The 115,343-nt window shown below is 69.8% G+C and carries 82 protein-coding genes, 1 tRNA gene and 2 pseudogenes (2 of these 85 cut by a window edge); 50 read left to right on the forward strand and 35 right to left on the reverse strand.

Annotated features, from left to right (window positions below):
• From eboE to AY578_RS27935, 3 genes are all read left to right on the forward strand, one after another.
• Positions 1-307 carry the end of a metabolite traffic protein EboE gene (gene eboE / locus AY578_RS27925; protein ID WP_019521702.1) on the forward strand. It extends 863 nt beyond the left edge of the window, so 307 of the gene's 1,170 nt are visible here — the last part of the coding sequence; its start codon lies beyond the left edge, outside the window; the stop codon is at positions 305-307.
• Complete coding sequence (locus tag AY578_RS27930) at positions 304-1,683, forward strand: alkaline phosphatase family protein (RefSeq protein WP_215187742.1); 1,380 nt, start codon at positions 304-306, stop codon at positions 1,681-1,683. Before eboE ends, AY578_RS27930 begins: the two co-directional genes overlap by 4 nt.
• Positions 1,684-1,798: 115 nt before the next feature.
• Positions 1,799-3,001 (forward strand): sugar phosphate isomerase/epimerase family protein, encoded by a 1,203-nt coding sequence (locus tag AY578_RS27935; protein WP_370878984.1) that lies wholly within the window; start codon positions 1,799-1,801, stop codon positions 2,999-3,001.
• Between the two features lie 75 nt (positions 3,002-3,076).
• Here the strand turns inward: AY578_RS27935 and AY578_RS27940 are convergent, their stop codons facing one another.
• The 4 genes from AY578_RS27940 to AY578_RS27955 form a co-directional block, all read right to left on the reverse strand.
• Positions 3,077-4,456, reverse strand: coding sequence for an OFA family MFS transporter (locus AY578_RS27940; RefSeq protein ID WP_026243339.1), 1,380 nt, complete (start codon positions 4,454-4,456; stop codon positions 3,077-3,079).
• Positions 4,457-4,579: 123 nt separating this feature from the next.
• Positions 4,580-6,724 carry an acetate--CoA ligase family protein gene (locus tag AY578_RS27945; RefSeq protein ID WP_258905961.1) on the reverse strand — a complete coding sequence of 715 codons (2,145 nt, stop codon included), beginning with the start codon at positions 6,722-6,724 and terminating at the stop codon, positions 4,580-4,582.
• A 4-nt stretch (positions 6,725-6,728) separates the two neighbouring features.
• Complete coding sequence (gene frc, locus AY578_RS27950) at positions 6,729-7,961, reverse strand: formyl-CoA transferase (RefSeq protein WP_019521697.1); 1,233 nt, start codon at positions 7,959-7,961, stop codon at positions 6,729-6,731.
• Positions 7,962-7,972: 11 nt separating this feature from the next.
• Positions 7,973-9,655, reverse strand: coding sequence for a thiamine pyrophosphate-binding protein (locus AY578_RS27955; protein ID WP_136239307.1), 1,683 nt, complete (start codon positions 9,653-9,655; stop codon positions 7,973-7,975).
• 191 nt (positions 9,656-9,846) lie between these two features.
• Between AY578_RS27955 and sucC the strand changes: the two genes are divergently transcribed.
• From sucC to AY578_RS28000, 9 genes are all read left to right on the forward strand, one after another.
• Positions 9,847-10,977, forward strand: a complete 1,131-nt coding sequence (gene sucC / locus AY578_RS27960) for an ADP-forming succinate--CoA ligase subunit beta (protein WP_258905965.1) — start codon at positions 9,847-9,849, stop codon at positions 10,975-10,977.
• A 13-nt stretch (positions 10,978-10,990) separates the two neighbouring features.
• Positions 10,991-11,869 (forward strand): succinate--CoA ligase subunit alpha, encoded by an 879-nt coding sequence (gene sucD, locus AY578_RS27965; RefSeq protein WP_019521694.1) that lies wholly within the window; start codon positions 10,991-10,993, stop codon positions 11,867-11,869.
• A gap of 114 nt (positions 11,870-11,983) precedes the next feature.
• A complete protein-coding gene (locus AY578_RS27970) occupies positions 11,984-13,525 on the forward strand; it encodes an aldehyde dehydrogenase family protein (protein WP_258905967.1) in 1,542 nt (513 codons plus the stop codon).
• A gap of 129 nt (positions 13,526-13,654) precedes the next feature.
• Positions 13,655-13,739: transfer RNA gene (locus tag AY578_RS27975), tRNA-Leu, on the forward strand.
• 579 nt (positions 13,740-14,318) lie between these two features.
• On the forward strand, positions 14,319-15,776 hold the full coding sequence (locus AY578_RS27980) for a sensor histidine kinase (RefSeq protein ID WP_258905968.1): 1,458 nt from the start codon (positions 14,319-14,321) through the stop codon (positions 15,774-15,776).
• Positions 15,777-15,863: 87 nt separating this feature from the next.
• Positions 15,864-16,256, forward strand: coding sequence for a roadblock/LC7 domain-containing protein (locus tag AY578_RS27985; protein ID WP_019521690.1), 393 nt, complete (start codon positions 15,864-15,866; stop codon positions 16,254-16,256).
• A gap of 3 nt (positions 16,257-16,259) precedes the next feature.
• Positions 16,260-16,646 (forward strand): DUF742 domain-containing protein, encoded by a 387-nt coding sequence (locus AY578_RS27990; RefSeq protein WP_019521689.1) that lies wholly within the window; start codon positions 16,260-16,262, stop codon positions 16,644-16,646.
• Positions 16,624-17,247: a GTP-binding protein gene (locus tag AY578_RS27995; protein WP_037954484.1), complete on the forward strand. Its 624-nt coding sequence runs from the start codon at positions 16,624-16,626 to the stop codon at positions 17,245-17,247. The genes AY578_RS27990 and AY578_RS27995 overlap by 23 nt, the downstream gene beginning before the upstream one ends.
• The gene (locus tag AY578_RS28000) at positions 17,210-17,824 is read left to right on the forward strand and encodes a GAF domain-containing protein (protein WP_136239311.1); all 615 of its coding nucleotides are present in this window, start codon (positions 17,210-17,212) and stop codon (positions 17,822-17,824) included. Before AY578_RS27995 ends, AY578_RS28000 begins: the two co-directional genes overlap by 38 nt.
• Before the next feature lie 757 nt (positions 17,825-18,581).
• Here the strand turns inward: AY578_RS28000 and AY578_RS28005 are convergent.
• The 4 genes from AY578_RS28005 to AY578_RS28020 form a co-directional block, all read right to left on the reverse strand.
• Positions 18,582-19,397, reverse strand: coding sequence for an ABC transporter permease (locus AY578_RS28005; RefSeq protein ID WP_258905970.1), 816 nt, complete (start codon positions 19,395-19,397; stop codon positions 18,582-18,584).
• A 35-nt stretch (positions 19,398-19,432) separates the two neighbouring features.
• Positions 19,433-20,317, reverse strand: a complete 885-nt coding sequence (locus AY578_RS28010) for an ABC transporter permease (RefSeq protein WP_019521684.1) — start codon at positions 20,315-20,317, stop codon at positions 19,433-19,435.
• A 7-nt stretch (positions 20,318-20,324) separates the two neighbouring features.
• Entirely contained in the window at positions 20,325-21,512 is a 1,188-nt protein-coding gene (locus tag AY578_RS28015; RefSeq protein WP_215187754.1) for an ABC transporter substrate-binding protein, read from the reverse strand.
• Positions 21,513-21,579: 67 nt separating this feature from the next.
• On the reverse strand, positions 21,580-22,617 hold the full coding sequence (locus tag AY578_RS28020; protein ID WP_215187755.1) for an ABC transporter ATP-binding protein: 1,038 nt from the start codon (positions 22,615-22,617) through the stop codon (positions 21,580-21,582).
• A 96-nt stretch (positions 22,618-22,713) separates the two neighbouring features.
• On the opposite strand from AY578_RS28020, the gene AY578_RS28025 reads away from it, so the two are divergent.
• Positions 22,714-23,514, forward strand: a complete 801-nt coding sequence (locus tag AY578_RS28025; RefSeq protein WP_078611577.1) for a FadR/GntR family transcriptional regulator — start codon at positions 22,714-22,716, stop codon at positions 23,512-23,514.
• On the forward strand, positions 23,507-24,304 hold the full coding sequence (locus AY578_RS28030) for a PDC sensor domain-containing protein (protein ID WP_020699955.1): 798 nt from the start codon (positions 23,507-23,509) through the stop codon (positions 24,302-24,304). Before AY578_RS28025 ends, AY578_RS28030 begins: the two co-directional genes overlap by 8 nt.
• 235 nt (positions 24,305-24,539) lie before the next feature.
• On the opposite strand, the gene AY578_RS28035 is transcribed toward AY578_RS28030, so the two are convergent.
• Positions 24,540-25,646 carry a vWA domain-containing protein gene (locus tag AY578_RS28035; RefSeq protein ID WP_019521679.1) on the reverse strand — a complete coding sequence of 369 codons (1,107 nt, stop codon included), beginning with the start codon at positions 25,644-25,646 and terminating at the stop codon, positions 24,540-24,542.
• Between the two features lie 180 nt (positions 25,647-25,826).
• Positions 25,827-26,558, reverse strand: a complete 732-nt coding sequence (locus AY578_RS28040) for an EcsC family protein (RefSeq protein ID WP_258905974.1) — start codon at positions 26,556-26,558, stop codon at positions 25,827-25,829.
• Positions 26,559-26,947: 389 nt separating this feature from the next.
• On the opposite strand from AY578_RS28040, the gene AY578_RS28045 reads away from it, so the two are divergent.
• A complete protein-coding gene (locus tag AY578_RS28045) occupies positions 26,948-27,946 on the forward strand; it encodes an IS481 family transposase (RefSeq protein WP_037638204.1) in 999 nt (332 codons plus the stop codon).
• Here AY578_RS28045 and AY578_RS28050 read toward each other — a convergent pair.
• Positions 27,943-30,084, reverse strand: coding sequence for a UvrD-helicase domain-containing protein (locus AY578_RS28050; protein WP_258905975.1), 2,142 nt, complete (start codon positions 30,082-30,084; stop codon positions 27,943-27,945). The genes AY578_RS28045 and AY578_RS28050 overlap by 4 nt on opposite strands.
• Positions 30,085-30,281: 197 nt before the next feature.
• Entirely contained in the window at positions 30,282-31,952 is a 1,671-nt protein-coding gene (locus AY578_RS28055; RefSeq protein WP_258905976.1) for a DUF6119 family protein, read from the reverse strand.
• 294 nt (positions 31,953-32,246) lie between these two features.
• Here AY578_RS28055 and AY578_RS28060 point away from each other — a divergent pair, with 294 nt between their 5' ends.
• Both AY578_RS28060 and AY578_RS28065 read left to right on the forward strand, forming a co-directional pair.
• Positions 32,247-33,389 carry a DUF262 domain-containing protein gene (locus tag AY578_RS28060; RefSeq protein WP_258905977.1) on the forward strand — a complete coding sequence of 381 codons (1,143 nt, stop codon included), beginning with the start codon at positions 32,247-32,249 and terminating at the stop codon, positions 33,387-33,389.
• A complete protein-coding gene (locus AY578_RS28065) occupies positions 33,386-33,835 on the forward strand; it encodes a hypothetical protein (RefSeq protein ID WP_258905979.1) in 450 nt (149 codons plus the stop codon). Before AY578_RS28060 ends, AY578_RS28065 begins: the two co-directional genes overlap by 4 nt.
• A gap of 185 nt (positions 33,836-34,020) precedes the next feature.
• Here AY578_RS28065 and AY578_RS28070 read toward each other — a convergent pair whose 3' ends face one another.
• On the reverse strand, positions 34,021-35,613 hold the full coding sequence (locus AY578_RS28070; RefSeq protein WP_258905981.1) for a serine/threonine-protein kinase: 1,593 nt from the start codon (positions 35,611-35,613) through the stop codon (positions 34,021-34,023).
• Positions 35,614-35,978: 365 nt separating this feature from the next.
• Between AY578_RS28070 and AY578_RS28075 the strand changes: the two genes are divergently transcribed.
• A complete protein-coding gene (locus tag AY578_RS28075; RefSeq protein WP_037639777.1) occupies positions 35,979-36,977 on the forward strand; it encodes an IS481 family transposase in 999 nt (332 codons plus the stop codon).
• A gap of 54 nt (positions 36,978-37,031) precedes the next feature.
• Here AY578_RS28075 and AY578_RS28080 read toward each other — a convergent pair.
• Positions 37,032-37,373: pseudogene (locus AY578_RS28080) on the reverse strand (ATP-binding protein); the annotation flags it as partial.
• Positions 37,374-37,522: 149 nt separating this feature from the next.
• Here AY578_RS28080 and AY578_RS28085 point away from each other — a divergent pair.
• Both AY578_RS28085 and AY578_RS28090 read left to right on the forward strand, forming a co-directional pair.
• Positions 37,523-38,350 carry a helix-turn-helix domain-containing protein gene (locus AY578_RS28085; protein WP_258905984.1) on the forward strand — a complete coding sequence of 276 codons (828 nt, stop codon included), beginning with the start codon at positions 37,523-37,525 and terminating at the stop codon, positions 38,348-38,350.
• A complete protein-coding gene (locus AY578_RS28090; protein ID WP_258905985.1) occupies positions 38,347-38,538 on the forward strand; it encodes a DUF397 domain-containing protein in 192 nt (63 codons plus the stop codon). The genes AY578_RS28085 and AY578_RS28090 overlap by 4 nt, the downstream gene beginning before the upstream one ends.
• 69 nt (positions 38,539-38,607) lie before the next feature.
• Here AY578_RS28090 and AY578_RS28095 read toward each other — a convergent pair whose 3' ends face one another.
• The 5 genes from AY578_RS28095 to AY578_RS28115 form a co-directional block, all read right to left on the reverse strand.
• Positions 38,608-40,743, reverse strand: coding sequence for an AIPR family protein (locus AY578_RS28095; protein ID WP_258905987.1), 2,136 nt, complete (start codon positions 40,741-40,743; stop codon positions 38,608-38,610).
• A gap of 179 nt (positions 40,744-40,922) precedes the next feature.
• Complete coding sequence (locus tag AY578_RS28100; protein ID WP_258905991.1) at positions 40,923-44,105, reverse strand: type I restriction endonuclease subunit R; 3,183 nt, start codon at positions 44,103-44,105, stop codon at positions 40,923-40,925.
• Complete coding sequence (locus AY578_RS28105) at positions 44,102-45,388, reverse strand: restriction endonuclease subunit S (RefSeq protein WP_258905993.1); 1,287 nt, start codon at positions 45,386-45,388, stop codon at positions 44,102-44,104. The genes AY578_RS28100 and AY578_RS28105 overlap by 4 nt, the downstream gene beginning before the upstream one ends.
• Positions 45,385-47,376, reverse strand: coding sequence for a type I restriction-modification system subunit M (locus AY578_RS28110; RefSeq protein ID WP_258905994.1), 1,992 nt, complete (start codon positions 47,374-47,376; stop codon positions 45,385-45,387). The genes AY578_RS28105 and AY578_RS28110 overlap by 4 nt, the downstream gene beginning before the upstream one ends.
• A 106-nt stretch (positions 47,377-47,482) precedes the next feature.
• On the reverse strand, positions 47,483-49,618 hold the full coding sequence (locus AY578_RS28115; protein WP_258905995.1) for an N-6 DNA methylase: 2,136 nt from the start codon (positions 49,616-49,618) through the stop codon (positions 47,483-47,485).
• 304 nt (positions 49,619-49,922) lie between these two features.
• On the opposite strand from AY578_RS28115, the gene AY578_RS28120 reads away from it, so the two are divergent.
• The 9 genes from AY578_RS28120 (at position 49,923) to AY578_RS28160 (ending at position 67,246) form a co-directional block, all read left to right on the forward strand.
• The gene (locus tag AY578_RS28120; RefSeq protein ID WP_258905996.1) at positions 49,923-51,155 is read left to right on the forward strand and encodes a DNA sulfur modification protein DndB; all 1,233 of its coding nucleotides are present in this window, start codon (positions 49,923-49,925) and stop codon (positions 51,153-51,155) included.
• Between the two features lie 227 nt (positions 51,156-51,382).
• Positions 51,383-52,066: a DUF4352 domain-containing protein gene (locus tag AY578_RS28125; RefSeq protein WP_258905997.1), complete on the forward strand. Its 684-nt coding sequence runs from the start codon at positions 51,383-51,385 to the stop codon at positions 52,064-52,066.
• A gap of 178 nt (positions 52,067-52,244) precedes the next feature.
• Positions 52,245-53,879, forward strand: coding sequence for an RNase H family protein (locus AY578_RS28130; protein ID WP_258905998.1), 1,635 nt, complete (start codon positions 52,245-52,247; stop codon positions 53,877-53,879).
• 460 nt (positions 53,880-54,339) lie between these two features.
• Complete coding sequence (locus AY578_RS28135; RefSeq protein WP_258905999.1) at positions 54,340-56,400, forward strand: hypothetical protein; 2,061 nt, start codon at positions 54,340-54,342, stop codon at positions 56,398-56,400.
• Positions 56,397-57,392, forward strand: coding sequence for a hypothetical protein (locus tag AY578_RS28140; RefSeq protein ID WP_258906000.1), 996 nt, complete (start codon positions 56,397-56,399; stop codon positions 57,390-57,392). Before AY578_RS28135 ends, AY578_RS28140 begins: the two co-directional genes overlap by 4 nt.
• Positions 57,389-62,854 (forward strand): DEAD/DEAH box helicase, encoded by a 5,466-nt coding sequence (locus AY578_RS28145; protein ID WP_258906002.1) that lies wholly within the window; start codon positions 57,389-57,391, stop codon positions 62,852-62,854. Before AY578_RS28140 ends, AY578_RS28145 begins: the two co-directional genes overlap by 4 nt.
• On the forward strand, positions 62,854-64,596 hold the full coding sequence (locus AY578_RS28150; protein WP_258906003.1) for a hypothetical protein: 1,743 nt from the start codon (positions 62,854-62,856) through the stop codon (positions 64,594-64,596). The genes AY578_RS28145 and AY578_RS28150 overlap by 1 nt, the downstream gene beginning before the upstream one ends.
• Before the next feature lie 86 nt (positions 64,597-64,682).
• Positions 64,683-65,489, forward strand: coding sequence for a hypothetical protein (locus AY578_RS28155; protein WP_258906004.1), 807 nt, complete (start codon positions 64,683-64,685; stop codon positions 65,487-65,489).
• On the forward strand, positions 65,486-67,246 hold the full coding sequence (locus AY578_RS28160) for an Hsp70 family protein (protein WP_258906006.1): 1,761 nt from the start codon (positions 65,486-65,488) through the stop codon (positions 67,244-67,246). Before AY578_RS28155 ends, AY578_RS28160 begins: the two co-directional genes overlap by 4 nt.
• Positions 67,247-67,354: 108 nt before the next feature.
• Here AY578_RS28160 and AY578_RS28165 read toward each other — a convergent pair whose 3' ends face one another.
• Positions 67,355-68,764, reverse strand: a complete 1,410-nt coding sequence (locus tag AY578_RS28165; protein ID WP_161107283.1) for an MFS transporter — start codon at positions 68,762-68,764, stop codon at positions 67,355-67,357.
• A 433-nt stretch (positions 68,765-69,197) separates the two neighbouring features.
• On the opposite strand from AY578_RS28165, the gene fusA reads away from it, so the two are divergent.
• Positions 69,198-71,246, forward strand: coding sequence for an elongation factor G (fusA, locus tag AY578_RS28170; RefSeq protein ID WP_161231017.1), 2,049 nt, complete (start codon positions 69,198-69,200; stop codon positions 71,244-71,246).
• A 95-nt stretch (positions 71,247-71,341) separates the two neighbouring features.
• Here the strand turns inward: fusA and AY578_RS28175 are convergent, their stop codons facing one another.
• Entirely contained in the window at positions 71,342-73,135 is a 1,794-nt protein-coding gene (locus AY578_RS28175) for a pectate lyase-like domain-containing protein (RefSeq protein ID WP_258906008.1), read from the reverse strand.
• Positions 73,136-73,376: 241 nt separating this feature from the next.
• On the opposite strand from AY578_RS28175, the gene AY578_RS28180 reads away from it, so the two are divergent.
• The 6 genes from AY578_RS28180 (at position 73,377) to AY578_RS28205 (ending at position 79,213) form a co-directional block, all read left to right on the forward strand.
• The gene (locus AY578_RS28180; protein WP_161231734.1) at positions 73,377-74,693 is read left to right on the forward strand and encodes an ABC transporter substrate-binding protein; all 1,317 of its coding nucleotides are present in this window, start codon (positions 73,377-73,379) and stop codon (positions 74,691-74,693) included.
• A 14-nt stretch (positions 74,694-74,707) separates the two neighbouring features.
• Positions 74,708-75,697, forward strand: a complete 990-nt coding sequence (locus tag AY578_RS28185) for a carbohydrate ABC transporter permease (protein WP_161231733.1) — start codon at positions 74,708-74,710, stop codon at positions 75,695-75,697.
• Between the two features lie 17 nt (positions 75,698-75,714).
• A complete protein-coding gene (locus AY578_RS28190; RefSeq protein WP_258907525.1) occupies positions 75,715-76,554 on the forward strand; it encodes a carbohydrate ABC transporter permease in 840 nt (279 codons plus the stop codon).
• A 26-nt stretch (positions 76,555-76,580) separates the two neighbouring features.
• On the forward strand, positions 76,581-77,939 hold the full coding sequence (locus AY578_RS28195; protein ID WP_019521670.1) for a GH1 family beta-glucosidase: 1,359 nt from the start codon (positions 76,581-76,583) through the stop codon (positions 77,937-77,939).
• A 90-nt stretch (positions 77,940-78,029) separates the two neighbouring features.
• Positions 78,030-78,878: a LacI family DNA-binding transcriptional regulator gene (locus tag AY578_RS28200; protein WP_258906012.1), complete on the forward strand. Its 849-nt coding sequence runs from the start codon at positions 78,030-78,032 to the stop codon at positions 78,876-78,878.
• On the forward strand, positions 78,791-79,213 hold the full coding sequence (locus AY578_RS28205) for a hemerythrin domain-containing protein (RefSeq protein WP_258907531.1): 423 nt from the start codon (positions 78,791-78,793) through the stop codon (positions 79,211-79,213). The genes AY578_RS28200 and AY578_RS28205 overlap by 88 nt, the downstream gene beginning before the upstream one ends.
• A gap of 23 nt (positions 79,214-79,236) precedes the next feature.
• Here AY578_RS28205 and AY578_RS28210 read toward each other — a convergent pair whose 3' ends face one another.
• The 5 genes from AY578_RS28210 to AY578_RS28230 form a co-directional block, all read right to left on the reverse strand.
• Positions 79,237-82,176 carry a DUF5682 family protein gene (locus AY578_RS28210; protein WP_020699953.1) on the reverse strand — a complete coding sequence of 980 codons (2,940 nt, stop codon included), beginning with the start codon at positions 82,174-82,176 and terminating at the stop codon, positions 79,237-79,239.
• Entirely contained in the window at positions 82,173-83,297 is a 1,125-nt protein-coding gene (locus AY578_RS28215) for an ATP-binding protein (protein ID WP_136239324.1), read from the reverse strand. Before AY578_RS28215 ends, AY578_RS28210 begins: the two co-directional genes overlap by 4 nt.
• A gap of 86 nt (positions 83,298-83,383) precedes the next feature.
• Positions 83,384-84,826 (reverse strand): vWA domain-containing protein, encoded by a 1,443-nt coding sequence (locus AY578_RS28220; RefSeq protein ID WP_258906016.1) that lies wholly within the window; start codon positions 84,824-84,826, stop codon positions 83,384-83,386.
• Positions 84,823-86,214, reverse strand: a complete 1,392-nt coding sequence (locus AY578_RS28225) for a hypothetical protein (RefSeq protein ID WP_020699951.1) — start codon at positions 86,212-86,214, stop codon at positions 84,823-84,825. Before AY578_RS28225 ends, AY578_RS28220 begins: the two co-directional genes overlap by 4 nt.
• Positions 86,214-86,729 carry a hypothetical protein gene (locus AY578_RS28230; RefSeq protein ID WP_199781990.1) on the reverse strand — a complete coding sequence of 172 codons (516 nt, stop codon included), beginning with the start codon at positions 86,727-86,729 and terminating at the stop codon, positions 86,214-86,216. Before AY578_RS28230 ends, AY578_RS28225 begins: the two co-directional genes overlap by 1 nt.
• Positions 86,730-87,106: 377 nt before the next feature.
• Here AY578_RS28230 and AY578_RS28235 point away from each other — a divergent pair, with 377 nt between their 5' ends.
• Positions 87,107-88,756 (forward strand): phosphodiester glycosidase family protein, encoded by a 1,650-nt coding sequence (locus tag AY578_RS28235; protein ID WP_161232500.1) that lies wholly within the window; start codon positions 87,107-87,109, stop codon positions 88,754-88,756.
• 288 nt (positions 88,757-89,044) lie between these two features.
• Positions 89,045-90,076 (forward strand): alpha/beta hydrolase, encoded by a 1,032-nt coding sequence (locus AY578_RS28240; RefSeq protein WP_019521661.1) that lies wholly within the window; start codon positions 89,045-89,047, stop codon positions 90,074-90,076.
• A gap of 17 nt (positions 90,077-90,093) precedes the next feature.
• Here AY578_RS28240 and AY578_RS28245 read toward each other — a convergent pair whose 3' ends face one another.
• Complete coding sequence (locus AY578_RS28245) at positions 90,094-90,816, reverse strand: TioE family transcriptional regulator (protein ID WP_026243330.1); 723 nt, start codon at positions 90,814-90,816, stop codon at positions 90,094-90,096.
• Between the two features lie 59 nt (positions 90,817-90,875).
• On the opposite strand from AY578_RS28245, the gene AY578_RS28250 reads away from it, so the two are divergent.
• Positions 90,876-92,081: an erythromycin esterase family protein gene (locus AY578_RS28250; protein WP_161107290.1), complete on the forward strand. Its 1,206-nt coding sequence runs from the start codon at positions 90,876-90,878 to the stop codon at positions 92,079-92,081.
• A gap of 164 nt (positions 92,082-92,245) precedes the next feature.
• A complete protein-coding gene (locus AY578_RS28255; RefSeq protein ID WP_258906018.1) occupies positions 92,246-92,614 on the forward strand; it encodes a hypothetical protein in 369 nt (122 codons plus the stop codon).
• A gap of 50 nt (positions 92,615-92,664) precedes the next feature.
• Here the strand turns inward: AY578_RS28255 and AY578_RS28260 are convergent, their stop codons facing one another.
• Entirely contained in the window at positions 92,665-93,399 is a 735-nt protein-coding gene (locus AY578_RS28260) for a hypothetical protein (protein WP_136239329.1), read from the reverse strand.
• Between the two features lie 125 nt (positions 93,400-93,524).
• The gene (locus AY578_RS28265) at positions 93,525-96,302 is read right to left on the reverse strand and encodes a glycosyl hydrolase (RefSeq protein WP_258906019.1); all 2,778 of its coding nucleotides are present in this window, start codon (positions 96,300-96,302) and stop codon (positions 93,525-93,527) included.
• 295 nt (positions 96,303-96,597) lie between these two features.
• On the opposite strand from AY578_RS28265, the gene AY578_RS28270 reads away from it, so the two are divergent.
• Positions 96,598-96,927, forward strand: a complete 330-nt coding sequence (locus AY578_RS28270; RefSeq protein ID WP_161107292.1) for a hypothetical protein — start codon at positions 96,598-96,600, stop codon at positions 96,925-96,927.
• A 75-nt stretch (positions 96,928-97,002) separates the two neighbouring features.
• Here the strand turns inward: AY578_RS28270 and AY578_RS28275 are convergent, their stop codons facing one another.
• The 3 genes and pseudogenes from AY578_RS28275 to AY578_RS28285 all read right to left on the reverse strand — a co-directional run bounded on the left by AY578_RS28275 (position 97,003) and on the right by AY578_RS28285 (position 102,169).
• Positions 97,003-98,082: a trypsin-like serine peptidase gene (locus AY578_RS28275; RefSeq protein ID WP_258906020.1), complete on the reverse strand. Its 1,080-nt coding sequence runs from the start codon at positions 98,080-98,082 to the stop codon at positions 97,003-97,005.
• A gap of 296 nt (positions 98,083-98,378) precedes the next feature.
• The gene (locus AY578_RS28280; RefSeq protein WP_161107294.1) at positions 98,379-99,194 is read right to left on the reverse strand and encodes a M23 family metallopeptidase; all 816 of its coding nucleotides are present in this window, start codon (positions 99,192-99,194) and stop codon (positions 98,379-98,381) included.
• A gap of 104 nt (positions 99,195-99,298) precedes the next feature.
• A pseudogene (locus AY578_RS28285) lies at positions 99,299-102,169 on the reverse strand (ABC transporter substrate-binding protein).
• A gap of 611 nt (positions 102,170-102,780) precedes the next feature.
• Between AY578_RS28285 and AY578_RS28290 the strand changes: the two are divergent.
• A complete protein-coding gene (locus AY578_RS28290; RefSeq protein WP_258906021.1) occupies positions 102,781-103,221 on the forward strand; it encodes a hypothetical protein in 441 nt (146 codons plus the stop codon).
• Positions 103,222-103,254: 33 nt separating this feature from the next.
• On the opposite strand, the gene AY578_RS28295 is transcribed toward AY578_RS28290, so the two are convergent.
• Positions 103,255-104,169, reverse strand: coding sequence for a YceI family protein (locus tag AY578_RS28295; protein WP_028961370.1), 915 nt, complete (start codon positions 104,167-104,169; stop codon positions 103,255-103,257).
• Positions 104,170-104,716: 547 nt separating this feature from the next.
• Here AY578_RS28295 and AY578_RS28300 point away from each other — a divergent pair.
• From AY578_RS28300 to betT, 3 genes are all read left to right on the forward strand, one after another.
• Positions 104,717-106,198 carry an aldehyde dehydrogenase family protein gene (locus AY578_RS28300; protein ID WP_019527386.1) on the forward strand — a complete coding sequence of 494 codons (1,482 nt, stop codon included), beginning with the start codon at positions 104,717-104,719 and terminating at the stop codon, positions 106,196-106,198.
• 67 nt (positions 106,199-106,265) lie between these two features.
• Positions 106,266-107,825, forward strand: coding sequence for a GMC family oxidoreductase (locus tag AY578_RS28305; RefSeq protein ID WP_028961369.1), 1,560 nt, complete (start codon positions 106,266-106,268; stop codon positions 107,823-107,825).
• A gap of 179 nt (positions 107,826-108,004) precedes the next feature.
• Entirely contained in the window at positions 108,005-110,128 is a 2,124-nt protein-coding gene (gene betT, locus AY578_RS28310; RefSeq protein WP_276607598.1) for a choline BCCT transporter BetT, read from the forward strand.
• Positions 110,129-110,181: 53 nt separating this feature from the next.
• On the opposite strand, the gene AY578_RS28315 is transcribed toward betT, so the two are convergent.
• Entirely contained in the window at positions 110,182-110,787 is a 606-nt protein-coding gene (locus tag AY578_RS28315) for an HD domain-containing protein (RefSeq protein ID WP_019527383.1), read from the reverse strand.
• A 218-nt stretch (positions 110,788-111,005) separates the two neighbouring features.
• On the opposite strand from AY578_RS28315, the gene AY578_RS28320 reads away from it, so the two are divergent.
• Positions 111,006-111,554: a hypothetical protein gene (locus tag AY578_RS28320; RefSeq protein ID WP_136239335.1), complete on the forward strand. Its 549-nt coding sequence runs from the start codon at positions 111,006-111,008 to the stop codon at positions 111,552-111,554.
• 30 nt (positions 111,555-111,584) lie between these two features.
• Here AY578_RS28320 and AY578_RS28325 read toward each other — a convergent pair whose 3' ends face one another.
• On the reverse strand, positions 111,585-112,358 hold the full coding sequence (locus AY578_RS28325) for a CDP-alcohol phosphatidyltransferase family protein (RefSeq protein ID WP_136239336.1): 774 nt from the start codon (positions 112,356-112,358) through the stop codon (positions 111,585-111,587).
• A 108-nt stretch (positions 112,359-112,466) separates the two neighbouring features.
• Here AY578_RS28325 and AY578_RS28330 point away from each other — a divergent pair, with 108 nt between their 5' ends.
• The 4 genes from AY578_RS28330 to AY578_RS28345 form a co-directional block, all read left to right on the forward strand.
• Positions 112,467-113,462 (forward strand): zinc-dependent alcohol dehydrogenase, encoded by a 996-nt coding sequence (locus AY578_RS28330; protein ID WP_258906023.1) that lies wholly within the window; start codon positions 112,467-112,469, stop codon positions 113,460-113,462.
• A gap of 115 nt (positions 113,463-113,577) precedes the next feature.
• A complete protein-coding gene (locus AY578_RS28335) occupies positions 113,578-113,976 on the forward strand; it encodes a 6-pyruvoyl trahydropterin synthase family protein (RefSeq protein WP_028961366.1) in 399 nt (132 codons plus the stop codon).
• Between the two features lie 50 nt (positions 113,977-114,026).
• Positions 114,027-115,223 (forward strand): glycosyltransferase family 4 protein, encoded by a 1,197-nt coding sequence (locus tag AY578_RS28340; protein WP_161107308.1) that lies wholly within the window; start codon positions 114,027-114,029, stop codon positions 115,221-115,223.
• Positions 115,220-115,343, forward strand: the 5' portion of a protein-coding gene (locus tag AY578_RS28345) for a class I SAM-dependent methyltransferase (protein ID WP_258906024.1). 923 nt of this gene lie beyond the right edge of the window; only the first 124 of its 1,047 coding nucleotides appear in the window; the start codon lies at positions 115,220-115,222; its stop codon lies beyond the right edge, outside the window. Before AY578_RS28340 ends, AY578_RS28345 begins: the two co-directional genes overlap by 4 nt.

Below are 115,343 nucleotides of genomic sequence, written 5' to 3' on the forward strand. Positions count from 1 at the left end.
CGAGGCCCTCACCGGCGACGCCCTGCCCGACGCGGGCCCCTGGCGCTCCCACTTCCACGTCCCGCTGCACGCGGCCCCCGCCGCGCCCCTCACCTCCACGCTGCCCGTCCTCACCTCCGTGCTGACCCGGCTGGTCGGCGGGCCGCATCCGCTCACCCGCCACCTCGAGGTGGAGACCTACACCTGGCAGGCGCTCCCGCCCGAACTGCGCCCCCGTGGCCGCGCCCAGCTCGCCGACGGCATCGCCGCCGAACTCACCCTGGCCCGCGACCTGCTGACGGACCTCGGCCTGAAGGAACTCCCATGACCGACCCCACCCCGCTGCTCGTCCTGGACGTCGTGGGTCTCACCCCCCGTCTGCTCGACCACATGCCCCACCTCAAGACCCTCGGGCAGTCCGGCTCCCGCGCCCCGCTCGGCACCGTGCTGCCCGCCGTCACCTGCGCCGCCCAGTCCACCTTCCTCACCGGCACCATGCCCTCCGAGCACGGCATCGTCGGCAACGGCTGGTACTTCCGGGAGCTCGGCGACGTCCTGCTGTGGCGGCAGCACAACGGCCTGGTCTCCGGCGACAAGCTGTGGGACGCCGCCCGCCGCGCCCACCCCGGCTACACCGTCGCCAACATCTGCTGGTGGTACGCCATGGGCGCGGACACCGACATCACCGTCACCCCCCGCCCCGTCTACTACGCCGACGGCCGCAAGGAACCCGACTGCTACACCCGGCCGCCCGCCCTCCACGACGAACTCACCGAGAAGTTCGGCACGTTCCCCCTGTTCCACTTCTGGGGACCCGGCGCCGACCTGGTGTCCAGCCAATGGATCATCGACGCCACCCGCCACATCATGAGCACCCGGCGCCCCGACCTGACCCTCTGCTACCTCCCTCACCTCGACTACGACCTGCAGCGCTTCGGCCCCGACGACCCGCGCTCCCTGAAGGCCGCCGCCGACCTCGACGCGGCCCTCGCCCCCCTGCTGGACGACGCCCGCGCCGAGGGACGCACCGTCGTCGCCCTCTCCGAGTACGGCATCACCCGCGTGAACCGGTCCGTGGACATCAACCGCGCCCTGCGCCGCGCCGGCCTGCTGGAGGTCCACACGCAGGACGGCATGGAGTACCTCGACCCGATGGCCTCCCGCGCCTTCGCCGTCGCCGACCACCAGATCGCCCACGTCTACGTGCGCCGCCCCGAGGACCTCGACGCCACCCGCGAGGCCCTCGACGGACTGCCCGGCATCGAGCAGCTCCTCGACGACGAGGGCAAGAAGGCCCACCACCTCGACCATCCGCGCGCCGGCGAACTCGTCGCCGTCGCCGAACCCGACGCCTGGTTCACGTACTACTACTGGCTCGACGACGACCGCGCGCCCGACTTCGCGCAGCTCGTCGAGATCCACCGCAAACCCGGCTACGACCCGGTCGAGCTGTTCATGGACCCCCACGACCCCTACGTCAAGGTCAAGGCGGCCGGCGCGCTGGCGCGCAAGAAGCTCGGCATGCGCTACCGCATGGCGGTCGTGCCCCTCGACGCCTCACCTATTCGCGGCAGCCACGGCCGCCTCCCCGCGAGCGACGACGACGGTCCGCTCCTCATCTGCTCCACCCCCTGCGCTGTCGGCGACCGCGTCGCGGCCACCGACGTCAAGCAACTCCTGCTCCGGCTCGCCGGACTCGGCTGACACCGCACGGCACCACGCCCGCCGACATCCGACTACCGAGAGTGAAACACACGGCACTGACAACGGCCGGTCCCGCAGCCGCCGGGACCGGCCACGACCGAGAAGGCAGGCACCCGTGACCTCGTACTCCGACCCCTCCACCACCACCGGCGCCGACGCCGCCGCGCTCACCGACACACCGGACGAGGCGCTGCGCCGGAGCCTCGGCGTGGGCCGCCGCCGCTTCCTCAGCACCTGCACCGCCGTCGCGGCCGGCGCCGTCGCCGCCCCCGTCTTCGGCGCCGCCCCGGCCCTGGCGCACGGCAGAGACCACGGGCACGGGAACGACCACGGCCGCGGCCAGGTGCTCGTCCCGCCGCACAAGCGCGGCATCATCCTCTACACCGTCCGTGACGCCACCGCCCGCGACCCGCTCGCCAGTGACCTGCCGTCCGGCTTCCGCGAGGTGTTCAAGCAGCTCGCCCGGCACGGCTACCGCCAGGTCGAGTTCGCCGGCTACAACCAGCACGCGAACGCGCCCGGCGGCGCGAGCCTGGAGTCGGTCGAGGGCGCCCGGCTGCTGCGCGCCTGGCTCGACGAGTACGGGCTGCGCGCCCAGGGCAACCACGGATTCATCCCGTCGTCCTGGCCGCTGACCGCCGCCGACAAGGACACCTTCAAGAAGCACCTGGAGATCGCCAACATCCTCGGCATGGACCACATGGGCACCGGCGGCGACCCCACCGGCAGTTCCTACCGCGCCGACTGGGACGTGGCCGCCGACAAGTGGAACGCGCTCGGCGAGATCGCCCGCCGTGAGGGCATCAAGCTCTACACCCACAACCACGACAGCGCGTACGGCTTCCTGCTCGACCAGGGCCCGCTGGACGACCAGGGCCGGCCGACCCGCAGCTCCGGCATCCGGAAGCTGGAGTACTTCCTGAAGATCACCGACCCCAAGGTGGTCTGGCTGGAGATGGACATCTTCTGGGCGCACGTCGCCCAGTACAAGTTCCACACCTACACCGCGCCCGACGGCTCCACCCGCAGGAACGTCTTCGACCCGGCGGGCCTGGTCAAGCGGTACAACAAGCGCTACCCGCTGTTCCACGCCAAGGACGGCGTCGTCGACACCACCAACGGCATGGGCTGGGACATGGTGCCGTTCGGCACCGGCGACATCGACTACACGACGTTCTTCTCCCGCGTCGGGCTGAGCAACTACCGCAATCCGATGGTGGAGGACGACAACTCCCCGAGCGCCACCGACCCCGCGCAGTCGCTGCGCGAGGCCAAGATCAGCTACGACGGAATGGCGGCCCTGCGCCGGCGCCGCTGACCGCGTGACGACGGACCGGGCGGCCCTTCCCCCGCGGGAAGGGCCGCCCGGTCCGTGCCGTACGGGACGTCTTCCTCAACCCTCCCCGAGCGGACGCGGGTTGGGCGTCACCTTCTTGTTCTTCGGGCGCCCCGGCGGGGTCAGGAACAGCGCCACGACCCCGGCGAACAGCGAGATGCTGCCTGCCAGCGAGAAGGCGCCGTTGTAGCCCCACGCGGCCACGACCAGGGACCCCATGCCCGCTCCGAGACCGGAGACCAGCTTCGAGCTGTACACCATCCCGTAGTTGGTGGCGTTGTTGTTCTCCCCGAAGTAGTCCGCCGTCAGCGCCGCGAACATCGGGAAGATGGCGCCGCCGCCGAAGCCGGAGATGGCGGAGAAGCACAGGAACAGCGGCAGGTTCTTGATCTCCGCCGACCAGATGATGCCGAACTGGGCGAGGCCCAGGATCACGCACACGTACAGCAGACACCGCTTGCGGCCGTACAGGTCGGACAGCCAGCCGATCACGCCGCGCCCGGTGCCGTTGACGATCGCCTTCAGTGACATCGCGGTGGCCACGATGCCGGCCGCGAAGCCCGCCTCCTCACCGATGTCGACCTGGAACGCGATGCCGAAGATGTTCACGCCCGAGGTGCAGGCGAGACAGAACCACATCAGCGCCACCCGGCCGGTCCGCCACGCCTCCATCGGGGAGTACTGCTTCACGGCGGGCGGGTTCTTCTCGAGCGAACGGCGGGCGCGCGGGTCGTCCGGCGGGTTCAGCGGGTCGACCGAGTCCGGCCACCAGTTCTTCGGCGGGTCCCGGAAGTAGAAGCCGGCCACGGCCACCACTCCGGCCAGCAGCACACCCGAGGAGACCAGCACCCAGCGGAAGTTGGAGCCGTCCATGTAGCCGTGGAAGATGAAGACGAACGGCACCGAACCGTACGCGAAACCGCCGTTGACGAAGCCGGTCTTGCCGCCCTTGCGCTCCGGGTACCACTTGCCGACCATGTTGACGCAGGTCGCGTACACCATGCCCGCGCCCATGCCGCTGAACACGCCGAACCCGAGGAACGCCAGGGCGACATGCGGCGCGAACGCCAGGGAGAGGTAGCCGAGCAGCGTGCCGACCGAGCCGAGCATCATCGCCCACCGCGCGGGCAGCTTGCCGTTCTCGCGCAGCCGCCCCGCCGGGAAGGCGACCGCGGCCTGGCAGAACACCCAGGCGGTCATCATCCAGTAGATGCTGCCGCTGGACCAGTGGTGGGCCTCGTGGAGCGTGTTCTCCGCGGACGCGAACGCGTACTCGGCGGAGGAGATGCCCATCATGCCGACCCAGGGCAGGATCACCATCCACTTGCGTTTGCGGCCCATGATGTCGATGTCGGTCTCACCGACGCGGTAGACCCGCCCGTTCCTGTCGGTCACCTCCCGGTAGGGGACGACCCGTGTGACATCCGTGGTTGTCATGGAAAATGCACCCCTTGCGTCGAAAGAACTGGCCAGCGCCCCCTGTCCCGTGCCTTTCGTGCGCGCCCGGGTCCCGGGGCCGGCCGGCGCGCACCCGCCGGCCGGCCCCCCGGTCCAGTCACCTCATGAGCCGCCCCCCATCAGCGCGGCCGCCCGCGCCCAGCGGTACTTGGCGCCGAGCACGGCCACCGGCTTCTCGGTCGTGTACGGGTAGGCCACGACCCCGTGCTCGAAGAGGTACTGGCAGGCCTCCTCGACCTCGACGTCACCGGCGAGGGAGGCCACCACGGGCTTGGAGACCCCCCGCTCGCGGAACTCCGCCACCACCCGCGCGGTGAGTTCGGCGAACACCATGGGCGGCGTGACGATCGTGTGCCAGTAGCCCAGCACCAGCGCGTGGATGCGCGGGTGCTCGAGCCCCAGCCGGATCGTCGCCTCGTACGTCGACGGCGGCTCGCCCCCGGTGATGTCCACCGGGTTGCCGGCCGCGCCGAACGGCGGGATGAACTCCCGGAAGGCGGCGTCCAGATCGGGCGGGATCTCCATCAGCGACAGCCCGTTGTCCGTGACCGCGTCCGACAGCAGCACCCCGCTGCCGCCCGCCCCCGTGATGATCACGACGTTGTCGCCCTGCGGGGTGGGCAGCACGGGCAGGGCCCGCGCGTACTCCAGCATGTCGTTCAGCCCCGGCGCCCGGATCACTCCGGCCTGCCGCAGGATGTCGTCGTACACGGCGTCGTCGCCCGCGAGCGCCCCCGTGTGCGAGCCGGCCGCCTTGGCGCCCGCGGCCGTACGGCCCGCCTTCAGCACGACCACCGGCTTCTTCGGCACGGTCGCCCGCGCCGCCTCGACGAACGCGCGCCCGTCCTTGAGGTCCTCCAGGTGCATCGCGATGCACTCGGTGTGCGGATCCTCCCCGAACCAGGTCAGCAGGTCGTCCTCGTCCAGGTCCGACTTGTTGCCGAGCCCCACGATCGCCGACACACCCGTCTTCGTGGTCCGCGCGAAGCCCAGGATCGCCATGCCGATGCCGCCCGACTGACTGGTCAGCGCCACCCCGCCCTTGACGTCGTACGGCGTGCAGAACGTGGCGCACAGGTCCTGCCAGGTGGAGTAGTAGCCGTAGATGTTCGGCCCGAGCAGCCGGACGCCGTGCCGTTCGGCGATCGCCACGATCTCCGCCTGGAGTTCGTGCTCGCCGGTCTCCGCGAACCCGGACGGGATGAGGACGGCGTTGGGAATCCCCCTGCGCCCCACCTCCTCCAGTGCCGAGGCCACGAACTTGGCGGGTATCGCGAAGACCGCCACATCCACCTCGCCGGGAACGTCCGTGACACTCTTGTACGCCTTGCGGCCCACGATGTCATCGGCCTTGGGGTTCACCGGGTGGATCTCCCCGGCGAAACCTCCGTCGACGAGGTTGCGCATCACCGAGTTGCCGATCTTGCCGGGCTCGTTGGACGCGCCGATCACCGCCACCGACCGCGGCTGCATCAGCCGGCGCATGGAGGTGAGGATCTCCTCCCTCGAGTACCGGCGGCGCTCCTTCGGCGTCTCCGTGGAGAGGATCACCCGGATGTCCGCGGCGACCGCGCCCTCCGGCGTCGCGATCACCGGGTTGAGGTCCACCTCGGCGATCTCCGGGAAGTCCGTGACCAGTTCGGACACCCGCCGGATCTGCTCGGCGACCGCCCACCGGTCCACGCCCGCCCGGCCGCGCACCCCGCTGAGGATCTCCGCCGACCGGATCGAGTCCAGCATCGACAGCGCCTCGTCGGCGTCCACCGGCGCCAGCCGGAACGTGACGTCCTTCAGCACCTCGACGAGCACCCCGCCGAGTCCGAACGCCACCACCTTCCCGAACGTCGGGTCGGTGACCGCGCCGACGATGACCTCCTGCCCCTGCGGCAGCAGTTCCTGCACCTGCACGCCCTCGATACGCGCCTGAGGGTCGTACGCCCGCGCCTTCTCCACGATCCGGCAGAACGCCGCCCGCACGTCCGCCGCGCCCTCCACCCCGACGACCACACCGCCGGCGTCGGTCTTGTGCAGGATGTCCGGCGACACGATCTTCATCACCACGGGCCCGCCGAACCGGGCCGCCGCGGCCACCGCCTCGTCGACGTCCCGCGCCAGCTCCTCGCCGGGCACGGCGATGCCGTACGCGTCGGCGATCACCTTGCCCTCGGGCGCGGTCAGCGAGGTCCGTCCCCCGGCGCGCACCGCGTCCAGCAGCGCCCGCACCTTCACCGTGCGGTCCTCGGCCATCACGTCAGATCACCCCGTTCGACTTGAGCAGGCGCAACTCCTCGTCGCCGAGACCGAGTTCGCCGACGTAGACCTCTTCGTTGTGCTCACCCAGCAGCGGGGAGGCGACCACCTCCACGGGGGAGTCGGACAGCTTCAGCGGGCTGCCGACGGTGACGAACTCGCCGCGCTCGGGGTGCGGGACGGTCACCACCATCTCGTTGGCGACCAGCGAGTCGTCCTCGATGATCTCCTTGGTGGACAGGATCGGCCCGCACGGGATGTTGTGCGCGTTGAGCTTCTCCAGCACCTCCCACTTGGGCAGCGTCGAGGACCACTCCTCGATCAGCTGGAACATCTTGCCCAGCTTCGGCAGCCGCGCCTCCGGCGTCGCCCACTCGGGGTCGTCGGCCAGCTCCGGCCGGCCGATCAGCTCGCTGACCGGCTTCCAGCCGACGGGCTGCACGATGACGTACACGTAGTCGTTCGGGCCGCCCGGCGCGCACCTCACCGCCCAGCCGGGCTGCCCGCCGCCGGACGCGTTGCCGGAGCGGGGGACCTCGTCGCCGAAGTCCTCGTTGGGGTACTCGGCGAGCGGGCCGTGCGCCAGGCGCTGCTGGTCGCGCAGCTTCACCCGGCACAGGTTCAGCACCGCGTGCTGCATCGCCACGTTCACCCGCTGCCCGCGCCCGGTGCGCTCCCGCTGGAACAGCGCGGCGAGGATGCCGGCCACCGCGTGCACACCCGTGCCCGAGTCGCCGATCTGCGCGCCCGTCGCCAGCGGCGGACCGTCCTCGAAACCGGTCGTCGACATCGACCCGCCCATCGCCTGCGCGACGACCTCGTACGCCTTGAAGTTGGTGTACGGCCCCTCGCCGAACCCCTTGATGGAGGCGTAGACGAGCCGCGGGTTGATCTCCTTGATGCGGTCCCAGGTGAACCCCATCCGGTCGACGGCGCCCGGCCCGAAGTTCTCGACCATGACGTCCGAGCGCCGGATCAGCTCGGTGAGGATCTCCTTGCCGCGCTCGGTCTTGGTGTTCAGGGTGATGCTCCGCTTGTTGCAGTTGAGCATCGTGAAGTAGAGCGAGTCGACGTCCGGCAGGTCGCGCAGCTGCCTGCGCGTGATGTCACCGGCGGGCGCCTCCAGCTTGACGACGTCCGCGCCGAGCCAGGCCAGCAGCTGGGTCGCGGAGGGGCCCGACTGGACGTGGGTCATGTCCAGGACGCGGATGCCCTCGAGTGCCTTCGCGGTCATGGGCGTGCACCTCACTTGTACATGGTCTGGTTCATCGTTCCGGGGGCGTACGCGTCCGGGTCCACCCAGACGTTGATCAGCGACGGCTTGCCCGACTCGCGGGCGCGGCGCAGCGCGGGGCCGATGTCGGCGGGGTCGCGGACCTCCTCGCCGTAGCCGCCGAGCATCCGCGCGAACTCGTCGTAGCGGACGTCCCCGAGGGTGTTGCCGACCCGCTCCCGGTCCTTGCCGTACTTGACGGCCTGGCCGTAACGGATCTGGTTCATCGAGGAGTTGTTGCCGACGATGCCGACGAAAGGCAGGTCGTAGCGGACCAGCGTCTCGAAGTCCCAGCCGGTGAGGGAGAACGCGCCGTCGCCGAACAGCGCGACGACCTCCTTGTCCGGCCGCGCCTGCTTGGCGGCCAGCACGAACGGCACCCCGACGCCGAGCGTCCCGAGCGGCCCCGGGTCCATCCAGTGGCCGGGCGACTTGGGCTGCACGACCTGCCCGGAGAAGGTGACGATGTCGCCGCCGTCGCCGATGTAGATCGAGTCCTCGGTGAGGAAGTCGTTGATCTCGCTCACCAGCCGGTACGGGTGGATCGGCGAGGCGTCCGAGCGCAGCTGCGGCAGCCGCTTCTCCAGGGCGGTCTGCTCGGCCGCGCGCAGCTCGTCCAGCCACTCCTTGCGCCTGGACGCGCCGCCGTTGATCCGCCCGGAGGCCGCCTCGGTGACCGCCTTCAGCACCAGCCCCGCGTCCCCGACGATGCCGAGGTCGATGTCGCGGTTCTTGCCGACGGTGCGGTAGTCGAGGTCGATCTGCACGACCGTCGCGGCGGGGGAGAGCCGCTTGCCGTAGCCCATCCGGAAGTCGAAGGGCGTGCCGACGATGACGATGACGTCGGCGCCCGAGAACGCGTACCGGCGCGACAGCTGGAAGTGGTGCGGGTCCCCGGGCGGCAGGGTGCCGCGGCCCGCACCGTTCATGTACGCGGGGATGTTGAGCGTGCGCACCAGTTCGGTCGCGGCCTCGGTGGCGCGGGTCGTCCACACCTGGCTGCCGAGCAGGATGGCCGGCTTCTCGGCGTGCACCAGCAGGTCGGCCAGCTTCTCGACCGCCTCCGGGTCGCCGGGGGAGCGGGTCGAGGCGCGGTAGGCGCCCGGCTTCGGCACCCGCGCCTTGTCCGCGGGCACCTTGGCGTCCAGCACATCGCGCGGGATCTCCAGGAAGGAGGGTCCCGGCGCTCCGTGGTAGCACTCGCGGAAGGCCATCGACACCATGTCCGCGGCGCGCGCCGTGTCCGGCACGGTCGCCGCGAACTTGGTGATGGGGTTCATCATGTCGACGTGCGGGAGGTCCTGCAGCGACCCCATCTTGTGCTGAGTCAGGGCCCCTTGGCCGCCGATCAGCAGCATGGGCGACTCCGCGCGGAAGGCGTTCGCGACCCCGGTGACGGCGTCGGTGGTGCCCGGTCCGGCCGTGACCACGGCGCAGCCGGGCTTGCCGGTGATGCGCGCGTAGCCGTCGGCGGCGTGGGCGGCGACCTGCTCGTGCCGTACGTCGACGACCTCGATGCCCTCGTCGACGCAGCCGTCGTAGATGTCGATGATGTGGCCGCCGCACAGCGTGTAGATGCGGTCGACGCCCTCGGCCTTGAGGGCCTTGGCGACGAGATGACCGCCGGAGATGACGTCCTGGGTGTCGTCGGGCATGGCGAAGTCCTTGTCCCTTTCCTAGGGGGCGGGGAACGCTCTCGCAGTACATTGCATACAGTCGACGAATACTGTATGAACCTTGTTATCCCGCATCCGATGGGTGGTGTCCAGGGGGTGCGCGGCACTTTTCGGTCGCCGGTTCCCGGCCCCCACCGGAGCCTTTGGCGACGTCACAGACAGGAGCCGAGATGGACCTGTACGAACACCAGGCAAGGGAACTCTTCGCAGACCACGGCATCGTGGTGCCGCGGGCCGAGATCACCTCCTCGCCCAAGCAGGCCCGCGAGATCGCCCGCAGGCTGGGCGGCCGCGTGGTCGTCAAGGCCCAGGTCAAGACCGGCGGACGCGGCAAGGCGGGCGGCGTCAAACTCGCCGCCGACCCGGCCGCCGCCGAAATCACCGCACGCCAGATCCTCGGCATGGACATCAAGGGCCACGTCGTGGAGACGGTGATGCTGGCCCGACCGGTGGACATCGAGAGCGAGTTCTACGTCTCGTACGTCCTCGACCGCGCCGCCGGCACCTTCCTCGCCATCGCCTCCGCCGAAGGGGGCATGGAGATCGAGGAGGTCGCCGCGACCCGCCCCGAGGCCGTCGCACGCGTCCCCGTCGATCCCGCCGAGGGCGTCACCCCGGCCGTCGCCGCGCGCATCGCCGACGCGGCCGGCCTGCCCGCCCGCACCGTCGACGTCCTGGTCCGCCTCTGGGACGTCCTGGTCCGCGAGGACGCCCTCCTCGTCGAGGTCAACCCGCTCGTCAGCACCCGCGACGGACAGATCGTCGCGCTCGACGGCAAGGTGACCCTCGACGACAACGCCCGCTTCCGCCAGGCACGCTGGGGCGACGAGGCCGAGGCGGGCCACGACCCGCTGGAGGCCGCCGCGGCCGCCAAGGGCCTCAACTACGTCAAGCTCGACGGCGAGGTCGGCATCATCGGCAACGGCGCCGGACTCGTCATGTCCACCCTCGACGTGGTCGCCGGCTGCGGCGCCCGCCCCGCCAACTTCCTCGACATCGGCGGCGGCGCCTCCGCCCAGGTCATGGCCGACGGACTCTCCGTCGTCCTGTCCGACCCGGCGGTGAGGTCCGTCTTCGTCAACGTCTTCGGCGGCATCACGGCCTGCGACGCCGTCGCCGACGGCATCGTCCGCGCGCTGGACACCGTACGGCTCACCAAGCCGCTCGTGGTGCGCCTCGACGGCAACAACGCCGAGCGCGGACGGGCACTCCTCGACGAGCGCGCCCACCCGCTCGTCGAACAGGTCACCACCATGGACGGCGCCGCGAGCCGGGCCGCCCACCTCGCCACCACACCCTGAGGAGACGGACGACATGGCGATCCACCTCACCAAGGAGAGCAAGATCCTCGTCCAGGGCATGACCGGCGGCGAGGGCATGAAGCACACCCGCCGGATGCTCGCCGCCGGAACGAACGTCGTGGGCGGCGTCAACCCGCGCAAGGCCGGCCGCACCGTCGACTTCGACGACCGTCAGGTCCCCGTCTTCGGCTCCGTCGCCGAAGGCATGGACGCGACGGGCGCCGACGTGACCGTCGTCTTCGTGCCGCCCGCCTTCACCAAGGCCGCGGTGACCGAGGCCGCCGACGCCGGCATCGGCCTCGCCGTCGTCATCACCGAGGGCGTCCCCGTCCACGACTCCGTCGCGTTCCTCGCCCACGCCCGCCGCCGCGGCACCCGCGTCATCGGCCCCAACTGCCCCGGCCTGATCAGCCCCGGCCAGTCGGGCGCGGGCATCATCCCCGCCGACATCACCAAGCCGGGACGCATCGGCCTGGTCTCCAAGTCCGGCACCCTCACCTACCAGCTGATGTACGAACTGCGCGACATCGGCTTCTCCACCTGCGTCGGCATCGGCGGCGACCCCGTCGTCGGCACCACCCACATCGACTGCCTCGCCGCCTTCCAGGACGACCCCGACACCGACCTGATCGTCCTCATCGGGGAGATCGGCGGCGACGCGGAGGAACGCGCGGCCGCCTACATCCGCGACCACGTCACCAAGCCCGTCGTCGGCTACATCGCCGGCTTCACCGCCCCCGAGGGCCGCACCATGGGCCACGCCGGCGCGATCGTCTCCGGCTCCTCCGGCACGGCCCGCGCCAAGCAGCAGGCGCTGGAAGCGGCCGGCGTGCGGGTCGGGCGCACGCCGACGGAGACGGCGCGGGAGGTGCTGGCGGTGCTGGACGCCTGAGCCGTACGCGCCCTTGGCCTGTCCACAGGCCCCCGGCTCCTGATCTTTCGCCGCCCCCCGATCTCCTACAGCCCCCTGATCTCTCGACCGTGCACCGAGAGCGGAGCGAACCGTATGCCACCCACCCTCACCCTCAAGTCCGGCACCTCCTGGGCCGATGCCTGGCAGCGCTGCCTGACCGTCGCCCCGGAGGCCTTCCGTGACGACCGCGTCCTCAACCTCTGGAACGCTGCCTGGCAGACCGACGGCCGTGCCCTGCCCGCCGTCAGCCCCGTCGACGGCACCCCCGTCGCGGGCCCGCCCCGCCTGGACCGGGCCACCGCCCGGCAGGCCGTGCGCGCGGCCCTGGACCAGCACCGCGCCTGGCGCCACGTCCCGCTCCCGGAACGCCGGGCCCGCGTGGCGGCCACCCTCGACGCCCTCGCCGAGCACCGCGACCTGCTCGCCCTCCTGCTCGTCTGGGAGATAGGAAAGCCCTGGCGACTGGCCTGCGCGGACGTCGACCGGGCCATCGACGGCGTGCGCTGGTACGTCGACGGCATCGACACCATGCTGGAGGGCCGCGCCCCGCTCGACGGGCCCGTCTCCAACATCGCGAGCTGGAACTACCCGATGAGCGTGCTGGTCCACGCCCTGCTGGTGCAGGCGCTGGCCGGCAACGCGGTGGTCGCCAAGACCCCGACCGACGGAGGCGTCGCCTGCCTGACCCTGGCGACGGCGCTCGCCGCCCGCGAGGGCATCCCGGTGACGCTGGTGAGCGGCAGCGGGGGAGAGCTGTCCGAGGCGCTGGTGCGGGCGCCGGAGATCGGCTGCGTCTCGTTCGTGGGGGGCCGCGACACGGGCGCCGCGGTCGCAACCGCCGTGGCTGACCTGGGCAAACGGCACATCCTCGAACAGGAGGGCCTGAACACCTGGGGCATCTGGAACTACTCGGACTGGGACGCCCTCGGCGCGCTGATCCCCAAGCTCTTCGACTACGGCAAGCAGCGCTGCACGGCCTACCCGCGCTTCGTCGTCCAGCGCAGCCTCTTCGACGCCTTCCTCGCCGCGTACCTCCCCGCGGTCCGCACGCTGCGGATCGGCCACCCCCTCGCCGTCGAGCACCCGGACGACCCGTACCCGGCGCTCGACTTCGGCCCCGTGATCAACGCGGCCAAGGCGAAGGAACTGGACGACCAGGTCGCGGAGGCGATCGACCGCGGCGCGGTCCCGCTGCACCGCGGCACACCGGCCGAGGCCCGCTTCCTGCCTGGCCAGGACACGTCGGCGTACGTCCAGCCGGTCACGCTGCTGAACCCGCCCCGCTCCTCCCCGCTGCACCACGCGGAGCCGTTCGGGCCGGTCGACACGATCGTCCTGGTCGACACGGAGGCCGAACTGCTGGCGGCCATGAACGCGTCCAACGGCGCGCTGGTGGCCACGCTCTCCACGGACGAGCGGGCCACCTTCGACCGGCTCGCCCCGCAGATCCGCGCGTTCAAGATCGGCCACGGGGTGCCTCGCTCCCGTGGCGACCGGGACGAGCTGTTCGGCGGCTTCGGCGCGTCGTGGTGCGGCGCCTTCGTCGGCGGCGAGCTCCTGGTGCGTGCGGTGACCCGGGGCCCGGCGGGGGAGAGGCTGCCGGGCAACTTCCCGGACCGCCGGCTGACCCCCTGAGCCGATCACCGGGGCCGTGCGCGGCGCCTCCCCGGGACGACGGAAACGCAGGTGAAAGGCACTCCGAAACCTTGGTATGGTTGTCCATGTCGCCGCCGGGGGAACACCTCCGACAGCGACAGACACCTTGTCCGGGTGGCGGAATGGCAGACGCGCTAGCTTGAGGTGCTAGTGCCCTTTATCGGGCGTGGGGGTTCAAGTCCCCCCTCGGACACTCACACCCACGGGACGTTCGCGAGATCGTCCCGAAGCGTTCACGAATTACCGGTCGAGTCTTGTGACTCACCGGTAATTCGTCGTTTCCGGGCCTAGAGCTCATGATCGGCTCGATGAGGGGGTGAGGCGGTGGCGGTCCAGGTACTGCGCCCCTCACCTGCCGAAACCCCACATGCCTGCGCGACGGCTGCCAGCCGTCGCGCAGGCATGTGGGGTTTCCAGGGGGCGGAGCACGGCTGAGGTGTGTCACTCGCGTGGCGGGGGGCTCGACCTGCTCCGGTCGGAGGCGGTCGCGCCCTCGGTGGATCAGAAGACGCCCTGAGGGAGAGCGGGAGGGCGGCCGGACCGGGTTCGGTGCGCGGGGTGTGAAGATAAGGACAACGGTTCGATCTCTGTGCGTTCCAGAGGCTGACACCGAAGCCCTGGTGCGCGGTACCGTGCGCGCTCAACCTGATCATCGCACTGTCCAGGGACTGTCATGCCCGAGCCTTCCACGCCGCCGGACGACCGGTCGGTAGCGCCCGCGACCGCCCGTGCGACGGCCGAGTCGCGAGCCGGGTCCTTGAGGCGGCGTCAGATGCTGTGGTCGGTGCTGCCGCCGAGCGTGGTCGCCGCGGCCGGTGCGGTAGCCACCACGCTGGCCAGTGATGGCCACCTGGACCGGACGGACCAGGCGGCGATGTGCGGCAGCGTGGTCCTCATCGGCGCCATGGCGGCGGGAATCGCGGGGGTAAGGGCTTCGGCGGAGGCGCGAGCAGTCACCAAGCACTGGACGGAGCTGTCCCGTGCGGCCGACCGGGACCGTGCCGAGCTGGCCGAGCTGATCCGTACCACAGCCGAGGGCAGAGCCGAACTGGAGTCGCTGTTCCGTCGGCTGAGAGCCGGGGAGCCCCCTGTGCGGCGCCGGCCGGAACTGCCCCCGCAGACCGGCCCGGACCAACTCTCCCGCCTCGGATTCGAGATCGCTGCGGCCCGGCACGAGGCGGAGGCAGCCCTGCTGGAGACTGCCGCCGGTGCGCTCGGTGCGGAACACAGTGCCAAGCTCGAGCAGTTCGAGGTGTTCGCCAACCTGGCGCGCAGGCTCGAGTCACTGGTGCACCGCGAGATAGGCCTGCTGGACAGCCTGGAGAACGAGGTCGAGGACCCCGACCTGCTCAAGGGGCTGTTCCAGGTGGACCATCTGTCCACCCGGATCCGCCGCTACGCCGAGAACCTGGCCGTGCTCGGCGGCGCGAACACCCACCGCCAGTGGACGCGTCCGGTCGGCCTGACCGACGTGCTGCGTTCCGCCGTCGCCGAGATCGACCAGTACGCCCGGGTCAAGCTGGTCCCACCCATTGACGGAACGGTGAGCGGTCACGCCGTGGTCGACGTCGTCCACTTGCTGGCCGAACTGCTGGAGAACGCGACGGTCTTCTCGCCGCCTCAGACCACCGTGCACGTGCGGGTCGAGCCCGTCGCCGCCGGGGTGGCGATCGAGGTCGAAGACCGGGGCCTGGGCATGTCAGCAGCCGAGCGCAACCAGATGAACACGGTGTTGGGCGCACCCGACAAGGTCGCCCTCGGCGAACTGCTGCAGGACGGCCGGATCGGCCTGTACGTGGTCTCGGTCCTGGCCCAGCGGCACGACATCGCTGTGCGGTTGCAGAGCAACGTGTACGGCGGCACTCAGGCCGTCATGGTGTTGCCCACGGCACTGCTCGGCCCGCAGCCGGCAGCTCCCGCGCCCGAGCACCCCGCTGTCGCGTCCCCTGACGCGGTGCCGCGAGACCCGCTGGAGCCCGAGGCGACGGACACCCCCGGCGACCGGGGTGACCGTCGTCGCGGATCCGCTCGTGTCCGATCCCGAACGGCAGCCCGCCCCGATGCCCTCCGACGGCGACGACGACCGTCCGCGGCTGCCTCAGCGACGCCGGGACCACGCCGCCGAACAGCCGCGCCCGGTCCCCGGCGCCGGCAGTTCCGAGGACATCGCACACGACCCGGGCCTGATGGCCGCGTTCCAGACCGGACTGCGCAGGGCCGAGGAAGCTGAGACGCCCTGACACCCGAGGGCCACCCTGGAGGCCTGGGGCCCCGTCCAGCAAGCCATTTCCTTCTGCCGAAAGAGGAGTACACGATCGTGGCGAGCGAAGACCTTTCCTGGCTGTTGACAGGTCTGGTGAACCGGGTGCCGCACACCCGAAGCGCCTTGTTGCTGTCCTCGGACGGACTGGTGAAGGCAGCGGAGGGGCTCGACACGGACGCCGCCGACCAGTTGGCCGCGCTCGCGAGTGGGCTGTACTCATTGGCGCGCAGCGCGGGCCGGCACTTCGACGACGGCGGCGACGTGCGACAGATAGTGACGGAGCTCAGCACCTCGTTGCTGTTCGTCTCGAGCGCCGGGCACGGCGCGGTGCTGGCGGTGCTGGCCGGACGCGAGGCGGACGCGGCGGTGCTGGGCTACGAGATGGGCATGATGGTGAAGAGCGTGCGCCCGCACCTGGCCACGCCGCCGCGCCACGTGGTGGGGTAACCGATGACGCCGGTCCTCCCCGACGGACCGCTGACCAACGAAACGGTCGGGCGGCTGGTCCGTCCCTACACCGTGAGCGACGGCCGGACCAGGGCCACGTCCCACTTCACGCTCGTGACCGTGGTGCGGGCCACGGGTGCCCAGACGCAGGGCACCTTCGGCCTGGAGCATGCACAGGTCCTGGCGCTGTGCGAGAGCCCTGTGAGTGTCGCCGAGGTCGCGGCCCGGATGCAGGTTCCGGCCGCCGTCGTCAAGGTGCTGCTGTCCGATCTGGCCGAGGGCGGCGCGGTGGTCACAGGCCACGCGCCCCCGCCCTCCGCGGACCACTACGCACTACCTGATCGAGACCTTCTGGAAGCGGTGCGCGATGCCCTCCTCAAACGACTGTGACCAGCCGCCCGCCGAAGCCCTGCCGGTGGGAATCAAGGTGCTCGTCGCCGGCGGCTTCGGCGTGGGAAAGACCACCTTCGTCAACACGCTCAGCGAGATCGAGCCGCTGAGCACGGAGGAGATGCTGACCGCCGTCAGCGCGGCCACGGACCGACTGGACGGAGTGGAGAACAAGGCCACCACCACCGTGGCCCTGGACTTCGGCCGGATCACCCTCAGTCCGTCCCATGTCCTGTACTTGTTCGGCACACCCGGACAGGAGCGCTTCTGGTTCATGTGGGACGAACTGTCCGAGGGGGCGCTCGGGGCGGTGGTCCTCGCCGACACCCGCAGGCTGGAGCACTCCTTCGCGGCGGTGGACTTCTTCGAGCGGCGCGGCATCCCCTTCGTCGTCGCCGTCAACGAGTTCGACGGCGCGCACCGCTACCACGCGGAGGAGGTGCGGACCGCGCTCGACCTCAGGCAGGAGGTGCCGGTGGCGCTGTGCGACGCCCGCGTCCAGAGCTCGGGCATCCGCGTGCTGCTCGAACTGATCCAGCACCTGATCACGACAAGGAGTTCCCATGGCAGCGACACCGCCCCACCCGTCCTCCGGGCCTGAGTCCGGGATCGCCGTGCGCCATCTGCTCCTCCCTCCGGAGGACCCGCAGGTGCGCACCCGGTCCGAGCGGCTGCGCGCGCTGGGCATCGAAGCCCGTCCGGACACGGAACTCGACGCCTTCGCCCGGGAGCTGGCACAGCGCACCGGCGGCTGCTATGCCGGGGTCAACTTCTTCCTGGACGCCGACCGTCAGTTCTTCGCAGGGTTGTACAGCGCCGCACAGGACACCCCGGTGCACGTGGGATCGTCGTTGCTGGAGGACCCGGTGCCCGGCCGTGTCATGCCCCGCGACATCGACATGGGCATCTGCCCGCACGTGGTCAAGCGTCGCCGGGCGCTGGTGCTGGAGGACATCCGGGATTTCCCGCGGTTCGCCGGAAACCGGGTGGTCGACGCGATCGGCATCCACTCCTACCTGGGCGCACCGCTGATAGACAGCACCGGCGTGGTGCTCGGCACCATCTGCGTCGTCGACCAGGACCCGCAACCCTGGGGGCGTAAGGGGCTGGAAACCATCAAGGCCATGGCTGCGGAACTGGTGGAACGGCTCGAGGAGTCGGCGCGCCGCCGCAGCTGACCGGCGCTGCCCGCCTGCAAAATCATGTGACCCGTGTCAGGGTGCTCCGTCGGTCCGCTGGACGAGGTACGCGTCAGGCCACTGTGTGCGGCTGTCGTCCAGGATTGCCCTGGCTCGGTGCTGGGGGGATCTGTCCCAGGGGCTCGACGCCCTCAAAGGACTCGGAGGTCCGTCGAGGTTCAGGTGCGCGGCTTCAGCTTTGATCAGGCGTACGGGCTCCCCGTCGAGGAGCAACCGGTCGATCAAGTCGTCGGTGATGTCGTCGTGTTCGCCCTGGGGCAGATCGAGGGTGACGTGGAAGTCGCGCAGCGCGGCACGGTGGCTTCGTGTGCCTGGTGCTCGGCATCGCGCAGTTTGAGCGGCGGCGACGTCAGGCTGCCCTTCTGGACTGCCCGCGCGATGCGCCCGCCGCCGTGCTCCTGCCACCTGAGCCGGATGGTGTCGACCCCGAACGCGGCAGAGTGGTGCCCGCCATCTTTCGTACCGACGGAACGCGGGTCTGGTCTGATCAGATCGCGTACTACCTCGACCGTTACGGGTTCGCGCCCGAGCTCCGGCGGCACTTTTGCCACGCGCCCGGAGCGGAAACCTCAGGTCACGGCTCGGCTTCGCAGCGCGGCCGGCCGGCTGGTGCCGGCCGGACGCGAGGGTTCCCTGACGGGACGTCCCTCCTGCGGAATCTGCTCGTAGGGATGCGGCATCAGCTCGGGACCCCACGGGTCCGGAGCGTCGCGGGGCCCCGGGCCATGGGGGTTCCTCAGATCCTGCTGCCCGAGGCGGTGTCGGACGACAGCCGCTGGGCGAGGTAGATCGGTATGACCGACAGCAGGACGAGGACCGCGGCGACAACGTTGACCACGGGCGCCTGCTGGGGCCGGGCCATGTTGGAGAAGATCCAGACGGGGAGGGTCTGGACGCCGGGTCCGGCCGTGAAGGTCGTCACCACGATCTCGTCGAAGGACAGGGCGAAGGCGAGCAGCCCGCCTGCCACGAGCGCGGAACGCACCAGGGGGAAGGTGATGTCGACGAAGGTGCGGAAGGTGTGTGCGCCCAGGTCCATGGCGGCTTCCTCGTACGAGCCGGCCATTCGGCGCAGCCGGGCGATCACATTGTTGAAGACGACCACGACGCAGAAGGTGGCGTGACCGACGATGACCGTGAACATGCCGAGGCCGACGCCGAGCGGTTCGAGGACCGTACGGAAGGCGGTGTTGAGCGCGACGCCGGTGACGATGCCCGGCAGCGCGATCGGCAGGACGATCATGAAGGAGATGGTCTCCCGGCCGAAGAACCTGAAGCGCTGGACGGCGAAGGCGATGAGCGTGCCGAGGACCAAGGCGATCGCGGTAGCGCCGAGCCCGGCCTTGACCGAGGTCCACAGTGCGGCGCGGGCACCGGTGCTTCGCCATGCGTCGCCCCACCAGTGAAAGGTGAGTCCGGGCGGCGGCCAGCCCGAGCTGCGGTCCGGGTTCAGGGAGTTGACCAGGACCAGCAGCAGCGGGATGTAGATGACCGCGAAGCCGAGCACGGCGGCGATGCGCACGGTGATACGCGCGGGGCGGGAGAGATTCATCGAGGGGCCTTCGGTTTGCGTACCGTCAGAGGCTGTCAGAGGCTGCTGAGGGCTCCGGTGCGGCGCACCGCGAGCAGATAGAACACGATGATCACCACGGGTACGGTGCCGAGCGCCGCGGCGAGCGGCAGGTCGAGGGTGATGTTGGAGTAGATGAGGTTCCCGATCAGCTGCGTCTTGCCGCCGACGATCTGCACGGCGATGTAGTCGCCGAGGCTGAGCGAGAAGGTGAAGATCGAGCCGGCCGCGATGGACGGCAGAATCATCGGCAGCACCACCAGGCGGAAGGTCCGGCCGGTGCGGGCACCGAGGTCGGCGGAGGCGTCCAGCAAGCTGGCCGGGAGCTGTTCGAGTCCGGCGTGGATCGGCAGGATCATGTACGGCAGCCACAGGTAGGTCAGCACCAGAACGGTGGCCGTCAGTCCGTAGCCGGGTCCGGTGAGGCCGAGGGGCGCGAGCAGCCAGTCCAGCAGACCGCCCTCGGCGAGCATGAGCCGCCAGGCGTAGGCCTTGACCAGATAGCTGGCCCACAGCGGGGTGAGGATGGCGACCACCAGCAGGGGCCGCCACCTGGGCCGCGCGATCCGGGCCGTGTAGAAGGCGACCGGGAAGGCGATCACGGCGCACAGGACGGTGACCACGAGGGCGACGCCGATGCTGCGCAGGGCGACCTGGCGGTAGACGTCGGTGGTGAACAGGGCGGTGAAGTTGTCCGTGTTCCAGATTTTCACCACGCTTGAGGTGAAGCTGTCCGTGGTCCAGAACGCGGAGGTGAACAGCGCGGCGAGCGAGCCGAGGTAGGCGAGGACGAGCCAGGCCAGCGGCGCGGAGAGCAGCAGGGACAGTTGCAGCCGGGGACGGCGGTGCAGGGTCCCGGCGAACCGCCGGACGAATCCGGCGGTCGGCACGGTGTTCGTCATGTGATGCTCAGCCCTTGATCTCGGTCCATGCCTGGACCCACTTGCTGTAGGGCACGCACTTGGTGTCCTTGCGGCCGTCCAGGCACTGCGGGACGGGCGTGGTCCAGAAGTGGACCTTCTTCCAGTACGGCTCGTCGGCCGCGTGGTACGTGGCGCAGTGGTCCTTCACCGAGGTCAGGGCACAGGACTTGGCGTTGGACGGGGCCTCGCCGAAGTACTCGGCGACCTGGGCGTTCGCCTTGGGGGAGATGATCCAGTCCATCCACTTGTAGGCGCAGTTGGGGTGCTTGGCCTTGGCGGAGATCATCCAGGTGTCGGACCAGCCGGTCGCGCCCTCCTTCGGCAGCACCGCCTTGACCGGGGCCTTCTCCGCCTGTGCGGCGTTGACGATCACCTGCCAGGCAGTGCCGACGACCGAGTTACCGCTCTTGAAGGCGGAGATTTCCTTGAGGTAGTCGCCCCAGTATTCCCCGATGTTGGCGTTCTGCTCCTTGAGCAGCTGGACGGCGGCGTCGAACTGCTTCTGGTCCAGGGCGTAGGGGTTCTTGATGCCCAGCGACGGCTTGGTCTTCATCAGGTACAGGGCGGCATCCGCGATGTAGATCGGTGAGTCGTACGCGGTGACCTTGCCCTTGTGGGCCGAGGCATTGTCGAAGACGGCGGACCAGGAGTCGGGGGCCGGGGTGACCTTCTTCGTGTTGTACATGAGGAGGTTGGCGCCGCGGCCGTGCGGGATGCCGTACGGGACACCGTCGACGGAGTTCCAGTCCTGGTTCTTGAGACCGGCGAAGACGTCCTTGTAGTTGGGGACGAGCTTGGTGTTGACGGGCGCGGCGTCGCCGGAGGCGATCAGGCGCAACGAGGCGTCGCCGGAGGCCGAGACCGCGTCGTACTGACCGGACTTCATCAGGCTGACCATCTCGTCGGAGGTGGCCGCGGTCTTGGTGCTGACCTGGCAGCCGGTCTGCTTCTCGAAGTCGCTGACCCAGTTGACCTTCGGGTCGTTGGAGCCGTCCTCGACATAGCCGGCCCAGGCTATGAGGTTCACCTTGCCCTCGGTCTTGCCGAGCTTCTTCTGCGCCTCGAGGTCGGGCGGGTTGAAGCCGCCGGCTGACGAGGGCGTGCCGGACGAGCCGCAGGCGGTGGCGAGGAGGAGGGCGCCGACCGCGGTGGCGGCCTTCAGCGAACGGGACATGCGCACGGAGAGCTCCACAGGGGATAGGGGGAAAGGTGGCGGCGACAGGACGTGTGGGGTGGTGCGATCACTGCGATTCGGGAACACGGACGTTGTGGCGTGGCTGCCACTGGAGCCTGACCCGCGAGCCGCGGTAGGCCGCGACGTCCTCGGACGAGGTCTCCAGGTTCTGCTGGAGGGCGGTGAGCCGCCCCCCGGCGTCGAGGTCCACGAGGAAACGAGTCGCGTCCCCGAGGTAGACGACCTCAGCGACGGTGCCGACGGCGCTGGAGTACCCCGGCTCGCTGCTGTCCCCGTCCTCCCTCAGCACGCGGATCTTCTCCGGACGGATGCTGAAGGTGCCGGCCGTGCCCACCACCCGCTCCGCGGCCTGGCCGGTGAGCAGGTTGGAGGTGCCGACGAAGCCGGCGACGAAGGGCGTGGCGGGACGTTCGTAGATCTCGGCGGGGGTGCCCACCTGCTCGATGCGGCCCTGGTTGAAGACCGCGATGCGGTCGCTCATGGTCAGCGCCTCGTCCTGGTCGTGGGTGACGAAGACGAAGGTGATGCCGACCTCGCGCTGCAGCTCCTTCAGCTCGATCTGCATCTGCTCGCGCAGCTTGAGGTCGAGGGCGCCCAGCGGCTCGTCCAGCAGCAGCACCCTGGGCGTGTTGACCAGGGCCCGGGCCAGCGCCACGCGCTGCCGCTGGCCTCCGGAGAGCTGGGACGGCCGGCGGTCGCCGAAGCCTTCGAGCCGCACGCTCGCCAGGGCCTCGCGGGCCCGCGCCAGCCGCTTGGCCTTGGGAACCTTGCGGATCTTCAAACCGTAGGCGACGTTCTGTTCCAGCGTCATATGCGGGAAGAGCGCGTAGTCCTGGAAGACGGTGTGCACATCCCGCTCGAAGGGGGCGAGGCGGGTCACGTCCCTCCCGGCGAGCTCGATGGAGCCGCTGGTGGGCAGCTCGAAGCCGGCGATCATCCGAAGCACGGTGGTCTTGCCTGATCCGGACGGCCCCAGCATCGAGAAGAACTCGCCGTCCGCGATGTCCAGATCGACTCCGGCTACCGCCTTCGTCTGCCCGAAGGACTTGCACAGGCTCTGCAGTCGGACGGCTTTCCCTTCCATGGGCGGGAACCTTTCTGGCGCTGCCGGACGTTGACCTTAAACATATGAAGTCATAGTTCTAATTTTCAACACCCCGCTAAGGTAAAGCTTGAGTCAATGAACATGGGGGTGGTTGCCGTGACACGAGAACCGTGCGGCGCCCGGCAGACCGTCTTCACACCGGTCAACAATCAGGCGCGGGTGGACGCGGTCGTGCGGCGGCTCGGCGACGCCATCGAGCTCGGGCTGCTGGCGGACGGGGAGCAACTGCCCGGCGAGTCCGACCTCGCGACACAGCTCGGCGTCTCGACCGTCACCTTGCGTGAGGCGCTGATGGCGTTGCGTCAGCAGGGGTTGGTCACCACCCGCAGGGGGCGGGGCGGAGGGAGTTTCGTCACCGTTCCCGAAGGTCCCGCCGAGGAGCGGCTGCGGAGCCTCCTCGCCGGCTGGAGCACCGAGGAACTCCGTGACCTCGGCGACCACTGGGCCGCCATCTCGGGGGCCGCCGCCCGGCTCGCGGCCCAGCGAACCGAGCCGGGGGATCTGCTCCCACTGCGCAGGTCTGTTGAGCAGTTGACGGAGGCGGCCGACGGCGCGGCACGCAGCCGGGTGCACGGGCGCTTCCACGTGGAACTGGCCGCCGCGGCCCAGTCCGCGCGGCTGACCCGGGAGGAGATCGGCATTCAGACAGAGGTGGGGGCGCTGCTGTCTCTCGTGCTCGGCGAGGAGAGGTATCTCAAGGACCTGTGCGATCGTCACCGCACCGTGATCTCCGCACTGCAAGATGGTGCGGACGAGCAGGCGAGAGCCCAGATCGAGGGGTGTGTCCAGTTGTGCATGGCGCGCTTGGTCGAACTCCGCCTCGGCTCCTCCAGCTCTGCTGGTGGCCCCCGTCCCCAGGAGGACACCTATGGGTAGCAGTCCCCGTCCCACAGGCGGCGGACCCGACATCCTTGACGAGGTGACGGCCGCCGACGTGGCAGCCTGCGTCCGCGACACCCTGGAGGGCGTCTTCGACGCCGTCTCCGAGACCGGTACGGACGCGGCGGCACTCCTCGCCTCGGTGACCGAGAGCGGCCGGCGGCCCCTCACCGGCGACCTCGCCGCGCTCCGCCCCGGCCTGCACACCCGGCTCACGCGACTCGATCTGGTCTCCGGCGCCGGTTTCGTGGCCGCTCCGGGGCTGCTCGCCGACGTATCGGCATGGCTCGAATGGTGGCAGATCGGCGCGGGCGGTGCCGTGCGCCCGCTCGTGCTGGACCTGGACCCGGAGCACTCGGCGTACTCCGACTACACCCACTGGGACTGGTTCACACTGGCCCGCGACACCGGGCGGCGCGCGGTCGCGGGGCCGTACGTGGACTATCTCTGCTCCAAGGAGTACAGCCTCACCCTGTCCGTGCCGGTGGCGGTCGGGGGCCGCTTCACGGGAGTGGCCGCGGCGGACGTGTACCTCTCGCATTTCGAGGCGGCGGTGATGCCGGTCATGCAGAAGCTGCCCGGCTCTGCCTTCCTCGTCAACGCGCGCGGCCGTGTCGCTGCCTCGGCGTGTGCCGACTATTTGGCCGGTTCTCTCGTCAAGGGCCCGGACTTCGGGGCCATACTGGCCGGACCGGCGGACGGCGTCGAACACGGCGGGCTGCGGCTGCGACCCTGCGGTGACATCCCCCTGATCCTGGTCACGACTCCCCCGGCAGGGCGTGCGTAGGTCTCCGAGCCTGCCCCTACCGGCCCTGTCGACCCAGCCCGGGACGAGCGTCACCCGCTGTACTGCGCCGCCACGTTGCCTGCGTCCAGGTCCTGCTGGGCTGGCCGGGCACTGCCGCCTCTGAGGGTTCGCAGGCGCGGTCCCAGGCGCGCAGGCGCGGCAGGGGCTGCCAGATGGCGAAGTCGTGCAGCGGCGTCGAGGGAGGACCTACGAGAGATGTGATCGCCGGTCGAGGCTAGAGCAGGACGAGCAGCCGGGTCCCCGGGACCAGCTTCCTGTTCACGGAGGTCGACTGGACGAACACCGTGTAGGCGTCGTTGCTGCCCGGCGCCACCGTCACCTCGGTCGCGGGCAGGCCCAGGAGTTGGCGGGCGGCGGGGCCGGTGAACACCTTGCCGGTCATGCGGCCGGTCGCCGGGTCCTTCTCCGCCACGGCTATCTGCTTGTTCGCCTGCACCTTCTCGCGCTTGGACAGCTCGTAGAAGGCGCAGCCAGTCCTGTACGGATGCCCGGCGCTGGTGACGAAGTCGCGGATCGACGTGCGCTGGTCGACCGGGATCAGCACGTACTTGCCGGCGTCGAGGGCCTGGAGGTTCGACGTCACGTCGGCCGCGCTCAGGTCCTGGCCCATCGCGAAAAGGTTACGCGTGCCGCGCACACCCTGCTCGCGGTCGCGCAGGAACCGGGTGGCGGCCGTCTTGACGGCGCCGATCGCCTCCTCGACGCCCTGGTCGGAGTCGGCGTCCCAGATCGAGATGTTGCCCGTCGGAAAGCCGTACTGCTGGGCGGTGCGCTTGGCCAGCGAGTTGGGCACCATGATGGCCGACGTCCAGTGGTCGGGCAGGGTGTTCATCTTGTCGGCGATCCGGCTCCGCCACTCGTCCAGCACGGCACGCCCGTCGGGCATGAGGTCGTGCCGCGCACCGGTCTTGTCGGCGCCGGAGGCGTTCTCCTCGCCGTCGGTGACGACCACCTGGAGGAAGCTGTGCTCGCCGTACTCCTCCCAGATGTGCCCGAGGTCGTCGAGCGCCTTGACCGACGCCTGGATCAGCGCGGTCGCGCCGTTCTCGACGGTGTACAGACCCCGCATGGACGGCAGATGCTTCACGTCCATGTCCCACACCAGGTTCTCGACGAGGTGGTCGAAGGCGTAGAGGCTGATCCGGGTCTCGTGCCCGAGCCGGTCCGACTCCTCCGCCAGCCCCTTCACGAACTCGTCGACGACGCGCACCAGTTGCTCCGAGTGGCCCTGCATCGACCCGGACTTGTCGATGACGAGAGCGACGTGGTTCACGAAGTGCTTCTTCAGCCGGTCCTTCACCGTGGCGCTCATCGCGTCCATCCCTTCCCCCTCGGGCCGACGGGGGAACTCCCCGACGCCCTTTTTCCGCAGGCGGACGCGTCCACCCACAGCGCGAACGCCGGGATGGACTCTGGCCCGTCCAGATGATGGCTTCACTTTAGGGAGGGGGACTGACAACGGGGCCCTGAGAGGGGACCGATCGGCTTTGGGTGCGCCGAACTACTTCGGCTCCTGCGCCTCAAGGTCGCCGTCGCGCAGGGCCCTGTCCGTGGCCCGCCCGATGATCGCGGTCGCGCCCGCATCCACGGCGCCCCCGACGATGCCGCCGAGGATCGGGATCCCCTTGGCGAGCGTGATCGCGGCACGCTTGGTGCCGTACTTGGCGATGAGGAAGAAGCCGACCTTCTCGTTGATTTTCCGGATCACCGCGATCGGGATCTTCTTGAGCATCTGCTCGCCGATCTTCTGGCCGATCTTCACCCCGAAGGCCGCCAGGACGTTCTGCGCACTCATCCCGATCGCGAGCATCATGACGACGGTCCGTACGTGCGGGTCCCGGATGTCCCATCCTCGGAGGTACGCGATGGCGCCCGCCATCCGCATGTTGACGGCGAACGAGGCGGCGACGTTCGCGGGGATGGTGATGCCCGCGGTGATCAGGCCTCCGAGGCCGGTGACGAATCCCTGTGTTCCGGAGGCGGCCACGGACTCCTTGATTATGCGGGCGACGACGGCGTCGATGTCGTCCTTCATGTCGTCGGAGGAGCGCCGCTCCTCGTCGTCGGGCGCTCTGTAGGCGTTGCCCTGCCGACGCGCGAGGCGGTCCTCGGCCCAGGTCGCCGACGGGGAGACGGGGCCCACGCCGTTCAGCATCACCTTCTCGGCGAGCTCCGCGACCCACTTCCCCGCCTTCTCGGCCGCTCCCTCGTCCGGAGTCTTCTCGTCGGCCATTACCACCACCCCTTCCGCGAGCGCCTCCGCTGAGGACGTCCGCGACACTGCGGGTCGTAGCACGTGTAGGTCCGCCATTCCCGCAGCACGCACCGCGGTCGGCTGGAGCCCCCTCTGCTACTGCCCGCCCTCCCCTTGACGGCACGACTCCCCTAGCCGAACCGCCCTTCACAAGCTGAAGCGGCTACACCCTCTCACGTGCTGAAAGCGCCGTCAAACTGCGCGAGTTGACATATGGGTGCTCGGCCGACACTAGGGGTCGAGGGCTAGTTGTTCTGTCCGGGGAGGTTGTGAACGGTGAGACAGGTCTCGGCCGAGGGATCTTGAACGGGTGAGGGCCTTCCGGTTCGGTGTGGATTGCGACGTCTACACCAACCAGAAAGGCCCTCGTGCCCCACCGTAATGCACCCCTGACCGAGACCGGACGGCTGCGCCTGGCCCGTTGCGTGGTCGAGGACGGCTGGCCCCTGCGCCGGGCCGCCGAACGCTTCCAGGTCTCGCCCACCACCGCCCAGCGGTGGGCCGACCGCTACCGCCGCCTGGGGGAAGCCGGCATGGCCGACCGCTCCAGCCGCCCACGCACGAGCCCGGGCCGCACTCCCACCCGTACCGAGCGGCGGATCATCAAGGTCCGTCTGCTGCGCCGGTGGGGACCGGCCCGCATCGCGCACTTCCTGCACCTGGTGCCCTCGACCGTGCACCGCGTGCTCACCCGCTACCGCCTGGCCCGCCTGTCTCATCTCGACCGGACCACCGGCCGCGTGGTGCGCCGCTACGAACGCGCCAGGCCCGGCGAACTCGTCCACGTCGACATCAAGAAACTGGGCAACATCCCCGACGGCGGCGGACACAAGGTCCATGGCAGGGCTCAGGGCAGCCGCAACAGCTCCGCGCACCGCGACCCCGCCCGGCCCCGCGCCGTCCACGGCCGTCCCAACCTCGGCTACAGCTACCTGCACACCGCCGTCGACGACCACTCCCGCCTCGCCTACAGCGAGATCCACGCGGACGAGAAGAAGGAGACCGCCACCGCCTTCTGGCAGCGGGCCCACACCTTCTTCACCCAGGCCGGGATCTCCGTCGAACGGGTACTGACCGACAACGGCTCCTGCTACCGCTCACGCGACTGGCGCGATGCCCTGGCAGCGACCGGGATCGCCCACAAGCGAACCCGGCCCTACCGGCCCCAGACGAACGGCAAGGTCGAACGCTTCAACCGCACCCTGCTGGACGAGTGGGCCTACGCACGCCCCTACCGGTCAGAAGCCGAGCGCCGCCAAGCGTTCCCGCAATGGCTGCACACCTACAATCACCACCGCGGACACACCGCGCTGAAAGGGCAACCACCCGCCAGCCGCGTCCCCAACCTCACAGGGCAATACAGCTAGTCCACGCTGCAGCCGGCCTCCACCAGGAAGGGGCTGGGCTGCCCGGCCCACGAGACGTAGAGGCCGTCCCGGGCCCGCGTGCAGGCGACGAACAGCAGGCATCGCTCCGCCGCGAGGTCGGCTTCGTGCTGGAGCCGGTCGACGTCTTCGGGAGTGATCGCGGAAGGATTGGGCAGTGCGGCGTCGTTGACGCCGACGACGGCGGTGTAGCGGTACTCGAGCCCCTTGAAGGTGTGCATAGTGCCGACGTTCACCGCGTCGTCGGTGCGGGTGGCTCCCGCGCGGACCCGGCCGGCCGGGACGCCCGCCTCGGCCAGGCGGTGGGTGACCTTCTCACAGGTCTTGTTGAAGCGTGCGCAGATCCCGATCTCCCCGTACGTGGCGCCACCGCGCACCCATTCACTCACCTGCTCGACCAGTGCGTCGAGTTCGGCCTCCTCCGACTTCGCGGCATGGACGCGCGGTCCGGAGCCGTGCAGGGCGGAGCTGTAGCCGACGAGGGTGTCGTGCCGCCCGCTGTCGGCCAGTTCGGAGTACGGACGGCCGAGAAGGAGCCCCGTCGCCCAGCTGAGGATCTCCTGGGTGGAGCGGTAATTCTGACGCAGCTTGGTCGAGCGGCCGGCGACATGGATGCCGAGGGACTTCAGCGACACCCGGTTGTCGTAGATCCGCTGGTGCGGGTCGCCCGCGATGAACAGGTCGTCGGGGCGTCGCGGTGCGGCCGCCCGCAGCATCCGCCACTGGGCTGGGTGGAGGTCCTGGGCCTCGTCGACGACGACGTGCCGGTAGGCGGGCCCCTGCTCGGTCAGGAGGTCGGTGGCCTCCACACAGGTGCCGAGATAGGTGCGCAGCCCGTCCCCGGCCAGCCGCCGGGTGAACTCCTCGGTCGTCCGCCACACCAGGGGCCGGGCGGAGGCCGGCAGCGCGCTGCCGCGGCCCCGCCGCTCGCAGCGCTCGTACTCCTCCCGGCTGCGGATGTCCTGGGCGAGGACGACGTGCTTGTACTCCTGGGCGAGGAACTGCGGGGTGCCCGTGAAGCCGGTGGCCTCTGCGGCCTGCTCCCACCGGGCGGTCTCCTCGTACCCGCTGATCGGCCGGCGCGAGGTGTTGACCACCCGCCCGGCGAAGGCGTCGACCGTCATGACGTCGACCCGGTCACGCAGGTCGGGGTCGTCGACGAGCAGCGCGAGCCCTTCGCCGAGGGAGTCCACGAGGGCGTTGGTGAACGTAGTGAGCAGAATGCGGTCGCCGTCGCGCAGATGCCGCAGCAGGTGCCGCACCCGGTGGAGGGCGACGACGGACTTCCCGGTGCCGGGGCCGCCGCTCACCTGCGCGGGCCCGGAGTACGACGGCCGGTAGGCGACCTTGTGCTGAGCCGGGTGCAGGAAGATCCGCCAGGCCGCGAACGGCTTGTCGAGGATGTCGCGCAGTTCGTCCGCGTCCGTGACGACGGCGATCCGGGTACGGGTGTGCGCGATGGCGGTCGCGTAGTCGGAGGTGTCCACGGGCTCTGTCGCGGCCGCGTCCGCCAGCGCCGGCACCACGACCTCCTGCCACGTCTCCTCCACGCTCGCGCCGAGCGCCAAGTGCTCCAGCACCTTGTACTGGTCCGGCGGGAAGAACCGCCCGAAGACGTCGAGCTGTTCCAGGCTGGTCAGCACGCGGGCCTGCGCGAGCGTGGCCGCGTCGATGCCGAGCGCGGCCATCTGCCCGTCGGACACTTTCGCGAAGAGCCGTTGCTCCTCGGCGGGTGCGATGCGCTCGTACGCCGGGGCCAGTTCCTCCAGGGTCGTGATCTCGCGGAGCTCAACGGCGCCGGTGACCGCGTTGATGGTCGCCTTCTGCCGCACAGCCCACTCGGTGGCCTCGTCGTGCGGGCCGACCCGCAGCAGCACGAAGGTGTCGCCGGTCTCGGGTGCCAGGACCACACCCCGGTACCCCTGGGTGATCCGGATGGTCCGGATCTGCCGGTCCCTGGCGCCCTTGAGCGCTTCCAGCTTCAGGCCCGGGTCCTTGAAGAGCTGGTGGAGGGTGAGCCGCTCGAACTTCTCCCAGGCATCGAACACGCCGTTCCTGACATGCTTTTCCAACTTCTCCAGCTGCTGGCAGAAGGCCTTGTCGAGGGCGAGGTGCGGCATGACGGGATTTTAGGCACGGCGTGTCTTGCCGTGGGCGAGTTGGCGGTCAGCTGAGGCTGAGGACCGTGACGTACGGACCGACTGAATGGCAGAGCGGCCATCGCCAGAGGGAGGGCGTGGCTCACCGTGGTAGCCGGAGTCAGGCTCGTTCGAACGGCGCGGCGCCGAGTGCCCGCGCGAAGTGGCCGCACTACCCGCTACTGCCGACGAATGGTGATGACTTCCACCTCGGCGTTCATCGCGCGCATCCGCCTGACGTGCTGCAGGAGGGAGACCTGGGCGAACGCGAAGAGGGAGGTGACACTGATGTCCTCCCCGTCCTTGAGCAGTATCCCTAGAACCACATGGAAGGATCCGCTGTCCGGAGCCTGATCACCGGCCGCGCGGTCTGCAACCTGCCGCTGGAACGCCGCTCGCATCTCGGGATCGGTGCGAAGGGCTTCGACAGCCACGGACGCCTGGGCGAAAAGGTGGTTCAGCGGCGACGTCTTGCTGTCCGCCTTCTTGACACAGATCAGCTGGCCCTCCGGGCCGAGTACGTCGCAGATCTCCAGCCCGCCACCTCTGAACTTCGTGGTGACCGGGTTCGACTTGTCGAAGAGCGTATGGCCCTTCTGCTCGGCGACCTGCTTGTTGTACCAGTCCTCGTCGTGCGAGTCCCGGTTCTTGACCCTCGGCCCCTTCGGCCACGGCGGGAGAGAGACCGTCGGGGCCTTACCCAGGAGCTCCCGCAACTCGTCCTCGAGCGTCTCGACGAACTGGGCACCCACCTCGTACCACTGTCCGTGGCTGTAGAAGAAGCGAGCGTGCCCTACCGGAACATCGGCCAAAAGCCAATGTGTCCCTTTGACGGCGCTGCTGGCCGGGGTCTGGCAGTCCTCATCGCTGAAGAGCGTGACGCGTACGCGTTCCAAGGTCTCCAGGCGGCACCCGGCCGGCTTGTGGCGGACGTACTCCAGCAGGTCGGAGAGATCGAGGTCTGCCACCTCCATGCGGGGTCGACCGGGACCCTTGAGCCGGAAGCACTGAGCCGAGTTGATGCCGTCCAGGCACTGTTCCGGAACACCCAGGGCCAACCGTTCACCCGCCGGATTCGCCAGCAACTCCTCGAGGACCTGCCGGGCTTCCCTGACCTTCGGGCTGGAGGCGGGCAGCGCCCTGACCCGGTCGATGAAGAGCAGGTCCGGATGGGGCTGCCTCGCACAGACCTCTTCGATGGCCCTGAGGTCGCTGAGAAAGTCGTCGACCTGGGTTGCAAGGGGCAGCTTGATGGCACTGCCCGCGCACTCGACACGAATTTGGCTCCTCCGGCCTCCCCTGATGGAAGCCAGCGCGATGTCGCTCACCGTGCCGCTCAGCCGCTTGACGATGGCTCCGTAGCGATCGATGCCGAACCCGTCGATGCGGTCTCCCCTGGAGACGGACGATTCGTCCACCCGCCCTCGGCCGTCCATGATGAGGTTTCGGATCCGTATGACGCCGTCCTCGTCCAGACTCCGAGTGGCAAACCGCAGTCCGAAGTCGTCGTCCTTGTACTCCGCTTCGAGCATGTGGTAGCCCACCCCATACGTCAGGGCGTAGACCGCGGTCGGGGTGCGCGCGATAACAAGTCCTGCCGCGGCCTGGCTGGCCACGTCCACATCGACTCCTGTGATCGTCTGAATCACGTCACACCAGTCCGCGCGGTCTTTCCGGACACCGCCGGTGACCACCAGACCATCGACGTCACCGAGGGCGAAGGCTTCGACCGAGTGGCTGTCGCTCTCCAGGTACCGCTTGCGTACACACGTCCGGAGGTCGGTCTCACCGCTGTCCGGGAGGGTGAGACGGTAGAGAGTCGACTTCCGGGTCGCCTTCCCCTTGCTCATGACTGACCCCTCTTCTCTGCGACGAGCGCACTTGTCCGTGTTGACCGCCAACCTGCGGTCCGGCCAACAAGACGCGGGTTGGCCGACCAGAGGCGTGTTCCTCCGAGCAAGTCCATGCCTCCGAAGAGGCGTTCACGGTGAAACGTGCGTGACACTCTAGTAGGCTTGAAAGCGTCGTCAAATAAGCATTGGGGATGGGGTGTTGTCCGTGTGAGGGGTAGGTGTGCCGTACCCGACGGTCCTCAGAGGTGGCTAACCTGGCCGCAACACACACAAAGTGGTGGGGGAGAGAGTGTGAAGCAGTCCAACGAGCCGGTCGTCTCTCCGGTGGAAGATCTGCTGCAGGGCAAGATCGTCATTCCATCCATCCAGCGTGACTTCGTCTGGATGCGTACCGATGTACGTGACCTCTTCGACTCCCTCTACCGGGGCTACCCCGTGGGCGCGCTGCTCCTGTGGGAGACGAATCTGGAGGTGCCCTTCCGGACTGCTGCAGTCGTCCAGTCCGCCACGTCCCGCCGAAAACCGCTGTATCTTCTGGACGGGCAGCAGCGGCTCACCTCGCTCGCATGGGTCTACCGGCCCGAGTCGAAGGCTGACGGCCGTTTCATCGACCTCCGCTTCGACGTGCGGACCGAGGAGTTCGTCAACCCGAGCGCGGTGCAGCGCAAGGACCCGCTCCTGATCCCCGTTTCCACGATCTTGCAAGAGGGCGTCCAGTTCTACGAACTCCTCATGGACGCCGGCGTCGAAATGGGGCATCCCGATTTCCGGGAGTGGACCAAGCGGCTTCAGCGGGTCAACGACATCCGCAAACAGCAGATCGTGGTGATCACCTACAGCTCCGACGACTACGAGGAGGTCGCCGAGGTCTTCGCACGTCTCAACAAGGGCGGGCGTCGGCTGTCCAAGGGTGACCTCGTCTACAGCGCGATCGCCGCCCGATGGGCGGAGGGTCTGCAGACGATGGACGCCTTCCACGACGAGCTGAGGGACGTCGGTTTTGGACTCGACCGGGAGGCGGTCCTGCGTCTCATGAGTCTGCTCGCGGGGACAACAGCCCGCCACATCAAGCTGATCGGTTCCACCATGGACGGGGCCGCTCTCAAGGAGGCGTGGCAGGCCACGGAAACAGCCTTGCGTCTCGCCGTCGACATCACCGTCAGGGGAAGCTGCAGCCCGAGGAGGTCGGACTGCTGCGCCGGTGGGTCTACACCGCGATGGCCTTCAGCCATTACTCCCTTCAGGTGGAAGGGAAGCTCGACGCCGAAGCACGGTTGGTCAAGGAGCGGACGGGGGAGCACCTGTTCACCGAGCTCATCCGCCGTGCCTTCGGTCCGCGTTCCGTGGACAGCCCGATCCACCCGCGGGACCTGGAGCAGAAGTACTCGACTCATCCTTTCTTCCGTCTCCTCTACATTGCCGCACTCGAGATGAGGGCCAAGGACTGGGCGACCAATACCGCGATCAATGATCGGCCGGTCAACTCCCGTGCCAAGATCGAGTTCCACCACGTCTTTCCTCAGGCGCGCGTCCAGTCGACGTTTCCCAAGGAAGAGTGGAACAGTCTGGCCAACCTCGCCTTTGTGACGGGCCACACCAACAAGGTGATCTCCTCCAAGCTGCCTGTGGAGTACATGGCCGGGATCGCGCCGGAGCGGCTGGCCGAGCAGTGGATTCCCGACGACCCGGGACTGCGGTCCCTGGACCGCTTCCCGGAATTCCTGGCCGCCCGAAGGCATCTTATGGCCAACGCCCTCAACCGGTTGCTGGGTCTGCCCGACTACACCAGCCAGACCGTCCGCCAGGAGACCGACGAGCCGCCGGCCGACGAGGAAGTGATCGCGGAGGAAACGAACACGCTGACGCCGGGGCCGAGCTGATGCCGCAGGCTTGAGCTGTGTGCACCTGTCACCGGCTCCTTGCGAATGCTGCCAGCAGTCGACGACAGTCACAGGCATGATTGAGCTGAGCTGCCCCTCCTCAATGCGAACAGCTGGCCTCAGGCCCGTGGTGCGAGTGACGAACTGGTCAGGCGTAAGGGTCGTTCACCAACCGTGCGCGCCGATCAACCGCCGTCGAGTTCCCGGCGGAGCATGGTCAGGACCTCGGCGACCTCGGCGGCCACCTCGTGGTGCGGGCCGTGGACGAGCACGACATCCTCGTACAGCGCCTCCAGGCAGGCTCGGGCCTCAAGCGGATCGCCCTGGCTCAGCAGCAGCATGCCGATGTCACGGCGCAGCTCCACGGCCGCGTCGCTGACGTCGCTCTCCACGGCCCGCTCCACCTCCAGGACCGCCCGCAACTCCGCCAGCGCCTCCGTCGCCTGGCCGAGTTCGCCGCGGCAGCGGGCGGCCTGGGCGCGGCAGTCGCGGGCGGCCTCGTCGGTCGGCCCGTTGATGCGGCCGTACGCCTCGGCGAGCGTCTCGAACTCGGGCAGCGCCGCCCGGTGGTCACCCGCCAGCTGCCTGCTGTACGCGCGGCGTCGGCGCAGCCGCAGAACAGCCTTGTTCTCGGCGCCCAGGGCGCGCGCCAGCGGCTCGATCATCTCGCCCGCGACCTCGGCGGCCTGCGTGTAGCGCTCCTCCTCCATGAGGGCGATGTAGTGCTCGTCGACCTCCCGCAACTGCGCCCGCAGCAACTCCCGTTCCGGAGGTGACACCACATGCTCGGCGACCTGGTCGGCAGCCGCCGAGCCCGGGGCGACCCGCGGCCGGTTCTCGGCCCGGGCCCGGGGCGCGTAGGGGCGGCGGTAGAGCCCGGTCGGGTCCGGCGCACCAGGCGGCCCGGCCTCTCCGAGGGCGGAGGACTCACCGGGTGCGGGCAGGAACGGCATGAGCCGCTCGTACACCTCCTGCACGTCAACCGGCCGGCTCTCCGGCGTCTTGCGCAGCAAATGCAGCACCAGCGCCTCCAGTTCCTCCGGTACGTCCGCCCGCAGCCGCCGCAGCGGGGTGGGCGCGGCCCGGACGTGCTGGTCCATCAGCTCGAAGTCACCGGGCGCACTGAACAGTGCCCTGCCGCAGAGGAGTTCGTGCAGCACGCAGCCGAGGGCGTAGAGGTCGGTGCGCGGAGTGACCCGAGTGCCGCGCACCTGCTCGGGCGCCATGTACTGGTGCGTGCCGATCGGCCGGCCGGAGGCCGTCAGCCGGGTGACGTCGGTCTGAAGCATCGCCGCGACCCCGAAGTCGAGGATCTTCACCGTGCCGTCCCGCGCCACCAGGATGTTCGACGGCTTGAGGTCGCGGTGCACCACCGGCACGTCGTGCGCGTACGACAGCACGGTGGCGACCTGTGCCGCCACCGCCACCGCCCAGCTGACCGGCAGGGGCCGCTCCTCGTGCACGTACCGGGTGAGGGTGACGCCCTCCACCAGCTCCATGACAAGGAACAGGTGCTCGTGGGTGCTGTCGAGGACCGCGTCGTACACCTGCGGCACGCCCGGGTGCTGGATGCGCGCCGTGATCCGCGCCTCGCGGCGGAAGCGCCGCTCCAGCTCCTCGGCCAGCTGCGGCGTGGCGGCGACGGCCTGCGGCCGGATCCGCTTCACGGCGACGGGCCGGTCCAGCACCGCGTCGTACCCCCGCCACACGTCACCCATACCGCCGTTGCCGAGCCGCTCCAGTAGCTCGTAGCGGCCCGCGATCGGTCTGTCCGGCACCTGTCCCCGCCCCGCGTCCTGCACTCGCGCTCGCCCGTTCCCCCGAGCCCATCGGTACGCGGTCAGTTTCTCTGTAAAACGATCTGTGCGTCCAGCCGCGTCCTACGAGGGCGCGACGGAGGGGCCGTATCGGGCCACCGGGGCCACGGTTGCCGAGGTGGCCACCGTGTACTCGGCCCAGACCGTCTTGCCTGGACCGTCCGGGCGCGGTACGCAGCCCCAGCTGTCGGCGAGGGCCTCGACTAGGTGTTCTGTCCGGGGAGGTTGTGAACGGTGAGACAGGTCTCGGCCGAGGGATCTTGAACGGGTGAGGGCCTTCCGGTTCGGTGTGGATTGCGACGTCTACACCAACCAGAAAGGCCCTCGTGCCCCACCGTAATGCACCCCTGACCGAGACCGGACGGCTGCGCCTGGCCCGTTGCGTGGTCGAGGACGGCTGGCCCCTGCGCCGGGCCGCCGAACGCTTCCAGGTCTCGCCCACCACCGCCCAGCGGTGGGCCGACCGCTACCGCCGCCTGGGGGAAGCCGGCATGGCCGACCGCTCCAGCCGCCCACGCACGAGCCCGGGCCGCACTCCCACCCGTACCGAGCGGCGGATCATCAAGGTCCGTCTGCTGCGCCGGTGGGGACCGGCCCGCATCGCGCACTTCCTGCACCTGGTGCCCTCGACCGTGCACCGCGTGCTCACCCGCTACCGCCTGGCCCGCCTGTCTCATCTCGACCGGACCACCGGCCGCGTGGTGCGCCGCTACGAACGCGCCAGGCCCGGCGAACTCGTCCACGTCGACATCAAGAAACTGGGCAACATCCCCGACGGCGGCGGACACAAGGTCCATGGCAGGGCTCAGGGCAGCCGCAACAGCTCCGCGCACCGCGACCCCGCCCGGCCCCGCGCCGTCCACGGCCGTCCCAACCTCGGCTACAGCTACCTGCACACCGCCGTCGACGACCACTCCCGCCTCGCCTACAGCGAGATCCACGCGGACGAGAAGAAGGAGACCGCCACCGCCTTCTGGCAGCGGGCCCACACCTTCTTCACCCAGGCCGGGATCTCCGTCGAACGGGTACTGACCGACAACGGCTCCTGCTACCGCTCACGCGACTGGCGCGATGCCCTGGCAGCGACCGGGATCGCCCACAAGCGAACCCGGCCCTACCGGCCCCAGACGAACGGCAAGGTCGAACGCTTCAACCGCACCCTGCTGGACGAGTGGGCCTACGCACGCCCCTACCGGTCAGAAGCCGAGCGCCGCCAAGCGTTCCCGCAATGGCTGCACACCTACAATCACCACCGCGGACACACCGCGCTGAAAGGGCAACCACCCGCCAGCCGCGTCCCCAACCTCACAGGGCAATACAACTAGGAAGAGACCGCGTCCGCCGGTACGGGCGGAGTCGGCGGCCGGTTCGCCGGCGCGGGCCGCGGGGGTGGCAGAGGGCTCCGGGAGCCTGTCACCCCGGGTGTCGGTGACCTCCACGCGGATGGTGAGCGTCGCGGCATCGGACGCGGAGAGGGCGAGGAGGTGGACGCGGAAGCCCCGGCCGGTCACGTGGCCGTGGGTGACGGCGTTGGTGGCGAGTTCGGAGACGAGGAGGCTCAGCACGTCGTGGGCGTCGCTGCCGTAGGGGATGCCCCAGGTGTCCAGCCGTTCCCCGCATAGCCGGCGGGCCAGGCGCGCGCCCCGGGGCGTCGAGCTGAAGTGAAGCGTGAAGCAGGAGTGGACGGGGGTCGCCGGTGCGGGTTGTTCCGTTCGGTTCATGTACGCAGCGTTGCCGGGTGTGGCATACGGTGACCAGGGGTGACGCGCTGACGCGATGGGGAGTACCCGCGGGCGCGCACCGTGTACGGGACGGTACGGCCGGCCGCGTAACGGCGGAAGTGGGGTGAGCGGTGACGGGTGAGGGTGAGGTGCCGGAGCAGCGGCAGGCGGAGGACGAACCTGCGCGTGGCGTCATCGGAGCGTTCGGACGGCAGTTGAAGTTGCTGCGGACGCGGGCCGGGATGGAGCGGGCCGAACTCGGTAAGCGGGTCGGGTATTCGGCGGACACGATCGCCTCGTACGAGCAGGGACGGCGGGTGCCACAGCCTCGGTTCATCGATCAGGCGGACGAGGTGCTGGACGCGGGCGGGTTGCTGGTGGCCATGAAGGGGGAGGTGGGCCGGGCGCGGTATCCGGCTTTCTTTCGGGACATGGCACGGTTGGAGGAAGAGGCCGTTTCTCTCCATGTCTACGGAGCACTTGCAGTGCCCGGCCTGCTCCAGACCGAAGATTACGCACGCGCGGTCTTCGCCATGCGCAGGCCTCTCCTCGACGAGGCGACCGTTGAGCAGCGGGTGTCCGCTCGCTTGGCCCGACAGGAAATCCTCGACCGGAATCCGCTTCCGACACTGAGCTTCGTGATCGAGGAGGCGGTTATCCGCCGGCCGCTCGGCGGTGCGTCCACGCACAGAGGCCAACTTGAAGAGATCCTGCTCCACGGCCAACGAAGGAACGTGGAGATCCAGGTCATGCCCACTTCTGGCGGCGAACACTGCGGCCTCGGCGGCCCGTTCACCCTCATCGAGACCAGAGACGGGCAGCGCATGGCTTACGTTGAGGTCCAGCGGACCAGCCGCCTCTACAACGAGCGGGAAGAGGTGCGGGATGTCGAGGAGCAGTACGGCATCCTCAGGGCGCAAGCCCTGACTCCGCGTGAGTCGATGGCTTTCGTCGAGGGACTTCTGGGAGAGAAATGAACCACCAGGCAACTGAGCCCCACTGGTTCAAGAGCAGCTACAGCAGCGGGGAGGGAGGCGAATGCGTCGAGGTATGCCTCGCGCCTGACGCTGTGCAGGTCAGGGACTCGAAGCGGGCAACGGGCCCAGTGCTCAGTGTTGACGCCAATGCCTGGTCCGCCTTCGTAGAGCAGACCGCGCGCGGCTGAGCCGGGCAGTCGCATCCTGGGGCACGGGCACCGAGTGGATGCCCGTGCCCCAGGTGCGCTACCCCGTGCCTACTCTTGTTCGGCCTGCTCATCATGCAGTGCTCGTGCCAGATCAGAGAGGGTGGCGTTACCGTCCAACGTCCACCGTGCCGGTCCCTGCACGGCCACGGGTGCCTCCTGCCAGCCTGCGAGTTCGTACAGGTTCAGGACCAGCCGAGTCGGCGAGTAGGCCTTCCCGTCGACCGCCCACACGAGGCACCGCGTCCGATCGTTCACCCAGGTGGCTTCACCGCGTCGGGGGTCCTCCGCGAGCCAAGGGGTGAGCGCTTCGACCTCGGGCTTGTTCCACAGGCGTAGCCGGACTGCGGTGCCGTTCTTGATCCTTCCGCTGTCCACGAGAGTGGGCACAGCGTTGGGTCGGCGTGGCTTGCGTTTGCTCCCCTTGGTGGCCGTGTAGACCGCCGGCAGGTCGGGGATGACGCCTTCTCGTTGGGCGTCACGCAACACCAACTCCGCGAGTCGCTTGCAACGCCCGCCATCAGTGAGTGTTCCGCTGAGGAAGGAGGTGGGCCCGTACTCCGTGTCGATGTGGTGGATCAACCAGGACAGCACCCGATTGGTGAGCGCAGGCACTTCCTGCAGTACCGCGTCCCAGTCGTACTCCGGATCATCGATCCGATCCTGGTCGAGTAGCTGAAAGACCAGGTGGGTGATGAGTAGGTCACCGCGTTGGCTCACGTCGGCGGCGCGCTTCTGGAACCGCTTGCGTTCTTCATTGAGCGCGGTACCCACAGCGCGGTGCACAAGCACCGAACGCCAGATCTGGAAGGCACTGGGCCGCTCTCCGAAGAGGCGAGGATAGGCGCCTCTGCTGCCGCGCTCCCAGAGAAGGTCTGTGTCCCGCTTTGCCCGTACCGCGAGTTCGGTGTTCCGGTGCGCACAAGCAAGGGCGATGGCGGCGTGCACAACAGAGCAACCTTCGTCCGGTGCCGGGTCGGGCTCCCCACGCTTGAATACATACGACTTCTGCAGGGACAGCATGAAGTCTTCACGGATCATCGCCTGCACTTCGTCCAAGGCGATGAAGTCCCGCTGCTCCACGTGATTTTGTGTGTTGGTTGTCTCGGTGATGCGCTGCGGGAGAGCCGGCATGCGCTTGTCAATGACGATCACCTTGACCGTTACCTCGGCGTCTTCCACGGTTTCGGGGGACGCCTCCATGGCGCGATGTGCTGCCGCGACGGTCTGTGCGCCATTCACGACGCTGACTCCTGAGATGCGCAGATGCACTGGCTCATCCGGGCGGCGGCGTCCCGGCCACTCCTCGTCGAGTCGGTCGCACAGCACTGTCACGCCGTTGTTGAAGAGCCAGAAGTTCTCCGGCTCATCCGCCAGAGTGCTCAGCATGCCTGAATTGACTCGGGTGGTACCGAGCGCCTGGCGCAAGTTCTGCTCGTACAGACGGTTTCCGTGCGCCAGGTACCACTCGGCAAGGTTGCTGGCCGGAACCGTGCCCTGATAAGCGGTGAGCGGCGTGTTCCGTCGAAGCCAGTTCGTCATACGCACGGTTACCTGAACCGGTTCGGGCGCGAGATCCTCACGGATCTGTCGAAGGATGTCTGCAGCGTGGACCACGCGGTAGTCGAGGACCGGTCCAAGTCCGTTGAACTCGTTCCGAGCGTCTTCCAGGATGTGGGTGGTTTCCTTACTGAGTGTTCCCACACCCATGACAGCGATGACCAGGGTCACTTTCAGCCGCGCATCGTGCATCGCTGCGTTGACACGAGCGGCGATCGGCTCCAGGCGGTCGTTGAAGCGGTCGAAACTTCGCTGCTCGATGAGACGGAGACCAGCGACGAGTTTGTGTGCCGCGTTGGTGTCGAGCTTTCCCTTGCCCTCGTCACTCCACTTGGCCTGAACGAGCCAGACCTCCTGCGTGCCCTCGGTGACTGCCACGCCGTCGATGCCTTGGTCATCTTCGCCGTCGATGACAGCAGCGCCGGCGGCCTTGTAATCACAGCCAGTCACTTCGCGTACAGCGGCCGCAGTTAATGCGCGGGACAGGAACCGCTGTTCATAGCCATTTTGGTCGTACCCCTTGAGGTCCTCGTCATAGATGAGTCCCTTGTACTGCTGCAGAAGCGCAGTGCGGATCTGGTGGATACGGATAGGCGCCGTCGCGGCCTTGCGTTCTGTCTCATCCAACTTAGCTTTGCCCCCAATACCTTGCGCCGCGTCCCCTTGACGCAGTGTAGCGTTGATTTCTCGCGGTTATCGGCCGACGGATTCGGCGGATGCTTCATGTGCTGTCGGTCTGGCGTGGGCACTTCATGCCCGACAAGCGCCTGGGGCACCGCAGGCGGGTGCCGGTGCCCCAGGCGCTGTCAGAAGTCGTCCAGACCCTCTTCCCGGCGGATCATCCGCCAGGCCGCGCGGCGAGCGCTCCGGTCGAGGTTGGACTTGAAGTCCCGGTCCGTCCCGAAGTACCGCTTGCCGAGGGTGTCGATCGTGGAGACATGATCCATCATGTTCTCCTCGAACTTCTTGTCGAAGACGACGCCGAAGTTCTCCTCGTCGTTGACGAGGGCGGCGGCCCGCACCTTCGGGTCCTTCTTCGTGGCAATGAAGGCCGGGAGGACGTCCTCCTCGTTGAACTCCGTGCCGAACTTCGCGTTGAACTTCTCGATCAGTTCGGACAGCAGCGACTTCTCCGCGTCCTTACCGCCGCCGACCCCGTCACCGAACCCCTTGAGTTCGGCGGGGCCGTCCGGGACGAGGGACTTGTCGTGCTCGCCGGTCTTCTCGACGCGCAGGTGGCTGAGATCGACCTCGCCTATGTCGACGCCACCGTCCGCAAGGCGGGGGAGTCGGTTGAGCAGGTAACGCCCGTACAGGTACAGCCGCTCCAGATCGGCGTCCTGGTAAGGGACGATCTGCGCCAGGAAACCGTACTTGCGGACGTAGTCGTTGAGGTGGGCCCGGAACTCCTCGGCCGTCTCGACGTCGTCCTCCTCCTCGCTCTCCAGCAGGGCGCTGAAGCGGGTGACGGCGGGGGAAAGGAGCCGGTAGAGCTCGGCGTGCAGCTTCTCCCACTTGGACTGCGACCCGCCGGCCATCTCCTGCGCCTCGAAGTACGCGGTGACGAACTGGTCCATGTCCTGCTCCGAGATGATCGGCGCGGACATGACGCGGCTCTGGGCCGTGTAGAGGAGGTTCGGGTCGGAGGGCAGGGTGTGCGCCTCCTCGAAGTACGGGCGGAACGCGTCCTGAATGTCCTCGGCCTCGTTGACGAAGTCCAGGACGGCCAGGTCGGCCTGCGACTTGCGGTCAGCGGTGCGGTTGAGACGCGAGAGCGTCTGCACGGCGGCGATGCCGGTCAGCGTCTTGTTGACGTACATCGTCGTGAGGAGCGGCTGATCGAAGCCGGTCTGGTACTTCTCGGCGACGACGAGAATCCGGTACTCCTGCTGGCCACGGCCGCCTGCCCTCGCGGCCTTGTCGTCGGCGCGGGTGTAGGCGAACGCCTTCGGCAGCCCGCTCTCCGGCAGACCGCCGTTCTCCTTGCTCTCGGTGGTCTCATCGTCGTCGATGGTGAGAGACCCGGAGAAGGCGACCAGAACGCCGAGGTCCGGGTACTTCGTGTCGTACTCGCGGTCCGCGATGTAGCTCTTGATGGCGCGTGCCATCTGTACAGCTGAGTGACGGGATGCCGTGACGACCATGGCCTTGGCCCGGCCGCCGAGCCGGCCGCGGGTGTGGGCGACGAAATGCTCGACAATCACCTGGGCGTGCTGGGACACCGTGTGCTCGTGCATGAGCGCGAACCGGGCGAGCAGGCTGTTCGCCTTGGAGGGGTCGACCTCCTTCTCGTCGCGGTTGAGGTTCGCGAGCTTCCAGTAGGTGTTGTACGTGACGTAGTTACGCAGGGGGTCGAGGATGAAGCCTTCCTCGATGGCCTGACGCATAGAGTAGGTGTGGAAGGGGCGGTAGACGGTCTTGCCGTTCTCCACGCTTTCAGAGCCGAAGAGTTCGAGCGTCTTGGCCTTCGGGGTGGCGGTAAAGGCGAAGTAGGAGAGGTTGGCGGCGTGCGAGCGCTCGACCGCCTTCGCCTTGAGCTTGTCCTCCACGGCGACCGTGGTCGCGCCCTCGTCGTCCGAGTCGGCATCCAGGCCCAGGTCCCGCAGGGCCGACTTCACGGCGGTGGCCGCGTCGCCGGACTGGGAGGAGTGCGCCTCGTCGACGATGATCGCGAAGCGGGTGCCCTTGATCTCGGTGGGGTTGCGCTTGATGTAGTCCAGCAGCGCCGGGAACGAGTGCAGGGTGACGGTGACGATCTTGCCGGCGTCCCGGGAGAGGGCACGGGCCAGTTGCTCGCTCTTCGCCCCGTGCCTCTCGTCGATCTTCACGACCAGGCCGTCGGTCTGCGAGAAGCTGCCGACGGTCGCCGAGAGCTGGGCGTCCAGGGCGCGGCGGTCGGTGATGACGATGACCTTGTCGAAGACGGGCTCGCCGGGCTTGATACGGCCGTCGGCGAGGGCGTCGGGCCGGAGGACGGCGGGGTCCTGGCGGGCGTGCAGGTCACTGAGGCGGTGGGCCAGCCAGCCAATGGTGTTCGACTTGCCCGAGCCGGCCGAGGCCATGATCAGGTAGTTCTGGCCGGCGCCGTGGACGGACGCGTGCGCGGTGAGCTTACGGACCACGTCCCACTGGTGGAAGCGGGGGAAGATCGTCGACTTGGTGGTGCCGCCGCCGGGCGTCTTCTCCTTCTGCTGGTGCACGAACCGCTGAAGGAGGTCCAGCCAGTTGTCCCGCTGCCAGACCTCTTCCCAGAGGTACGACGTGGCGTACTTGCCGTGCGCGGTCGGGGCCGGGTTGCCGGCGCCGCCGGGCTGACCGGGGCCGTTCGAACCCGTGTTGAACGGCAGGAAGCGGGTGCTCTTGCCGCGGAGCTGCGTGGTGACGAAGACCAGGTCCGGGTCCACGGCGAAGTTGGCGATGACGCGGCGCGTGAAGATCAGCTCGGTCGAGTCGCGGTCGGTCCGGTACTGCTCCTTGGCCTGCTCGACGCCCTGCCCGGTCAGCGGGTTCTTCAGCTCGGCCGTGGCGACGGGGATGCCGTTGAGGAATAGGGTCAGGTCGAGGCGGTGGCCCCAGTCGGCCTGCTTGGTGGCGTAGGGGAGTTCCCGGACGACGGTGAGACGGTTGGCCCGGTAGCCGTCGAGGACGGACGGGGCAGAGATGAGGTTGGGCTTGAAGTAGGCGACGCGGAACCGGACTCCACGGTCCTTCACGCCGTTACGGAGGACGTGGAGCAGCCCGTCGTCGGCGATGGCCCGGTCGAGCCGCTGTGCGAAACCGCGCTGTGCCTCGTTGGGGTTGCCGCCGTAGACGGTGAGGAGTTCCTCCCACTCGTCGGGCTGGGTCGCCCCGATGAAGGTGAACAGCTCGTTGGTGTCCAGGCCAAGGTCGGCTTGGTAGTCCTCGGGGTTCGCTTCCCGCCAACCGCGCTCGCAGAGGGCGGCGACGATGGCGGAACCGAAGGACGACTCGTCGTGCACGGGGCTCATACGGTGACTCCTTCGGTGATGTTGCGGCCACTGGCGGTGGTCACGTCGAACTGGCCGGTTACGGCTGCGGTGATGAGGGCTTGGCGGCGTTCGCGAAGCAGCTCCAACTGCTTCCGCATGGTGTTGGTGGCGCGTACAAGCCAATCGTGCGCCCGGTCCAGACGCTCGGCCATCGCATCCTGCTGTTCAAGCGTCAGATGCGGGAGGCGAAGGGAAAGTAGGTTTCCCTCGTTCAGGCTCGGCATCGTTGTTGCCAGTGACTTCGCTAGGAGCTGTGATCTGATGTATTGAGAGCGCAGGACGTAGTCCAGGAAGTGCGGAAGAACCTTGCCGCCTGGATGCAGAGCAATGCAGTCGCTCCCACAAACCCATCCATCCTGCGATTCCTGGACCAGTGCGGCTCTGCCAAGATCTCCCTTGCGGCCGACGACGAGGTCTCCTGCACGCAAACGATGCCGCGCCAAGCGAGCCGCAGTCTCTGGAGGCACCGCATGGTGGAGGTCCGGTGTGATACTTCCATTCCTAATGTGCAGCGGGTTCACCATGGGCACCCCGCCTTCTTGATACTGCGATGCGTTGAAGACTGTGCCGAATGGGCCGGTTGTTACTTTGACTCCCAGTCTGCGTAGTTCCACTTCCGGTGCGCGTGACTGGATGAGTTCCTGATAGATGGTGGCTTCCCATCGCTCCTTGACTAGAGCGATGTGACGCTCTCGAGCGTCGAGAAGGCCGTCGATGCGGGCGGTCTCAGCGTCGAGGAAGTCGGCGATGCGGCGCTGCTCATCAAGCGGTGGCAGGGGAACTGGCGCGTCGCCGAGTCGCTCTCGGTTGAGCTCGATCTGGTTTGTTGCCCCAACCACGAGGGCCGTGTACGTGTACTCCTGGAACAGGCTCGAACTGAGCCAGTAATAGGAGAAGCGAGCATGCAACTGGTCGGGCTTTGCCCTCGCGATCGTGACATGGCTGTCCGCCATGCATGGGAGCCCGTCCGGCGAATCAGTGAAGTATCCGACGCGACCCAGGGTGCCTGTGCCCGTGGAGTTGATGAGCACGTCGTTCGGGCACAGGTATCCCTTGAGGCTCTTAGGGTTGCCGCTGAAGTTATGGAAGCGAGCACGCGACCAGTCGAGACCGCTAGCTTGGTTCGAGGCCTGACTGATGACTCTTACGGGGCCAGCATCAACGTAGGTAGGAGCAGAGCCACGCTTCAACGTTGATGTCACGTGCTTCAGTGGAGCGGAGGACCAGGAGTTCGGGAGGGTGAAACCCAGTACAGAGCTCATTCCGTGACCTCCCGCAGCAACCCCTGGATCTCAGCCTCTAGCGCCTTCAGCTCGCTGTCGATCTCTGCCAACGGTCGAGGCGGCTTATGAACATAAAAATGCCGCGTGAACGGAATCTCGTACCCGATCTTCGTCTTGCTGTGGTCGATCCACGCATCCGGCACATGCGGGTGCACCTTCCGCCCCAGGTACTCCTCGACGTCCTCGCCCAGCGGCACGTTCTCGTAGTCCCGCAGCTCAGCGTCCGGCTCAGGCTGCCCCTTGACGCGCTGCACCTCGCCCTCCGGGTCCCGAACCCCGACGACCTCCCGCAGCGCCTTGTTGAACGGCGCTCCAGTCGGCCACGTCCCGCCGGCCTGGACCACCGCGTCCTTCAGCGCGAGCCAGGCCTCCTGCTTCGTACCCCAGCTCGTGCCCATCAGGGACTTGAAGGCGTCCGCCAGGACCGCAGCCTGCGGAAGCTTCTGGATCGGCTTGGACACCTCCAGCGCCGCCAGCGTCCCCTCCGTCACCTCGAACCGCAGCTTCAGCGGGCGCTCGACCGTGATCCGCTGATACCCGAAGTCCTCGTTCCGGAAGACCTTCACCTTGCCGTGCAACGGGTGCTCCGCGTCGCCCGCCACCGCCAGCGCCTCGCCGTACAGCTTGACCACCGTGGCGATGTGTTCCTTGCCCAGCTGCTTGCGCTTGTCGCCGAGCGACTTCCGCATCTTCTGCCACTGGTCGCGGGCGTCCAACAGCACGACCTTGCCCTTGTGGTCCGGGCTCTTCCGGTTCGTCAGGATCCAGAAGTACGTGGAGATGCCGGTGTTGTAGAAGAGCTGGTCCGGCAGGGCGACGATGCCCTCCAGCCAGTCGTTCTCCAGGATCCAGCGGCGGATCTCCGACTCGCCCGAGCCAGCCGCGCCGGTGAAGAGCGGCGAGCCGTTGAAGACGATCGCCAGGCGCGAGCCGCCCCCGCCGTCCACGTCCACCGGCTTCATCTTCGAGATCATGTGCTGGAGGAACAGCAGCGAGCCGTCGTTGATGCGCGGCAGGCCCGCGCCGAAGCGGCCGGCCTCGCCGAGCGTCCTGTGCTCGCGTTCGACCTCGTCCTTGACCTTCTTCCACTCCACGCCGAACGGCGGATTCGCCAGCATGTAGTCGAAGGTCTTACGGGCGTGGCCGTCGTCGGAGAAGGAGTTGCCGAAGGCGATGTTCTCGGGGTCCTGCCCCTTGATCATGAGGTCGGACCGGCAGATCGCCCACGACTCGGGGTTGAGCTCCTGCCCGTACACCTCCACCGTGGCGTCCGGGTTCAGCTCCGTGATCAGGTCGTCCATCGCGGAGAGCATGCCGCCTGTGCCGCAGGCCGGGTCTAGGACCGTGCGCACCGCGCCCGGAAGCTGGAGCGCATCGCCGTCCGGGGCGACGAGCAGCCGCACCATGAGCTGGATGACCTCGCGCGGGGTGAAGTGCTCACCGGCCGTCTCGTTGGACTGCTCCGCGAAGCGGCGGATCAGCTCCTCGAAGATGTAGCCCATGTTGTGGTTGGGCACGACCTCGGGACGCAGGTCCAGGTCGGTGAACTTGCCGATGACCTGGTAGAGCAGCCCCGCGCTGTCCAGCCGCTTGATCTGCTGGGCGAACTCGAAGCGGTCGAGGACACCGCGGGCGTTGTCGGAGAACGCGCCGACGTACACCGCGAGGTTCTTCGCCGCGTTCTGCGGGTCCGCCGCGATCTTCTTCAGGGTCAGGTTCGACCGGTTGTAGAAGGAGTGGCCCGAGGCCCGGCGCAGGAAGCGGTCCGGGTCGATGTCGCCGTCCTTGTACTGCTCCGCGATCTCGGCGACCTTCTCGCGGGTCGGTTCCAGCACACACTCCAGTCGCCGCAGCACCGTGAACGGCAGGATGACCTTGCCGTAGTCGGACTGCTTGTAGTCCCCCCGCAGGAGGTCGGCGACGGACCACGCGTGGTTCGCCAACTCCGTGTGCTTGCTGCTGTTCAAGACTTCTTCCGTTTCCCTTCCGGGGCTCATACGGATGACTGTGCGTGCGGGGGAGGGATGGTGTGTCCTCGTCCGTCCGCATCTGGTGTGGGGATGGTGCCGGAGCCTAGGTCGGCCGCGGCACCAGTTGCCCGCCCGTGAGCCCCCCGCTCACGAGCCGTGCCGTCTCCTCGGCCAAGTCCTCTGTGCGCCGCGCCTGTTCACGCAACGCCTCCACGTGCCGGAAGGCCTCGCCGTACCGGCGCTGCTCCTCCAGGGGTAGCAACGGTACGCGCAGTCGGCCCGGCGTGAGGTGGAGTGTGGAACTGCCGGTCGAGGCACCGGCCAGGTTGGCCTCGGCGCTGAGGAAGCCGAGGAGGAACCAGGGATCGAGCCGTGCCGGGTCCGGGCGGAACAGGTGGACGCCCGCCCCCAGCAGGGCGCCTGCCTCCGCCTCGCCCGCGACCCGGGCCACAGGACCCGTGCCGCCGACCAGGTTGCGGACCAGGACGTCGCCCTTGGCGATCTCCGGCATCTGCTCGGCCTGCACGTCCAATGCCTGCCCGGTCGGTTCGCATCCACTGGCGATGTCACGGCCTGTCAGGACCGGGCGACGGTCCACGCCGTCGGCTCCCGCCTCCGTGTGCCCCGCCTCGGCGCCCGCTGCCCGCGGTGAGACCGGAACCGCGCGCAGCACCTTCAGCGCCCCGCCTCGGGCCAGGTCCGACACCGTGGCCGTGCGCCAGTCGCGGGCCGAAGCCCCCGCCGCGTCCCACGCCGCCGTGCCGGCCAGCTCGGCCACCGTCCGCACCGCCGCCGCCAACCCCTCGCGGGCCGACGTGGCCTCGCGGGCCAGTTCCTGCGGGTCGATGTCGGCCTGGGAGGCCCGGACCTGACGCGCGGGCGTCACGTCGACCACCTCGTCGAGCAGGTCGACCACGCTCACCGCCCGCGCCACACCGGCCTGCGCCTCGAACCCGTCCGGGTCCTCGGCGTACGCCGTCCACGCGGAGAGGATCTGCTCCGTCACCCGTGCCCAGTCCACCGAACTCGAACGGGTACCGCTGCGTCCTGGCGCCGACGGCTCGTCGACCGTGTCGACGAAGAGGACCGTCTGGTACGTCGGCCGTGTCGGCTCCGGGCGTTGCAGTATCCACACCTGTAGGCCGATGTGGAGCGGGATCGCCGCTCCCGGCGGCAGGGCCGCCACGGCGCGCAGTGCTCCGCTGCGGATCAGTTCGGCGCGGATGCGGCGGCCGGAGGAACGGGACGCTGTCGCCGGCGGGAGGAGCAGCACGGCGTGGCCGCCCGGTTCGAGGTGCGCCAACGCGTGCTGCACCCAAGCCAGTTCGGACTCGGCGCGGGGCGGGAAACCGTAGGCCCAGCGGGAGTCGTAGGCCAGGTCGTCGTGGCCCCAGTCCCGGTCGCCGTAGGGCGGGTTGCACAGCACGGCATCGACGGTGAGGTCGGGGAAGGCATCGGCGCGCAGGCTGTCGCCCGACCGCACGGTGACGTCCGCGCTCTCCCCGGCCGTCAGGAGCAGGTCGACCGCGGCACGCCGTGCCTGGACAGGCAGGCTGTCCTGCCCGTACAGCTCACGTGCGCCGCGCGCCGCTGCGGCCGTCAGCAGGGTGCCGCTGCCGCAGGCGGGGTCGAGGACACGGGCCGGGGAGCCAGGGACCAGGCGGGCCAGCAGGTCGGCGAGCGGAGCCGGCGTGCGGTACGCGCCGCTCGCGGCGCTGTCCTCCAGTTCCCGCTCCGCCAGGACACCCAGCGTCGTCTGCGCGCCCTCGTCACGGACGCAGAGCAGCAGGGCGCGCAGGACGGTGGTGTCGGTGGCGGTGAACCGGACAGGCTCGGTGTCCGGAACCACGTCCGCCACCCCGGCCGCCGCGTCGTTCGCCTGCTTCACCAGGTCGTCGTCGGGCAGTGCGAGCAGACCGGCGAGGTCGTCGGCGGGACGGCGGGCCGCCGCGAGAACCAGCACGAGCAGGTCGGACACACCCGCACCCCCCTGTTCACGCAGACGCAGGGTCGTGCGCAGCTCCCCGCTGGGTGTGGCCGCCGTGTGCTGTCCGCGCGAGGCGAGCCAGGCGCGGACCTCCTCCAAGTCGTAGAGCGGACTGCTGTCCGTGCCGCCCGAAGGGGCGGGGAAGTCGTCGTGCCGGCGGCGCCAGTTGCTGACGGTGGCGCGCGTGACGCCCGCGATGCGGGAGATCTCGGCGGCTGTCACCTGGGCGGATGGTGCGGAGGGCTGCGGCATGAGTGGGTCCTGGGTCCGATGGTCGGCGTGGTCACACCATACAGCAGGCGTCAACCCATGCAAGCTGATGGACAGTGCTTTCATGCGTGTGCTTACATGGTTCTGCTTCCGTCGGTAGGCAGCACTCTACGGCGTGGGGCGACAGTTCCATGGCCACAGCCATGCCTCAACGCGCTCCGAGCACTCGGAGCACTCGGAGCACTCACAGCCCTCATCTGCCCGTCCCGCGCCGTCCGGCGGGTGGCCGGGGCCACGAGGGGTTCGAGGCGGGGCGACGGCCCATCGACCAACCCAGGGGGGACCCATGCGTCTGACCATGCCGACCGGTACGCCGGAAGGAATCCCGCTCACCGTCATGACGTTCCGCGAGGACGCGGTCATCGGCACCATGTCCCTCGCGGCGCTGGTGCGGCTCGTGCCGTCGCCGCGTCAGGAGGAGGACCCGCGCGCCCTGAAGACCGCGTCCGGGCACGACAGGCGTCGCGCCGAACTGCGCGCCACCGTGCAGCGGACGCTGAAGTCTCAGAAGGGCAAGAACATCCCGGACTACGCCGAGTACATCGCCGCCGGCGTCCTCGGCAAGCACGGCTCCGCCTGGTCCACGCCGCCGATCACGCTCTGGCACGCCGGCGAGGTCGCCGCGATGAGCGACGAGCTGGTCGCCGGATCCGGTCTGCGGACGCTGACCGTCGCCCCGGACGCCATGGTGATCGCCATCGACGGTGAGACCCAGACCACGGCCTGGCACGACATCTACCGGGACCCGGAGTCCTTCGGCCTCACCTACACCGAGCTCGGCCGACGGGTGCGCATCCCCTTCGAGCTCTACATCGGCATCTCCCCGGCCGACGCCCGCCAGATCTTCTACGACCGCAACGTCAAGGGCGTCGACGTCGCCAAGAACCTGGCCATGTCCATGGATCAGCGCGACCTGGCCACCCGCCTCGCCTACACGGTCGGCGAGAAGCTCGAGGTCGAGTCCGACGGGCAGCGGATGCCGTTCGCCAAGCTGGTCAACGCGGGCAAGCGGCAGCTCACCAAGACCGACAAGGAGGTGGTGACGCTGTCCGCGCTGCGGGCGCTGATCGTCACCACCGTCTTCGGTGCCAAGGGTGTGCAGTACTCGGCGGCCAACGTCAACGAGGGTGACCTGCCCTCCCACACCGACGCCGACGAGGTGACGACGGTGGTCGTCCGTCTCGTGTCCCGGCTGATCGAGGACCGATTCCCGGACTTCGCCCGGCGCAGCGCGATCACGGCCCCGGCCGTGATGGCGGGCCTGGGTGTCCTGCTGCACCGCGCGACCCCGTGGTGCGCCCCTCACGACGCGATGAGCTACGACACGGTGGAGCGCCTGCTGGCCGACGTCCGCTGGGAGCGCGAGCCCGTCTACTGGGACGGCGTCTGCGCCAGCGTCGGCGCCACCGGGCGTCTCAACTTCAGTGGCGGTGTGAAGGACTCCGCCGGCCGAGTCGCGGGCGCGCTCCTCGACCCGCACAGCGAACTGGGCCGCAAGGTCCGAGGCGTGCGCGGCTGAACACGCCCGTGTGTCATGGGCCGTTGACGTCGAGCCCTCGAACCCGCGCCGCGGCCCGCGTCCGGGTACGGCGACACCCCTCGCGTAACCGAGACCCCGAACAAGTGACCGGGGCGGCTTCGGCCCGGCCGACCTCCGCCCTGCCCATGCCAAAACGGCTCCCCATCCCATCGGCGAAGCCCGTCGCCACCGCCGACCGCATCTCCACTCACACAAGGAAGCACCTCATGAACCACCTCTCGCACACCTCCTGGACGCCCTCCTCCCGACAGGCGGCGCGGCTCACCGACACCACAGTGACGTTCCGCGCGCCGATCCTGGCCTTTGCGACCAGCCTGCGCCGGACTGTCCTGGTCGTGGCCGCGGCTGTCGTCGGCTGCTCCCTTACCGCCTGTTCCGCGAGCAGCGACAACAAGGCCGACAACGCGGCGCCGGCCGCCACGGTCAGCGCCTCGCAGGACGCGCCGAGCGCCGATGACGAGGCGGACACCCCCGTGGACGACTCCGACAGCGACACCATGACCGTCGCCCTCGACAAGACCGCCACGTGGAGGAACGGAGTCAAGGCGCACCTGAGCGGGTTCGCCCGGGGTACGTCGGGCGAGTTCGCGTTTCCGTCGGGCGAGGACTACCTGGCCTTCTCCGTCACCGTGCAGAACGACTCCAAGTCCACGCTCGACCTCAGCATGCTGAGCCTGTCCTGCACGGACGGCGCCGAGGAAGTCTTCGACACGGACGCGGGTTTCGACGGCACGCCGAGCACGCATCTGCTGCAGGGCAAGTCCCAGACCTGGAAGGTTGCCTGCGTCTTCCCCAAGTCGGCCAAGGACGCGCAGATCGAGGTCACCCCGTCCGATACCTCCGCCTCCGGCTGGTACCGCACGGCCATCTTCACCGGCCAGGTGCAGTAGCCAGGGCCATGTGCCGTCCTGTCCCGCGCCGTGCCGTCGCCGTATCCGTTCGGCGACGGCACCCCGGCGGCGGCCATCCCGATGGCCGGACCGCCGGGCTCGCTCACACACCCACCCGAACGCACACCCCGTGCGGCCTCCGCTCGCACCGGCCGCGACCTGTCTTGGGAGGATCACCGTGACGTTCACACCGCACACCGAGCTGATCCGTCGCCTTGCCGACGACTTCACCGCCCTGCAGGATGCCGTTCTCGCCCACATGAACGGAGTTAGTGCCCCCGAGACCGCCGCCGCCCTCGAGGACGCGGCCCTCGTCGGTCCCGTCACGGTCGTTCTTGCTCATGCCGACGTGCTCGCCCGCGCGTCCGTCCGGCAGGCGGAGCTGTCGTTGCAGCCTCCCGAGAGGCTGCGACGCCTGCGCGCGTACGCACGCAGAGTGCGACGCGCCCGGTCCCAGGCCGAGGCCCGGTACAAGAACGAACGGGCCCGTCAGGTCAGCCGCCGCTCCCGTCCGGTGGACCCCATGGAGCTCCGGGTGGCGCGGGCGGCCTTCAAGCCCGCCTTCGACGAGATCCTGCGCCAGGAACTCCGAGGGAGGGGGCTGCCGGACGGCACGCCTCAGGCACCGGAGGCGGACCTGGCCCGCTGGGCCTGGGAGCGGGAGACAGGAGCCGGTCAGCTTCCGGCGCCGGTGCGGGAGCTGTGTGACTGCGGCGACGAGGACTTCGTCCGTGCGCTCCTGCTCGATGCGCGCGAGGAAGAGAATCCGTACCTTCAGCACGACGCCGTGGTCGAGAGGTGGGCCCGTCACACCCGCACCGCCCTGGCGTGGGGCCGCTACGCGATCGGTCAGACCGAGCGGGAAGCGGTCGCCTGCGCTCCCGCCGCACGCCGCACTCGACTGGAGACGCTGGAAGACGCCTACCAGGACGCCGCGGTTCTCGCCGCCCGCTGCCGCGAAGCTCAGCTTCGGGCGACGGACCTTCACGAGCGCATGCAGGCTGTGCTGGCGAGGGGATCCGAAGGAAGGCTGATCGGCGAGTGCCTTGCCGAGGCCCTGACGCGTTTCGCCGACGTTCATCCTGAGGCGTGGCATCGGGTGAAGGACCTGATCACACGTCACCGGGCGGACTGCCCGAAGCAGGCCGACGGCTGCCCGCACTGCCACCGCGCTCTTGTCGCCGAGCTCGCCGACTCCCTGCCTACCGGCGCGGACGAAGGCGGCGACGCGGAATGCCCGGAGGAGGAGTTCGACGTCACGTACGGGGACCGCTACGCCTTGCTCGCAGACCTCCCCGAATCCGCCGTTGTGGCCGTCGCGGACGCCGCGGCCGGCGACGACTCCGCACTGTGCGGCTACGGCTGGGCCGCGGAGGACGGGGCGACCGGTCACGGAGACTCTCTGGCCTCGAGCAGTGGAGAGGCCGAAGTCATCGGCATCTGCACCGCCGCTCTCAGTCTCCTCGAACGTCATCCAGGCCAGCCCGTCGTCGTCCTGTGTGACAGCGTCGAGGCGGTCAAGGCGGTGGACGGCGTCCTGGCTTCGGGCGACACCGAGGCTGCTCGCCGCATCCTCGTCTTCCCCGAGAGCCGCGAGCTGATGGACCGCCTGGTGCGCCATCGCCACCGTATGCAGGTGCGCTGGCTGAAGGGGCACGTCGGGCAGGAGCTCAACGAGGCAGCGGACACTTTGGCGCGCTTCGCTTACCGCCGCGTGACCGGTCGTGTTCCCGCCGGCGCGGCTCGCAGGGAGGAGATGCGGCTCCTCCGCTCGCTCGGCCGGGGGGCCGACCTCCCGTCGGCAGCTGCGTGAGCGAATTTTCCTTGCGTACGCCAAACGTCGCAACTCGTTTGCCAATTAGGCAAATTCGAAAGGAGAGAGCAGTCGAATGGAACGCGGGTCGAACTCTCGAAACTTCATATGTGGCCGACGTCAGGCTTCCATACAACCAATCGGCCCACCAGCAGGTCTCCATTTCGGCGCGAGACGACGGCACTGGTGGAAGCCCCTCTCCAAGCCGAGGTGGGTGCCTGCCCCTATCCCTACTTGTAGGGATATTCTGCCGCCTCAGGCGCATCAATGGATGCGCCCGTGACGTGGGGTGGAGTCGCGATGGGGTGGGGCCTGTCGCCGGATCGCTTACCTGACCCCGTAGGGAGCAGGGCGTAGGGGGGTTCGGCAAAGACCCGGCGAGTGACGGGTCGAGCAGTGAGGAAAACCGTTCCGTGCCGTCGACGGTGAGGGCGTCGGAACATCGCTTCTTGGGGACAGAGTGGACCAGTCTTATCAGGCGTGGCAGGACGTGCTGGCCGAGGAATTCTTCGGACGGCAGCATGCCGGCCACCCGACGCTGTTCTACGTCGACGACGACGTGGAGCAAGAGTTCAGGCACGGTTACGGCCTGGACGAACCGTTGGCCCGGTGCGTGGGCCGGTTCCTGCGTCTCGGCTCCGCCGAACCGTACAGCGCCCTGGAGGAGTACCGCTGGCGCATGCGGCGGCAGGACAAGCAAGGGGTGCCCGCCTTCCTGCCGCTCCTGGCCTGCTCGGTGATCGCCGCGTCGCGCATGGTGAACGACCGCAACCACGCTGCCACCGCTTACCACGCCCGCTTCTCCGAGCTGCTGACCGGCGACGAGAAGCAGCTGGGCAGCCAGCACTACGAACCCGTATCTCGCATGTGGCAGGTGCTGGCGTCCTGGCAGCACAGCCAGAGGGGCGCGCACGGCCTGTGCACGCTTCCCGCCCCCGCCGACCTGCCGTCCAACCGGAGCATGATCGGATTCGCTCAATCGCAGGCGCTCCTCAGTGGCGCGGACCGCTCCTTCCTGCCGAAGCTCTTCCGGTCCCTCCGTGAACACGGCACCACCTGGCCCCTGCCGGGGGACGCGCTGCTGGCCCAGATCGAGATCCGGGGAATGGAGCAGCATCTCTCCAAGAATTTCCGCAGCGCCCTCCAGGAGGAGGAGTTCCGTCCCGTTCTCGCCAAACTGATCGGCAACTACGCCGGCGCCTGGGACGGTTCGGACGAGCTGGTGCCCACCGGCGTCACCCGGGCCGAACTCGTCGTGCGCCTGGACGCAGGGCGGCTCAGCTGGGTGGCACGCCTGCGTTCCTCGGAACAGCCGGAAAGCATCGCCCTGGCGGACGGCGTCGTCCTCGAGCGGCTCGGCGACACTTCCTACTACGAGGTGACGGGTCTGCCCGCCCCGAGTGCGGACACGCTCAGCAAGGGCATCCGCCGCGACGGGGACGGCCTGGTGCTCAGCCGTCCCGCGTCTTCCGTCCTGGTGCTCGCCCGGGACGACGTGCTCGGCGTGTGGGCCGGCACTGACGGTTTCCGACCCGGAGAAGCCCACGTGGTGCTCGCCGCCCCAGCCGCACGCCGGGACGTGCAGCGCCTGTTGGACAGAGCCGCGACCAGCGGACGGAGCGCCGACACCGGCAAGCTGGCCTGGGTGCCGCAGGGCTGGTCGCTGCACAAGCCCGTCGTCTTCGACGACACGGTGACGTTGCGCAAGGCGCTGCAGGAGATCCAGGGCATGGTGAGCCTCCTGCAGCCTCCGGCCCAGTTCAAGCTGCGACTTGACGGCGGACTGAAGCTCGCGCCCTCGCTCGACCCCCGCCTGTACCTGCGGGGAGGCGAGCCCCACGTCGTCCTACCGGACACCGCGCAGGGCACTGACCCTCTCCTGGTGGACGGCGAGGAGCGGTCCGAGCTCAGGACAACTGTCGCCGCGGGCCGCCCAGTCCCTCTGGCCGTGCTCCGGCTGGAGCCGGGCCGTCACACGGTGAGCTACGCCGGTGCGACGGTCGAGTTCGCCACCGCCGACCAGGCCGTCGTCGAGCCGAAGGCCGACAGGGTCTGCGGCTTCGCCGTCGCGGACGGAGTGGCCTCGGCAGCTCCCTCCCTCCTCGACGAGCGCACGCTGCCGACCGCCATCACCGGCGCCGACTGCACCGGTGGAGCCTTTCCGGAGACGGCGGCTGCCATGGAACTGTGTCGTCGGGACGCGGACGAGGTGCTCTTCGCGGCGGACGACGGACGGCTGTGGACGCTGCGGGCGCCGGAGCAGCCGGACTGGTGGACCGGGCGCCTGCCCGACACCCCCGCGCCGCTCCGCTTCGAGGCAGACTTTCACGGCATAGGCGGCTGGCTTCTGGAACGCCGGAACGGACGCTGGAAGGGCCGCCCGGTGAACCCCGGGACACCGAAACCCAGGAGCACCGGCAACCCGCAGGCCTGGGCCCGTGCCGTCCTCAGCGCTCAGCAGGCCTCCGCCGAGCCCACATGGGCCGCATACGTTCAGGCAGCGAAGGAGCTGGACCGATGACGGCGACGACAAGCGGTGCCTCGGCCTTCGGCGGCACTCTCCTGCGCTGGCTGAGCGAGAGCCGCAGCGGCAAGGCGTCCGCACTGCGTGACGGCATCCGCAGCCAGGCCCTGGCATGGGGCATGGAGCTGAATCCGTACGCCGACTGGGACTGGATGCGCAAGGCCACCGCCCTGGGTTTCATCGACGTGGACCTGCGCGCCGACCGCTGGTCTGCCGCCCCGCCAGTCCTGACCCGGCTGCCCCACGCGGACGGCCTGGCCCTCCTGACGGGCGCCCGCACCGCACGGATCAGCGCACGCGTGCAGGAAGCGGCCACCGAGTGGATGGAGCTGATCACCGTTCCGCACCGTACCGAACCCGGTGAGGCGCCGCTGCCCGACACTCTGCTGCTCCAGTACGAGGACCCACGGACCCTGCCGGAAACGGCGGAATTCCTGGGAGCCCGTTACGTTCCCTGCGCGGCCCTGCAGTTCGTGCAGGTGCTACCCCAAGCGGTACCGGGCCCCGAGTCCGCGCCGCCCGGCGGTGGCGGGGCCACCACGCTGGAGAAGTACGAGTTGCGCCTCCAGCGCTTCGTCCCCGTGGCGAAGGACGACGAGGACGGTCTGTACCGGTGGCGCGGAGCCGACTACGCACGCCTCACCCGCGTCCGCCGCGACGGTGTGTTCTACACGGTGGACCGCGAAACGGGTGTCTACCTCGAACTCGCCCGCCATCGCACCGGAGTGATGCGCTGGCGACCGGAGGGAGGCGCGGGACGAGCCGGCATCGGCCGGCTGTTCGTCGACCGGTACGCGCCCCTGCCGGCCCTGCACGAGCGCGCAGCCGTTCTCTGCAGCGGCTTCCCGCCGGTCGTGGGCAAGCACGCCCAGACCCGTGCCTACGACAACGTGCCGAGGGCGGTCGCGGAAGCGCTCGCGACCTCGCTGCAGCAGAACCTGGAGACCATGGCGCGACCGGTGACGGCCGTCGGGGGGAGGACCGAGTGAGCACGGAACAGGGAACGGCGCCGGTGACGCACACCGACAGCCAGGACGTCATGGGCACGTTCGACGACTTGCGCAACGCACTCTTCCGCTACTACGACACCCCGTTCAGCGTTGACGACCGTTCCGTCATGGAAGAACGGCGCAGTCTCCTGGACCGGGACAAGGGGGCCTGGCGCGATCCGTTGATCGAGTTGCGCCCGCAGTACGCCTCCCGGGGCGTCAGCGTTGCGGAGTCCTTCGCCGAAGCAGGAGCGCACCCCGACGCGGCCGAGTTCGCCCGCTTCACCCTCCCCGACGGTGTAACCAGCCTCTACCAGCACCAGCACGACGCGCTGGTCGCCGCCTGCCAGGGCAAGGACTTCGTGGTCACCGCGGGGACCGGCTCCGGCAAGACGGAGTCCTTTCTTCTGCCGGTCCTCGCGGACCTGGTCGCCGAATCCGCCCAGTGGCGGGGCACCCGCGCGGTGCAGCGGGAATGGTGGCGGCAGGACGGCGACCACGTACCCAGCCGCCAGGGTGAAGACGGACACCCCGCAGCTGTGCGCGTGTTGATCCTCTACCCCACTAACGCCCTCGCCGACGACCAGCTCGTACGGCTCCGGAAGTCACTGGACAGCCGCGAAGCGCACGACTGGCTGGACAGGAAACGCAACGGACACCGCTTCTACTTCGGCCGCTACACCGGAGCAACCCCCGTGTCCGGCAGCCGTGAGTCCCAGCCGGCCACCTCCCGTCTCCGGCAGTACCTGCGAGAGATCCAGGAACGGCAGCGCAAGGCGGACGAAAAGTTGGATGAGGAGCTGCGGCCTTTCATACCGCGCCTCGGCGGAGCGGAGATGCACGCCCGCTGGGACATGCAAGCCGCACCGCCCGACATCATGGTCACCAACTACTCGATGCTGAACATCATGCTGCTCCGCAAACAGGAGGAGCACATCTTCGACGCCACGAGGAAGTGGCTGGAGGAGACCCCCGGCGCGCGCTTCACCCTCATCCTCGACGAACTTCACATGTACCGCGGCACGGCCGGCACCGAGGTGGCCTACTTGCTGCGCAACCTCCGCCACCGTCTCGGTCTCGACAAGAACCCCGACAAGCTGCGTGTGCTCGCTGCTTCCGCCTCCCTCGAAGCCGGCCGCGACGACGAGTTCCTTGACGGCTTCTTCGCCTTGCCCAGCGCCCGGCGCGTGATCATCCCCGGGAAGGCGAAGGACGTACACGGCGGAGGCGACCTTTCAGCTCACACCGAGCGCCTCGCCCAGGCCGCGAGGGTTTCGGTCGCTCAGCCCGAAGCTGTGGCTCTGGCCCGTGAGACCGGCATCGGACCGGCGCTGCACCGCGCGCTCACGCCCGGCGGCAAGCCCCGTGCCCTGCCTGCCCCGGAACTGGCGAAGCGCCTCTTCCCTGACGTCCCCGAAAAAGAGAGCCGGGACGCGCTCCACGGCGTTCTGCGCGTCCTCGGCTCCGCCCAAGACCCGGAGCTTCCCCAGCTCCGCGCCCACTTCTTCTTCCGTAACATCGAGGGAGTCTGGGCCTGCTCCGACCCGGAGTGTCCCCACGTCCCCGTGGAGCACGGCGCCGAACGCAGGGTCGGCCGCCTCTACGCCGAACCGACCTCCCGCTGCACATGCGGAGCGCGCGTGCTGGAACTTCTTTCCTGTCAGGCCTGCGGCGACCTCATGCTCGGCGGCTACGCCAGCCCCAAGGACACCAAACGGCGCAAGTTCACCGGCGCCCTCCACACCGACTTCCCGGACCTGGACCTGCTCCCCGACGAGGCGAGCGGCGCACCGACCGCGGCCAACTACGTCGTGTACTGGCCGCGCACCAAGGGCCTCGGTCTGGACGAGTCCGGCTGGAACGCGGGCTTGTCCGACGGCGGGCCGTCGGTCCGGTTCGAATTCCGCCGTAGCGCCTATCAGCCGGCCACCGGCCGTTTGCAGAACCGGGACGTCCAGCACACCGGGTGGTCCTTCCACATCGCGGTGCCCTTGGACAAGGACGGCAAGAAGCCGGCCTATGACCCGGCCCGGCTTCAGGCCTTTCCCACCCGCTGCCCCGCCTGCGGGGACGACTGGGAGATCAGATACGACAGGGACGGTCGTTTCATCCCGCTCGAATCGCCCGACCGGCTGCGCAACGCCCCGGTCCGTCGCATGCGCACCGGCTTCTACAAGATCAACCAGGTGCTGGTGACGGAAGCCCTCGGTCACCTTCCCGACGGTCAGCGCAAGGCCATCGCGTTCTCGGACAGCCGTGACGACGCTTCCGAACTCGCCAGCGGTCTCGCGCTGCGTCACTACCAGGACCTCCTCCGTCTGCTCAGCGCCCAGGCCGTCGAGAACCAGGGGGACCCGTTCGGAGATCTTCAGCTGGTGAAGGACCACTACGCGGGGAAGGCCGTCGACCGTGCGGACGCCCGTGCGGCCATGGCACGGCTGCGGGACCGTGATCCGGCGGACTGGGGCCGACTGAAGGCGATCCTCGCCGACGACCTCGACGCAGAACCGGAGAAACTGCCCGACCTGGAACGGAAGTTTTCCGAACTGCCCTCGCTGGACGATCTCGCCTCGGATCTCGAGGGCATGCTGCTGGAGTACGGAAGCAACCCCGCCGGTCCTGCGGCCTCACTCCAGCAGACTTCGGCCGGACAGCCCTGGACCGCGCTCTACAACTGGACGCAGGACCGGGAAGCACAGGCGGAGACCGAGGCTCAGAGGGAACTGCTCCAACAGATCCGCGCCCGTCTCCGCCTCGAAACCATGGCAAGTCTCTTCTCCGGCGGAGGCCGCGACTTCGAGTCGCTCGGACTCGGCTGGCTCTGTCTGCGCGACGACCGCTCACCTCTCGAGACCGGCACGGACAGCGACCAGGCCGTGGCGCGCGCCAGTCTGCGCATCCTCGGGCTGATGCGCCGCTTCACCCGTATCCGTAGCTCACTGCAGAAGCCCCCCGCGCCGCTGAAGCGCTTCTGGACGGAGATCGCGAGACGCCAGGGCGCCGATGTGCAGGACATCGAGGACCGGGTGCTAGGCGTGTGGAAGGACGCCGTGGTCGACTACGTCATCAAACCGGAGAAGGTGGCGCTGCGCCCCGGCGGGAGCAAGACGTGGACGTGCCGCTCCTGCCACCGGCCGCACCTTCACCCCGGCGCGGGACTGTGCACCAAGTGCCTCACCCCGCTGCCCGCTGAGCCGCAGCAGTACAACGGAGTCCTGGAGGACGACTACTACGCGTGGAAGGCCGCTCACCGCACAGGCGACTTCGCCCTGCGCACCGCGGAACTCACCGGTCAGACGGACCGCTTGGAGGCCCAGCGCCGGCAGAGCCTGTTCCAGGACGTCTTCCTCGGTGACGACGACGTCCCTCAGGCGGACAGCCTGGAACTCCTCTCCGTGACCACGACCATGGAGGTCGGAGTCGACATCGGCCCCCTCAACACCGTGATCATGGCCAACATGCCGCCCACCCGCTTCAACTACCAGCAGCGGGTGGGTCGCGCGGGTAGGCGCAACAGTCCGGTCGCGCTGGCTCTCACGGTCTGTCGTGGCCGCAGCCACGACGAGCACTACTTCGCCCGCCCGGAAGCCATCACCAACGACCCGACTCCACCGCCCTACCTGGTCCTCGGCATGGCCTCCGTCTTCCGGCGCGTGCTCCTCGCAGAGGTCCTTCGCCAGGCCTTCGAACCCTTGCAGTCGGGGAACCGGCGGAAGGGCCCCGACATGACGAGCAATGTCCATGGTCAGTTCGGCCTCGCGGCAGACTGGCCGGTGCACCGCGAGGCCGTTCGCCGCTGGATCTCCGAGCAGCCCGATCGCATCAGAGCAGCCGGCAGCGCCCTTCAGGCCATGACCTCGCAGAACATCACCGCCATCGACCCGGTGGCCGCGGTCGACGAGCTTCTCGACCAGGTCGACGAGGTGGCCGCCCGGACGGTCGGGCATCCCGAGCTGAGCCAGCGCCTGGCGGAGGCAGGCCTCCTGCCCATGTTCGGCTTCCCGACCCGCTCCCGCCAGCTCTACCGAAGCATTCCGCAGAAAACCTTCCCCTGGCCGCCCGCCGACTCCGTGAACCGCGACCTGGCCGTCGCCCTCAGCAAGTTCGCCCCGGGCAGCGAGACCCCGCAGGACGGCCGCCTGCTCCGATCCAACGGAATCGTCTCCCTCGTCCCCAGCGGCCGCGGAGTGAAAGCCGCGGAAGATCCTTTCGGCCCGGAGCAGCTGGTCGCCATGTGTCGGATCTGCTCCCACGTGGACCCGCGGGCAGTGGTCGATCCGGAGACCGGGAGCGCCGGCGTGTGCCCCGCCTGCGACGCGGAGAGCAAGTACTACAAGGCCGTCCCCTTCCGAGAGCCGGCGGGCTTCAGAGCAGCACGTGAAGCGCGGGACTACGACGGATACCGGGAGATGGGGTCGAACGCCACCAGCGCACGGACCGCCACCGACCTGGAGAAGACCGCCCCACGCATCCACCGCGCCGCAGACGACTGGCTGGTCGTCCACACCGGCAGCGGTGACCGCTACGTCGTCAACACGAACGCCGGGAAGCTCTTCCGGTTCGCGAAGAACACCGGCTCTTGGAGGGGATACCTCGCCCTCGACAACCCCAAGGCGGAAGCCGACCTGGAGATCGCCCTCGGCGCCACTCAGCACACCGACATGCTCTTCGTCGGTGCCAAGGCAGCCCTCGACGCGAGCCGGGGACTGCGCTTCGACATCTCGAAATCCCGGCAGATCGACGGCTTTCCCGAGGCGTACCACGGCCGCCGCGCCGCCTGGTACTCGCTGGCGGCCTTGCTTCGACGCGCCGCCGCCCCACATCTGGACGTGCAGCCGGAGGAGCTCCTGAGCGGCATCCACGGCTCGGACGCTCCGGTGGCCGCCCCCGTCATGGCGTACCTCGCGGACAGCCTGGACAACGGTGCAGGATTCAGTACGCACCTCGGTTCGGAGGGACACATCGAAGAGTTCCTCAAGGCGGTCGACCACTACGTGCAGGACCTGGAGGCCGGGCACCACGCGCTCAACTGCCGCAGCTCCTGCTACGCGTGTCTGCGTGACTACTCCAACATGCGCCTCCACCCGCTGTACGACTGGCGGCTCGCCCGTGACCTGACGGACGCCCTGCGCGGCCGGAAACTGCGGATCGACCCGGAGGAGCACGGGGTCCTGCTGAAGGGCTGGGCGGATGAGGAGCCCAACGTCATGCTCAAGGAGACGGCCGCCGGGCCCGTGGCGCTCTTCACCTCGGACTTCACCGGCGAACCCGTGGCAGTCGCTGTGAAGCACCCGCTGGAATCCGTCATGGAGGAGTGCGGCAACGAACGGCTGCAAGCCCTGTGGCACGAGGTCCGTACCGGGGGACTCGCCGGCAGGGTCGCCTTCGCCGACTCCTACAGCCTGGACCGGACCCCTGCCGCGGTGATCGAGCAGGTGCACACCTTCGCGGAGGAACTCTGATGACGGCAGGGAACCCGCCGAGAGCGGGTCAGGACGAGCAGGCCCGCCTGGAGGAACTGCGGCAGCACGAGATTGCCCGCCGCCTGGCACTCCGTCAGGCCCGCGCCCGTGCTCAGACCGGCCAGGGAAATACGCTGGATACGGGAGCTGTCAGCAACCCCGCTCCGGTCGTTCCGCAACAGAAGCAGCCGGAGCCCGAACCGATCGTGTCCCAGCCGGTGCCCGAAGGATTCGCCGACCGGGGAGCCTGGGAGCGAGCCCGCTCCTTCGCCGAGATTATGCTGCCTGACGCGTTGAGGACGACAACCGGAACACTCTCAGCGCGGGAGCTGGCGCAGGCCGCGGCCGACGCGGCGTCCCGGCAGGACGACCCGGTCACGGGAGTCTCCCTGCTCGTCATGGCACAGGACCACGGGCTGGACGTCTTCAACGACCGGCTCGAAGACCGGGCCCGCGCGCTGCTGGAGGACAAGCCGCTTCCGCTCCTGGGGGAGCCGGGCAGCATGTGGCAGATCTACCAGGACGAACGTCGCCTGATGGAAACCAACCTGCCGGCCCCTCGGCAGAGGGCACTCCTGGCGAAACTGCCCCGGCCGCTCCTCGACGACTACATCGACGAGGAGTGGATCGGCGCGGTCCCCGATCGCGACGGCACATCCCGCGCCGCCTACTTCCGCGCCCGCCTGGACCCGGCGTCCCTCACCGACGAGGAGATCGACCTGTTGGCCTGGCCCCTGGAACGGGAACGCCGGGAGGCCGGACCGGGAACCGAACCGGGCCGTGACTGGCCGCAGGACTGGCGCCTGCTGGTGAGGTTGCAGGCCGGCGACGCCAAGGCCGTCGCTGAGGAGTGGCCCGAACTCCTGCCGCCGACACGGAAGCTTCTGGATGCCCTGCGCGTGGTTCGACGGACCGGAGAGGTCCCGGACGACCTCGTCGCCGACGAGCGCCTGTGGGTTCTCCTGGAGCGACTCGTTCCCGGCGTACGCAGTGCGAGCAACAGGAAGTTCAACGGCTGGATCGGCGTACGGGCCCTGCTCCGCGCCGTGCGGCAGATGCACCGCGCCCTCCTCCACGGGGACGTCGAGACGGCGGAGCAGCGGAAGAGAACCGCTCTGGCGGTGACCGCGAGGCTACGGCACCACTCACAGCCGGTGCGCTGGGAGGCCCAGAACGTCCACGCCTACCTGCGCGCAGGCCAGGAACCGGCCGAGTCGCTTGGGCTGTTGGAGCAAGACGCCGAAGGCCGCCCCCCGATGCAGGAACAGCTCGGGGGAGGCGCCATGGCCACGCTACGCAAGAACCGGAGCTTCTTGGACGGCCGGCCGCACGGAGAACGTGACCAGCCGCTCAACCCCTACTTGGTGCTCGGCGTGGCCGACGGGGACGGCGACTGGAAAAAGGCATGGCGGGCCTTGAGGAAGGAGCTCGACGACGGCGGCCGTGTCCGGATCAACCGCGCCAAGGACATGGTCGAGAAGGCTGAGCGGGAACAGCAGGACGTGCTCCGGTTCGCAATTCCGCTCGCTCCACAGCGTTGGAGTGATCCTGTCGGCACGAGCCATCGACTGGAACTCCCGCCCGAGCCCCTGCAGAGGCTCACCGAGCCGCCTACGGACAGCGACCGCGCGTGGTCCCGCGCCGAGGCGGCCCGAGAAATAATCACCAGGGCGACAGCACGCCTATCCCCGGCTGCCGAAGACACCGCAGCCCTTGAAGATCCAGAGAGCAGCACATCGTGAGCAAAGCAGTCGGCAAAGGCAATAGTGGTTCTGGCTCCCGTGACCGATCCCCGCAGAGCGGGGGACGTGGGCCGAACCGCGGCAGTGTGCGAAAGCGTGGGGAGCTCAGGGCGGCCGAGGCTGCCCCTTGGAGGTACACCAAGAGCCGACTGCCCGAGTTCACCCCCGGAGCCCTGGACGCCGCCACCCTCTTGAAATCGGTCAATGACGCGCTCCTTCCATTGGTGAAAAAGGAGTTGGAGGAAGCGACGGAGAGACTGGGCGCAGTGCTGGCGGACAAGAAGACCGAGGACGATCTTGTCGCCGTCCTTCGGGCCGAGCTGATGCGTCGAGTGCTTCCCCAGTTCACCGAGGCAGTGCGCAAAGGCGTATTGGAGAGCATCCGCACGCGTCAGATGCACTTGGCTCAATTGGCCCTTCTGCATCGGCAGGCGCTCGATGCCAAGACGCTGAAGGTGGTGCTGACTCGCCTGGAGGACGAGACGGCAAAGGCGGGCTTGCGGATCGTTGGCGACACCGGTGACCAGTCGCTGTTCAACGTCGTGGAGGAGCAACCCGGAGTCATGAAGCGGGGTCCGGTCACTTTTGAACTCGTCGCGCCTGCCTACGTCGACAAAGAGTCCGGGAAGCTCGTGGAACGCGGTTGGTTGCGGGCTGTCGCCAAGGTATCGCGCGGTGACATGACGCCCGGGCAGAGGCGTAGGGCAACGCATGCTCAGACGGATAAGAAGCAGCCGGAGAAGAAGGCTCCTGTGCAGCGGAATAGGAAGCCTCACCGCGGCCAGGACGCCGAGAGAAGACGGAACAAGTACAGCGAGCAGCCAACCGGCGAGGAGCGTCCCCACGGTGAAGGCAAGGGCGACAGCCCGAAGAAGCGAGGGGGAGCGCGATGACCTTCGGCATTGACTTCGGCACTAGCAACTCCGTGGTGGCCCACTGGAACGGGCATACCACCGAAGTGCTGCCGGTCGACGGCGACAACGTGCCCGCCCAGTGGCGGATGTCGGAGTTCGAGCAGCTCTTCCCCTCAGTGCTCTCCGTCCGCGACCTCCAGCGCACCCTCTGCTTCGGCTGGGAGGCGAAGACCGGTACTAGCGAACCGCTCGACGCCGTGAAGCGCATGCTCGGTACCCGCTCAGGCGCTGAGAAGGACGCCGACGCCGATGGCCTCGCGGTCGCTGCTCAGCTCGAGGAGCACCATGCCTGGGTCGGCTCGGAAAGGTTCCACAGCACGGTCGCGGCCGCCTCCCTCTTCAGCCGGATGAAGGAGGGCGTCTCCGCCCAGCTGCTCGACCTCTCCGACGCGGTCGTGACCGTCCCCGCCAAGGCAACGGGCGGCGCCCGCTACCGCACCCGCGCTGCGGCAGCGCTCGGCGGGGTCAGGGTGCGTGCCCTGCTCAACGAGCCCACCGCGGCCGCCATCTCGTACGCGCACGATGTCCCGATCCCCGGCCGTTTCCTCGTCTTCGACTGGGGCGGCGGCACCATCGACGTCACGGTGCTGGAATACGACGAGGGCCTCTTTGAGGAGCAGACTTCCCGAGGCATCACCTCCCTCGGAGGGCTGGAGTTCGACAATGCCCTGGCTCAGCTGATCCAGCAAAAGATCGGATTGTCTCCCGAGCAACTCACCAAGGCGGAAAGGCGTCGGTGGCGTCGGTCGGTCGAGCTGACAAAGATCGCCCTGTCGTCGGTCCCTAGGGACGGCGCGCTCTTCTTCGATCTGCCGGTAGGCCTGGCCCCTTCGGTTACGAAGCGCGAGGTCAGAATCACCGCCGCCGAGTACACCGAGGTGATCACTCCGCTCATCACTCGAGCTCTGGAGCCGGTCCAGCAGGCGCTGGAAGATCTGGGTATCGTCCCGGACGACATCGACTCGGTCCTGATGATCGGCGGCACGTCACAGATTCCCCAGGTGCGTGACGCGCTGGGTGAGCTGCTCGGACATGACCGCATCGTCGACAGCGGTCTGTGCCGGCCCATGACGGCCGTCGCCCGAGGCGCGGCCATCTACGCCGCATCCCTCGACGGTGAACTCGGCGACGACAGCGACTTCTCCCTGGTGACCAGCTACGACCTTGGAACTGCTGTGAGCGCGGGCCAACAGAAGGGCTTCCGCGCCATCATCCGACGCAACGCCACCCTCCCCGCGGAAGGATCGGCCAACTTCTACCCGGACACGCCAGGCGCTTCCTTCGTGCGCGTACCGGTGATCGAGGGCGAAGTCGGTTACCCGGCGAACAGCGACCGCGCGTTCCCTCTGGCCAACATCGAGGTGAAGCTTCCGACCCGCGAGCAGGACATCCGCCGGAACAGGATCGAGATCAAGTTCCGCTACAACGAGAGCGGCATCCTGCGCTTCACCGCGACACATGCGGAGACCGGGGTGGTGCTCGCCGAGCGTGAGATCGACTCATTCGGCCCTGACGGCACCCCCTTGCAGCACGGCTTGGACGACGAGCTGACCCGCCTGCTGGCGCACACCGTCCGTCCCTTCGCCGACGCTTCCTCCAACGTCCAGCACCTCTCGGCCGCAGAAGTGGCCAACGCCCGCCCCGCACCGATCGACATGTCCGTCCGTGTGGTGGAGACCGACCCCGCGGTCACGGTCAACGGTGAGCCGCAGGGAGTCGTGACCAGGGGGCTTTGATCCCGATCGCAGCACGCGCGCCCTGCTGATCCGCAAGTGGCGGCGGCGCGCAAGAGGCCCTCCGTGTCCGGGCGTCGGACGCGGAGGGCCTCAATGGCTCAAGGAACCTCAGGGAGCCGCGGTGACCGCGGCCTCCTCATGGGCCGTCGTCTCGACGGCCTCGCCCTCCTCCAGCCCCACATCCTTCGTCTCCCGCCCGATCAGCAGCGCCACCAGCGTCAGCAGGGCCATCGAGGACAGGTAGACACCGACCAGCCACGGGGAGCCGTCGCCGGCCTCCCACAGGGCCACCGCGATGAACGGGGCCACGGCCGCGCCGAGGATCGAGCTGACGTTGTAGGAGATGCCGGAGCCCGTGTAGCGCACGCTCGTCGGGAACAGTTCCGGCAGCAGCGCGCCCATCGGGCCGAACGTCATGCCCATCAGGGTGAAGCCGAACACCAGCCACAGCACCACACCCACCGTGCCCAGGCCGATCAGCGGCACCCAGACCAGGCCGAAGACCAGGATCCCGGCCGTGACCGCGATCAGCGTGGCGCGCCGGCCGTAGCGGTCCGCGAGCGGGCCGGAGATCAGGGTGAACGCCGCGAAGAACAGCACACCGAAGATCATCATCAGCACGAACGTCGTGTACTCGTAGCCCAGACCCGGAACGGCCGCGTCCTCGGCCGTGCGGCCGTAGCTCAGCGAGAACGTGGTCATCAGGTAGAAGAGCACGTACGTCGCCAGCATGAAGAACGTGCCGAGGATCAGCTGCTTCCAGTGGTTACGGAAGACCGTGGCCAGCGGCAGCTTCCGCACCAGGCCCGCCTCCCGCGTCTTCGCGAACACCGGCGCCTCGACCAGGCGCATCCGCACCCACAGGCCGATCGCGACCATCACCGCCGAGAACAGGAACGGGATGCGCCAGCCCCAGTTCAGGAAGGCGTCCGACGGCTGCGACGGGTCGGCGCCGGCCGCGGACGGCAGCAGCGCGCCGATCGCCAGGAACAGGCCGTTGCCGATGATGAAGCCCAGGGGGGCGCCGAGCTGCGGGAAGGTGCCGTACAGAGCGCGTTTGCCCTTCGGTGCGTTCTCGGTCGCGACCAGGGCCGCGCCGCTCCACTCGCCGCCGAGCGCGAAGCCCTGCGCCAGCCGCATCAGCACCAGCAGCGCGGTCGCCACCCAGCCGGCCTGCGCGTAGGTCGGCAGCACGCCGATGAGGAACGTGGCGATGCCCATGGTGAGCAGGGACGCCACGAGCGTTCCCTTGCGGCCGAGGCGGTCGCCGAGGTGGCCGAAGACCACCGCGCCGATCGGCCGGGCGACCATCGCGGCGCCGAACACCGCGAAGGACGAGAGCAGCGCCGTGGTGGGGTCGCTGCTCGGAAAGAAGAGCGTGGGGAAGACCAGTACGGCGGCGGTCGCGTAGATGTAGAAGTCGTAGAACTCGATCGTCGTGCCGATGAGGCTGGCGATGAGGACGCGCGACCGCGAGTTGACGGGGGTCGGGGCCGGACTGGTGCTTGGTGCGGGCATTTCACGGTCTTTCCACGGGGAACGATCACTCCACATTCTCAGAAGGTCTCACTTCTCAGGAATAGCGTTCCAGGATGTGAGACGACTTCGCTGTGACCTGCTGGGGAAAATACGTCGCCGTGCGCCTGCCCTGCTCCCTACACTCGCCGGGCAGGCGCCCGCCGCCCCCTGCCGGCGGTGCGCGCAGTCAAGATCCGACCTGGGAGGGAGTCCGGCCGTGCGTGACCACACCGCTGTCGCCGTCGCTCCCCGTTCCCGGTCCCGCCGGTCCGTGGTGATCCTGGTGTCTCCGGCCGCCCGGTGCCCGCTGCGCGGCCGGCACCGGATGCCCTGACGCACGTCCGACCACCTCTCCTCGCGGGGAGTGCCCGGCGCCGTGCGCCGGGGGGAATCGCGCTGCCCTTTTCCGGTTCCATCCGAAAGGCCACGGGCCATGCGCACCACCGACACCCTCGCCGTCGTCCGCAATCTCGGCATCCTCGCCCACGTCGACGCCGGCAAGACCACCGTCACCGAGCGGATCCTGTACGCCACCGGCACCACCCACAAGCGCGGCGAGGTGCACGACGGCACCACCGTCACCGACTTCGACCCGCAGGAGCGCGACCGGGGGATCACCATCTTCTCCGCCGCCGTGACCTGCTCCTGGGACGGTCACCGCATCAACCTGATCGACACCCCGGGGCACGTCGACTTCGCCGACGAGGTCGAGCGCTCCCTGCGGGTCCTCGACGGGGCGGTCGCCGTGTTCGACGCGGTCGCCGGGGTGGAGCCGCAGAGCGAGTCGGTGTGGCGGCAGGCCGACCGGCACGGTGTCCCGCGCATCGCGTTCGTCAACAAGATGGACCGGGCCGGCGCCGACCTCGACGCCGCCGTCGCCTCCATCCGGGAGCGGCTGCACCCGGCGCCGCTGGCCGCGCAGCTCCCGATCGGGGCCGAGGACGCCTTCACCGGCGTCGTCGACCTGCTCGGCATGCGCGCCCTCACCTGGGACGACGACGGCGAGGCCCGCAATCCGGCACCCGTGCCGGACGCACTGCGCGAGGAGGCGCTACGGCGGCGCCGCCTGCTGGAGGAGGCCGTGGCGGAACTGCACCCGGGCGCGCTGGAGGAGTTCTGCGACACCGGCGCGCTCGGCACCGGGACGCTCACGGCGGCCCTGCGGGACCTGACCGCACGCGGTGAGGCCGTGGTCGTGCTGTGCGGCTCCGCCTACCGCAACCGCGGGATCGAGCCGCTGCTGGACGCCGTCCTCGCCTACCTGCCGTCGCCCCTGGACGTGGCGCCGGTGCGCGGCACGCACGACGGCGCCGAACAGGAGCGGACCGCCGACCCGGCGGCGCCGCTCGCCGCCCTCGCGTTCAAGGTGAACGCCACCGCCACCGGGCGCCTCACCTACCTGCGCGTCTATTCCGGAACGATCGAACAGGGGGACACCGTGTGGGACGCCACCGCCGGGCGTGCCGAGCGCGTCGGACGCATCCTGCGTGTCACCGCCGACCGGCACGCGCGCCTGGACCGTGCCGTCGCCGGTGACATCGTCGCCGTGGTCGGACTGAAGGGCGCCCGCGCGGGCGCCACGCTGTGCGCGCCGGACGCCCCGCTGATGCTCGAGCCGCCCGGCACCGCCGAACCCGTCGTCTCGGTCGCCGTCGAGGCGCTGCGCGGCACCGACACCGGGCGTCTGGCGTCGGCGCTGGCCCGGCTCGCCGAGGAGGACCCCTCGCTGGTCGTGCGCACCGACGCCGAGACGGGCCAGACGGTGCTGTCCGGCATGGGCGAACTGCACCTGGAGGTCGCGGTGGAACGCATCCGTCGTGACCACGGGCTCGGCGTCAACGTCGGCCGCCCGAGGGTGAGTTACCGGGAGACCGTTGGCCGGGGCGTGTCCGGGTTCGTGTACCGGCACGTCAAACAGGACGGCGGGGCCGGGCAGTTCGCCCACGTGGTGCTCGACGTGGAGCCGCTGGACGACCCCGAGCGTGGCTTCGAGTTCCGCTCGGCCGTCGTCGGCGGGCGGGTGCCGCAGGAGTACGTCCGTGCCGTCGAGGCCGGCTGCCGGGACGCGCTCGCCGAGGGCCCCCTCGGCGGGCACCCGGTGACGGGCCTGCGGGTGACGCTCACCGACGGTGCGACGCACGTGAAGGACTCCTCCGACACCGCGTTCCGCACCGCGGGCCGGTTCGGTCTGCGGGACGCCCTGCGGGCGTGCACGATGGTGCTGCTCGAGCCGGTCGCCGAGGTCGCGGTGACCGTGCCGCAGGACGCGGTCGGGACCGTACTCGGTGACCTGGCCGCGCGCCGCGGCCGGGTGAGCGGCTCGGCCACCCGGGCGGGCGCGGCGGTCGTCACGGCGACCGTGCCACTGGCCGAACTCTTCGGCTATGCGACCCGGTTGCGCAGCCGCACCCAGGGCCGCGGCACGTTCACCAGCCGGCCGACGGGGTACGCACCGGCGCCGGTCGAGGCGCCTGTGCGGTGACCCGCTGACACGGTTGCCGCGGCGGTCCCTCCCCGGCTCAGTGGGGGAGGGACCGCCACCGGACCCGCGCCTGAGCGCGCCCGGCACGTACGCGCTCAGGGGTACGACACCACCACCGACGGCACCGTATTCGTCCCCGACGTAGGCGCTCCCGTGTCGTTGATGACACACTCGTACTGCCCGTTCCCGCTCAGCGAGATGACCATGATGTGGTGGAAGCGCACCCCGGGCCGGACGGGCGCGGCGAAGCCGTGGTGCTGGACGATGGTCGGGTCGACGTTGTAGTAGCAGTAGCTGCCCATGCCCCAGCCCTCATGGGTGGTGACGTGGTCGCCGACCTTGTAGGCGGCGTAGCCCTTGAGCGAACCGTTCTGGATCGCGGCCTGGTTCGGGGCGTCGTAGGCCTTCTCGTTCTGGAAGAAGATCGTGCGGCCGCGTTCGCCGTTCCACTGCACGTCGTACTTGTTGAAGTGCTCGACGAACAGGCCGGTGGCGAGGACGTCGTGGCCGTTGACGACGACCCCGTAGTCGCAGCGGTTGGTCTCCCAGCCCACGCCTTCGCCGTGGTCGGCGCGCCAGACCCAGGTGTGGTCGACGATCGTGTGCCGGGCGTTGATCACCATGCTGGTGGTCGCCCGGCCGGGGCCCGCGCCGCCGATGCGGATGAAGACGTCCTGGACGGTGATGGGGTTGGCGGCGTGGTTCCGGCAGGCGCCGCGCGGACCGACCTCCAGCAGCACCGGCGAGTTGACCGTACCGGCGTCGATCAGGAAGCCGGCCAGCCGTACACCGTCGACGTCGGCGACCTTCAGGGCGGTGACGCCGTTGTCGGGGACGAGCGTGGCGTAGCCGAGACCCAGGACCACCGTGTCCGGCCGGTTCACCCGGACCGGCTGGTCGACGTGGTAGACGCCGGGTGTGAGCAGCAGGTGCAGGCCCTGCTCGAGCGCCCGGTTGAGGGTGGCCGCCGAGTCGCCCGGCCTGGCGACGTAGAAGCGCTCCAGCGGCAGCGAGGTGCCGCGCGGCGTGCCGCTGCCCCAGGTGACGCCGCGCGCGTTCCTCCGCAGCGCGGGCAGGAAGACGCGGTACCGCTCCCCGTCGAGGTACAGGAAGGGCTTCTCGCGGGAGACCGGCGTCGTGTCGAGCGTGGTGTAGGGAGGGTCGGGGAAGCTCTGCGCGGGGGCGCCCTCGACGCCGGAGAACACCATGTTCCACACGGCGTTGGTCCAGCCGCCGACCGCGCTCTCCCGGGTGTACCACTGCTGCTGCGAGTAGGGGCCGACCGTGCCGTCGATCCGGCTGTCCGCGATGTAGCCGCCGCTCGCCCAGCCGTACGTCGACGAGGCGAGGTTGAGGTCGCCGCGGACGTGCATCCGGCGGAACGGCGCGGCCTGGGCGACCGCCCAGCGGTTGGTGCCGTTGGCCGGGACGAGGGCCAGGTTCTCCGCCGAACGCCAGAAGTTCTGCGTGGCGTTGCCGTCGAACCAGCCGGCGTCGACCGTCACGTCGCCGTGGATGGTGGTGTCGTCGGGGGACAGGCCCAGGCCGGAGACCGAGGTGCAGAAGCCCAGTTGGGCGTTGAGCCCCTGGTACGTGCCGGGCTTGAAGAAGAACTGGTAGCGGCCGGGGCCGAACTGGTCCTTCTCCTGCCGGGCGAACGCCTCGTCCAGCGTGGCCTGGATGCCCGGCGTGGACGGGTCGAAGACGATCACGTTGGGGCCGAGGTCGCCACCGCCCTTCAGGCGCGGGGGCCGTCTGCGCGCGGCCGGCGCGGCGGACGCCGTACCGGACAGGCCGGCCAGCACGGGCGCGGCCGCCGCGGCGCCGAGCACGGCCCGGCGGCCGACGGCGGAGGGTGGGGTCGAGGAGGGGACGGACGGTGACGTCATGGGGCGGCTCTCCCGGTTCAGGAAGTGAAAGCGGCTGGGGAGGTGAGAGCGCTCTCTCGCGCCGAATGGTTCATCTCCGCAACGGATGAGTCAAGACATGCGGCAAGAGTCGAGCGAGTCCGTCGGAACCCTTGACGTGGTCCCGGCCAAAGGTTTAACTCACGTCCTAAATTAAGCCGTGAGGCGCTGCCCCGGGGTCTTTCCCGCGGCATCCGACCTTCCCGGAAAGGGACCAGGAGCCATGCGCAGCATCCGAGCCGCGGCCACAGGCGCCGTCATGCTGTCTCTCGCACTCGCCGCCACGGCCTGCGGAGGCGGTTCGAGCACCGGTGGCGGGTCCAACGACTCGCCGAAGGAACTGACCTACTGGGCGTCGAACCAGGGCGCGAGCATCGAGGTCGACAAGAAGGTCCTCCAGCCGGAGCTCGACAAGTTCGAGAAGCAGACCGGCATCAAGGTCAAGCTGGAGGTCGTGCCCTGGTCCGACCTGCTCAACCGCATCCTCACCGCCACCACCTCCGGCCAGGGCCCGGACGTGCTGAACATCGGCAACACCTGGTCCGCCTCCCTCCAGGCGACCGGCGGCCTCCTGCCGTGGGACGACGAGCAGTTCGAGAAGATCGGCGGGAAGGACCGCTTCGTCGACTCCGCGCTCGGCTCCACCGGCGCCGAGGGACAGCCCCCGGCCGCCGTCCCGCTCTACTCCATGGCGTACGCCCTCTACTACAACAAGCAGATGTTCGCCGACGCCGGCATCGACGGCCCGCCCGCCACCTGGGACGAGTTCGTCGCCGCGGGCAAGAAGCTGTCCAAGGACGGCAAGTGGGGCACGGCCATGGAGGGTTCCAACCCCTCCGAGAACATCCACCACGCCTACATTTTCGCCAAGCAGCACGGCGCCGGCTTCTTCACCGCCGACGGCAAGCCCGACTTCACCAGCGACGCCGCCGTCACCGCGGTCAAGCAGTACGTCGACCTCATGGCCAAGGACAAGATCATCGCCCCGGGCAACGCCGAGTACGCCCAGAACCAGTCGGTCAGCGACTTCGCCAAGGGCAGGACCGGCATGCTGCTCTGGCAGTCCGCCTCCGCCAACCTCACGTCCCAGGGCATGAGCGAGGACGCCTACGGCATCGCCCCCGTGCCCGTGCAGTCCGGCACCCCCGGCGCCGGCCGGCAGGTCAACTCGATGGTCGCCGGCATCAACCTCGCCGTCTTCAAGAACACCGACAACCTCGACGGCGCCACCGAGTTCGTAAGGTTCATGACCAGCGACGCCGAGCAGAAGATCCTCAACACCGCCTACAGCTCCATACCGCCGGTCAAGGCCGCCCAGGCCGACCCCGCCTTCAACACCCCCGCCAACGCCGTGCTGAAGGACACCCTCGCCAAGAGCGCCGTCGCCCTGCCGCAGGTGCCCGACGAGTCCCAGTTCGAGACCGCCGTCGGCACCGCCGTCAAGGAACTGTTCGCCGACGCCGCCGCCGGACGCCCGGTCACCGCCGACTCGGTGAAGGCCGCGCTCACCAAGGCGCAGCAGCAGATGCCCTCGAAGTGAGTCCCCACACCGCCATGACCGCCACCGCCCCCGCAGCGGAGGCCACCGTGCGGAAGAGCTCCCCCGGTGCGGCGCGCGGCCCCCGCCGCCGCACCGGGCGGCTCCGCCGCGCCGGACTGCCCTACCTGCTGCTTCTGCCCGCGCTGCTCCTCGAACTCCTCGTCCACCTGGTGCCGATGGTCATCGGCATCGTGATGAGCTTCAAGGAACTCACCCAGTTCTACATCCGTGACTGGAGCACCGCCCCTTGGGCCGGCCTCGACAACTACACCGTCTCCGTCGACTTCGACGCCCCCGTCGGCAAGGCCCTGCTCCACTCGTTCCTCGTCACGGTCGCCTTCACCGTGCTGTCCGTCGGCCTGTGCTGGCTGATCGGCACCGCGGCCGCGGTGTTCATGCAGGACACCTTCCGCGGCCGCGGCCTGCTGCGCGCCCTGTTCCTGGTGCCGTACGCGCTGCCCGTCTACGCGGCCGTCATCACCTGGGTGTTCATGTTCCAGCACGACAACGGCCTGGTGAACCACGTCCTGCACGACCAGCTCGGCCTCACCGGAAAACCGTCGTTCTGGCTGATCGGCGACAACAGCTTCGTCGCCCTGCTCACCGTGTCGGTGTGGAAGGGCTGGCCGTTCGCCTTCCTCATCGTGATGGCCGGCCTGCAGAACATCCCCCACGAGCTGTACGAGGCCGCCGCCCTCGACGGCGCCGGCATGGTCCAGCAGTTCCGCCGCATCACCCTGCCGTCGCTCCGCCCGGTCAACCAGGTGCTGGTCCTCGTCCTGTTCCTGTGGACGTTCAACGACTTCAACACGCCCTACGTCCTCTTCGGCAAGAGCGCGCCCGAGGCCGCCGACCTGATCTCCGTGCACATCTACCAGGCGTCCTTCGTGACCTGGAACTTCGGCACCGGCTCCGCCATGTCCGTGCTGCTCCTGCTGTTCCTGCTCGTCGTCACCGGCGTCCACCTCGCCCTCACCTCACGCGGACGGAGGACCGCCCAGTGAGCACGCCCCGGTCCCCGATGGCTCCGCCCCGCACGTTCCTGTGGTCACGGCGGATCTTCCTGACCCTCCTGACCGTCTTCGTGCTGACCCCGGTGTACGTCATGCTGTCCAGCTCGCTGAAGCCGCTCGCCGACGTCACCGGCACGTTCCGCTGGCTGCCGACCGAGCTGACGATCCGCCCGTACATCGACATCTGGTCCACGGTGCCGCTCGGCCGCTACTTCGTGAACTCGCTGATCGTGGCGGGTGCGGCCACCGTCTGCTCGGTCGTCATCGCCGTCTTCTCCGCGTACGCCGTCAGCCGCTACGCGTTCCGCGGCAAGCGCGTCTTCACGGTGACCGTGCTGTCGACGCAGATGTTCCCCGGCATCCTGTTCCTGCTCCCGCTGTTCCTCATCTACGTCAACATCGGCAACGCCACCGGCATCGCCCTGTTCGGCTCCCGCGGCGGCCTCATCCTGACGTACCTGACCTTCTCGTTGCCGTTCTCCATCTGGATGCTGATCGGCTACTTCGACTCCGTGCCGCGCGACCTGGACGAGGCCGCGCTCGTGGACGGCTGCGGACCGCTCGGCGCGCTGTTCCGCGTCGTCGTCCCGGCCGCCGTCCCCGGCATCGTCGCCGTCGCTGTCTACGCCTTCATGACGGCGTGGGGCGAGGTCCTCTTCGCGTCCGTGATGACCAACGACACCACCCGCACCCTGGCCGTCGGCCTCCAGGGCTACTCCACCCTCAACGACGTGTACTGGAACCAGATCATGGCCGCCTCCCTCGTGGTGAGCGTCCCCGTGGTCGCCGGGTTCCTGCTCCTCCTGCGCTACCTCGTCGCCGGCCTGACGGCAGGCGCCGTCAAGTGACCACCCCCCTCTTCGAAAGGACCTCCGTGACCATCGACTACGCCGCCCTCCCCGACGACTTCCTGTGGGGCACGGCCACCTCGGCCTACCAGATCGAGGGCGCCGTGGCGGAGGACGGCCGTTCTCCGTCGATCTGGGACACCTTCTCGCACACCCCCGGCCGGATCGACAACGACGACCACGGCGACATCGCCTGCGACCACTACCACCGCTGGCGCGACGACATCGCCCTGATGAGCCGCCTCGGCGCCAACGCCTACCGGCTGTCCGTCGCCTGGCCGCGCGTCGTGCCCGGTGGCGACGGCCCGGTCAACGCCGCGGGCCTCGCCTTCTACGACCGCTTGGTCGACGGACTCCTCGAGGCCGGCATCACCCCGTCCGTCACCCTCTACCACTGGGACCTGCCCCAGACCCTCCAGGACCGGGGCGGCTGGCCCGAACGCGACACCGCCGAACACTTCGCCGCGTACGCCGCCGCCGTCGCCGAACGCCTCGGCGACCGCGTCCACCACTGGGCCACCCTCAACGAACCCCTCTGCTCGGCCTGGATCGGCCACCTCGAAGGCACGATGGCCCCCGGGTGGACCGACCTCACGGCGGCCGTCCGCGCCTCCTACCACCTGCTCCTCGGCCATGGCCTCGCCGCCCGCGCCATCCGCGCCGCCGCCCCCGACGCCCAGGTGGGCATCGTCAACAACCTCTCCACCATCCACCCGGCGAGCGACAGCGCCCAGGACCGCGCCGCCGCCGTCCGCATGGACGGCCACACCAACCGCTGGTGGCTCGACCCGGTCCACGGCCGCGGCTTCCCCGCCGACATGCGCGAGGTCTACGGCGTCGACCTCCCCGAACGGGCCGGCGACCTCGAGACCATAGCGGCCCCGCTCGACTGGCTCGGCCTCAACTACTACTTCCCCCAGGTGGTCGCCGCGGACCCGGACGGACCCGCCCCCTACGCCGCAGCCGTCCGCCGCGACGGCGTACCGCGCACCGGCATGGACTGGGAGATCGACCCGGCCGGCATCGAGGATCTCCTCCTCCGCCTCACCGACGAGTACGGTGCGCGCAGGCTCTACGTCACCGAGAACGGCTCCGCCTTCCCGGACGTGGTCCGCCCCGACGGCACCGTCGACGACCCGGAACGCCAGGACTACCTGACCCGGCACATCGCCGCCTGCGCCTCCGCCGCCCGCAAGGGCGCCCCGCTGGCCGGCTACTTCGCCTGGTCCCTGCTGGACAATTTCGAGTGGGCGTACGGCTACGACAAGCGCTTCGGCCTGGTCCACGTCGACTACGCCACCCAGGCGCGCACGATCAAGGGCTCGGGGTACCGGTACGCGGACATCATCCGCGGCCACGCGGAGCGGGTACGCAGGGCGGCGTGACGGGAGGGGTGCCCGTCAACTGTGAACAACGGGTGACAGCACCCTCGTTGAGGAGCTTTCGCCCCCTCCCTCCGCCCTTACGCTGGACCGATGCGCACGGTGACGGGGCTGAGGGAGGTGGCGGAGCGGGCCGGGGTGTCCATGCGGACCGTCTCCAACGTGGTGCGGGGCACCGGGCGCTTCTCGGAGGCGACGCGGCAGCGCGTGGAGCGGGCGGTGGAGGAGCTGGGCTACCGTCCCAACTCGGCGGCCCGCAGGCTCCGTACGGGCCGCAGCGGGGTGCTGCTGCTTGCCGTGCCCGAACTGACCATGCCGTACTGGGCGGAGCTCGCCGAACACGTGCTGCGGGAGGCGGCGGCCCGTGACTGCACGCTCCTGGTGGAGGTGACGGGCGGCCGCCCCGAGGCCGAGCTGGAGATAGCGCTCGGCCACACGGACCCGATGGTCGACGGCATCATCCTCAGCCCGCTCGCCCTCGACGACCGCGCCGCCGCCCGCGCCCCGCTGGTCCTCCTGGGCGAACGCGTCCACGACCTGCCCTGTCCCCACGTCACCGTCGACAACACGGCGGCGGCCCGCGAGGCGACGGAGCATCTGCTCGCGCGGGGCCACCGGAGGGACGGGGTGGTAGGACGCCGACTGGGGCGGACACGCGGGGTGGGCGTCGGACCTTGCCGACAATCCGGGACGCGTGATCGGATGGGAACAGCATCGCGTGCCGGTGACGGACAGCGTCAGGCATGGAGGTGCGGAACCGAAAGGGACTGCCACTCGTGGCCTCCCCCAACAGCGGCCGTACGGCTGCTCTCAGCCTGCAACTCTCCCGAGCCCACCAGGAACTGCGTCGTCGGCTGGACGACCTCAGGACGGGACTCGGACGTCGTCAGTTGCGCGACGACACACTTGCCGCACACTGCCTGGCCTTCTGCGACGCGTTGACCACGCACCATGAGGGCGAGGACGACGGGATGTTCGCCCAACTGCTCCGCGAACGACCGGATCTCGCCGACACCGTCACCAAGCTCGAGCAGGACCACGGACTGATCGCCTCGATCCTGACCCAGGTGCGCCAACTCGCCGACCGCGCCCTCGAAGCGCGTGGCCCGGATCTGGAAACGATCGGTCGTGAGCTCGACGGACTCGCGGCCATCATGGAAAGCCACTTCAGGTACGAGGAGCGGTCGATCGGCGAGGCGTTGGATGCCGAGGGCGACGACACCGAGTGGGCCGACACCGTCCTCCGGTTCGGCGAGCAGGTGAGGCCGGGCCTCTGAGAGGATCCGGCCTCACCTCGTCGTCACGCGCCGGCGAGCAGTACCTCCAGGGCCTCGGCCGCGGCCGGGTGCCTGGCTGTCAGGGCTGCTCCCGGCGCACCGGCGTGGTCGGCCGTCGCCCACCCCTCGTCGCACCGCAGCAACCCCGCCACCGCATCGCACGTCGCCGGGTGCGCGGCCAGCGGGGCCGCGCCCGCGCCGCCAGCAGGCAGGGCTGAGGTGCCGTCCTGCTGCCAGCCGTCCTTGCAGCCCAGCAGCCCCGCCACCGCGTCGCACGCCGCCGGGTGGGCGGCGAGCAGGACGGCGCCGTGGGGTGCCGGGGCGGCTGTGGCTGTGCGCCGGGTGCGGGAGGCCGCGAACGGGTCCTCCAGTTGCGGCTGCCGCCACGGCGGAACCCACGTGTCCAGCGCCGGAAGCCGGCCGGGGAAGATGCGGCCCGCCTCGCGTATCAGCAGCGGCGCCAGGTCTGCCGCGCCCTTGCGCAGGGTGGTGATCAGCAGCGGCAGCCACGGCAGCAGCACCGTGTCCGGCAGGCGGCCGAACGCGTTCGACACCGCCTCCACCACCACGTCCGCCAGCCCCGGCACCGGCTCCAGCGCGTGTACGAAGCCGTTGAGGTAGCGCGGGTAGGAGGGCACCACCAGCGGGTTGTCCAGCAGCGCGTCGCTCCGCGCGCGCAGTTCGGCGCGCGTCAACGTGCCGAGCTGCACCTGCGCCGCCCACAGCAGGGCCTTCTTCGACGGGTCCTCCGGGTGCGACTGGGCGACCGCCAGCTCAAGCTGCGTACGGTCGCAGCCCAGGGACAGCGCCAGGCTCTCCATGCTGAACAGGAAGCCCAGCATCGCCGCGACCTGCCCCACCGTCGCGTCCTCGTCACGGAACGCCGTCGGCAGCAGCGTGCAGTAGTGCGCGTATCCCGTCTTCACGAACGACTGGATCCACCCCGGGAGTTCGGGTCGGCTCGTGCGGTAGTACGCCAGCAGCGTCCGCGCCCGGCGCAGGACCTCCGGCGCCCCGTCGACCGTGCGTTCCGCGGACAGCACCTTCAGCGCGTGCGTGCCCAGCTCGTCCGCCAGACGCCCGCTGCGCAGGTACAGCAGACTGTCCTCGACGGCCGCCAGCACGCCCGCCGTGGTCGCCCGCGACCCGTACGCCTCCCGCCGCAGTCGCTGCTCCAGCACCTGTTCGATGCTGACGCCCTCGTAGCCGAGCTCGATGAGCGCACGCTGATGGGTGCCGAGGGCCAGGTCCCAGGACTCCTGGATCGACCGCTCACCGAGCCGCCGCTCACCCATGATCGGGCGCGCCGCGGCCGCCGGCATCAGCCGCCGAAGCATCCACAGCACGTCCGAGCACGCCTCCAGCCCCGGCCGCCCGGCCATGTCCAGCAACGCTCGCTGCACACCGCGCTGCTGCAGCTTCAGCCCCAGCGGCTCCAGCCGGTCGTACACGTCCCGGGCGAGCGGCGGCAGCGCCTCGTAGCCCACCTGGCCGATCCGGTCGCCGCCCATCATGATCTCGACGAGCCGCCGCACGTCCCGCCGCCCGGGCACCCGGTCCTTCTCGATGCAGGTGACCGCCGCGTCCTGGAAGTCGTACGGCGTCGGCCTGGCCCGGTCCCGCATCCCCGCGAGCAGGATCGACGTCTCGAAGACGGCGATGGCGTCCGCGGTGGAGGCCAGATAGCCGTTGCGGCGAGCCGCCCGCACGATGTCCACGGACCAGCCGAGCAGCTCCGCCTCGTCCAGACCGTCCAGCACGGGCGGCTGCTGGAGGAACCCGGACAGGCGGTCCGCCGCCGGCGCCGGTACGGCCGGTGCGGCGGCCGGCAGCGCCTTCTTCGCGCGGGAACGCGCCCCCGCCTGGCCCTCCAGGCGGTACGGCTGGACCCGTGTCCGCTTCAGGCTCTTCTGCCACTGCGTCGCCGCGATCGACACCGAGCCGGGCGCCAAACCGAACTGTGCCTCGATCGCCGCGTGGCTCGACGGGATCAGCCCGTACTGCCAGGTGGTCGCCGTGCGCGGCGAGATGGTGAACGAGTCCGAGCGCCCGGCCACGCCGAACTCCTCCACCCGGCTCGCCGCGTGAAAGGCCCCGCACACGTACAGACACTCCTCCGGGTCCGTGCCCGTCGCCGCCATGTGCTCGCGCATCCGCGTCCACATGTAGCGCTCGCGGTCCTCGTCGACCCGGACCCGGTCGCCGTCGCCCGGTGCGAGCCGCCGGAACAGGCTGCCGATGAGGAACATCACCTGGCGGTAGGTGTCGTGGTCGCTGTCCCCGAGCGGCACCTCGACGTACTGGTGCCACCACTCCGACCAGTGCCGCACCTTCCCGTGGCGCAGCAGATGCTCCTCCAGCTCGGCGAAGCGCGGGCGCAGGTCCCCGATCTCCACGCCGACCGCCTCGCCGTGCAGCGCCGCCTCCTCGGACTTCGGCTCCTCCTCGGCCTCGGTCGAAGTGCCCTCCGCACGGGGGCTGTTGTCCCACTGGAAGACGTGGTCGGAGGAACGGTCGACCAGCACCAGTTCCACGCCTGGTGTGTCCAGGGCGTAGGCGATCGCCTGGTACTCGGCGGACGCCTCCGTGATCGGCGCGACCACCGACAGCGGCGCCCACTCCTGCGGGAACCCGTCGATGTCACCGGCGAACGCCTGCACCGCCACGGGCAGCCGGCAGTTGCGCAGCTCGGTCAACAGCGGCGCCATGTCCTCGCACAGCTCCAGGTAGACCACCTTGGGCTGCTTCTCCCGCAGGCGGCGGGCCATGGCCAGGGCGGAGGCGGGGGAGTGGTGACAAACCGGGAAGATCTCCAGCGGCTCCCGCACCGCCCGGTCGACGTCGTCGACCATGCCCAGGAGAATGCCCTCCAGTGCGTCGGGTCCGCCCGCGAACTCGGTCGCCGCCTCCTGCAGTTGCGTACGCAGCGCGGTGAACACACCGCCCGCCTGGGGCCCGCTCACGACAGGGTGGCGATCGCGTCGCGGCCGCCCTCGAGGAACTCGGGCCAGGCCCCGCCCTCTTCCTTGCTGCGCGGCTCGACGACCCCGTGCAGGTACTTGTTGAGTATGGCCAGGTCCTCCGGCTCCCGTCGGGTCAGCGAGCCGACCAGCGAGGACGCCAGCGTGCGGGCGGTCAGCGCGCGCTCACCGAAGAAGTTGCTGTGCAGCACCGCGTCCTCGAGGACGCCGATCTGCTCGGCCGTCGACAGCGCGGACTCCAGCTTCTCGTCGTCGCTGCCGGCCGCCGCGGCGGAGGCGCGCAGATCGGCGAAGCTCTGCAGCAGCACGTCGAGCAGTGTGGGCGGCACGTCCAGGTCGATCGAGTGCCGGCGCAGCAGCTCCTCGGTGCGGAAGCGGACGATCTCCGCCTCGCTCTTCTTGTTCGTCACCACCGGGATGCGGACGAAGTTGAAGCGGCGCTTCAGCGCGGACGACAGGTCGTTGACGCCCCGGTCGCGGCTGTTGGCGGTGGCGATGACGGAGAAGCCCGGCTTGGCGAACACGATGTTGTCGTCGCCGCTCCCGCTCTCCAGCTCGGGCACGGAGATGTACTTCTCCGACAGGATCGAGATCAGCGCGTCCTGCACGTCGCTCGTGGAGCGGGTCAGCTCCTCGAAGCGGCCGATGGCACCGGTCTCCATCGCGGTCATGATCGGCGAGGGGATCATCGACTCCCGCGACTGGCCCTTGGCGATCACCATCGACACGTTCCACGAGTACTTGATGTGGTCCTCGGTGGTGCCGGCCGTGCCCTGGACGACCAGGGTGGAGTTACGGCAGATCGCCGCCGACAGCAGCTCGGCCAGCCAGCTCTTGCCCGTGCCGGGGTCGCCGATGAGCAGCAGGCCACGGTCGGAGGCGAGAGTGACGATCGACCGCTCCACGAAGCTGCGGTCGCCGAACCACTTCTGCGAGATCTCACGGTCCAGTCCGTCGGCCCGCTCGGACCCGAGGATGAACAGCCGCACCATCTTCGGCGACAGGCGCCACGAGAACGGCTTGGGGTTGTCGTCGATCGACTCCAGCCAGTCGAGCTCCTCGGCGTACTTGATCTCGGCGGGGGCACGCAGCAGTTCGGACATGAGAAACGAGCCTTTCGAAGAATGAAGTGGGTCGCGTGATCGCGAAGTCGGGAGATCGGTGAGCCGCTGAGTGGGTCGGCCGACACTCACGTCAGGAACGTCCTGAGCTCGTGCACGAGCTTCTTGATGTGGCCGGATATCACCGGCGTGCCCAGGTCCTTGAACTTCTCCCGGAACCAGGGGTTGACGCTGCCGCGGCCGGAGCTGGTCACCGAGCCGACCGGGATGAACTTCGCCCCGGAACGGTGGATGGCGGCCATGCTTTCGAACAGCTCGTCGGTGCGCCATTCGTAGAAGTCGGAGATCCACACCACCACGGTGTTGCGCGGCTCAGCGATCTTGGGCTGGGCGAGGGCCATGGCGACCGTGCCGTCCGTGCCGCCGCCGAGCTGGGTCCGCAGCAGCGTCTCGAACGGGTCGTGCGCCCACGGCGTCAGGTCCAGCGCCTGCGTGTCGTACGCGATCAGATGCACGTCCACCTTGGGCAGGCCGGCGAAGATCGACGCCAGGATCGTGCAGTTGACCATCGAGTCGACCATGGACCCCGACTGGTCCACCACGACGATCAGCCGCTGCGGCGTCGTCTTGCGGCTGGTGTGCCGGTAGTAGAGGCGGTCGACGTAGAGCCGCTCCTCCTCCGGGTCCCAGTTGGTGAGGTTCTTCCAGATGGTGCGGTCCAGGTCGAGGTTGCGGAAGACACGCTTGGGCGGCACGGACCGGTCCAGCTCGCCGACGGACGCTTTCTCCACCTGCGTGCGCAGCACCTCGGTGACCTCGTCGACGTAGCGCCGGATCAGCGCCTTGGCGTTGGCGAGGGCCACCCCGGAGAGGTTGTTCTTGTCGCGCAGCAGCTGCTCGATCAGCGACATGCTGGGCGTCAGCCGCGAGGCGAGCGCCGGGTCGGCCAGCACCTCCCGCAGACGCATCCGCCGCACCAGACCGGCCTCGATCGAGCCCAACTCCGGGCCGATCTCGGGAATCAGCCTGCTCAGGTCGGGCGCGGGCGTGCCGACACCGGTGCCGGTCGGGCCGACGCCTCCGCCGGCACCCGCCCGGCCGGTGCCGCCCCGCCCGCCGCGCAGGTCACCGGGCCGGCAGCCCAGGGCCCGCTCCAGCCAGCCGGCGTCGGACTGCCAGCGGGCGAGCTGCTCGGCGGTGACCGTGCCGTTGCCGGTCGAGAAGACGCTGAGCAGCACCTTCGACGCCAGCGCCGCCCGCCGCACCTCGGCGGCCCGGTCCCGCTCGCCGTCGGCTTCCGGCTCTGGCGTCATCAGTCCGCCGAACTCGGCGGCCAACTCGGGATGCCGCTGCACCACCGAGTCGACGGACGCGGACGGGTCGAGCAGCGCCACCGGCAGCCCGATGTCCTCGACCACGGCGACACTCGCCGACTCCAACGACGCCTGCTCCTCAGAGTCGAAGAGACGGGCCAGCAGCCGCCAGTACAGGACCTGCCGCCGGTTCTCGTCGGAGTCCGGGGCGGGCGTCCCGTCCTCGGTGCCTCCCTCGACGACGCTCACCTCGCTCATTTCCTCAGCAGCCTTCCCGCGCGCTCACGCAGCACAGTGACGGCGTCGGTGGCGGCCTTCTCCGCCCGCACGCCCGCCTTGTCGGCCGTACCGCCCGCCCAGGCCCCCGCGTGCACGGCGACGGCCTTCTTCCGCACCGTCCGCTCCACGGCCAGCGGCTGGAGCCGGAACTCCCCGGCGTCCCACCGCAGCAGACCAAGACACGCGGAGGACGAAGCGACGGCTTCCGCGGTCAGCGGCCCGGCGGCGGGCACCCGGCCTGCGGCGACGACCAGACGCTCCCCGGCGACCCGGAACGCGACCTCTTCACCCTCGTCCTCCACGGCGTACCCCTCGAGCAGTACGGGCACGGCGATCCGCGCCGGATGCCGGTCCACCGGCATCACAGGGGCGGCGGCAGCGGTCGGCAGCGCCACCCGCGCGGTGGTGAAGGGCTCCGCGGGTTCGCCGAGCGTGGCGCGGGCGTCGTCCCAGAGCAGGTCCCCTTCGGCGGTGACCGGCATGGCGTCCAGCTCCATGGCACGCCCCTCGCTCACGGCGGCCAGCAGCGACATGCGCGGCCGCAGCAGCTGCCACAGCCCCGCGCCGACGACCGTGTCCGGCTTGGGCGCGGACACACTGGCCCGCACCAGACGGGGCGTCCCTCCGTCCGCCGGTTCGAACACCGCGTGCACCTGCGCCTGCACCGCCGTGGCGTGCTCGTGCAGATCGACGCCGAGCGGCAGCAGACGGCCGGTCGCCTCTCCGACGGCGGCCGTCCGGTCCGCGCCGGGCAGCGTCAGCAGCATCGCCCGCGACCAGAGGTCGGCCCACCGCCGCACCGGGATTCGCTCCAGCATGGCGCCGGGGCAGGACGCGGCGAGCTCCGCGGCGAACCCGTCGAGCAGTGTGGCGAGCCGCCGCAGCCCCGGCTCGGGCAGCATCGCGGTCACGACAGGAGCCGCACCGGCGACCAGCTCGTGATCGATGCCCTGCCAGCCGGTCCGCGCCAGGTCGCACAGCCAGCCACGCGCCGCCACCAGCAGGTTCACCGGATGCTCGACACCCGCGGCCTCGACGCCCGCGGCCTCGGCGCGAGGCCGCCCGACCACCTCCTCGACCCGCGCGACGAGCGCGTCGTGCACGGACCCCAGCAGCGCGGTGCGCGCGGCGGCCAGCGCCATGTAGTGGTCCTCGTCCGCGGCCCCCGCCGCGGCCTTCTCCGCGGCCTCGGCTACCCGCGCGGCCAGCGGCGACCCGGCGACGGCGTCCGCAAGCCCGGCCAGTCCGACCGCCTGCGCCGGCTGCGGACGCAGCAGCCCGCCCACGAGCACCCCGTCGAACCCGTCCACGGCGGCCAGCGCCTCGTCCAGTCCCTCGACGGCGTCGGTCAGCAGATCCGCACGCATCACGCCACCGCCCCGGTCGTCGGGAACCAGTGCATCTCCGGCACCGGCGCGGTCGTCGGCGTGAACTCCAGGTAGGCCAGATGGCGCAGGAACCGGCTGAACACCTGGGCCGCGGCCGACCTGTCGCCCTGAGCGGGACGGGTCGACGTCATGGCCGAGGTCAGGCCCTGTGTGTCCGCCTGTTCACCGGGCACGTCCACCTTCAGGTAGCGGGCGACGCGCTCCGCGCCGTACTGCAGCACGGCCTCGCCGATCAGCGCTCGTATGTGGTTGCAGAACCCGCCGCGCGCCCCGCCGCACGGCCGGTTGTTGTTCGTGCTGCACGAGAACGCGTACGTCCCCGCCTCCACCGACGACACGTACACCCGACCGATGTCGGAGCCGCTGGACACCACACCCTGCAACCGCCCGCCCGCCAGCTCCACGAACGGCACCTTGGCGAGCTTCCGCGGCCGCGCGGACGGCACCACCCGCACCGTGCTCGACCTCTCCCAGACCGACAACGCGCACCTCATCCCATGCACACGAAAGGGGATGTCCTCGCCGGACCGGCGGGACGCGAAAAAATCTATCCGCGGCCACTGACAACGGCTCAGGGCTGTGGACAACCCCGGACGCGCGGCCATCGCCGTCACCCCATGGTGTGACGCGGCACCCACCGAACCGGGCCGCTCGCACCTTTCAGCCCCGCGAGTGGCCACCGCATCTCTCGACTGCCGGACCGTCACGCCTTCTTGACGCACGTTCCCACAGGTCGATACTTGTCCAGCGTGCGTTAAGTGACTGTTCGTGACGCCGTCAGCACAAGGCGAGAAAGTGACGCATGTTCCCAACCGGGGCTTCGCTCCACGAGTGACGCGGGCAGGCTCGACGCGCGAGAGGGCGGTCAACGATGAAGAAGAGAAGACTCGGCGGGGCTGCCGTGGCCCTCGGTGTCGTCCTGGCGGTGACCGGCCTCCCGGCCCGGGCGTCCGCCAGCCCCACCGCCGACACCCGCACCGCCGACACCCGCACCGCCGACACCCGCGCGGCCCTCCCGCTGGGCCCGGCCGGTCTCGCCGAAACCCGCACCACACAGACCCTGCAGCCCGGTCTCACCCTCACCCGCATCGTGCGCGGCGCCGTGGACCCGGCACACCACTGGACGGTCGAGGCGACCATCCCCGGCGGCGACACCTCACCCGACCCCGACGCACCCCCGACCACCCTCAAGGACAAGGCGAGCGCAGAGGAACTCGCCGCCGACCTGCGAGCCGACGGCTTCGACGCACGGGCCGAACAGGTGACGACACCGAGCACGACGGACTACGCGGGCGGAACGCTCGGCTGGCGTGTCCGCATCGGCAGCTACACCTCCCAGTCCGCCGCGGCGACGGAACGCATCCGCATCATCAACGCCGGTTACAGCGGCTCCGTCACCTACACCGGCTGGGACGGCGCGACCACCGACCGCGGCCCCTGGCGCATCGACGTCCTCACCGTCGACCCCCGCACCTTCCGCGGCACCCTGGACGCCGCCTTCGGCCCCGACATCGAGAACCGCGAGACCGTCAGCACCCTCGCCACCGACTCCGGCGCCGTCGCCGCGGTCAACGCGGGCTTCTTCGTCCTGGACCCCCGCTCCGGCGCGCCCGGCGACCCGGCGGGCATCGGCGTGTACGACGGACGCCTGCTGAGCGAACCGGTCAGCGGACGCCCCGGCCTCGTCGTCCGCGACGGCGGCCGCAGCGCCGAGATCACCCGCCTCACCTGGGAGGGACGGGTCGCCGCGCGCGGTACCACCCTGCCCCTTAACGGCGTCAACCGCGTACCGGGCCTGATCCGCAACTGCGGCGGCAGCGAGGACGACAGCCCCACCTCGCTGCCCCTGCACGACGTGACGTGCACCAACCCCGACCAACTCGTCGCGTTCACCCAGGAGTACGGCGCGAACACCCCGCAGGGCGAGGGCGTGGAAGCCGTCCTGGACAGCCGGGGCCGCGTGCTGGAGCTGCGCTCCGTCCGCGGCGGCCCCCTCCCGTCCGGCGGCAGCTCGATCCAGGCGACCGGACGGCACGTGGACGCACTGACGGCGCTGGCCCGCCCCGGCGAGCGCCTGCGCGTCGAGACGACCCTCCGCGACGAACAGGACCGCCGCGTGACGCCGTCACCGGGGACGGACATCGTCAACGCGGGCCCCGAACTGGTCCGGGACGGACGCCTCCACGTCACCCCCGCCACCGACGGGATGGTGCACCAGGGCGACCCCAGCTGGTACTACGGCTGGGTCCACAAGCGCAATCCCCGCACCCTCGCCGGCACCGACGCGGCCGGCCGCACCGTCCTGGTCACGGCCGACGGCCGCAGCACGGCCTCCCTCGGGCTGAGCATCACCGAAAGCGCGAAGGTGGCCCGCTCCCTCGGCCTGCGGGACGCCGTCAACCTCGACGGGGGCGGTTCGACGACCATGGTGGCGAATGGCCAGGTGATCAACGACCCGTCGGACGCGGCAGGCGAACGGCCGGTCGGAGACGCGCTGTTGATTCTGCCGCGCAGGAGCTGACGAGCGGCATCGGACGGACGGTCGGCCCCGGCTCATTCGCGAGTGGCCACGCGGGCGAGCCGGGCTCCGGTGCGGGCCGGACCACCGGTCGACCTGACGCGCCACAAACTACCCCGCCACAGGAGGGCATGGCCGCAGCTGAGCGGGGGATTGTTCCCGCGGGCCATGTACAGGCCGACCGCGGTCTGTCGCCGATCGCCTCATGTGGTGGATGCTTCCCCAGGGCACATCACCTCCTCGCCTCGTACGACCCCACCGCAGTGACGAACAGCACCGCAGGGAGCCGCCGTGACCGCCGCCGTCACCTTCCGAGGCCGTGTACGTCTCGTCCTCGCCGTCCTGATCCTCGCCCTCGTACCGACCACACCGACGCTCGTCGCCCCGACCCCCGCAGACGCCGCCGACACCCGCTCCGCGCAGGGTGAGGCGGGGAGACGCGGCGCCGAGGTCGTAGGGGTCACGCAGGTCGCGGAGCGCCAGGTGGACCTGTCGGTCCGCTCGACGGCGCTGGGCGGCCGCACCGTCAAGGTCCGCCTGCTGACCCCGGACGGCTGGATCCCGTCCGACCGACGCCAACACTGGCCTACCTTCTGGCTGTTGCACGGCTGCTGCGGCGACTACACGTCCTGGACCGCGATGACCGACGTCGCGGAGACCGACAGCCTGCGGAACGTGCTCGTGGTCATGCCCGAGGCAGGCTGGAACGGCTGGTACAGCGACTGGTGGAACTACGGCGAGGGCGGTGACCCCGCCTGGGAGACCTTCCACACGGTCGAACTGCGCCACCTCCTCGAACGTGACTGGGGCGCCAGTCCCAACCGTGTGGTCGCCGGGCTGTCGATGGGCGGCCAGGGCGCCCTGCTGTACGCCGCCCGGCACCCCGGCATGTTCAAGGCGACCGCCGCGTACTCGGGTTCCGCGCACCCGCTCCTCAACGACGAGTCGGTCAACCGCATCCTCGGCCTGTTCGCAGGCCAGGGCAACGATCCCCTCCGGCAGTGGGGCGACCCGGTGGCCCAGCGCCGCATCTGGCAGGCCCACGACCCCTTCCACCTGGCGAAGCGCCTCAAGTCGCTGCCCGTCTACCTGTCCTGCGGTGACGGAACGACGGGCCCGCTGGACACACCGGGCGCGTCGAGCGCTCTCGAGGCGGACTTCAACCGTCAGAACCAGGCCCTCGCGGCGGAGTTGAAGCGCGTGGGCGCCAAGCACCTCACCACCAACTTCTACGGCGCCGGCACGCACACGTGGCGCTACTGGGAACGCGAACTGCACGCCTCACTGCCGATGCTGCTGGACGCGTTGGGTATGAAGAGCTGACCGACCACGGAGGAGCGCTATGCGCGCTCACGCAAATAGGCGTCCAGCGCGGCGGCCCCGCGCAGCATCGCCCGCCCGCGGTCGGACAGCCGGCCACGCCAGTCACGTAGAGCACCCTCAAGGGGCTCGACGCCGCCGGCTGTCCGCACCTGGGTGATCAGCGGGGCGATCTGCTCGAGCAGGTAACCGCCACGCCTGAGCTGATGCACCAGGTGCGCGTCCCGTACGTCGGCCGGGTCGTACACCCGGTAGCCGGTCACCGGGTCGCGTCGCGGACGGACGAGTCCGGCGTCCTCCCACTTCCGCAACGTCGCCGGGCGGACGCCCAACTCCTGTGCCAGCGGCCCGATGAACGTTCGCCGGAAGGAAGCCGAGTCGGCGGCGGAGTCGGCGGTGAGCCCGCGCAGGGCGCCCTCCACGGCTCGCAGTGTGCGCCGGTCGTTCAGCAGCCGGACGTGACTCTCGTCGATGAGCTGGAAGGCCTCGTCGACGGCGTCACGGTTCACGGCCTGCATGACCGCCGTCGCCGTCGCATGCCCGTGCCCCGGCACGAGGGCGAGGAACGCGGCCAGCGCCCGCTCGTGCAGAGGGGTGTACACGCGATAGCCGGAGGACGTTCGGCCCGCTGTCGGCAGGATGCCGGCCTCTTCGTAGTTCCTCACCGCCTGGGTGGACAGACCGTGCCGACGTGCGAGGTCGACCGGCCTCAGCTTCCCACTCGTTTGAAGGTTCTGACCCACGTACCGGACCATACAGCGGCCAAACCCTCCATCGTAATTTCAACGATACCGTTGAGGGCATGGAAACCGGCATCAAGGACTTCGCCCGCCCTGTCGAAGCGTCGGCCGTCATGGAACTGCTGCCGACCCGCCCCCGCGTCCTCGCCCTCGGCGAACCCACGCACGGCGAGGACGCTCTCCTCGACCTGCGTAACCGCCTCTTCCGGCAACTGGTGGAAGAGCAGGGCTATCGGACGATCGCGCTGGAGACTGACTGCCTGAGGGCACTCACCGTGGACGCGTACGTCACCTCGGGTGAGGGGGCACCCGACGACGTGACGGAACGCTGCTTCAGCCACGACTGGGGCGGCTCGCGCGCGAACCGGGAACTGGTCGGCTGGATGCGGGACTTCAATGCGAACCGTCCTACGCACGACCACGTCAGGTTCGCGGGAATGGACGGCCCGCTGGAGATCACAGGCGCCGAGAGCCCGCGCCAGGCTCTCACCGCACTGCACGACTACCTGACGACCCACGTCGACGCGGAGCTGCTGCCCTGCACGGCCGACAGGCTCGACGACCTGCTCGGCCCCGACGCGCCCTGGACCGATCAGGCAGCCATGATGGACCCGTCCCAGTCAATCGGCCGCACACCGGAAGCACGTGAACTGCGCCTGGTCGCGGACGACATGGTGACCCTGCTGGAGACGCAGGCACCGCACCTCGCAGCGGTCTCCTCACCGGACGACCGCGACCGAGCACACTTGTACGGCCGCACCGCCGTCGGCCTGCTGCGCTACCACTCCTGGATGGCGGACACGTCACCGTCCCGCATGGCCCGACTGCTCGCCACCCGTGACGAGATGATGGCCGGCAACCTCCTCGCCCTCGCCGCCCGAGGCCCGGTGCTGGTCCACGCCCACAACAGCCACCTGCAGCGGGACAAGAGCGCGATGAGCATGTGGGGCCACCCGAAGGTGGAGTGGTGGAGCGCCGGAGCGTTGGTGAGCAGGCGGCTGGGGGACCGGTACGCGCACCTGGCGACCGCCCTCGGCACGATGAAGCACCAGGGCGTGGACGCCCCGCCCCCGAATACGGTGGAGGGCATCCTGCACGCGCTGCCCGAGCCGCAGTATGTGATCGACGCGGCTCAACTCGACATCACAGTGCGGCACATGGCCGCTGTCCCCCGAGTGTCCCCGTACTTCGGCTATGCCCCGCTGGACCCGTCCCAACTGCCCCACATCGACGGGGTCGTCTACGTGAGCGACGTCCCCCACGGCTAGAGTCGGCGCGACGGCGCGTACGACGGTTTCGCCCGTCCCGGAGGGGAGGCGACGCAACCGTTGCTCGCACTATTGGGATTCGCGCTGTTCCTGGTCTGTGCCATCGCGGTACTCATCTCCGCGGCACGGGCCGCCGCGATGGCGCTCCCCGGCCGGCTTCAGCCTTGGCCGACCACCTGCTGCGCCGGACGGCGGCAACGCTCGGCTGGGTCGCGGGCGCTGTGTACGCCTTGGGCCTGGCCGGTGTCGCGTGGTCGGAGGCGGAGGTCGGCGACGGCGCCAACTCGACCCCTGCCCCGGCCTGCCGCGAGGGCTTCGCCCCGGAGACGATCGAGGGCCTGACCCACCACCGCGCCTCCTACCTCCCCCTCCGCTTCGACTGTGTACGGGAGGACGGAAGCGTCTACGTCAGCGATCCGGACCTGGTGTGGATGAACTGGACGTGGGCCGCACTCGCCCTGACCGCGGCACTGCTCTTCCTCGGCATGCACTATCGGACGGAGCTGCGGGGCCGGAGGACGGCGGTGCGCTGAAGGCGCGGCTGTACCTTCCCGTCACCGCCCCGCCGAGCTGCCTCCGCGGCTCAGGCCCGTAGGGTCTCGTCGCTGAACTCCAGGATCTCGTCGAGACTCATGCCGCGCCGCTCACCTTCCGCTCCGGACAGCACCCACTCCCCGTCCCAGGCGACCCGCCACACCTCGCCGATCCGGTTCTCCCACTCGGCGAATCCGCCGGGAGCTCCCTGCAACTGCGGGATCTCGCGGCGCAACATTTGGGGGTAGGCCAGCGCCCGCCCGGGGTTGGTGCTGCCGCCGCCCGTGCGCGGGTTGTCGAAGCGCATCTTCAGGAACGGCACCGCTTCCCGGCCGATCTCGGCAGGGCTCAGCATCTTCTGGTAGCGGGCCTGTGCCTCCTCCAGGGACTCCCGCCCGGACACCTCCGTGTCGAAGGCGGGGAAGACGATGTACGTGACGGCGGTGAGGTCAGGGTTCCGCGTCCTGTGGTGGCCGTGGACCTCAGGCGCCGTGGCTGCCACCGCGTCGAAGTCGTAGCCAGCCGCTGAGAAGCCGCCTACCGCCGCGATGGGGCGGCCTTCCACGACCAGCCGCTCCTCGTGGTGTCGCGCGAAAGCGAGTACAGCGCGCGCGAGGTCCTCGTCATGCCTGCCGCGCTGGTTCGTCTGCAGCAGCCAGCTCCCGTCCGCCGTCACCGCGCCCGCGAAGTGCAGAACCGGGCCGACGGACCATGTACACGCCCGGTCGAGGCCGGCGAGCGGGGCGGCGTTCGGCATGTCCGCGAGTGCGGTGAGTACGTTCATGTTTCCTGCTACGGGCGAGTGCATCCGATGGTGGGCGTGACCTTATCCCGAGCCCCCGCCCGGTCCCCGGTCCGGTGGGGACCGGCCCCGCAGGCCCGGCCCCCACCATCACCGCTCACAGCACCTCAGCTGTACGGAATCACCACTACAGACCTGTCCGTCCCCGTCTGCAGCTTCGACGCCCCGTTGCCGATCGCGCTCCACACCTCCAGGCGCACCGTGCCGCCCCTGAGGTCGCTCAGGCTGCCCGTCGCGGACTTGAGACCGCGGGCCTGGGTGTACTCCTCCCAGCCCGTCACCGGGTCGGTCGCGAAGTAGTGGTACGTCTCCGTGCGGTCGAACGTGCCGTCGCCCGTGAAGTCGTAGCTCACCCGCGCCTGCTGGCCCAGGCCGACCGTCGTGCCCGCGTCGACCTGGAAGCGGAAGGAGGTCTGGCCGCCCGAGGTCAGGGTGCCGTTGACGCCGCGCACCTCGTAGACGAGGGGCTGGTACGGCGTGCCGTCGTGGTTGGCGCCGCCCGCCGACGGAATGGTGTCGCTGCCCGCCGTGCCGCCGGTCGCCGTGGTGAGGACGCCGCCGGTGCGCAGCTGGAAGGTGTTGCCGGTCGGCGGCTCGGGCTCCGGGTCCGGGTCCGTGGAGCCGGTGCCCGAACTCGTCGCCGTCGAACGGGCGGGCACGGAGAGCGTCTTGCCGTCGGAGAAGGTCACCGTGCGGGCCGTGGAGCCGTGGTTGTGGGCCACGTACGTCCGCGTCGTGCCCTTGGTGAACACCGCCGACGTCGGGATGTCACCCGTCACCGTGGCGTCCGGGGCGCCGACCGAGGCCAGCGTGTTGATCCAGTGGTAGGTGTGCGCCTTCGACTCACCCTCCTCTGGGGTGTAACCGCCGTTGCCCGCGTCCCACTTGGCCTTCGCGGAGGCCGGGTCGGCGAACGACTCGAACTCCCAGAGCAGGTCGCGCCATTCGACGGCCGGGCCGCCGTTCTCCCGTTCCATCTCGGCGAGGTTGCGCCGGATCGCCGCCTTCTCACCGCCCAGGTGGAGTGAACCACCGGTCACCGGCAGCACGTTGATGCCGTGGATCTCCTCAGGGTTCGCCGTCCACCACGTGGAGTACGCGGCGCCGCTGCCCCACACCATGCCGGCCGTGTCGTGGCCGAAGGACGACGGGAAGACCTGCTCGTCCGCGTCGAACCAGTACTGGGCGATCGACTCCGACTCCGTGGTCAGCAGGAAGGCGCCCAGGTCGCGCAGCGAGGCGTCACCGGTCGCCGAGCCCCACAGGACGAGAGCCGCGCTGAGGTTGGTCGACTCGGAGGACGACTCCTGGTTGTTGCCGGCGGCGAAGCCCTGGTGGCCGGAGGCCCAGCTGTGGCCGGCGTAGACGTCGAAGCCGCGCAGGAAGGGGAACGCGGAGTCGGTGCGGCTCGGGTTCGCGGTGTCCCGCACGAGCGTCTTGACCATGCCTCCCCAGGCCGAGTCCGCGGCCCACGACGGGTCGTACTGCGCGATGATCGCCGCCGCGTAGACGTAGTAACCGTAGTGGAAGTGGTGGTCGTTCAGCTCGGTGTCACTGCCGTACGAGGCGGGGTAGCCGGTGAGCGTCTTCCAGGCCTGGTCGTAGCTGAACTCGTTCGCGCCACCGGCCGTGAACCAGTCCTGCAGCCTGCCCTTCATCAGGTTCAGCATCCGGTCGCGGGTGCCGGTCTCGCCGATCTGGTCGGCCACGGGCACCAGCTGGGCGAGGCGGCCGAGCGCCTTGCCGGTCCAGTAGGTGTCGGCCGCGCCGGAGAAGGGGTCGGAGGCGTTCACCACGTCGTTCAGGTAGCCGCGCAGCCGGGCCGCGTCCACGCCGTCCGACTTGGGCAGCGCGGGCAGGACCGCCGCCGACTTCTGGGTGGTCGTGAACGACGCCGACTCGCGCACCTTCATCGTGCCGCGCGGCGAGACGTACGTGTACGAGGTCAGCGCGTCCGTGGTGTGCAGCCACTGGTGGCGGTACAGGGCCTGGAGCGTGCCGCGCTCGCTGCCCTCCTTCGCCTCGGTGGTGAGCGTGTACGTGGCCCTGACGGTGCCACCGCTGTAACTCCAGGTCACCTTGGAGTCGGTGACGAAGCTGAACGCGTACTTCTTGAACGTCGCCAGCGCGTCGGTGGACGGAAGCACGGCGACGGAGAAGTAGTCCTTGCCGCCGAGGCCCGCGGTGACGGTGGAGCCGGAGACGTTCCAGTCGCTGCCGGTCGGGGCGAAGAGGGCGTAGTGGTGTCCGGCGACGGTGATGCCGAGGACGTTGCCCTGGTCGGCGAAGACGGAGGGCGTGCCCGCGGTGGTGATCTGTGCGTTGCCGCCCGAGCCCTTGGCGTATACGAACGGCGAGCCGTGTCCGATGGTGGTGCGCAGGGTCCGGGTTCCGTCGGACCAGTAGGGGGTGACCGTCCAGTCGGACCAGTCGTCGGCCTTGGTGTCGGGGGAGTTGAGGCCAGTCAGTCCGATGGTGAGGTCGCGCTTGTGGGCGAACTCGTACTGGCGGCCGTCACCGGTGATCACGGGGGTCGTCGGGTACCCGACGTCGAGGCCGCCGGCGGTTGCCTGGTAGGTGAGGGGGTGCCCGTACATGGGGGTCGAGTACGGGTTGTCGCCGTAGCGCTGGAAGGCGAGCGAGGACCACCAGTCGTTGGTGGGCACGGGACGGTTCCGGGCGGCGGAGGTCACCTTGGGCGTGACCGGCGTGCCCGTGTTGGTCGTGGGGCCGGAGGTTCCGGCCGGCCGGGTGTCGGAGTAACTGCCCGCGCCTACGGGGACGGTGGCGGCCGCCGCAGGGGCGGCCGCCGGGCCCAGGCCGACGACGGCGAGGGCCGACGCCAGCAGCAGAACGGTTGCCGGTCTGGTGCGTGGGGATGGCATGAGTCACCTCAAGTTGTGACTGGGGGAGTCTCTGAGAGCGCTCTCAGATGGCCGGAACGTAAAGCCGGTGTAATTCACGTGTCAATAGTTTGAACATAGCGAGCCTGTCGGGGACTTGGGAGTCGTCAGGTCTTCGAGGCGTCCGAGGGGAGCCGTCCGGGCCTCAGGGCTGGTGCGGACGGCGCGAAGAGTGCGCACAGGGTTCACACACGTGGGGAGGTGCGGGGGAGTCGTGTCGTCCCGTCGACCGGCCTGTGGCACGGTGAAGGCGGAGCAGGCATATGAGGGGATCGGGATGACGCGCAGGCGGGTCTGGGCAGTGGTCGTGGCGGCGTTCGTGGCGGGCGGCGCCCTGGCGTTCGCCGTCGTGTCCGTCCAGGACGACGGGACGCCACCCGTGACGGCCGGGCCGGCGCACCCGTCGGCGTCACGGGTGCCGGAGACCCGGACGGAACTGATCGAGGCATGGGTGACGGAACTCCGGCGGACCGGACGGGAGTTGCCGGACGACTGGGAGACGCTGACCACCGGGGAGATCCGGGCCCGTTATCTGCACCAGCGGCTCGTGAACGCACCGAGCGCCGACGAGCTCGACCCCGGTATCAACGGCTTCGCCGACGAGTGAGCGGCACGTGACGGATGACCCCGGCCGGGCTGTGAACCGGGCCGGGGCCATTGCCGCTGTGGTGCCGCGGGTGGATCAGTTCGCGTCGTTGATGGCGTTGATCACCGCGACGGCCTGGTCACCGTGGTCGGACGAGTACAGGTGATCGTTGATCCGCTGACCCTGGTCGTCGTTCTCGACGTGTGAGTTCGCGCCGACGATCTGCCCTTCCGGAGTCGCCATGGGTCCTCCGCTCGCGCCCGCGCCCATGTCGCAGTTCATCTCGAGTCGGTTGTCGAGCGGGTTCCAGTTCCCGGCGTCCACCACGTCCCCGGTGCAGTAGAACTGCGTGAAGCCGTCCATGTCGGTGCGGTTGTAGCCCTCACCGGGATAGCCCGAGTCGATGATGTCCGGCCAGTCCGAGCCGGCGCCGAAGTGGTAACCGAGCGCTCCCACGGTGTCGGTGAGATTGATGTATCCGTCCGGGGCCTCGACGGTGAAGGCGGCCAGGTCGCCCTCGTAGTAGTCCTGGTCCTGCGTCCAGGCTTCCGGAGCCACGAACGACTGGGCGACCCACTCGCCCCAGGGTGCGTCGTAGTCGCCGGGTGTTTCGAGGCTCTCCCGGAAGCCCGGGATGAAGACGACCAGGTCGTAGAAGCCGTCGGATCCGCTGCCGTCGCCGGGGTGCACGCAGTGACCGGCCGTCCATACGGTGTTCTTGCCGTCGGCGACGATCGAGGCGCCTGTGCAGCCGTGCTCCTCACCCGCGGCGTCGACGTAGAGGATCTTGCCGACCACGGTCGCGGGCGGGACCTGTGGGAACGGCACCTTCTCCGCGACGGGCATCTCAGGGACCTCGGCCGCAGCGGTCGCCGTCGACGCGCTCCCCTTCGGCGTCGGCAGGATCGGAGGGGCCTCCGCGGTCAGGTGGGGAGCGCTGCGGCGGACCCTGTCCCGTGCCTCGGCGGGAGACGCGTCCGCGGCGTCACGGGCGATGCGGGCCTGGTCCCTCTTCTCGTTGGCCAGGGCACGAGCGATGCTCGCGGGTGTCCAGAAGTCGCGGACCTTCCGCGGGTCGGTGGTCTGTTCGCCGTGCGTCACATCCGGAGATCCGGATGCGGGAGCGTCGGACGCCGACGCCGACGCCGGGGTGAGGGTGGCGGGAATCAGCGCCACGGTGAGCAGAAGAGTGGTGGCAACGCTGCGTGTGCGGCGTATGTGCACTTCGTCGGTACCTTTCGGTTGACGGTTCGTCACTTTCTGTCGCCTCGGAAGTGAACCACGGCCACCGGTGTGGTCCTGTGAACCTCCGGTGCCCATTCGGTAGTTGGTGCCACCGGGGTGACACGCCGGCAATCGGTCGATCCGTGTGTCGTAGTGCCGAAGACTTCGGCGGCCGACTCCGACCACATGCGGTGTCGGGCGATGGCGGCCCCGATGCGGCCACCGTCACCCGAGCCGGCGGGGCGCCGTCAGCAGTCCGGAATGACCGCCCCGCCGTTGTCCCGCGCCTCGTCGTTCCCCCACCGCGACAGGTAGTACGCCGACACGTACGCCCCGCGCCCGTTCTTGCCCGCGTAGGTCACGTCGAGGTCCGTCTTCAGCCACCAGTGGTTGTAGGTGCCGTTCGCGCCGCGGATCTCCTGGCCCCACACCTTGCAGTACACGTAGTTGGTGCCCGCGTTGAGGATGCCCTGCGCGTCGTTGGTGTTCGGCTGGGCGTAGCCCGTGGCGTCGGCGAAGGTGTCCACCCAGTAACGGCCGCCTCCGCCGCACCCGTTGTCGCTGCTCAGGTGGTAACTGCCGTACGAACCGGGGTAGGCGAGGGCGGTGCCGTTGATGGTGATCCGCTGGCCGACGCCGTTGAGGAGCTGTTCGTAGTGGATGTGGGCGCCGGAGCTGTTGCCGGTGCTTCCCGTCGTGCCGATCTGCTGTCCCTGGCCGACATGGGCGCCGTTGGCGACGGAGAAGGCGCTGAGGTGGAAGTAGTAGGTCTTCCAGCCGCTGCCGTGGTCGATCACGATGTAGTTGCCGGCGCCGTTGGCCTCGTAATGCCGGGTGGCCGTCCCGGCCGCCGACGCGAGGACGGGCGCGCCGCTCGTGGCGCCGCCGTCGCTGCGGACGAAGTCGAGCGCCTGACGGACCTCGGCCGAGTGGTGGCTGTACGTCCACTTCTGACCGCAGGCGAAGGGCGCCTTGAACACGGGCGCCGCCTGCGCGGGCGCCGCGACGAGCAGGCTGCCGACCAGGGCGACGAGGCCGACCAGGGCGATGCGTATCGAGCGCAAGGCTGTCTCCGAACTGCGACGGGCGGCGTCGCACGGCGATGTCAGCGGACAGGGGCGGCGACCAGGATGCCGTAATTGAAGCGTTCACGACAGGCCGCCCGCCCTTACCTGATCGAACACTGCTTCACATCCAACGGCTTGCTCACCCCCGCCGGCCTGCTGCACAGCACCTCCGCCTTCGACAGCCCCTCCGGTGTCCTGCGGACGCGGGCGAGGACGACGCTGTGGCCGTGGCGTTCGCCGTACAGCGGTGCGTCGGTGAAGTCGATCGTGCCGGTGGCCATGCCCTCCAGCTTGACGACCCTGAGGTTGACCCAGGTCGCCGCGCGGCTCTGGCGCACGTCGCCGAGGCTCGCCGCCCAGTACAGCGCGCGGGTCGCGTCGTGGGCGAGGGCCGTCTGGCCGCTGGCGAAGCCGGGGGCGTCGTAGGTCGCCTCGCCCGGCCCGAGCCAGGGGAGGTACTGGGCCGCGTCCTGGTAGAAGGCGGTCCCGGACGCCGCCTCCCGCAGTTCCGCCAGCGCCGCGTGGTACAGCGTGATCCGCGGGGCCACGCCGTCCCGGCCGCCCGTGCCGGAGAACTTGGCCTTGCTCAGGTCGTCCCCGGTGAGGATCGATATCTCGCGGTTCGCGCAGCCCGGTTCGACCCCCAGCTGGGTCATCAGCGGGCCGATGTCCTCGACGCGTCCCGCGAAGTAGATGACCGACGGGACGTCCTCACCCCGGCAGATGCTCTCCGCGTGCAGCCGCAGTTCGGGCTTGCCGTTCGCCACCCGGTAGGTCCGTGAGGGCAGCAGCCGGAAGCCCCTGTTACGCAGCATCTCCCCGCCGTAGTACGCCTGTTCGCTGGTGTAGCGGTCCTGCGATGCCTTGGTGTCGCGGGCCAGGACGAGCGCGTACGGGGCCTCGCCCTTCCCGCGGAGCTGCTGCGCGACCAGACCGAGCGCCTCCGCCTGGTGCTCGTCGGGGGCCGCGAGGCTGAACCAGTTGGAGAAGTCCTTCGGCAGATACGTCGCCGAGTTGGTGCCGGAGACGATGGGCAGGCCAGCCTCCTGTAGCCGCCGCGTCACGTCAGGGCTGCTCTGCAGGTCGCGGCCGAAGCCGACGACACCGACGACCGTCGGATCGTGCTCGGCGTACCGCGCGATCGCATCGGCGGTGAAGCGCTGGTGACCCATGTCCGCGCCGCCGTTGGCGAGCAACACGCGTAGCTTGACGCGGTAGTTCTCGTTCACGACACGCTGGGCGAGATACACGCCGGCCAGCTCCTCCGCGCCCTTGACCAGGGACGGGTCCACCGCGGCCGAGCTCAGCGGGCCCGCGTACACCACGGTGACGTAGGCGCGCGGATTCTCGCGCAGCACCTTGGCGTTCTCGTCGTGCACCAGCTTCTCCAGCTCGCGCAGCCGCCCGCCCTCCGAGTCGGACCCGCCCTTGAGGTGGGAGCCGAACCGTACGTCACCCGTCGATATGCCGACGCACTCCGTGCCGCCGCCCGGCGCGGGGCGCAGCTCGGTGTCTCGGTCGGCGGTCAGCAGACCCGCCGAGCAGTACGTGCGGTGCAGGTCGCGGGCGTGCACGACGCCGACGGTGGCGGCCAGCACGAGGACCAGCGCGAGGCTGTACGCCGACCACACGACCCGGGCCACGGGCGGCCGGTGCCGCGCCCGCACGCACCGCCAGTCCGCCTGCCGCAGCTGGACCAGCTCCTCGCGCGGGAGCGCTATGCGCAGCACCCAGGGCAGGGCGTTGGTGCGGCTCGGTGACTGGTCGGCGCGCAGGTTCCCGGCCCACTCGTCGTACCAGTGCCGCAGGCGTTGCTGCAGACGGGCAGGGCGGGAGAGCAGCTGAGAACGGGAGTTGGCGCCGTCCGGAGGTGTTCCGGTGTCGGTGCCCCGGTCGAGCAGCGGGGCGTCGTCCGCCGCCACCCCGGCGACGATCAGCAGGGGGTCCAGTTCGCTGCGCCGGCTGCGGACGTCGCTGACCGCCCTGATCAGCTCGATGCCGCCGTTCTCGCGGCTCACCCGGCGCAGTATCAGCACCGGCGGCCGGGTCCGCTTGAGGCCGCGCAGGTCCCAGCTGGCGCGGCGGTGGTTGTCCCGCAGGTCCTCGAAGAGCGCCAGCACGTACAGCTGGAGGGGGAAGACGCCGCCCTCCCGCATGGCCTCGGCGACGTCGTAGGCGCGGGCGGCGATCGCGCGCCAGGAGTGGACGGGCCGCAGCAGCCGCACGCTGGTCGACTGCCGGCGCGCCGCGGACTGGAGGAACGTCGTGGTCAGGAACCAGCGGCTCTCCCTGCGCAACCACAGGAAGAGGGGCGCGCGCCCGGGCACACGGTTCAGCGCGGCCAGCAGGATCATCAGACCGATGCCGGCGAGGACGGCGACGTACCACTCGGGGCGGGTCAGCAGCGAGGTGAGCGCGCCCAGGACGCCGGCGGGCAGGAACTGCTGCACGTCGTTGAGCAGCGCCTGCCGGTTGCGGGGCGCGGTCCTGCGGGGACGCCAGCGCTGCCGGGCGAGGATGCGGAGCAGCTGGGTCTGGGCCTGTTCGCGCTGGGCGTTGCCGTCCGGGGTGCCCGCCGGGGCGGTCGGCCAGTGCTCGTCCATCTCCGGGTCGTCGGTGGCGTCCTGGAGGGCGCGGACCAGTCCGAGACGGGGGAAGGAGTAGGGGCGGTAGGCGGCGGAACGGTCGCCTCACTTCCGGCTGTCACCCAGGTCGCGCAGAAGCCGTACGGCCTGGGCGGTGGGGTCCGGGTCCGCGTCGTCCTGCGGCGGCTCGGTGGGGGCGACGGCCAGGCGCGTACCGTGACTCTGCTGCCCTTCGCGCAGCTCGTCGACCAGCTCCGTCACACGGTCGTCGTCCTCGGCGTCCTCCGCGTGCAGCACGATCACCGGCATCGGGGGGTCGCCCGCGCGGAAGTCCTGGATCAGCGACTCCAGTTGCCGCTGGACGTCGATCCCCGCCCCCGTCGACATGCCCTGGTGGCCTCCCGGACAGTCCTGCGGGAACATCTGGTCCCGGCCGAGCATGGACACCCCCCGTTGTCGTACGACACACGTGTCACAAGCGCTCAGCGAGAATAACGCTTGCCTGTGACAACGGGTGGTGCCGAAAGTTGGATTTCCTGCGGACGCGGGGCGGTGGCTCAACACGCTTGTGTGTACCGGAGTTCGGTCGTCAGATGCGCGGCGTGCCGCCCCGTACCGCAGCCCAGGTCGAGGACCCGCAGGCCCTCCAGGTCACCGAGGACCTCGTCGCCCGGCCCGTCCAGGCCGGGGCCCCCAGGTGATCCGGTCCACGTCCGGCAAGGGCGTGCCGCGCTTCAAGTGGTGCTGCTCGTAGGCGTCCCACGCGGGAACGCGTCTGCTGTTCGATGTGCGACACGGCTGCTCCTGTCCCGAGAGCGCCCCAACAGGAGAAGGTTCACGCGGGGGTTGGTGATGTCGGGATGACCACGCACCGGGTTCAACGCGCCGAAACGCATGTCGAACCCACGTGTTTCGGTCGCGTCGGCAGCCGTGAAGTGAAGCGTGCCGCAGCGGGGGGCTTGGATGACACCGGCGCCGGGGCTCGTAGCCTTCTGATCATGGCCGACATCTACGAACTCCAGCTCACCCTCGACCTTCCGGGCGCGCTCCCGCCGCAGGACCTCGCTCTGCTTCGATGGCATCTGGGGGAGGAGGGCGGCCGGCAGGACGACGGTTACGCGTACCCGCTGTGGGGCGGCCGCGGGCCGGCGATGCGGATCGGGGGCGCGCTGGTCGGGGAGTTGTGCTCCGACGGGCCGCAGTGGGCGCTGACCGTGCGGCAGGAGACCCATCCCGACGAGTTCGACGACCTGCGCAGGATGGTGATGTGGCTCGGCGCGCGTACGACGACCGTGGGTACCGTCGGGTACCTCCGCTTCTACGAGTCCCATGTGCCCGATGTGCTCGTCGCGGAGGCGGGGACCGTCCGCAGCACGGCCCTGCGAGTGGAGAAGGTCATCGAGTCGGCGACCGAGGTGATTCCCGACCCCTACGCGTGAATCGGGAGGCCGTCGGTCGCCGGCCGCGTCGGTCTACTCCGGGGGCGTGGGGGTCTCCGAGGTGCGGTACATCGCCTGGACGTCCAGCTCCAGTTGCACGGTCGGACCGACGACGGCGATGCCGCGGGCCAGCATCGAGCGCCAGTTGAGGGTGAAGTCCTCGCGGTGCAGCTCCGTCTTCGCCAGGGCCGCGCAGCGCAGCTCCTGTTCGTAACCGCCGTTCACCATGCCGAGGTACGTCGTGTCCAGCCCCACGGAGCGGCTGGTGCCGTGCATGGTGAGCGTGCCGTTCAGCGTCCACTTCGATCCGCCCCGGTAGACGAACCGGGTGCTGACGAAATCGATGTGCGGGTAGCGCTCGACATCGAGGAAGTCGGCGGAACGCAGGTGGTTGTCACGGGTCCTGTTGCCCGTGGTGATGCTGGCGGCGTCGATGCGCACCGACACCTGCGAGTCACGCATGTCCGGGGCCACGCGGATACCGCCGGTGAAGCGGGTGAAGCGTCCGTGCACGTGGGCCATGCCGACGTGCTTGGCGATGAAGCGGATCGCGGTGTGCGGCGGGTCGAACATCCAGGTGCCGGGTGACGGCAGTTCCAGCTGGCGTGCGGGCAGCAGCGCGACATGTGCCGGGGGGAGGGCGGTGTCCGCGGCTATGTCGACGTCGCTGCGGGCCGGCGTGAGACCCTCGCCCGTGACCATCACGCTGTAGGAGCCGGGCGGGAGCACCGCCATGAACAGGCCGTACGGATCGGTGGTGCCGCGGGCGGCGACCCGGTGACTGTCCGAGGCGGTCACCGTGACCTCGGCACCGCCCAAGGGCTGTCCCATGGGATCGACGACCTCGCAACTGTACGCGCCGGCGCCGGCCGGCAGGGGCAGTGCCGCACCCGGTGCGGTCTTGCGGCCGCTGCCCGAACGTCGACGCCGGAGCAGTCCGAGGGCCATACGATTCACCTTTCCTCCTGCGTGGCACCGCGACGGGACGTGCACCGACGGATGCGTTCACGGTCGCCGGACAGCGGCAGGTCACAGTTGCAAGCGCGATGAAGTCAACTATTGAACGATCATAGACAGGTAGAGCCGGGCGGTCTGTCATCGAGGTGGCGCGTGAAGTGACTCGTCCATGCGTCGCCGTCGGGCTGAATCCCCGTCATTCCGGCCGTCGACGGGGTGTGGCGCTTCCGCGAACGTCTTGCTTTGCTGCGGTGCTGTGGTGAACGCCACGTGGTCGCGTGAAGTCTTCACACGTGGCCCGCGGTCCCGTCACGCGACCCACACGGCGCGCTGGCCGTCCCTTCACGCCGGCCCGTGCACCGGCCTCCTCCGCCCTCAGGGACGGCCCGTCCCGGCCCGGCGCTAGCCCGGCCGAGTCACCCCGACCACCCGGACGCGGCGGTGGCCGTGCGAGCCGTGGCCGTCGGCCGCACGATGGGCCGTGCTGCCGGCCGGCGGCCCGAGCCGGCACCGGTCGGATGCTAAGGAGGCGCCCGCCATGGGTGAGCTGTACATCGACGGGGACTGGACGACCGCCGCCGGCGGAGGGCGGCGTGAGGTGATCAATCCGTTCGACGCCTCCGTCATCACCACCGTCGACGAGGCCGACGCCTCCGACGTGGACAAGGCCGTGCGGGCCGCCCGTCGTGCCTTCGCCGAGGAGGACTGGGCGAACGCGCCCACCCGGCGCCGTGCCGACCTGCTGATGCGGGTGCACGACCTGCTGCTGCGGGACATCGACGAGATCGCCCGCACCGAGACCCTCGACACCGGAAAGACGCTTGCCGAGGGCCGCTTCGACGTCGAGGACGTCGCCAACGCCTTCCGCTACTACGCCGAACTGGCCGGCAAGGACGGCGGACGCGTCGTCGACGTCGGGCCCGACGTGCTCAGCCGCGTCGTCTACCAGCCGGTCGGAGTCTGTGCGCTCATCGCGCCGTGGAACTACCCGCTGCTGCAGGCATCGTGGAAGGTCGCGCCCGCGCTGGCGGCCGGCAACACCATCGTCCTCAAGCCCAGCGAGATCACCCCGCTCACCACCATCGCCCTGTTCCGGCTGATCGAGGAGGCCGGCGCCCCGCGGGGCGTCGCCAACCTCGTCCTCGGCTCCGGCGCGACCGTCGGCGCCGCCATGACCTCCCACCCCGAGGTCGACCTGGTGTCCTTCACCGGCGGCCTGGCCACCGGGCGCGCCATCATGGCCGCCGCGGCCGAGGGGCCGAAGAACATCGCCCTGGAACTCGGCGGCAAGAACCCCAACATCGTCTTCGCGGACGCCGACTTCGACGCCGCCGTCGACTACGCGCTCGACGCGGCCTTCCTGCACGCCGGCCAGGTCTGCTCCGCCGGGTCACGCCTGCTCGTGGAGGAGTCCCTCCACGACCGGTTCGTCGAGGCCTTCGCCGAGCGCGCCCGGCAGATCCGCCTCGGCAACGGTCTTGAGGAGGGCACCGAGAGCGGCCCGCTCAGCTCCGCCCAGCACCGGGAGAAGGTCGAGAGCTACATCGCCCTCGGCAAGGAGGAGGGAGCCCGGCTCGTCACCGGCGGCACCCGCCCCGACGACCCCGCCCTGAGCCGCGGCTACTTCCTGCTGCCGACGATCTTCGCCGACTGCGACCGTTCCATGCGCATCGTGCAGGAGGAGGTGTTCGGGCCGGTCGTCACCGTCGAACGGTTCCGCACCGAGGACGAGGCCGTGGAACTCGCCAACGACACCCGTTACGGACTGGCCGGCGGCGTCTGGACCAGCGAGGCCAGCCGCGCCCAGCGCGTCGCGCAGCGGCTGCGGCACGGCACCGTCTGGATCAACGACTTCCACCCCTATGTGCCGCAGGCCGAATGGGGCGGCTTCGGACGCTCCGGCGTCGGGCGCGAGCTCGGGCCCACGGGCCTGCGCGAGTACCAGGAGGCCAAGCACATCTACCAGAACCTCACCCCGGGACCCTCCGGCTGGTTCAAGGGCGAGAGCAGCGGCAATTGACCCACCCTGCTTGACCGCCCCTGACCCAACCAGCCCCGCACCCCACGGTTCCGAAGAAAGGCAGCCCATGGCCTCCACCACCCCTCACGGCGCGGAGTCGGACTACGACTACGTCATCGTCGGCGGCGGCACCGCCGGCTGTGTGCTCGCCGCCCGCCTCAGCGAGGACCCCGACTGCCGCGTCTGCGTCATCGAGGGCGGACCCAGCGACGTCGGTGACGACCGCATCCTGCGCCTGCGCAACTGGATCAACCTGCTCGGCTCCGAGTTCGACTACGGCTACACCACCGTCGAACAGCCGCGCGGCAACTCGCACATCCTGCACTCACGGGCCCGCGTCCTCGGCGGCTGCTCCTCCCACAACACCCTGATCAGCTTCCTGCCGCTGCCGCAGGACCTCGACGACTGGGTGGCCGCCGGCTGCACCGGCTGGGACCCGGGCACCATCCTCCCGTACCGCGACCGGCTGCAGACCAACATCGTGCCGGTGGCGGAGGCCGACCGTAACCCGATCGCCAAGGACTTCGTCACCGCCGCCGCCCGCGCCACCGGCGTCCCCGTCGTCGACGACTTCAACGCCGAGCCCTTCGCCGACGGCACCGGCTTCTTCTCCCTCGCCTACGAGCCGGAAGGCAACAAGCGCTCTTCCGCCTCCGTGGCGTACCTGCACCCGGTCCTCGACCGCCCCAACCTCACGCTCAAGCTGGAGACCTGGGCGCACCGGCTGCTCACCGACGAGACGGGCCGGCTCACCCGGGTCGCGGTGCGCGGCGCCGACGGCGAGCCCGCCACCGTACGAGCGAGTCGTGAACTGCTGCTGTGCGCCGGGGCGATCGACACCCCGCGGCTGCTGATGCTGTCCGGCATCGGACCGGCCGACGACCTGCGGCGCCTCGGCATCGACGTGCACATCGACCTGCCCGGCGTGGGCGAGAACCTGCTGGACCACCCCGAGTCGGTGATCGTCTGGGAGACCCGCGGCCCGCTGCCGCCCAACTCCGCGATGGACTCCGACGCCGGTCTGTTCCTGCGCATGGACAAGAACCAGCCGCGGCCCGACCTGATGTTCCACTTCTACCAGGTGCCGTTCACCGTCAACACCGAACGGCTGGGCTACCCGGTCCCCGAGCACGGGGTGTGCATGACGCCGAACGTGCCCCGCGCCCGTTCCATCGGCCGTATGTGGCTGCGCAGTTCCGATCCGTCCGAGAAACCCGCTCTGGACTTCCGGTACTTCACCGATCCCGAGGGCCACGACGAACGCACCGTCGTCGAGGGGCTCAAGGTGGCCCGTGAGGTCGCCGCGACCGATCCGCTCAAGGACTGGCTGGTCCGCGAGGTGGCGCCCGGCCCGAACGTCACGTCGGACGCCGACCTGTCGGAGTACGGCCGCCGCGTCGCCCACACCGTCTACCACCCGGCGGGCACCTGCCGGATGGGCGGAGCCGACGACCCGATGGCCGTGTGCGACCCGGAGATGCGGCTGCGCGGCGCCGAGGGCGTACGGGTCGTCGACGCCTCGGTGTTCCCGACGATGCCCACCATCAACCCCATGGTGACGGTGCTGCTCGCCGCCGAACGCGCCGCCGACCTCGTCCTCGGGCGCCCCGGTCCGGCCGGGCGGTGACGCGGTGACGGTTCCTCGGTCCGCCGCGACGAGGACCGACGCCCGCGGCGGGAGTGCCGTCGTGGCGTCGGGGCCGCGGGGTACACGCGCCCCGGTGGCCGGGAACCGTCCGGGCGCCCCTGCCGCGGACCGGACATCCGGCGTGGCGGCCGGCAGCCGAGGCCGAGAAGGAGAGCGACGTGTCGAACGCAGGTGAGAAGGGCTCCAGAACACCGGAGGAACTGCCGTCCGACGACGAGACGGCCGGCCAGGTGCGCCTCAAGCCCGTCGTCTTCTTCGGGTCGGCGATCTTCGTCCTGGCGATCTCCCTCTGGGCGATCATCACGCCGTCCGGCGCCGAGGACACCATCGGTGTCGTCGTCAGCAAGATCTCCCACTGGTTCGGCTGGTACTACTTCCTCGCGGCCACCCTGTACCTGCTGTTCGTCATCTTCATCGCCGCGTCCAAGTACGGCGCCATCAAGCTCGGACCCAAGCACGCCAAGCCCGACTACGGCCTGTTCACCTGGGGGTCGATGCTGTTCGCGGCGGGCATCGGCATCGACCTGATGTTCTTCTCGGTGTCGGGCCCGGTCAGTCACTACCTCGCGCCTCCCGAGGGCGACCCGGAGACCCTGGCGGCCGCCCGGCAGGCGGTCGTCTGGACGCTGTTCCACTACGGCATCACCGGCTGGGGCATGTACGCCCTGATGGGCATGGCGCTCGGCTACTTCTCCTTCCGGTACAAGCTGCCGCTCGCCATCCGCTCCGCGCTGTACCCGATCATCGGACGCCGCATCCACGGCCGGATCGGCGACACCGTCGACCTCGCCGCCATCATCGGCACCGTCTTCGGCATCGGCGTCACCCTCGGCATCGGCGTCGTGCAGCTCAACTACGGCCTCAAGGCGCTCTTCGGCATCCCTGAGGGACTGACCGCGCAGATCGCGCTCATCGTCATCGCGGTGGGCATGGCCACCATCTCCGCCGTGTCCGGCGTCGACAAGGGCATCCGCCGGCTGTCGCAGCTCAACATCCTGCTCGCCGCCCTGCTGATGCTTTACATCCTCGTTGTCGGCGAGCCGTTCCGGCTGCTCAACGCCATCGTCCAGAACGTCGGCGACTACGTCAGCGGCTTCCCGTCGATGACCCTGAACACCTTCGCCTACGACCAGCCCACCGAGTGGCTCGACACGTGGACGCTGTTCTTCTGGGCCTGGTGGGTCGCCTGGGCGCCGTTCGTCGGACTGTTCCTGGCACGCATCTCCCGCGGCCGCACCCTGCGCGAGTTCGTCGCGGCGACGCTGGTCATCCCGTTCCTCTTCACCGGGCTCTTCCTGGCCATCTTCGGCAACAGCGCCCTGTTCCTGGTGCGCGACGGCGACACCGAGTTCGGCGAGACCGCCATGAACGTCCCCGAGCAGGGCTTCTACACCTTGCTCGAGCACTTCCCCGGCTTCATGTTCAGCGCCGGACTCGCCACCTTCGTCGGTCTCCTGCTGTACGTCACCTCCGCCGACTCCGGCGCCCTGGTGATGGGCAACCTCAGCGCCGACCTGCCCACCCCGATGACGGACGCGCCGACCTATCTGCGCATCTTCTGGGCGGTGGCGACCGGCCTGCTCACTCTCGCGATGCTCATCGTCGGCGGTGTGCAGGCACTCACCAACGCCACCATCATCATGGGCCTGCCGTTCTCCTTCGTGATGTTCCTGATCATGGCGGGGCTCTTCCTCGCGCTGAGAACCGAACGGATGAAGGTCGAGGCGCGGGTCACCACGCTGCCCGGCTCGCTCTCCGGGCGCACGGTGCAGCAAGGTCCGCACGTCGCGCCGAACTGGCGGCACCGGCTGGCGCGCGCGATGTCGTTCCCCGGTCGGAGGGCCGCGGAACGGTTCGTGGACCACACGGCCCGGCCCGCCTTCGAGGAGGTGGTGCACGAACTGCGGCAGCAGGGCGCCGAGGCGGAGATGCTGGAGGGAACCGTCGAGGAGAACGGCCTCACCCACGTCGGTCTGCGTGTCCCGGTCGGCGAGGGCGACGTGTTCCTCTACGAGGTGTGGCCCGTCGAGCGCCCCACCCCCGCGTTCGCCACCCGGTCGGTCGAGGGGCGCGACACCTACGTGCGGTTCGAGGTCCGCCTCGCCGAGGGCAACCAGGACTACGACGTCATGGGCTACACCAAGGAGCAGCTCATCGCTGACGCCCTCGACCAGTACGAGCGGTACCTGGAGTTCCTGCGGGTACGCCACGACGCGTCCACCCGCTCCAGCCTCCCCGACCACCGGCCGGACGCACCGGACGCGCATCTGCCGGAGGAGTGAGCCGGGCAACCTCCCTGGTGTGACGCGACGTTCCGTACGGCCGCCCGTCCTCCTCAGCCGGTGACGGGCGGCAGTTCCGCCTGCCGGGTGAGACGGGTGAGGTCCGGGTCGCCGAACTCCTCGCGCAGCGCCTGGAAGGCGGTCACCTTCTCCTCGCCGAACCGGCGGACGTGGGCGGCGTAGGCGTCCGGGGTGAGGAACCGGTCGGGGTGCGACTTGGAGTGGAACTTGTCCGCATACATCACCAGCCGCTCCTCCGGCGTCTCCGCCAGGTAGTCGGCGGGCGGGAGGGGGAGGTTCTGGCGCTCGACGTCCTCCCGGGTCAGTCCGACACCGGTGTGGTGCGAGCAGAAGCGGCAGAGGGCGTCGGGGTAGCCCTCGCTCTCCAGGAGTTCCTGGCCGAGCACGCCGTGCCGGATGTAGTTCTTGTGGTCCAGCCGTCCCTCGTCGTCGTAGAGGCGGTAGACGCCGATGTCGTGCAGCAGGCAGCCGGCCCGGACCAGTCCGGCGTCGAGGTGGGCGAGGCGCGGTGACGCCAGCAGCTGCTCGGCGACGCTCCGGACGAGCTCGCAGTGGCGGTGGACGGAGGCGAACGCCTCGGCCGTCGGCGCGTGCTTCTCGTGCAGCGCCCGGATCTCTTCTGGTCCCGGAATCCTCACCCGGGGAGCGTAACAACCGCAGGTGGGAGGGGGAGGGCAGTTCACGGGCAGGTGGGGGGACTGCCGGGCAGGTGAGGCGGAGGAGTTCCCGCCTCCGGTGTTTTCACGCGATCCGGTGATCACGGGCGAAGCGGGCACTTGGCTGCCGGGCGGGCCGTTCGACGGGGTGACGGGGGCGGTCGTCGCTCCCGGGAGGCACCGACGACGGGGGAGACACCATGAGCCTGCAGTTCCTGCGGAACGCCGACGGCACGGTCACCGGACGCAACGACGCCAACGGCTTCACCGTGACGCACACCGACGAGGAGGAGGTGACGCGGCAGCTCTACGAGGACGCGGGATGGGAGTACACGCCCCCGCCGCCCCCGGTCCCGCCGGGACACCACCGCTTCCTGCTGGTGCACGAGGAGGACGACGAGGACTGCGGCTTCGGGGACGAGCGGTACGCGGGGCTGCGGGAGAGACCGCCCGAGGGGTGTGTGCCCACGGACCACGGGCTGTTCGCCCTGCGCTGCGAGCGCCCGGGGAAGACGCTGCTGGACGCCGTCGCCCGCACGGTCGCGGAGATCCGCCGCGACCACGGAGTGGTGATGAACGGTCTGCGGGCCGACGGGAGACCGGGGGAGTGGACCGACTCGGGGTGCGGCGACGGTGACGCGGCCGCCGCTCTGGCGCACCTGGTGCTCACGGCCGCCCACCGGTCGAGACGGCTCGGGTACGGGCGGAAGGAGCTGGTGCGGCTGCTGGACGCCACGGGAGTCGAATAGCAGGGCGGCTCGCGTGCCGGCCGGGGGACGTCAGCTCGCCACCAGTTCCCGCCGCGCCCGCAGCTCGACCGTCACCGGAATCGCCTGCGTCACCCGGTGCGTGCGGAACAGCCACAGCACGTCACGGCCGAACGACCACACCAGCAGGCCGAGGGCCAGCGCCACGACGCCGACGTTCACCACGTGGGGGAGGTACGCGGAGGCCGCCACCAGCAGCAGCACGCCCTGGAGCGCCGCGACCGTCTTGCGGGCCGTGCTCGGCGGGAGCGGCGCGGTCAGCCACGGCCACACCCGGGCGGCGGCGACGAACACATAGCGCATGGCGCCGATCAGCAGCACCCAGGGGCCCATCGCCATCGCCACGTACACGCTGAGCACCAGGATCAGGAACGCGTCGACCTCCATGTCGAAGCGGGCGCCCAGCGGGGTCGAGGTGCCGGTCCTGCGGGCGACCTTGCCGTCGACGCCGTCGAGGATCAGGGCCACGGCCGTCAGACCGACGAACAGAGAGACAGGAGGTGAGTCCTGGAACGAGTCCGCGACCAGAGCGGTCACCCCGCCCACGAGGGTGGCCCGGCCGAGGGTGACCCGGTTCGCCGGACCGAAGGTGCGCGACCCCGCCCGGTGCAGGGCCCGGGACAGCACCGCCCAGGTGGCGATCGCGAACGCGAGGCCCGTGACCCAGCCCGCGGGGCCCATGCCGATCGCGGTACCGATCAGGGCCAGCAGCAGGATCTGCACGCCCGCTCCCACAGCGGTCTCCTGCTGGACGAGCCTCGCGTCGTACGTGTTGTTCAGGGCCACCGAACACCCTCCGGCCGTGTGACAGAGTCGATCAACGCCGCTACCTTGTGCGCGGCCTGTGCACCACTCCGTACGCGCGCAGGTTCCCGATCGTTCAGGAGGACTTCGATGAACCGCGCCGCACGTGCGTTCTGGCTCGACTCACCTGGCCGGGGGGAGATCCGTGAGGCGGACCTGCCGGAGCCGGGACCGGACGAGGTCGTGGTGCGCGCCCTGTACTCGGGGGTCAGCCGGGGCACGGAGACGCTCGTGTTCCGCGGCGGGGTGCCGGAGAGCCAGCACACCGCGATGCGGGCGCCGTTCCAGGAGGGCGACTTCCCGGGGCCGGTGAAGTACGGCTACCTGAGTGTCGGCGTGGTGGAGGAGGGGCCTGAGTCGCTCACCGGACGGACGGTGTTCTGCCTGTACCCGCATCAGACGCGGTACGTGGTGCCGGCGGCGGCCGTGACGCCGGTGCCCGAGTCGGTGCCGGCCGGGCGGGCGGTGCTCGCCGGCACGGTGGAGACCGCCGTCAACGCCCTCTGGGATGCGGCGCCCCTGGTGGGCGACCGGATCGCCGTGGTCGGCGGTGGCATGGTCGGCTGCTCGGTGGCCGCGCTGCTGGCCCGCTTCCCCGGAGTGCGCGTCCAGCTCGTCGACGCCGACCCGGCGCGGGCGAAGACGGCCGAGGCCCTGGGCGTGGGCTTCGCCCTGCCCGCGGACGCCGACGGGGAGTGCGACCTGGTGGTGCACGCCAGCGCCACCGAACAGGGGCTCGCCCGCGCGCTGGAGCTGCTGCGGCCCGAGGGCACGGTGGTGGAGCTCAGCTGGTACGGCGACCGGAGAGTGGGCGTGCCGCTGGGCGAGGCGTTCCACTCACGGCGGCTCACCCTCCGCGGCAGCCAGGTCGGCACGGTCTCCCCGGCCCGCGCGCACCGCGGTTACGGGGACCGCCTCGCCCTCGCTCTCGACCTGCTCGCCGACCCCGCCCTCGACGCCCTCGTCACCGGCGAGTCGCCCTTCGAGGAACTGCCCGACGTCATGCCCCGGCTCGCCTCCGGCGACATCCCCGCCCTGTGCCACCGGGTGCGGTACGACGACCCCGCAGCGGGCGCACACGCCTGACCTGAGAAAAGACACGACAGACGCTGAACGCGGGAAGGAAGCCAGCCGTACTACTCGACATCCCCGCCTCTCAGACCGGCGGGGAACAGACGCGCCGCACCTGGAGGGTCGTCCGTTGTTCAGCATCACCGTCCGCGATCACATCATGATCGCCCACAGCTTCCGCGGCGAGGTCTTCGGACCGGCCCAGCGCCTGCACGGGGCCACGTTCCTCGTGGACGCCACCTTCCGGCGCGAACAGCTGGACGAGGACAACATCGTCGTCGACATCGGCCTGGCCACGCAGGAACTCGGGGCCGTCGTGGGAGAGCTGAACTACCGCAACCTCGACAACGAGCCGGACTTCGCCGGGGTGAACACCTCCACCGAGTACCTGGCCAAGGTCATCGCCGACCGGCTCGCCGAGCGCATCCACAAGGGCGCGCTCGGGGAGGGAGCCAAGGGCATCGCGAAGATCGCGGTCACCCTGCACGAGTCGCACATCGCCTGGGCGAGTTACGAGCGTGCGCTGTGACCGACACGACCATCGGCATGACCGGGACGACGACCGACACGACGCTCGACATGGCGACCGGGACGGCAGGCCGCAACGGCGCCGGGCGCCTGGACTACGTGCCCGTGCAGGCGTCCTTCCGGAGGAACGGCGGGATCATCCCCATGTCTCTGCGCTCCGTGCACTTCGTGATGCCGGGCGGGGTCGACGACCGGTCCGCGCCGAGCGGCGGCAACGCCTACGACCGGCGCGTGTGCCTGGACCTGCCCGGCTTCGGCTGGCAGGCGCACCGGCACCCGGTCGCCGGTGACTGGCCCCGCCCCGACGCGGCCGCCCGCGACGAACTCGCCCGCACCCTGCGGGAACTGCCCGACGGCGCGGTCGTCCTGCTCGACGGGCTGGTCGCCTGCGGGGTGCCGGAGGTCATCGTGCCGGAGGCGGAGGAGGGGCGCCTGCACATGGTGGTGCTCGTCCATCTGCCGCTCGGCGACGAGACCGGCCTCGACGCTGCCGTCGCCGCCGAACTGGACGCCCGCGAGCGGGAGGTGCTGCGCGCGGTGCCCGCAGTGGTCGCCACCAGCGACTGGGCGGTGCGCCGGCTCGTCTCCCACCACGGGCTCGCCCCCGAGCGGGTCCATGTCGCCGCCCCCGGCGCCGACATCGCGCCCCTCGCCCCGGGCACCGACGGCGTCTCGCACCTGGTGTGCGTCGCCGCGGTCACCCCGCGCAAGGGCCAGCACCGGCTGGTGGAGGCGCTGGCGACGGTGACCGACCTGCCGTGGACCTGCTCCCTGGTCGGCGGCCTCGGACACGACCCCGAGTACGTCGCCCATCTCCGCGGCCTCGTCCGCGAGCATGGCCTGGAGGACCGGCTGGAGCTGACCGGCCCGAAGTCCGGCGCCGAACTCGACGCCGCGTACGCCGCCGCCGACCTGATGGTCCTCACCTCCTACGCCGAGACCTACGGCATGGCCGTCACCGAGGCCCTCGCGCGCGGCATCCCGGTGCTGGCGACCGACGTCGGCGGGCTGCCCGAGGCCGTCGGCCGCGCCCCTGACGGCGGGGTGCCCGGCATCCTCGTGCCGCCGGAGAACCCGGCCGCGATCGCCGCCGAACTGCGCGGCTGGTTCGGCGAGGCCGACGTACGGCGGCGGCTGAAGGCGGCCGCCCGCGGCCGGCGCGCCGCGCTCGGCGGGTGGGCCGGCACCGCACAGAGCCTCGCGGGAGTCCTGCGCCGGCTCCCCACCGCGTCCGGGAGGGCGGCATGACACGACCGACCACCACTCAGCCCGCCGCCGCGATCCCGGCCCAGCCCGGACCCCGGGACGTCACCGGCGCGGCGACCGCGACCCCAGGAGGCGGCATGGCAGCCACCGGTTCCACGGACG

Origin of the sequence: Streptomyces thermocarboxydus (genome assembly GCF_024760485.1) — a bacterium.
In the GTDB taxonomy this organism is placed as follows: domain Bacteria; phylum Actinomycetota; class Actinomycetes; order Streptomycetales; family Streptomycetaceae; genus Streptomyces; species Streptomyces cellulosae.

What these genes read in the sequence shown, in the direction of transcription:
- AY578_RS28025 (WP_078611577.1), top strand. Translation starts at nt 22,714, where the DNA reads ATGAACATGGGGGTGGTTGCCGTGACACGAGAACCGTGCGGCGCCCGG.
- AY578_RS28320 (WP_136239335.1), top strand. Translation starts at nt 111,006, where the DNA reads ATGAGCCTGCAGTTCCTGCGGAACGCCGACGGCACGGTCACCGGACGC.
- AY578_RS28140 (WP_258906000.1), top strand. Translation starts at nt 56,397, where the DNA reads ATGACGGCGACGACAAGCGGTGCCTCGGCCTTCGGCGGCACTCTCCTG.
- AY578_RS28220 (WP_258906016.1), bottom strand. Translation starts at nt 84,826, where the DNA reads ATGAGCGAGGTGAGCGTCGTCGAGGGAGGCACCGAGGACGGGACGCCC.
- AY578_RS28100 (WP_258905991.1), bottom strand. Translation starts at nt 44,105, where the DNA reads ATGAGCCCCGTGCACGACGAGTCGTCCTTCGGTTCCGCCATCGTCGCC.
- AY578_RS28010 (WP_019521684.1), bottom strand. Translation starts at nt 20,317, where the DNA reads ATGACGAACACCGTGCCGACCGCCGGATTCGTCCGGCGGTTCGCCGGG.
- AY578_RS28215 (WP_136239324.1), bottom strand. Translation starts at nt 83,297, where the DNA reads ATGTCCGAACTGCTGCGTGCCCCCGCCGAGATCAAGTACGCCGAGGAG.
- AY578_RS28125 (WP_258905997.1), top strand. Translation starts at nt 51,383, where the DNA reads ATGAACCACCTCTCGCACACCTCCTGGACGCCCTCCTCCCGACAGGCG.
- AY578_RS28065 (WP_258905979.1), top strand. Translation starts at nt 33,386, where the DNA reads ATGAGGGCCAAGGACTGGGCGACCAATACCGCGATCAATGATCGGCCG.
- AY578_RS28040 (WP_258905974.1), bottom strand. Translation starts at nt 26,558, where the DNA reads ATGGCCGACGAGAAGACTCCGGACGAGGGAGCGGCCGAGAAGGCGGGG.
- AY578_RS27930 (WP_215187742.1), top strand. Translation starts at nt 304, where the DNA reads ATGACCGACCCCACCCCGCTGCTCGTCCTGGACGTCGTGGGTCTCACC.
- AY578_RS28295 (WP_028961370.1), bottom strand. Translation starts at nt 104,169, where the DNA reads ATGGCCCTCGGACTGCTCCGGCGTCGACGTTCGGGCAGCGGCCGCAAG.
- sucD (WP_019521694.1), top strand. Translation starts at nt 10,991, where the DNA reads ATGGCGATCCACCTCACCAAGGAGAGCAAGATCCTCGTCCAGGGCATG.
- AY578_RS28235 (WP_161232500.1), top strand. Translation starts at nt 87,107, where the DNA reads ATGAAGAAGAGAAGACTCGGCGGGGCTGCCGTGGCCCTCGGTGTCGTC.
- AY578_RS28290 (WP_258906021.1), top strand. Translation starts at nt 102,781, where the DNA reads ATGGCCGACATCTACGAACTCCAGCTCACCCTCGACCTTCCGGGCGCG.
- AY578_RS28270 (WP_161107292.1), top strand. Translation starts at nt 96,598, where the DNA reads ATGACGCGCAGGCGGGTCTGGGCAGTGGTCGTGGCGGCGTTCGTGGCG.
- AY578_RS28340 (WP_161107308.1), top strand. Translation starts at nt 114,027, where the DNA reads ATGGCGACCGGGACGGCAGGCCGCAACGGCGCCGGGCGCCTGGACTAC.
- AY578_RS28165 (WP_161107283.1), bottom strand. Translation starts at nt 68,764, where the DNA reads ATGCCCGCACCAAGCACCAGTCCGGCCCCGACCCCCGTCAACTCGCGG.
- AY578_RS27940 (WP_026243339.1), bottom strand. Translation starts at nt 4,456, where the DNA reads ATGACAACCACGGATGTCACACGGGTCGTCCCCTACCGGGAGGTGACC.
- AY578_RS28330 (WP_258906023.1), top strand. Translation starts at nt 112,467, where the DNA reads ATGAACCGCGCCGCACGTGCGTTCTGGCTCGACTCACCTGGCCGGGGG.
- AY578_RS28030 (WP_020699955.1), top strand. Translation starts at nt 23,507, where the DNA reads ATGGGTAGCAGTCCCCGTCCCACAGGCGGCGGACCCGACATCCTTGAC.
- AY578_RS28035 (WP_019521679.1), bottom strand. Translation starts at nt 25,646, where the DNA reads ATGGACGCGATGAGCGCCACGGTGAAGGACCGGCTGAAGAAGCACTTC.
- AY578_RS28105 (WP_258905993.1), bottom strand. Translation starts at nt 45,388, where the DNA reads ATGAGCTCTGTACTGGGTTTCACCCTCCCGAACTCCTGGTCCTCCGCT.
- AY578_RS28005 (WP_258905970.1), bottom strand. Translation starts at nt 19,397, where the DNA reads ATGAATCTCTCCCGCCCCGCGCGTATCACCGTGCGCATCGCCGCCGTG.
- AY578_RS28225 (WP_020699951.1), bottom strand. Translation starts at nt 86,214, where the DNA reads ATGCGTGCGGATCTGCTGACCGACGCCGTCGAGGGACTGGACGAGGCG.
- frc (WP_019521697.1), bottom strand. Translation starts at nt 7,961, where the DNA reads ATGACCGCGAAGGCACTCGAGGGCATCCGCGTCCTGGACATGACCCAC.
- AY578_RS27980 (WP_258905968.1), top strand. Translation starts at nt 14,319, where the DNA reads ATGCTGTGGTCGGTGCTGCCGCCGAGCGTGGTCGCCGCGGCCGGTGCG.
- AY578_RS28265 (WP_258906019.1), bottom strand. Translation starts at nt 96,302, where the DNA reads ATGCCATCCCCACGCACCAGACCGGCAACCGTTCTGCTGCTGGCGTCG.
- AY578_RS28175 (WP_258906008.1), bottom strand. Translation starts at nt 73,135, where the DNA reads ATGACGTCACCGTCCGTCCCCTCCTCGACCCCACCCTCCGCCGTCGGC.
- AY578_RS27945 (WP_258905961.1), bottom strand. Translation starts at nt 6,724, where the DNA reads ATGGCCGAGGACCGCACGGTGAAGGTGCGGGCGCTGCTGGACGCGGTG.
- AY578_RS28260 (WP_136239329.1), bottom strand. Translation starts at nt 93,399, where the DNA reads ATGAACGTACTCACCGCACTCGCGGACATGCCGAACGCCGCCCCGCTC.
- AY578_RS28120 (WP_258905996.1), top strand. Translation starts at nt 49,923, where the DNA reads ATGCGTCTGACCATGCCGACCGGTACGCCGGAAGGAATCCCGCTCACC.
- AY578_RS27970 (WP_258905967.1), top strand. Translation starts at nt 11,984, where the DNA reads ATGCCACCCACCCTCACCCTCAAGTCCGGCACCTCCTGGGCCGATGCC.
- AY578_RS28020 (WP_215187755.1), bottom strand. Translation starts at nt 22,617, where the DNA reads ATGGAAGGGAAAGCCGTCCGACTGCAGAGCCTGTGCAAGTCCTTCGGG.
- AY578_RS28055 (WP_258905976.1), bottom strand. Translation starts at nt 31,952, where the DNA reads ATGAGCAAGGGGAAGGCGACCCGGAAGTCGACTCTCTACCGTCTCACC.
- AY578_RS28300 (WP_019527386.1), top strand. Translation starts at nt 104,717, where the DNA reads ATGGGTGAGCTGTACATCGACGGGGACTGGACGACCGCCGCCGGCGGA.
- AY578_RS27990 (WP_019521689.1), top strand. Translation starts at nt 16,260, where the DNA reads ATGACGCCGGTCCTCCCCGACGGACCGCTGACCAACGAAACGGTCGGG.
- AY578_RS28115 (WP_258905995.1), bottom strand. Translation starts at nt 49,618, where the DNA reads ATGCCGCAGCCCTCCGCACCATCCGCCCAGGTGACAGCCGCCGAGATC.
- AY578_RS28050 (WP_258905975.1), bottom strand. Translation starts at nt 30,084, where the DNA reads ATGCCGCACCTCGCCCTCGACAAGGCCTTCTGCCAGCAGCTGGAGAAG.
- AY578_RS27995 (WP_037954484.1), top strand. Translation starts at nt 16,624, where the DNA reads ATGCCCTCCTCAAACGACTGTGACCAGCCGCCCGCCGAAGCCCTGCCG.
- fusA (WP_161231017.1), top strand. Translation starts at nt 69,198, where the DNA reads ATGCGCACCACCGACACCCTCGCCGTCGTCCGCAATCTCGGCATCCTC.
- AY578_RS28000 (WP_136239311.1), top strand. Translation starts at nt 17,210, where the DNA reads ATGGCAGCGACACCGCCCCACCCGTCCTCCGGGCCTGAGTCCGGGATC.
- AY578_RS28190 (WP_258907525.1), top strand. Translation starts at nt 75,715, where the DNA reads ATGGCTCCGCCCCGCACGTTCCTGTGGTCACGGCGGATCTTCCTGACC.
- AY578_RS27955 (WP_136239307.1), bottom strand. Translation starts at nt 9,655, where the DNA reads ATGCCCGACGACACCCAGGACGTCATCTCCGGCGGTCATCTCGTCGCC.
- AY578_RS28250 (WP_161107290.1), top strand. Translation starts at nt 90,876, where the DNA reads ATGGAAACCGGCATCAAGGACTTCGCCCGCCCTGTCGAAGCGTCGGCC.
- AY578_RS28180 (WP_161231734.1), top strand. Translation starts at nt 73,377, where the DNA reads ATGCGCAGCATCCGAGCCGCGGCCACAGGCGCCGTCATGCTGTCTCTC.
- AY578_RS28090 (WP_258905985.1), top strand. Translation starts at nt 38,347, where the DNA reads ATGAACCACCAGGCAACTGAGCCCCACTGGTTCAAGAGCAGCTACAGC.
- AY578_RS28015 (WP_215187754.1), bottom strand. Translation starts at nt 21,512, where the DNA reads ATGTCCCGTTCGCTGAAGGCCGCCACCGCGGTCGGCGCCCTCCTCCTC.
- AY578_RS28305 (WP_028961369.1), top strand. Translation starts at nt 106,266, where the DNA reads ATGGCCTCCACCACCCCTCACGGCGCGGAGTCGGACTACGACTACGTC.
- AY578_RS28230 (WP_199781990.1), bottom strand. Translation starts at nt 86,729, where the DNA reads ATGAGGTGCGCGTTGTCGGTCTGGGAGAGGTCGAGCACGGTGCGGGTG.
- AY578_RS28185 (WP_161231733.1), top strand. Translation starts at nt 74,708, where the DNA reads ATGACCGCCACCGCCCCCGCAGCGGAGGCCACCGTGCGGAAGAGCTCC.
- AY578_RS28150 (WP_258906003.1), top strand. Translation starts at nt 62,854, where the DNA reads ATGACGGCAGGGAACCCGCCGAGAGCGGGTCAGGACGAGCAGGCCCGC.
- sucC (WP_258905965.1), top strand. Translation starts at nt 9,847, where the DNA reads ATGGACCTGTACGAACACCAGGCAAGGGAACTCTTCGCAGACCACGGC.
- AY578_RS28160 (WP_258906006.1), top strand. Translation starts at nt 65,486, where the DNA reads ATGACCTTCGGCATTGACTTCGGCACTAGCAACTCCGTGGTGGCCCAC.
- AY578_RS28200 (WP_258906012.1), top strand. Translation starts at nt 78,030, where the DNA reads ATGCGCACGGTGACGGGGCTGAGGGAGGTGGCGGAGCGGGCCGGGGTG.